General features: G+C 71.5%; 105 protein-coding genes (2 of these 105 cut by a window edge). 67 read left to right on the top strand and 38 right to left on the bottom strand.

The window, feature by feature from the left end; all coding sequences use genetic code 11:
* A protein-coding gene (locus AB0K67_RS16275; RefSeq protein ID WP_364059748.1) for a hypothetical protein crosses the window boundary here: on the top strand, positions 1–131 show its end. It extends 319 nt beyond the left edge of the window; 131 of the gene's 450 nt are visible here — the last part of the coding sequence; its start codon lies beyond the left edge, outside the window; the stop codon is at positions 129–131.
* Here the strand turns inward: AB0K67_RS16275 and AB0K67_RS16280 are convergent, their stop codons facing one another.
* Entirely contained in the window at positions 132–2,981 is a 2,850-nt protein-coding gene (locus tag AB0K67_RS16280; RefSeq protein WP_364059751.1) for an AAA family ATPase, read from the bottom strand.
* A 397-nt stretch (positions 2,982–3,378) separates the two neighbouring features.
* Here AB0K67_RS16280 and AB0K67_RS16285 point away from each other — a divergent pair, with 397 nt between their 5' ends.
* The 6 genes from AB0K67_RS16285 to AB0K67_RS16310 all read left to right on the top strand — a co-directional run bounded on the left by AB0K67_RS16285 (position 3,379) and on the right by AB0K67_RS16310 (position 13,657).
* Positions 3,379–5,586: a TOMM precursor leader peptide-binding protein gene (locus tag AB0K67_RS16285; RefSeq protein ID WP_364059754.1), complete on the top strand. Its 2,208-nt coding sequence runs from the start codon at positions 3,379–3,381 to the stop codon at positions 5,584–5,586.
* Positions 5,587–5,633: 47 nt separating this feature from the next.
* The gene (locus tag AB0K67_RS16290; RefSeq protein ID WP_364059757.1) at positions 5,634–6,959 is read left to right on the top strand and encodes a SagB family peptide dehydrogenase; all 1,326 of its coding nucleotides are present in this window, start codon (positions 5,634–5,636) and stop codon (positions 6,957–6,959) included.
* Between the two features lie 4 nt (positions 6,960–6,963).
* Positions 6,964–7,788: an HlyD family efflux transporter periplasmic adaptor subunit gene (locus AB0K67_RS16295; RefSeq protein WP_364059760.1), complete on the top strand. Its 825-nt coding sequence runs from the start codon at positions 6,964–6,966 to the stop codon at positions 7,786–7,788.
* 9 nt (positions 7,789–7,797) lie between these two features.
* The gene (locus tag AB0K67_RS16300) at positions 7,798–10,056 is read left to right on the top strand and encodes an NHLP family bacteriocin export ABC transporter peptidase/permease/ATPase subunit (protein WP_364059763.1); all 2,259 of its coding nucleotides are present in this window, start codon (positions 7,798–7,800) and stop codon (positions 10,054–10,056) included.
* Positions 10,053–12,986, top strand: coding sequence for an NHLP bacteriocin export ABC transporter permease/ATPase subunit (locus AB0K67_RS16305; protein ID WP_364059766.1), 2,934 nt, complete (start codon positions 10,053–10,055; stop codon positions 12,984–12,986). Before AB0K67_RS16300 ends, AB0K67_RS16305 begins: the two co-directional genes overlap by 4 nt.
* Positions 12,987–13,312: 326 nt before the next feature.
* A complete protein-coding gene (locus tag AB0K67_RS16310) occupies positions 13,313–13,657 on the top strand; it encodes a YciI family protein (protein ID WP_364059769.1) in 345 nt (114 codons plus the stop codon).
* 159 nt (positions 13,658–13,816) lie between these two features.
* Here AB0K67_RS16310 and AB0K67_RS16315 read toward each other — a convergent pair whose 3' ends face one another.
* From AB0K67_RS16315 to AB0K67_RS16325, 3 genes are read right to left on the bottom strand one after another with little or no spacing between them, the layout of a single operon-like run.
* Positions 13,817–14,002, bottom strand: a complete 186-nt coding sequence (locus AB0K67_RS16315) for a hypothetical protein (protein WP_364059772.1) — start codon at positions 14,000–14,002, stop codon at positions 13,817–13,819.
* Positions 13,999–14,874 (bottom strand): methyltransferase domain-containing protein, encoded by an 876-nt coding sequence (locus tag AB0K67_RS16320; RefSeq protein ID WP_364059774.1) that lies wholly within the window; start codon positions 14,872–14,874, stop codon positions 13,999–14,001. Before AB0K67_RS16320 ends, AB0K67_RS16315 begins: the two co-directional genes overlap by 4 nt.
* The gene (locus AB0K67_RS16325; RefSeq protein ID WP_364059776.1) at positions 14,871–16,154 is read right to left on the bottom strand and encodes a cytochrome P450; all 1,284 of its coding nucleotides are present in this window, start codon (positions 16,152–16,154) and stop codon (positions 14,871–14,873) included. The genes AB0K67_RS16320 and AB0K67_RS16325 overlap by 4 nt, the downstream gene beginning before the upstream one ends.
* A 307-nt stretch (positions 16,155–16,461) precedes the next feature.
* Between AB0K67_RS16325 and AB0K67_RS16330 the strand changes: the two genes are divergently transcribed.
* From AB0K67_RS16330 to AB0K67_RS16340, 3 genes are read left to right on the top strand one after another with little or no spacing between them, the layout of a single operon-like run.
* Positions 16,462–16,836, top strand: a complete 375-nt coding sequence (locus tag AB0K67_RS16330) for a hypothetical protein (RefSeq protein WP_364059779.1) — start codon at positions 16,462–16,464, stop codon at positions 16,834–16,836.
* Positions 16,837–16,884: 48 nt separating this feature from the next.
* Positions 16,885–17,826 carry an ABC transporter ATP-binding protein gene (locus AB0K67_RS16335; RefSeq protein ID WP_364059782.1) on the top strand — a complete coding sequence of 314 codons (942 nt, stop codon included), beginning with the start codon at positions 16,885–16,887 and terminating at the stop codon, positions 17,824–17,826.
* Positions 17,823–18,674 (top strand): ABC transporter permease, encoded by an 852-nt coding sequence (locus AB0K67_RS16340; RefSeq protein WP_364059785.1) that lies wholly within the window; start codon positions 17,823–17,825, stop codon positions 18,672–18,674. The genes AB0K67_RS16335 and AB0K67_RS16340 overlap by 4 nt, the downstream gene beginning before the upstream one ends.
* Here the strand turns inward: AB0K67_RS16340 and AB0K67_RS16345 are convergent.
* Positions 18,667–19,854, bottom strand: a complete 1,188-nt coding sequence (locus tag AB0K67_RS16345; protein ID WP_364059788.1) for a cytochrome P450 — start codon at positions 19,852–19,854, stop codon at positions 18,667–18,669. The two genes, AB0K67_RS16340 and AB0K67_RS16345, sit on opposite strands and share 8 nt — an antisense overlap.
* A 51-nt stretch (positions 19,855–19,905) precedes the next feature.
* On the opposite strand from AB0K67_RS16345, the gene AB0K67_RS16350 reads away from it, so the two are divergent.
* The 4 genes from AB0K67_RS16350 to AB0K67_RS16365 are packed head-to-tail and all read left to right on the top strand — an operon-like array spanning position 19,906 to position 23,474.
* Entirely contained in the window at positions 19,906–21,111 is a 1,206-nt protein-coding gene (locus AB0K67_RS16350) for an FAD-dependent oxidoreductase (protein ID WP_364059791.1), read from the top strand.
* A complete protein-coding gene (locus AB0K67_RS16355) occupies positions 21,108–22,049 on the top strand; it encodes a Rieske 2Fe-2S domain-containing protein (protein WP_364059794.1) in 942 nt (313 codons plus the stop codon). The genes AB0K67_RS16350 and AB0K67_RS16355 overlap by 4 nt, the downstream gene beginning before the upstream one ends.
* Complete coding sequence (locus tag AB0K67_RS16360) at positions 22,046–22,846, top strand: alpha/beta hydrolase (protein WP_364059797.1); 801 nt, start codon at positions 22,046–22,048, stop codon at positions 22,844–22,846. The genes AB0K67_RS16355 and AB0K67_RS16360 overlap by 4 nt, the downstream gene beginning before the upstream one ends.
* Complete coding sequence (locus AB0K67_RS16365; protein WP_364059800.1) at positions 22,833–23,474, top strand: VOC family protein; 642 nt, start codon at positions 22,833–22,835, stop codon at positions 23,472–23,474. Before AB0K67_RS16360 ends, AB0K67_RS16365 begins: the two co-directional genes overlap by 14 nt.
* Here AB0K67_RS16365 and AB0K67_RS16370 read toward each other — a convergent pair.
* On the bottom strand, positions 23,457–23,618 hold the full coding sequence (locus AB0K67_RS16370; RefSeq protein WP_364059803.1) for a hypothetical protein: 162 nt from the start codon (positions 23,616–23,618) through the stop codon (positions 23,457–23,459). The genes AB0K67_RS16365 and AB0K67_RS16370 overlap by 18 nt on opposite strands.
* Positions 23,619–23,806: 188 nt before the next feature.
* Here AB0K67_RS16370 and AB0K67_RS16375 point away from each other — a divergent pair, with 188 nt between their 5' ends.
* Positions 23,807–24,343, top strand: coding sequence for a hypothetical protein (locus AB0K67_RS16375; protein ID WP_364059806.1), 537 nt, complete (start codon positions 23,807–23,809; stop codon positions 24,341–24,343).
* Between the two features lie 85 nt (positions 24,344–24,428).
* Entirely contained in the window at positions 24,429–24,608 is a 180-nt protein-coding gene (locus AB0K67_RS16380) for a hypothetical protein (protein ID WP_364059809.1), read from the top strand.
* Positions 24,609–24,612: 4 nt separating this feature from the next.
* Here AB0K67_RS16380 and AB0K67_RS16385 read toward each other — a convergent pair whose 3' ends face one another.
* The 3 genes from AB0K67_RS16385 to AB0K67_RS16395 form a co-directional block, all read right to left on the bottom strand.
* Complete coding sequence (locus tag AB0K67_RS16385) at positions 24,613–25,542, bottom strand: carbohydrate ABC transporter permease (protein ID WP_364059812.1); 930 nt, start codon at positions 25,540–25,542, stop codon at positions 24,613–24,615.
* Positions 25,539–26,579, bottom strand: coding sequence for an ABC transporter permease subunit (locus AB0K67_RS16390; RefSeq protein WP_364059815.1), 1,041 nt, complete (start codon positions 26,577–26,579; stop codon positions 25,539–25,541). Before AB0K67_RS16390 ends, AB0K67_RS16385 begins: the two co-directional genes overlap by 4 nt.
* A gap of 71 nt (positions 26,580–26,650) precedes the next feature.
* Entirely contained in the window at positions 26,651–28,294 is a 1,644-nt protein-coding gene (locus AB0K67_RS16395; protein WP_364059818.1) for an extracellular solute-binding protein, read from the bottom strand.
* 274 nt (positions 28,295–28,568) lie between these two features.
* Here AB0K67_RS16395 and AB0K67_RS16400 point away from each other — a divergent pair, with 274 nt between their 5' ends.
* The 11 genes from AB0K67_RS16400 (at position 28,569) to AB0K67_RS16450 (ending at position 37,426) form a co-directional block, all read left to right on the top strand.
* A complete protein-coding gene (locus AB0K67_RS16400) occupies positions 28,569–29,774 on the top strand; it encodes an ROK family transcriptional regulator (protein WP_364059821.1) in 1,206 nt (401 codons plus the stop codon).
* A 98-nt stretch (positions 29,775–29,872) separates the two neighbouring features.
* Entirely contained in the window at positions 29,873–32,662 is a 2,790-nt protein-coding gene (locus tag AB0K67_RS16405; protein WP_364059824.1) for a glycoside hydrolase family 3 C-terminal domain-containing protein, read from the top strand.
* Positions 32,659–33,663 carry a LacI family DNA-binding transcriptional regulator gene (locus AB0K67_RS16410; protein ID WP_364059827.1) on the top strand — a complete coding sequence of 335 codons (1,005 nt, stop codon included), beginning with the start codon at positions 32,659–32,661 and terminating at the stop codon, positions 33,661–33,663. The genes AB0K67_RS16405 and AB0K67_RS16410 overlap by 4 nt, the downstream gene beginning before the upstream one ends.
* Before the next feature lie 168 nt (positions 33,664–33,831).
* A complete protein-coding gene (gvpJ, locus tag AB0K67_RS16415) occupies positions 33,832–34,248 on the top strand; it encodes a gas vesicle protein GvpJ (protein WP_364059830.1) in 417 nt (138 codons plus the stop codon).
* 16 nt (positions 34,249–34,264) lie between these two features.
* Positions 34,265–35,059, top strand: coding sequence for a GvpL/GvpF family gas vesicle protein (locus AB0K67_RS16420; protein ID WP_364059833.1), 795 nt, complete (start codon positions 34,265–34,267; stop codon positions 35,057–35,059).
* Positions 35,060–35,072: 13 nt separating this feature from the next.
* Positions 35,073–35,297 carry a gas vesicle protein GvpG gene (locus AB0K67_RS16425; RefSeq protein WP_364059836.1) on the top strand — a complete coding sequence of 75 codons (225 nt, stop codon included), beginning with the start codon at positions 35,073–35,075 and terminating at the stop codon, positions 35,295–35,297.
* A 6-nt stretch (positions 35,298–35,303) separates the two neighbouring features.
* Positions 35,304–35,651 (top strand): gas vesicle protein GvpO, encoded by a 348-nt coding sequence (gene gvpO / locus AB0K67_RS16430; protein ID WP_364059839.1) that lies wholly within the window; start codon positions 35,304–35,306, stop codon positions 35,649–35,651.
* Position 35,652: 1 nt separating this feature from the next.
* Positions 35,653–35,985 (top strand): gas vesicle protein GvpJ, encoded by a 333-nt coding sequence (gene gvpJ, locus AB0K67_RS16435; RefSeq protein ID WP_364059842.1) that lies wholly within the window; start codon positions 35,653–35,655, stop codon positions 35,983–35,985.
* Positions 35,978–36,913, top strand: a complete 936-nt coding sequence (locus AB0K67_RS16440) for a GvpL/GvpF family gas vesicle protein (protein ID WP_364059845.1) — start codon at positions 35,978–35,980, stop codon at positions 36,911–36,913. The genes gvpJ (AB0K67_RS16435) and AB0K67_RS16440 overlap by 8 nt, the downstream gene beginning before the upstream one ends.
* A gap of 28 nt (positions 36,914–36,941) precedes the next feature.
* Positions 36,942–37,133, top strand: coding sequence for a gas vesicle protein (locus AB0K67_RS16445; protein ID WP_364059848.1), 192 nt, complete (start codon positions 36,942–36,944; stop codon positions 37,131–37,133).
* Positions 37,134–37,141: 8 nt separating this feature from the next.
* The gene (locus tag AB0K67_RS16450) at positions 37,142–37,426 is read left to right on the top strand and encodes a gas vesicle protein K (RefSeq protein ID WP_364059851.1); all 285 of its coding nucleotides are present in this window, start codon (positions 37,142–37,144) and stop codon (positions 37,424–37,426) included.
* 124 nt (positions 37,427–37,550) lie between these two features.
* Here AB0K67_RS16450 and AB0K67_RS16455 read toward each other — a convergent pair whose 3' ends face one another.
* Entirely contained in the window at positions 37,551–38,081 is a 531-nt protein-coding gene (locus AB0K67_RS16455; RefSeq protein ID WP_364059854.1) for a GNAT family N-acetyltransferase, read from the bottom strand.
* Between the two features lie 158 nt (positions 38,082–38,239).
* Here AB0K67_RS16455 and AB0K67_RS16460 point away from each other — a divergent pair, with 158 nt between their 5' ends.
* Positions 38,240–38,650, top strand: coding sequence for a VOC family protein (locus AB0K67_RS16460; RefSeq protein WP_364059857.1), 411 nt, complete (start codon positions 38,240–38,242; stop codon positions 38,648–38,650).
* Positions 38,651–38,921: 271 nt separating this feature from the next.
* Here the strand turns inward: AB0K67_RS16460 and AB0K67_RS16465 are convergent, their stop codons facing one another.
* A complete protein-coding gene (locus tag AB0K67_RS16465; protein ID WP_364059860.1) occupies positions 38,922–40,292 on the bottom strand; it encodes a hypothetical protein in 1,371 nt (456 codons plus the stop codon).
* Between the two features lie 203 nt (positions 40,293–40,495).
* The gene (locus AB0K67_RS16470) at positions 40,496–42,244 is read right to left on the bottom strand and encodes a biotin carboxylase N-terminal domain-containing protein (protein WP_364059863.1); all 1,749 of its coding nucleotides are present in this window, start codon (positions 42,242–42,244) and stop codon (positions 40,496–40,498) included.
* 270 nt (positions 42,245–42,514) lie between these two features.
* On the opposite strand from AB0K67_RS16470, the gene AB0K67_RS16475 reads away from it, so the two are divergent.
* The 3 genes from AB0K67_RS16475 (at position 42,515) to AB0K67_RS16485 (ending at position 46,862) form a co-directional block, all read left to right on the top strand.
* The gene (locus AB0K67_RS16475; RefSeq protein WP_364059866.1) at positions 42,515–42,787 is read left to right on the top strand and encodes a WXG100 family type VII secretion target; all 273 of its coding nucleotides are present in this window, start codon (positions 42,515–42,517) and stop codon (positions 42,785–42,787) included.
* Between the two features lie 144 nt (positions 42,788–42,931).
* Entirely contained in the window at positions 42,932–44,074 is a 1,143-nt protein-coding gene (gene mycP, locus AB0K67_RS16480; RefSeq protein ID WP_364059869.1) for a type VII secretion-associated serine protease mycosin, read from the top strand.
* A gap of 232 nt (positions 44,075–44,306) precedes the next feature.
* On the top strand, positions 44,307–46,862 hold the full coding sequence (locus AB0K67_RS16485; protein WP_364059872.1) for a protein kinase: 2,556 nt from the start codon (positions 44,307–44,309) through the stop codon (positions 46,860–46,862).
* 99 nt (positions 46,863–46,961) lie between these two features.
* Here AB0K67_RS16485 and AB0K67_RS16490 read toward each other — a convergent pair whose 3' ends face one another.
* The 3 genes from AB0K67_RS16490 to eccCa are packed head-to-tail and all read right to left on the bottom strand — an operon-like array spanning position 46,962 to position 52,406.
* Positions 46,962–48,065, bottom strand: coding sequence for a transglycosylase SLT domain-containing protein (locus AB0K67_RS16490; RefSeq protein ID WP_364059875.1), 1,104 nt, complete (start codon positions 48,063–48,065; stop codon positions 46,962–46,964).
* 23 nt (positions 48,066–48,088) lie between these two features.
* Positions 48,089–48,421 (bottom strand): hypothetical protein, encoded by a 333-nt coding sequence (locus tag AB0K67_RS16495; RefSeq protein WP_364059878.1) that lies wholly within the window; start codon positions 48,419–48,421, stop codon positions 48,089–48,091.
* Positions 48,408–52,406, bottom strand: a complete 3,999-nt coding sequence (gene eccCa, locus AB0K67_RS16500) for a type VII secretion protein EccCa (RefSeq protein ID WP_364059881.1) — start codon at positions 52,404–52,406, stop codon at positions 48,408–48,410. Before eccCa ends, AB0K67_RS16495 begins: the two co-directional genes overlap by 14 nt.
* 102 nt (positions 52,407–52,508) lie before the next feature.
* Here eccCa and eccD point away from each other — a divergent pair, with 102 nt between their 5' ends.
* Complete coding sequence (gene eccD / locus AB0K67_RS16505) at positions 52,509–54,005, top strand: type VII secretion integral membrane protein EccD (protein WP_364059884.1); 1,497 nt, start codon at positions 52,509–52,511, stop codon at positions 54,003–54,005.
* A gap of 30 nt (positions 54,006–54,035) precedes the next feature.
* Entirely contained in the window at positions 54,036–54,473 is a 438-nt protein-coding gene (locus AB0K67_RS16510) for a YbaB/EbfC family nucleoid-associated protein (RefSeq protein ID WP_364059887.1), read from the top strand.
* 169 nt (positions 54,474–54,642) lie between these two features.
* On the opposite strand, the gene AB0K67_RS16515 is transcribed toward AB0K67_RS16510, so the two are convergent.
* From AB0K67_RS16515 to AB0K67_RS16540, 6 genes are read right to left on the bottom strand one after another with little or no spacing between them, the layout of a single operon-like run.
* Positions 54,643–56,052 carry a hypothetical protein gene (locus AB0K67_RS16515; RefSeq protein ID WP_364059890.1) on the bottom strand — a complete coding sequence of 470 codons (1,410 nt, stop codon included), beginning with the start codon at positions 56,050–56,052 and terminating at the stop codon, positions 54,643–54,645.
* A 19-nt stretch (positions 56,053–56,071) separates the two neighbouring features.
* Entirely contained in the window at positions 56,072–56,485 is a 414-nt protein-coding gene (locus AB0K67_RS16520; protein WP_364059893.1) for a hypothetical protein, read from the bottom strand.
* Positions 56,482–57,948 carry a hypothetical protein gene (locus AB0K67_RS16525; protein ID WP_364059896.1) on the bottom strand — a complete coding sequence of 489 codons (1,467 nt, stop codon included), beginning with the start codon at positions 57,946–57,948 and terminating at the stop codon, positions 56,482–56,484. The genes AB0K67_RS16520 and AB0K67_RS16525 overlap by 4 nt, the downstream gene beginning before the upstream one ends.
* Positions 57,948–58,334: a hypothetical protein gene (locus AB0K67_RS16530; RefSeq protein ID WP_364059899.1), complete on the bottom strand. Its 387-nt coding sequence runs from the start codon at positions 58,332–58,334 to the stop codon at positions 57,948–57,950. Before AB0K67_RS16530 ends, AB0K67_RS16525 begins: the two co-directional genes overlap by 1 nt.
* A gap of 40 nt (positions 58,335–58,374) precedes the next feature.
* Positions 58,375–58,686, bottom strand: coding sequence for a WXG100 family type VII secretion target (locus AB0K67_RS16535; RefSeq protein ID WP_364059902.1), 312 nt, complete (start codon positions 58,684–58,686; stop codon positions 58,375–58,377).
* A gap of 18 nt (positions 58,687–58,704) precedes the next feature.
* Positions 58,705–59,127: a WXG100 family type VII secretion target gene (locus tag AB0K67_RS16540; RefSeq protein WP_364059905.1), complete on the bottom strand. Its 423-nt coding sequence runs from the start codon at positions 59,125–59,127 to the stop codon at positions 58,705–58,707.
* Between the two features lie 100 nt (positions 59,128–59,227).
* Here AB0K67_RS16540 and AB0K67_RS16545 point away from each other — a divergent pair, with 100 nt between their 5' ends.
* Together AB0K67_RS16545 and AB0K67_RS16550 are read left to right on the top strand one after the other, a co-directional pair.
* Positions 59,228–60,349: a hypothetical protein gene (locus tag AB0K67_RS16545; protein ID WP_364059908.1), complete on the top strand. Its 1,122-nt coding sequence runs from the start codon at positions 59,228–59,230 to the stop codon at positions 60,347–60,349.
* A gap of 4 nt (positions 60,350–60,353) precedes the next feature.
* Complete coding sequence (locus tag AB0K67_RS16550) at positions 60,354–61,151, top strand: hypothetical protein (protein WP_364059911.1); 798 nt, start codon at positions 60,354–60,356, stop codon at positions 61,149–61,151.
* A 134-nt stretch (positions 61,152–61,285) separates the two neighbouring features.
* On the opposite strand, the gene eccB is transcribed toward AB0K67_RS16550, so the two are convergent.
* From eccB to AB0K67_RS16565, 3 genes are all read right to left on the bottom strand, one after another.
* On the bottom strand, positions 61,286–62,701 hold the full coding sequence (eccB, locus tag AB0K67_RS16555) for a type VII secretion protein EccB (RefSeq protein WP_364059914.1): 1,416 nt from the start codon (positions 62,699–62,701) through the stop codon (positions 61,286–61,288).
* 99 nt (positions 62,702–62,800) lie between these two features.
* The gene (locus tag AB0K67_RS16560) at positions 62,801–63,706 is read right to left on the bottom strand and encodes a M23 family metallopeptidase (RefSeq protein WP_364059917.1); all 906 of its coding nucleotides are present in this window, start codon (positions 63,704–63,706) and stop codon (positions 62,801–62,803) included.
* A gap of 123 nt (positions 63,707–63,829) precedes the next feature.
* A complete protein-coding gene (locus AB0K67_RS16565; protein WP_364059920.1) occupies positions 63,830–68,422 on the bottom strand; it encodes an FtsK/SpoIIIE domain-containing protein in 4,593 nt (1,530 codons plus the stop codon).
* 371 nt (positions 68,423–68,793) lie between these two features.
* Here AB0K67_RS16565 and AB0K67_RS16570 point away from each other — a divergent pair, with 371 nt between their 5' ends.
* The 12 genes from AB0K67_RS16570 to AB0K67_RS16625 all read left to right on the top strand — a co-directional run bounded on the left by AB0K67_RS16570 (position 68,794) and on the right by AB0K67_RS16625 (position 79,195).
* Entirely contained in the window at positions 68,794–69,420 is a 627-nt protein-coding gene (locus AB0K67_RS16570; protein ID WP_364059923.1) for a hypothetical protein, read from the top strand.
* 1 nt (position 69,421) lies between these two features.
* Complete coding sequence (locus tag AB0K67_RS16575) at positions 69,422–70,138, top strand: hypothetical protein (RefSeq protein ID WP_364059926.1); 717 nt, start codon at positions 69,422–69,424, stop codon at positions 70,136–70,138.
* Complete coding sequence (locus AB0K67_RS16580) at positions 70,135–71,430, top strand: ATPase, T2SS/T4P/T4SS family (protein ID WP_364059929.1); 1,296 nt, start codon at positions 70,135–70,137, stop codon at positions 71,428–71,430. Before AB0K67_RS16575 ends, AB0K67_RS16580 begins: the two co-directional genes overlap by 4 nt.
* A gap of 2 nt (positions 71,431–71,432) precedes the next feature.
* Positions 71,433–72,356, top strand: coding sequence for a type II secretion system F family protein (locus tag AB0K67_RS16585; RefSeq protein WP_364059931.1), 924 nt, complete (start codon positions 71,433–71,435; stop codon positions 72,354–72,356).
* Entirely contained in the window at positions 72,343–73,269 is a 927-nt protein-coding gene (locus tag AB0K67_RS16590) for a type II secretion system protein (protein ID WP_364059934.1), read from the top strand. The genes AB0K67_RS16585 and AB0K67_RS16590 overlap by 14 nt, the downstream gene beginning before the upstream one ends.
* On the top strand, positions 73,269–73,508 hold the full coding sequence (locus AB0K67_RS16595; protein ID WP_364059937.1) for a hypothetical protein: 240 nt from the start codon (positions 73,269–73,271) through the stop codon (positions 73,506–73,508). Before AB0K67_RS16590 ends, AB0K67_RS16595 begins: the two co-directional genes overlap by 1 nt.
* Positions 73,505–73,936 (top strand): TadE family protein, encoded by a 432-nt coding sequence (locus AB0K67_RS16600; protein WP_364059940.1) that lies wholly within the window; start codon positions 73,505–73,507, stop codon positions 73,934–73,936. The genes AB0K67_RS16595 and AB0K67_RS16600 overlap by 4 nt, the downstream gene beginning before the upstream one ends.
* The gene (locus AB0K67_RS16605) at positions 73,933–74,340 is read left to right on the top strand and encodes a TadE/TadG family type IV pilus assembly protein (RefSeq protein WP_364059943.1); all 408 of its coding nucleotides are present in this window, start codon (positions 73,933–73,935) and stop codon (positions 74,338–74,340) included. The genes AB0K67_RS16600 and AB0K67_RS16605 overlap by 4 nt, the downstream gene beginning before the upstream one ends.
* Positions 74,337–74,750: a pilus assembly protein TadG-related protein gene (locus tag AB0K67_RS16610; RefSeq protein ID WP_364059946.1), complete on the top strand. Its 414-nt coding sequence runs from the start codon at positions 74,337–74,339 to the stop codon at positions 74,748–74,750. The genes AB0K67_RS16605 and AB0K67_RS16610 overlap by 4 nt, the downstream gene beginning before the upstream one ends.
* A gap of 85 nt (positions 74,751–74,835) precedes the next feature.
* Entirely contained in the window at positions 74,836–77,595 is a 2,760-nt protein-coding gene (locus AB0K67_RS16615) for a BTAD domain-containing putative transcriptional regulator (RefSeq protein ID WP_364059949.1), read from the top strand.
* Between the two features lie 227 nt (positions 77,596–77,822).
* Entirely contained in the window at positions 77,823–78,263 is a 441-nt protein-coding gene (locus AB0K67_RS16620; protein ID WP_364059952.1) for a hypothetical protein, read from the top strand.
* On the top strand, positions 78,263–79,195 hold the full coding sequence (locus tag AB0K67_RS16625) for a hypothetical protein (protein ID WP_364061350.1): 933 nt from the start codon (positions 78,263–78,265) through the stop codon (positions 79,193–79,195). Before AB0K67_RS16620 ends, AB0K67_RS16625 begins: the two co-directional genes overlap by 1 nt.
* On the opposite strand, the gene AB0K67_RS16630 is transcribed toward AB0K67_RS16625, so the two are convergent.
* Positions 79,185–79,619, bottom strand: coding sequence for a MarR family transcriptional regulator (locus AB0K67_RS16630; protein WP_364059955.1), 435 nt, complete (start codon positions 79,617–79,619; stop codon positions 79,185–79,187). The genes AB0K67_RS16625 and AB0K67_RS16630 overlap by 11 nt on opposite strands.
* Before the next feature lie 90 nt (positions 79,620–79,709).
* Here AB0K67_RS16630 and AB0K67_RS16635 point away from each other — a divergent pair, with 90 nt between their 5' ends.
* Positions 79,710–80,861: an MFS transporter gene (locus AB0K67_RS16635; RefSeq protein WP_364059958.1), complete on the top strand. Its 1,152-nt coding sequence runs from the start codon at positions 79,710–79,712 to the stop codon at positions 80,859–80,861.
* A 243-nt stretch (positions 80,862–81,104) separates the two neighbouring features.
* Here the strand turns inward: AB0K67_RS16635 and AB0K67_RS16640 are convergent, their stop codons facing one another.
* The 6 genes from AB0K67_RS16640 to AB0K67_RS16665 all read right to left on the bottom strand — a co-directional run bounded on the left by AB0K67_RS16640 (position 81,105) and on the right by AB0K67_RS16665 (position 86,905).
* Positions 81,105–82,064: a hypothetical protein gene (locus tag AB0K67_RS16640; protein WP_364059961.1), complete on the bottom strand. Its 960-nt coding sequence runs from the start codon at positions 82,062–82,064 to the stop codon at positions 81,105–81,107.
* Complete coding sequence (locus AB0K67_RS16645) at positions 82,027–82,578, bottom strand: methylated-DNA--[protein]-cysteine S-methyltransferase (RefSeq protein WP_364059964.1); 552 nt, start codon at positions 82,576–82,578, stop codon at positions 82,027–82,029. The genes AB0K67_RS16640 and AB0K67_RS16645 overlap by 38 nt, the downstream gene beginning before the upstream one ends.
* On the bottom strand, positions 82,536–83,951 hold the full coding sequence (locus AB0K67_RS16650) for a DNA-3-methyladenine glycosylase 2 family protein (protein WP_364059967.1): 1,416 nt from the start codon (positions 83,949–83,951) through the stop codon (positions 82,536–82,538). Before AB0K67_RS16650 ends, AB0K67_RS16645 begins: the two co-directional genes overlap by 43 nt.
* Positions 83,952–84,063: 112 nt before the next feature.
* Positions 84,064–85,005, bottom strand: a complete 942-nt coding sequence (locus AB0K67_RS16655; RefSeq protein WP_364059970.1) for an NYN domain-containing protein — start codon at positions 85,003–85,005, stop codon at positions 84,064–84,066.
* A gap of 107 nt (positions 85,006–85,112) precedes the next feature.
* A complete protein-coding gene (locus tag AB0K67_RS16660) occupies positions 85,113–85,322 on the bottom strand; it encodes an acyl-CoA carboxylase subunit epsilon (RefSeq protein WP_364059973.1) in 210 nt (69 codons plus the stop codon).
* On the bottom strand, positions 85,319–86,905 hold the full coding sequence (locus tag AB0K67_RS16665) for an acyl-CoA carboxylase subunit beta (protein WP_364059976.1): 1,587 nt from the start codon (positions 86,903–86,905) through the stop codon (positions 85,319–85,321). Before AB0K67_RS16665 ends, AB0K67_RS16660 begins: the two co-directional genes overlap by 4 nt.
* A gap of 36 nt (positions 86,906–86,941) precedes the next feature.
* On the opposite strand from AB0K67_RS16665, the gene AB0K67_RS16670 reads away from it, so the two are divergent.
* The 3 genes from AB0K67_RS16670 (at position 86,942) to AB0K67_RS16680 (ending at position 92,136) form a co-directional block, all read left to right on the top strand.
* Positions 86,942–87,883: an ABC transporter ATP-binding protein gene (locus AB0K67_RS16670; protein WP_364059979.1), complete on the top strand. Its 942-nt coding sequence runs from the start codon at positions 86,942–86,944 to the stop codon at positions 87,881–87,883.
* 3 nt (positions 87,884–87,886) lie between these two features.
* The gene (locus AB0K67_RS16675; RefSeq protein WP_364059982.1) at positions 87,887–89,446 is read left to right on the top strand and encodes a hypothetical protein; all 1,560 of its coding nucleotides are present in this window, start codon (positions 87,887–87,889) and stop codon (positions 89,444–89,446) included.
* Positions 89,447–89,514: 68 nt separating this feature from the next.
* Positions 89,515–92,136 (top strand): phosphoenolpyruvate carboxylase, encoded by a 2,622-nt coding sequence (locus tag AB0K67_RS16680; protein WP_364059985.1) that lies wholly within the window; start codon positions 89,515–89,517, stop codon positions 92,134–92,136.
* A 60-nt stretch (positions 92,137–92,196) separates the two neighbouring features.
* Here AB0K67_RS16680 and fdhD read toward each other — a convergent pair whose 3' ends face one another.
* Complete coding sequence (fdhD, locus tag AB0K67_RS16685) at positions 92,197–93,078, bottom strand: formate dehydrogenase accessory sulfurtransferase FdhD (RefSeq protein WP_364059988.1); 882 nt, start codon at positions 93,076–93,078, stop codon at positions 92,197–92,199.
* Positions 93,079–93,110: 32 nt separating this feature from the next.
* On the opposite strand from fdhD, the gene AB0K67_RS16690 reads away from it, so the two are divergent.
* The 8 genes from AB0K67_RS16690 (at position 93,111) to AB0K67_RS16725 (ending at position 99,712) form a co-directional block, all read left to right on the top strand.
* Positions 93,111–93,932 carry a biotin--[acetyl-CoA-carboxylase] ligase gene (locus AB0K67_RS16690; RefSeq protein ID WP_364059991.1) on the top strand — a complete coding sequence of 274 codons (822 nt, stop codon included), beginning with the start codon at positions 93,111–93,113 and terminating at the stop codon, positions 93,930–93,932.
* Between the two features lie 71 nt (positions 93,933–94,003).
* Positions 94,004–94,516 carry a PH domain-containing protein gene (locus AB0K67_RS16695; RefSeq protein ID WP_364059994.1) on the top strand — a complete coding sequence of 171 codons (513 nt, stop codon included), beginning with the start codon at positions 94,004–94,006 and terminating at the stop codon, positions 94,514–94,516.
* Positions 94,517–94,604: 88 nt separating this feature from the next.
* Entirely contained in the window at positions 94,605–95,690 is a 1,086-nt protein-coding gene (locus AB0K67_RS16700; protein ID WP_364059997.1) for an S-(hydroxymethyl)mycothiol dehydrogenase, read from the top strand.
* Complete coding sequence (locus tag AB0K67_RS16705; RefSeq protein ID WP_364060000.1) at positions 95,690–96,310, top strand: MBL fold metallo-hydrolase; 621 nt, start codon at positions 95,690–95,692, stop codon at positions 96,308–96,310. The genes AB0K67_RS16700 and AB0K67_RS16705 overlap by 1 nt, the downstream gene beginning before the upstream one ends.
* Positions 96,311–96,576: 266 nt before the next feature.
* On the top strand, positions 96,577–96,753 hold the full coding sequence (locus AB0K67_RS16710; RefSeq protein WP_364060003.1) for a (2Fe-2S)-binding protein: 177 nt from the start codon (positions 96,577–96,579) through the stop codon (positions 96,751–96,753).
* 25 nt (positions 96,754–96,778) lie between these two features.
* Entirely contained in the window at positions 96,779–97,273 is a 495-nt protein-coding gene (gene bfr / locus AB0K67_RS16715) for a bacterioferritin (RefSeq protein ID WP_364060006.1), read from the top strand.
* A 489-nt stretch (positions 97,274–97,762) separates the two neighbouring features.
* A complete protein-coding gene (locus AB0K67_RS16720) occupies positions 97,763–98,431 on the top strand; it encodes a response regulator transcription factor (RefSeq protein WP_012888073.1) in 669 nt (222 codons plus the stop codon).
* A gap of 3 nt (positions 98,432–98,434) precedes the next feature.
* On the top strand, positions 98,435–99,712 hold the full coding sequence (locus AB0K67_RS16725; protein ID WP_364060009.1) for an ATP-binding protein: 1,278 nt from the start codon (positions 98,435–98,437) through the stop codon (positions 99,710–99,712).
* Here AB0K67_RS16725 and AB0K67_RS16730 read toward each other — a convergent pair.
* Complete coding sequence (locus AB0K67_RS16730; RefSeq protein WP_364060012.1) at positions 99,696–100,178, bottom strand: GtrA family protein; 483 nt, start codon at positions 100,176–100,178, stop codon at positions 99,696–99,698. The genes AB0K67_RS16725 and AB0K67_RS16730 overlap by 17 nt on opposite strands.
* Before the next feature lie 373 nt (positions 100,179–100,551).
* On the opposite strand from AB0K67_RS16730, the gene AB0K67_RS16735 reads away from it, so the two are divergent.
* The 3 genes from AB0K67_RS16735 to AB0K67_RS16745 all read left to right on the top strand — a co-directional run bounded on the left by AB0K67_RS16735 (position 100,552) and on the right by AB0K67_RS16745 (position 103,396).
* Positions 100,552–101,700, top strand: coding sequence for a 5-(carboxyamino)imidazole ribonucleotide synthase (locus tag AB0K67_RS16735; RefSeq protein WP_364060015.1), 1,149 nt, complete (start codon positions 100,552–100,554; stop codon positions 101,698–101,700).
* On the top strand, positions 101,697–102,191 hold the full coding sequence (purE, locus tag AB0K67_RS16740; RefSeq protein ID WP_364060018.1) for a 5-(carboxyamino)imidazole ribonucleotide mutase: 495 nt from the start codon (positions 101,697–101,699) through the stop codon (positions 102,189–102,191). The genes AB0K67_RS16735 and purE overlap by 4 nt, the downstream gene beginning before the upstream one ends.
* A gap of 305 nt (positions 102,192–102,496) precedes the next feature.
* Positions 102,497–103,396 (top strand): GNAT family N-acetyltransferase, encoded by a 900-nt coding sequence (locus tag AB0K67_RS16745; protein WP_364060021.1) that lies wholly within the window; start codon positions 102,497–102,499, stop codon positions 103,394–103,396.
* Between the two features lie 135 nt (positions 103,397–103,531).
* On the opposite strand, the gene AB0K67_RS16750 is transcribed toward AB0K67_RS16745, so the two are convergent.
* Complete coding sequence (locus AB0K67_RS16750) at positions 103,532–104,845, bottom strand: UDP-glucose/GDP-mannose dehydrogenase family protein (protein ID WP_364060024.1); 1,314 nt, start codon at positions 104,843–104,845, stop codon at positions 103,532–103,534.
* Between the two features lie 130 nt (positions 104,846–104,975).
* Here AB0K67_RS16750 and AB0K67_RS16755 point away from each other — a divergent pair, with 130 nt between their 5' ends.
* From AB0K67_RS16755 to AB0K67_RS16765, 3 genes are all read left to right on the top strand, one after another.
* Positions 104,976–106,139 carry an acyl-CoA dehydrogenase gene (locus AB0K67_RS16755; protein WP_364060027.1) on the top strand — a complete coding sequence of 388 codons (1,164 nt, stop codon included), beginning with the start codon at positions 104,976–104,978 and terminating at the stop codon, positions 106,137–106,139.
* Between the two features lie 152 nt (positions 106,140–106,291).
* Positions 106,292–106,459, top strand: a complete 168-nt coding sequence (locus tag AB0K67_RS16760; RefSeq protein WP_364060030.1) for a hypothetical protein — start codon at positions 106,292–106,294, stop codon at positions 106,457–106,459.
* Positions 106,460–106,476: 17 nt separating this feature from the next.
* Positions 106,477–107,121: a tetratricopeptide repeat protein gene (locus AB0K67_RS16765; RefSeq protein WP_364060033.1), complete on the top strand. Its 645-nt coding sequence runs from the start codon at positions 106,477–106,479 to the stop codon at positions 107,119–107,121.
* Between the two features lie 271 nt (positions 107,122–107,392).
* On the opposite strand, the gene AB0K67_RS16770 is transcribed toward AB0K67_RS16765, so the two are convergent.
* A complete protein-coding gene (locus tag AB0K67_RS16770) occupies positions 107,393–108,613 on the bottom strand; it encodes a hypothetical protein (RefSeq protein ID WP_364060036.1) in 1,221 nt (406 codons plus the stop codon).
* 225 nt (positions 108,614–108,838) lie between these two features.
* Between AB0K67_RS16770 and AB0K67_RS16775 the strand changes: the two genes are divergently transcribed.
* Positions 108,839–109,246: a VOC family protein gene (locus AB0K67_RS16775; protein ID WP_364060039.1), complete on the top strand. Its 408-nt coding sequence runs from the start codon at positions 108,839–108,841 to the stop codon at positions 109,244–109,246.
* A gap of 145 nt (positions 109,247–109,391) precedes the next feature.
* Complete coding sequence (locus tag AB0K67_RS16780) at positions 109,392–110,567, top strand: hypothetical protein (RefSeq protein ID WP_364060042.1); 1,176 nt, start codon at positions 109,392–109,394, stop codon at positions 110,565–110,567.
* Positions 110,568–110,719: 152 nt separating this feature from the next.
* Here the strand turns inward: AB0K67_RS16780 and AB0K67_RS16785 are convergent, their stop codons facing one another.
* The 3 genes from AB0K67_RS16785 to AB0K67_RS16795 form a co-directional block, all read right to left on the bottom strand.
* Positions 110,720–111,442, bottom strand: coding sequence for a hypothetical protein (locus AB0K67_RS16785; RefSeq protein WP_364060045.1), 723 nt, complete (start codon positions 111,440–111,442; stop codon positions 110,720–110,722).
* Between the two features lie 212 nt (positions 111,443–111,654).
* Entirely contained in the window at positions 111,655–112,491 is an 837-nt protein-coding gene (locus tag AB0K67_RS16790) for an LLM class flavin-dependent oxidoreductase (protein WP_364060048.1), read from the bottom strand.
* Positions 112,488–112,730, bottom strand: partial view of a GNAT family N-acetyltransferase gene (locus AB0K67_RS16795; RefSeq protein ID WP_364060051.1) — the 3' portion only. Its footprint extends 588 nt past the window's final position; the window shows 243 of its 831 coding nt (coding positions 589–831); the start codon falls outside the window, past its right edge — the gene reads right to left on this strand; the stop codon is at positions 112,488–112,490. The genes AB0K67_RS16790 and AB0K67_RS16795 overlap by 4 nt, the downstream gene beginning before the upstream one ends.

Below are 112,730 nucleotides of genomic sequence, written 5' to 3' on the forward strand. Positions count from 1 at the left end.
CCAACGGCCCGATGACCGCCTTGGGCGTCACCGACCCGCGCGAGTGGTCGGCGACCTCCTGGATCTCCGACATCGTGCCGCACATGGCGTACGGGGTCGTCGCGTACGCCGCGTACGAGCTGATGCGGTGATCAGAGGTCTTCCAGGAGCCCGGCGGGCACCGGTTCGTCCGGCGGCGGTTCGTCGTGGTCGTCGGCGAGACCGGTGAGGATGACGGCCAGCTCGGCACGGGTGTGGATGCCCAGCTTGCGGTAGATCCGCGCCAGGTGGGTGTCGACGGTGCGCTTGCTGATCGACAGGGTGGCCGCCACCTCCATGTTGCTCATTCCGCGCAGGACCAGGTCGGTGACCCGGCGCTCGCCCACGGTCAGCGGGTGGCCGTTGCGCCCGTGGCGGCCGGCGGCGGGGGAGCCGGATCGGCGCGGCGCGGTGGCCGCCCGGTGCTTGTCGGCGAGCGCGGCCAGGCGCAGCGCGCCGCAGTCGGTGGCCAGCCGCAGCGCCATGGCGAGCGTCTCGTGCGCCTTGCCGGAGTCGCCCGCCTGGCGCTGGGCGATGCCGAGGCGGACCATCGCCCTGGCCTGTTCGAGCCGGGCGCCCCGGTCGGCCAGCAGGTCCACCGCCTCGTGCAGCATGTCGAGCCGGGTGCTGCCCTCGTGGGCGACGCTGCCCGCGCTCAGCGCGCGGGCGATCGTGGTGGGCGCGCCCCAAGCCCGCGCCAGCTCCAGCTCCCGTTCGGCCATCATGCGGGCGGCCGACCGCTCGCCGGACAGGGCGTAGGCGAGGATCGCGTGCGGGCCCCAGGGCACGCAGGCCGGGTTCGTGATGCCGGCGGCGGTCAGGCGGCGCCCGCACTCCAGCAGGGTCAGCAGCCCGTCGCGGGGCCGGCCGTGCGACAGGTGCACGCGCCCGAGCGTGTCCAGGACGTGGCCGGAGATGAGCGGATGCCAGTCGCCGTACGTCCTGACCGAGCGCAGCGCGGACTCGGCGGCCTCCAGCTCGCCCCGCTCGACCATGATGCGGGCCGCACAGGCGGTGGCGACGGCGTGAAAGCCCTCCGCCTCGACCTCGCGGGCGCTGGCGATCGCGTCGTTGGCGTCGCGCAGCGCCGCGTCCAGGCGGCCGAGCTGGTAGCGCACCTCGGCCCTGGCCGACAGCGTCAGGGCCAGGCGGGTGGCCGAGCCGGTGTCCCTGGTCTCGGCGACCAGCCGTTCCGCCCAATAGGAGGCCTCGTCGAGGCGATCGCCCCACACGAGCGGCAGCACGACGGTGACCGGCACCGCGCCCTGGCCGTCCAGGCAGCGGCGGGTCTGGGCGAGCATGCGCGGCAGGTTGCGGCCGCGTACGCCGGTGGCCAGCGCGAGGATGCTGAGGAACTCCCTGGCGGCGGGGGTGAGCAGGGTGCCGAACGAGCGGCTCAGCCGCCGCACCCCGATCCGCCCCGCGGAGCGGCCCCACACCAGCGCCTGGGCGGCGAACAGCAGGGCCAGGTCGGCGCCCGCGAGGTGCGGCGTGGCCGCCGCCGTGGCCGCGGCCTCGGCCATCACCTCGCCCGCCTCGACGGAGTTGGCGCTGACCAGGATGTCGGCGAACGGCGTCATCGACATCAGCGCCTGCGGCGCCCGCTTGACCCGGCCGTAGACGGTGCGCAGGTGGCGCAGGCAGGCGGGCAGGTTGCGGTGCATCTCGACCGCGCCCAGCTCGGCGGTGACCTCCAGCACCGTCTCGCGGTCGTCGGTCTCGGCCAGCGCGCGGTGCAGGTAGCCGGTGGCGTCCTGCCAGGAGTGCTCGTTGCCGGCCTCGCCGGCGGCCTCGCGCAGCACGGTCACGGTCTGCGGGTCGCCGGTCGGGCCCGCCGACATCAGGTGCCGGGCCGAGCAGCGCAGCGGCCGGCCGAGCCGGTGCAGCAGCGCAGCGGTACGGCGGTGCAGCTCGTCGCGCTCGGCCGGGTCCATGCCGGCCAGCACGGTCTGCTGGATGCCGGGGTGTGCGAATCTGTCGGGCGGCGCGCCGGTGACCAGCCCGAGCCGCCGTAACCGTGCCGCGGCCACCCGCGCGGCGTCCTGGCCCTGGCCGGCCAGCATGGCGGCGATCTCCAGGCCGTCGTCGGGCGCCACGACGGCGAGGCTGCGTAACAGGGCGACGCAGTCGGCGTCGGCGCCGGAGTCGCTGTCGGTCAGCCAGCCGAGCACGGTCTGCGTCATCGCCGCCGCGCCCGCGTCCAGCACCTGGGGCAGCTCGTCGCGGGTGGCCGGCACGCCGGTCCTGGCCAGCCTGGCGGCGAGCTCGTGCAGCAGCGCGGGGTTGCCCTGGGTGAGCTGGTGGCAGGCGTGCGCGACCTCGGCCTCCACCTGCTGCTCGGCGGTGCCGAGCTGGCCGGCGAGCAGCCGCCGCGCGGCCAGGTGGGTCAGCGGGGCGGGCCGCAGCAGCCGCATGTACGGCAGCGCCGCCAGGTCTCTGGCCAGGTCGTTCCCGCCGGGCTCGCCGGGCTCGTCGCTGGTCAGGATCATCGCGATGGGCAGGCCGTCGAGCCGCCTGGCGATGTAGGAGCACCACTCGGCGGACTGCTGGTCGGCGTGGTGCACGTCGTCGACGGCGATGATCAGCGGCTGGTCGCCGGTGAAGTCACGGGTGGCGCGGTAGAGCCCGTGCAGCACGTCGGGGGTGACGGGGTCGTCCGCGCGGTCCTGGTCCAGTCGCAGGCCGGTGGGCGGCGCGCGGCCCGGCGACATGAGCGGCTCGAAGAGCTGGCGTACGACGCCGAGGTGGTGCTCGCGTTCGGCCGGGTGGCCGCGGGCCATGAGCAGCAGCGCGCCGGTCTCCGACAGGGCGGACAGCGCCGCGTTGAGCAGCGTGGTCTTGCCGATCCCGCGTGCCCCCTGGATCAGCAGCACCGCCGGGTTGCCGGATCGGATCCTGGACAGCGCTTCGCGCACTGCGGCGAGTTCGGTGTCACGGTGTAGCAGCGTCTGTCCGGAAGACATTGCTACTCCCCAAGCCTTGGCCCCCTGGACTGTCATAGGGATCATCCCGCCAAAGGCAGGTCGGCTGTCAATAGTTGACCGACAAATCGGACAATTGTGACAAGGCATGGTCAGTCCTGGTGCCCTCCTCTGCGCCGGCCCGGATGCGCATTCTCGGCGGCTCACATACGTATTTCACCGCATTGTGCAGCCAAATGCGTACGCCGGAATTACGTCTTTACATGGCGGCGAGCCCGATGCGACTCTGCGATCAACCGCCGGCACCGTTGGACGGCGGCACCGACGAGGACCCAAAACGGGGAGGGCCATGGACCGCCCACGTCTCAAAGCGCATTTCACTTCGCAGTTACTCGACGGGTCGACGGTCTTTCTCCTGGCCGAGGGCCAGCATTATCGGGTGACCGCCGCCGGGGCCGGAAAAGTCCTGCCTTACCTGGACGGACGGCATACTGTCGCGGAGATCGCCGCCGCCTTGAGCGACGAGCTGCCGCTCATGCAGACGCTCATGGCCATTCGCAAGTTCGCCGCCTACGGCGTGCTCGCCGACGGGCGGGCCGAATGGCCCGAGCACACCCTCGCCTTTTGGGACGCGCAGGGAATCGACCCGGTGCGCGCACGGTCGGCGCTGGAAAGCACCGAATTCGTCGTCGTCGCCGCCGAGGGCGCCGACCCCGGGCCGATCGGTGCCATGCTGCGCGAGCACGGGCTGCGCATGCGTACGCGGACCGTCGAGGAGGAGGCCGCGGGCCCCGCGGGCGCGATGGCGGTCGTCGTCACCGGCGACTACCTCGACCCCGCGCTCGACCGGCTCAACGCCGCCTACCTCGCCGCCGGGCACCCGTGGGCGCTGATCAAGCCGGACGGCGTCACCCTGTGGATCGGTCCGGTGCTGCGGCCTGGGCAGACCGCCTGCTGGGCCTGCCTGGCGCAGCGGCTGGCCGGCAACCGGCAGGTCGAGCGCTATCTGGCGGGCAAGCGCGGCGGCGGCATGCCGTACCACCCGGTGCGCGAGTCGGTGCCGGCCGGCCCCTCGGTGGCGGGCGGGCTGCTGGCGGTGGAGCTCGCCAAGATCGCCGCCCGCCGTGACGACCCCTCGGCCGCCGCATCCCGGCTCGACGGCAAGATGACCACCATCGACCTGCGCACCCTGGGCGTGACCGAGCACACCGTCATCCGGCTGCCGCAGTGCCCGGCCTGCGGCGACCCCACGCTGATCAGCGAGCGCAGCCCCAAGGTGACGCTCTCGGCCCGCGACGCCAGGCACGTCACCGACGGCGGCTACCGGATCGAGCCGCCCGCGCGTACGTACGCACGGCTCGAAAAGCACATCAGCCCGCTCATCGGCGCGGTGACCAGGTTGCACACGTTCGCCGACGAGGACAACGGCGTCACCTACAGCTTCACCGCGGGACACAACTTCGCCATGATCGGCGACAACATGGACCTGCTGCGCCGCAACCTGCGCGGGCAGAGCGGCGGCAAGGGCCGTACCGAGGTCCAGGCCAAGGTGAGCGCCCTGTGCGAGGCCATCGAGCGCTACTCGGGCGTGTGGCGCGGCGAGGAGCCGGTGACCGAGGCCGCCTACGCCGACCTCGACCCGGCCGTGGCCGTGCACCCGGAGAGCCTGCTGCACTTCTCCGACCGCCAGTACGCCATCCGCGAGGAGTGGAACAAGGACCCCGCGCACCGCCTGCACCTGGTGCCCGAGCGCTTCCGCACCGACCTGCCGGTGGACTGGTCGTCGGCCTGGTCGCTGACCGAGGAGCGGGAGCGGCTGGTGCCCTCGGGCTACGCCTGGTACGGCCACCCCGACCTGGAGCGGCACTTCTACTGCGTGGGCGACTCCAACGGCAACGCGTCGGGCAACTCCGTCGAGGAGGCCATCCTGCAGGGCTTCTGCGAGCTGGTGGAGCGGGACGCGGTGGCGCTGTGGTGGTACAACCGGGCCCGGCGGCCGGCCTTCGACCTCGACTCGCTGCACGACCCGTACGTCGACACCGTGCGCGAGTTCTACCAGGGCATGGACCGCGACATCTGGCTGCTCGACATCACCACCGACCTCGGCATCCCGGCGTTCGTGGGGGTGTCGTACCGCAGGAACCACCCGGTCGAGGACGTCATCGTCGGCTTCGGCGCGCACCTCGACCCGCGCATCGCCGCCATCAGGACGCTGACCGAGGTCAACCAGTTCCTGCCCTCGGTGGAGCGGCGCGACGAGCAGGGCAACACGCTCTACCTGGACGACGACGTCGCCACGCTCGCCTGGTGGAAGGAGACGAAGCTGGCCGAGCAGCAATGGCTGGTGCCCGATCCCGCGCAGGGGGCGCGCACGCTCGCCGACTACCCCCCGTCGGGCGGCGAGGACCTGGCGGCCGACGTCGAGACCTGCGTGGAGCGGGCCGCCGCGGCCGGCCTGGAGGTCATCGTGCTCGACCAGAGCCGGCCCGACCTGGAGCTGAGCGTCGTCCGCGTGATCGCGCCCGGCATGCGGCACTTCTGGCGGCGGCTCGGCCCCGGCCGCCTGTACGACGTGCCGGTCGCGCTCGGCTGGATCCCGAGGCCCCTCGCGGAGGACGAGCTCAACCCCGTCAGCGTCTTCTTCTGACGGACCCGGGCCCCGAGACACCGCAGTGAACGAGAGAGGAACCCGGCGTGAGTGAGACGAGACGGCGATTGCGCCGCGACGCGACGCTGGCCGAGTCGGACGGCGAGGTGCGCATCTCCTCGCCGGCCGGCTCGCTGGGACTGCGGAACCTGCCCGAGCAGACGGTGGCCGCGCTCCGCGTGCTCGCGGCGGGCGAGGCGACGGAGACGGCGCTCGCGGCCACCGTGGGGGAGGCCGGGCTGTTGCGCTGGAACCTGCTGCTGCGCCGCCTGGCGATGGGCGGCATGCTGGAGTACGGCACGCCGCGCGCCAGGCTGCGGCCCGTGGGCGCCGGCCCCGTCGAGCCCGCCGCCGCGCCCGGCCCCGGCAGCAGGATCAAGCTGTCCCGCTTCGCCGTGATCACGGCGGAGGACGGCGTCCTGTGCGTGCGGAGCCCGCGCAGCCCCGCCGTGGTCGAGCTGGAGCCCGCCGCCGCCGGTCTGCTGGGCGCGCTGTCCGGCTGGACCACCCCGGCCGAGGTGGGCGACCGCGAGCTGCTGCGCTTCCTCGCCGCCGCCGACGCGCTGACCACCGAGGCCGAGGACGGCGACCTGGAGCTGGCCCAGTGGCAGCCGCGCGACCTGTGGCTGCACGCCCACAGCAGAGGGCCGCGGCTCACCGACAGGTACGGCGGCACGTACCCGTTCAAGGACCGCTTCGAGCCCCTGCCCGCCAGCCCCGCCCCCTTCGGCGGCAAGCGGGTCGAGCTGGCCGCCCCCGACATGGACGAGCCGGGCCGGGGCCTGTACGAGACGCTGGAGCGCCGCCGCTCGATACGCGAGCACGACCATGACGCGCCCATCACCCTCGACCAGCTCGGCGAGCTGCTCTACCGGTCGATGCGGCGCCGCGCGGCCTTCGCCTCGCCCGACGGCCAGGAGCTGGCCGACCGTCCCTATCCCTCCGGTGGATCGGTGCACGAGCTGGAGGTCTATCCGCTCGTCGTCTCCTGCCGCGGCCTCGACCCGGGTCTGTGGCACTACGACACCGCGGGGCACGCCCTGGAACTGGTGGCCGAGCCGGGGCCGGCGGTGCGGGTGCTGGTGGAGCGGGCCAGGGCGGCGGCCCAGCTCGAACAGGACCCGCAGGTGCTGCTCATCGTCACCGCCCGCTTCGGCCGGGTCATGTGGAAGTACGAGGCCATCGCCTACCCGCTGGTGCTCAAACACGTGGGCGTGCTCTACCAGACGATCTACCTGGTCGGCACCGCGATGAACTTGGCCGTGTGCGGGCTCGGCGGCGGCGACGCCGGCGACTTCGCGCGCGCCAGCGGTCTCGGCTACCTGAGCGAGGGCAGCGTCGGCGAGCTGGTGATCGGCAGCAGGCGGGGATAGAGCGATGAAGTTCCGGTTCAAGGCGCTGCAGCGGATGCGCGAGCCCGACGAGCTCGACTCGCCGACGCTGCTGGCCTCGCCGCGCGGATGGATCGCCACGTTCGTGGTGCTCATCATCGTGGCGGCGGCGGCCGTCTGGTTCTTCGTGGGGCGGCTGCCGGTGACGGTGTCCGCTGCGGGCGTGCTCACCCATCCCGCGGGCACCGCGCGGCTGCAGAGCCCGTACGGCGGCACGGTCCGCTCGATGCTGGTCCGCCCCGACGACGCGGTGCGGCGCGGCCAGGAGGTCGCGGTGATCGCCGTCGACGGCGGGACGGGCCGGGTGAGCGAGCGGATCGTGCGCAGCCCGTTCACCGGGCGGGTGGTCGCCTTCAACGCGGTGGACGGCCACGTGGTCGCGCCGGGCGAGGAGCTGCTGCTCATCGAGCGCACGGACGCCCCCGACGACCGGCTGGTGGCGATGCTGTTCGTGCCGGTGGACCGCGCGATGGGCGTGGTGCCGGGCCGGCCCGTCGACCTGTCGGTGTCGTCGGCGCCGCCGGGCGCGTTCGGGCTGCTGCGCGGGCGGGTTCACTCCGTCAGCGCGTACCCGGTGATGCTGGAGCAGGCGGCCGACCTGGTGGGCGGTGTGGAGGCGGCCCGCGGCTACCTCAAGGGCGCGCCCGCCCGGCTCGTCATCGTCGATCTGGAGCGCGACCCGACCACGCCGTCCGGCTACGCCTGGTCCACCAAGGACGGGCCGCCGGTGCCCCTGCAGTCGCAGGTATCGGTGGCCGGAGCGATCGTCCTGGGCAGCCAGACCCTGTTCGACCTGCTGCTCGGGCGCTGAGGGGGAGATGTGACGACCACGAGCGCTCCCGCGCAGGCCAGGCAGCCGGCCGCCCCGCGCACGCCGCGGCCCCGGCCGGCCAGGCGGTGGCGGTGGCGGCGGCGCACGCCGACCGTGATCCAGATGGAGGCGGTGGAGTGCGGGGCCGCCTCGCTGGCGATGATCCTCGGCTACTACGGCAAGTTCGTCCCGCTGGAGGAGCTCCGTGCGGCCTGCGGCGTCTCCCGCGACGGCGCCAAGGCCTCCAGCGTGATCGCCGCCGCCCGCCGGTACGGGCTCATCGCCAGGGGCTTTCAGATGGAGGCGGAGGACCTGCGGACGCTGACCGGTCCGGCCATCGTGTTCTGGGCGTTCCAGCACTTCATGGTGCTGGAGGGCGTGCGCAGCCGGTTCGGCAGGAAGGCCGTGGCGGTCAACGACCCGGCCAACGGCCCCCGCATGATCGACTGGGACGACTTCGACTCGGGCTTCACCGGCGTCGTGCTCACCTTCGAGCCCGGCCCCGACTTCCGGCCGGGCGGCCGGCCCACCAGGGTCGGGCAGGCGCTGCTGGCCCGCCGCATGCCGTCGGGGCGGGCCCTGCCGCTGGTGCTGCTGGCCAGCCTGCTGCTGGTCGTACCCGGCATCATCGGGCCCGCCTTCAGCCGGGTCTTCATCGATCGGGTGCTGAGCGGGCGCGACCCCGGCTACCTGGTGCCGCTGCTGTTCGGCGTGGGGGTCACGGCGGTCGCGGTGTTCGTGCTGACCTCGGTGCAGAGGCACTATCTGCTGCGCATGGAGATCCGGCTCGGGCTGGTCAGCTCGGCCCGCTTCTTCCGGCACCTGCTGCGGCTGCCCGTGCAGTTCTACCTCCAGCGCCGCCCCGCCGAGGTCGCCAAGCGCGTGCAGGCCAACGACACCGTCGCCGAGATCCTCTCCCGCGACCTCGCCATCACCCTCGTCAACCTGGTCCTGGTGCTCTTCTACGGCATCGTGCTGATCCGCTACGACCTGCTGCTCGGCCTGGTCGGGGTGGGCATGGCGATGGTCAACATCCTGGTGCTGCGCCAGGTGTCCAGGGCGCGTACGGACGCGGTGGCCGCGCTCCGCGCCGACCTCGGCAACCTGACCTCCACCACGTTCAACACCCTGCAGCTCATCGAGACCGTCAAGGCGACCGGCGCCGAGCCCGCCGCCTTCCAGCGCTGGTCGGGCTTCCTGGCCAAGGCGGTCACCGCCAAGCAGCGGCTGGGCGTCACCACCGCCATGCTCACCGTCGTGCCGCCGCTGCTCGCCGGCGTCAACAGCGGGCTCATCCTGCTGATCGGCGGGCTGCGCGTGGTCGACGGCGTGATCAGCGTCGGCATGCTGGTGGCCTTCCAGACGCTGCTCAGCTCGCTGTCCAGGCCCGTCACGCAGCTCACCAACCTGGGCGGGCAGCTCCAGGACATCTCCGCCGACGTCTGCCGGCTCTACGACGTCGAGAAGTACCCGGTGGCCAGGGTCTTCGAGCGGCACGCGCCCGTACGGCAGCGCGCCGAGGGCCGGCTTGACGGGCGGCTGGAGTTCGACCGGGTCACCTTCAGCTACAGCGCGACGGCCGACCCCGTCATCAAGGACCTGTCGTTCACGCTGGTGCCGGGGCGCAGGCTCGCGATCGTCGGCAACTCCGGCAGCGGCAAGTCGACGGCGGGCAAGCTCGCCGCCGGCCTGTACGTGCCCACGTCGGGGCGGGTGCTGCTCGACGGGCTGCCCAGGGAGGAGCTGCCCAGGGAGGTGGTGGCCGCGTCGGTCGCGTACGTGGACCAGGACATCACGCTGTTCGAGGGCACCGTGCGCGACAACCTCACGCTGTGGAGCGAGGACCTGCCCGACGAGGTGGTGGTCTCCGCGCTGCGCGACGCCGCGCTGTTCGACCTCATCGCCACCAGGCCGGGCGGACTCAACAGCGGCGTGCTGGAGGGCGGGCGCAACTTCAGCGGCGGCCAGCGGCAGCGCCTGGAGCTGGCCAGGGCGCTGTCCATCAGGCCGACCCTGCTGATACTCGACGAGGCGACCAGCGCGCTCGACCCGGAGACCGAGCGGGTCATCGCCGACAACCTGCGCAGACGCGGCTGTGGCTGCCTGATCATCGCCCACCGGCTGTCCACGGTGCGCGACGCCGACGAGATCATCGTGCTCGACCGCGGCGAGGTGGTCGAGCGCGGCCGGCACGCCGAGCTGCTGGCGCTGGACGGTCACTACGCCGAGCTGCTGAGAAGCTCGCGCAGGAACGGGGAGGGAACGTGACGACCCCGATGCTCTCGGCGTTCTCGCCGTTCTTCACCGACGCGGCTACGCCGGTGGACTACTCCGCCGACAACCTGTTCGTCATGTCGGGCGTGCGCGAGGTGCTGCTGGTCGAGCGGGGCGAGGTGGACCTGTTCGCGGTACGCCTGGACAACGGCCGCCCCGTCGGCCGCTGGAACTACCTGTGCCGGGTCCGCGAGGGCACGCTGCTGCCGGGCGCCCCGCGCGGGCCCCGGCACGGCATCGTCGGGCGTCCCGTGCTCGGCTCGCGCGTCTCCCGCGTGCCGCTGGCCAGGCTGCGCGAGCTGGCCGGCGCCGGGCGCTCGGCCACCATGTCCACCACCGGCTACGGGCTGGCCGTCAAGCAGCTCGTCCGCGGCGTGGAGGCCGGCATGGTGTCGCTGGCCACGGCGCTGCGCGACGGGCTGCCGCCGCGCGAGTTCGTCCCGCTGGCCTCCGACGCGGTCACCGAGCTGGACCGCGGCCGCGCCGCCAGGTCCGTGGACGGCGTGCAGTGGCTCACCGTCGAGGAGGGCGCGGTCGAGATGCCCGACGGCGTCGCCGGCGTGCTGACGGCGGGGGCCGAACTCGCGGTGACCGAGCGGGACTGGGTGGTCGCCACCGCGCAGGCCCGGCTGCGCGCCCGCTCGACCTGGCAGCTGCTGGCGGACGAGACGCTGTGGAGCCGCTGGGTCGAGCACGCCATCCGCTTCCTCTACACCGTGGACCGCCGCGTCGAGCGGCAGCGCGCCCACGAGCTGCGCTCGCTCGAACGCAGGAAGGAGCGCGAGTCGGGCGTCGCCGTGGCGGCGCGGCGCGGCTTCGACACGCTCGTCCGCGACACCGAGGCCCGGGTACGCCTGGCCGACGTCACCGCGGACCCGCCGATGCTGGCCGCCGCCAGGCTGGTGGCCTCGCACGGCGGCTTCAGCGTGGTCGCGCCGCCGCCCGGCGGAGGCAGGGACGTCGACTCGCTCCAGGCGATCGCCCTGGCCTCCGGGGTGCGCACGCGCTCCGTCCGGCTGGACGACGGCTGGTGGAAGCGGGACATCGGCCCCATGGTCGGCTATCTGCGCGAGGATGACACCCCCGTGGCGCTGCTGCCGATCGGCTCGCGCTATGTGCTCGCCCAGCCGGGGCAGAGCCGGGTCACGCCCGTCACCAGGGCGGTGGCGGCCACCCTGGCCAACAAGGCCGACGTGCTGTACGAGCCGCTGCCGCCCGACGTCCGCACGGTCGCCGGGCTGCTGCGCTTCGGGCTCGCGCGCAACGGCCGCGACCTGTTCGTGCTCGCCTCGCTCGGCACGCTCGTGGCCGTCATCGGGCTGCTCGTGCCCGCGATGACCGGGCTGGTGCTGGGCACGTTCGTGGCGCGCGCCGAGCGCGACCTCATCGTGCAGGGTGCGGCGCTGGTGATCGGCGGCGCCTTCGTGGCGGCCGCGCTGTCGATCGTGCAGAACGTGGCCGCGCTGCGCATCGAGGGCCGCGCCTCCGCGCGCGTGCAGGCGGGCGCGTGGACGCGGCTGCTGTCGTTGCCCGTCACGTTCTTCGGCCGCTACTCCACCGGCGAGCTGGGCACGACCGTGCTCGGCGTGAGCGCGGCGCAGGAGATGCTCTCCGGCGTGATGACGACGGCCACGCTGGGGCTGTTCGGCGGCCTGGCCAACCTCGTCCTCGTCTACGTCTACGACGTCCGGCTGGCCCTGCTCGCGACCCTGCTGGTGCTGATCGGCATCCTGGTGTGCGCGGTCGCCGGATTCTTCGAGGTACGCCTCCAGCGCCGCCTGTACGAGCAGGAGCAGCGGCTGTCGTCGCGGGTGTTCCAGCTGCTGTCGGCGGTGCCCAAGCTGCGCGTGGCCGCCGCCGAGGACCAGGCGTTCTCGGTGTGGAACCGCGACTTCATGAAGGCCAGGGCCACCTCGGCCAAGGCCAGGCGGCTGCAGAACCTGGTGACCACCTTCAACGCGGGCTTCCCGCTCGTCTGCTCGTTCGTGATCTTCGCGGTGGCGGCGGGGCCGCTGCGCGGGGAGCTGCCGATCGCCGCGTTCCTCGCCTTCTTCACCGCCTTCAACCTGCTCATCGCCTCGGTGCTGCAGTTCACCGGCGCGGCCATCACCGCCATGAGCATCGTGCCGATGATGGAGAAACTGGCACCCGTGCTGGAGGTCGAGCCCGAGGACCACGCGGGCAAGGCCGACCCCGGCGAGCTGTCGGGCCGCATCACGATGTCCAAGGTCTCCTTCCGCTACGGGGCCGACGGCCCGAGGGCGCTCATCGACGTGGACCTGTCGATCGAGCCCGGCGAGTTCGTCGCGATCGTCGGCCCGACGGGCAGCGGCAAGTCCACGATCCTGCGCCTGCTGCTCGGCTTCGAGCAGCCGGACTCGGGCAGCGTCATGTACGACGGCCAGGACCTGGCCGAGCTGGACCTCGGCGCGGTGCGCCGGCAGTGCGGAGTGGTGCTGCAGAACGGCGCGCTGCTCGCCGGCGACATCAGGCAGAACATCGTCGGCAGCACCGGCCACACCATCGACGACGCCTGGGAGGCCGCCGCGATGGCCGGCATCGACGCCGACATCTCGGCCATGCCGATGGGCATGCACACCGTGCTGTCGGAGGGCACCCACACGCTCTCGGGCGGGCAGCGGCAGCGCATCATGATCGCCAGGGCGCTGGTCTCACGTCCGCGCATCGTCTTCTTCGACGAGGCCACCAGCGCGCTCGACAACCCGGCACAGAACGTCATCGCCGAGAGCACCCGCAGGCTCAACGCCACCCGCGTGGTCATCGCCCACCGGTTGTCCACGATCAGGGACGCCGACAAGATCCTCGTGCTCGACGGCGGCCGCGTGGTCCAGCAGGGCACCTACGACGAGCTGCTGGCCGATGAGCAGGGACTGTTCGCGCGCCTGGCACGGCGGCAGATCTGAGCGCGGCGACGGCGCTCCCGGCCGACGCTCCTCCCGGCCGACGGCGCTCCCGGGACGCGAGGCGACGGTGCTCCCGGGACCTGAGGCGACGGCGCTCCCGGGGCATGCCCCGACGGCGCTCCAGGGCGTGGGGCGGGGCGCTTCCGGCTGCGCGGCAGGGGCGGGCCCCGGGCGCGCGGCAGGGGTGCCTTCCGCCGCGCGAAGGGGGCGCTGGGGGCAGACGAGCAGCGCTGCGACGTGGCAGGATGTCACGATAGTGCCGACCGGGGCCGCTGCCCGCCTCTCGCCGATCCCGTGGGCGGATGTCCGAGGAAGGTGGACGACTGATGGACTTCGTGCTGCTGATCCACGGCGACGAGATGCTCTGGGACGCCTTCAGCGAGAGCGAGCGCAGGCGCATGGCCGAGGCCCACCGCCGGTTCGGCAGGGAGATGGTGGAGGCGGGGGTCAACGTCAAGTACGGTGCGGGGCTCACCAGGTCCCGCGAGGGCAGGCTGGTGCGGCCGGACGGCCCGGCCGTCCAGGGGCCCTACGCGGTCGGGCGCGAGCAGATCGGCGGTATCTGGATCATCGACGTCGCCTCCGCCGAGGAGGCCGAGTCGTGGGCGCGCAAGATGCCGTACGCACCGGGCGACATCGTCGAGGTCAGGCCCTGCGATCCCACGGCCTGAGGCGCGACCTCACGGCCTGAGGCGGGATCTACGGCTTGAGGCGCGACCTCACGGCTTGAGGCGGGACCCCGGCGCCCCGGCGGCCGCGGGGACGGTCACCGGGGCCGGGCGAGCGCCTCAGTAACAGCGCCTCAGTAACAGCGCGTCGGTAACAGCGCCTCAGTAACTGGGGCGGCGGCTGAGCACGATGCCCGCGGCCAGGAAGAGCAGGCCGGCGGCGCCGTACACGATGGCCGGGGTGGTGGCGGGCGGCTGCTGGCTGGCGTTCACCACGGCCAGGCCGAGGCCGACGATCCCGCTGATGTAGCAGAAGATCGCCACGAAGATCTTCCAGAACGGACTCATTGTGCATTCCTCCCGAACCTTGCGGGTTTCTCCGGATCCTTCTCCGGTACTGAGGGGGCCGGGCCTGGCGGCGCGGTCCCTGCGGCGGCGAAGCCGAGCAGCATGACCCAGGCGTCCGGGTCGGCCAGGAAACGCCGCCAGCGGTCGGCCGCCAGGGCCAGCTCGGCCATCGACAGCACGCCTGCGGCCACGAGCGGCGCCAGGCGCTCGGGGCCGAGATGCGGGGCGAAGGCGGCGGTCGGGTGGGTGTCGTTGGTGGTCGCGAACGTGCGCAGCAGCACGTCCGCGAAGCCCGCGCGGCGCAGCAGCCGGGTGAGCCGCCTGCCGATCTGACGGTCCCCGCCCGCCTCGCGCTGCGCCCGCGCCATCGCGGCGTGCACGTGGGCCAGCTCGGGGTACATCGGGTCCGCCAGGCCCCACAGCATGCTGTCGACCTCGACGACGACCACGGTGCCGCCGGGCCGCAGCACGCGCAGCACCTCGGCCAGCATCGGCGCGGGGTCGGCGAGGTGCTGCAGTACGTATCGCAGCAGTACGCCTCCCACGCTCCCCGTACGCAGGGGCAGCCGGGCGCCGTCGGCGGCCACGAGCGGGGCGCCGCAGCCGCCCGCGTGACGCAGCAGTCCCGCGTCCACGTCGAGCGCGATGACCGGCAGGCCGGGCTCGGCGGCGCGCAGCCTGCGGGTGACCGCGCCCGAGCCGGCGCCCAGTTCGAGCAGCGGCCCCGCGCGGGTCAGCCCGAGGTCGCGCATGATGCGCAGCTCCTCGTCGAAGGAGAGCGCCGCCTGCGCCTCAAGACGGGCCAGCTCGCCGGGCACGCCGCCCAAGGTGGTGCCGGCGACGTCGTACGAGCCCGCCAGGCCCGCGCTCACCGCGGCCTCGGCGTCATCGTCATGCCGTGCCTCGGCCGCAACGTGACCAGCGCCTCCGGCTCGACGGGGAACCCCTCGGCCAGCTCCATGCGCAGGTCGCGCAGCAGCACGGCGAGCACGAGCGTGGCCTCCACCATCGCGAAGTGCCGCCCCAGGCAGATGCGCGGGCCGCCGCCGAAGGGCAGGTACTGGTGGCTGAGGTGGCGCGCCACCGCCTCCGGGTCGAACCGCTCGGGACGGTAGGCCTCGGGCTCGTCCCAGAAGCGCGGGTCGCGGTGCAGCACCCACGGGCTGATGCAGACCAGCGACCCGGCGGGGATGTCGTAGCCGTCGATGACGTCGGCCGCCACGCTGCGCCGCGAGATGAGCCAGACCGGCGGATAGAGCCGCATCGCCTCCTGGACGGCCTGCCGGCACCTGCGCAGCGCGGGCAGGTCGGCGGCGCTCGGAGCCCGGCCGCGCAGCACCTCGTCGATCTCCGCGCGGACCGCCGCGGCGGCCTCCGGGTGGCGGTCGAGCAGGTAGAGCGTCCAGGTCAGGGACTTGGCCGTGGTCTCATGCCCGGCCATGATGATCGTCAGCACCTGGTCGCGCAGCTCGGCGTCCGTCATCGCGGGTGCGCCGTGGCCGGTCCCGCCCGGGTGCGCCTCCGCGAGCAGCGCGCTCAGCAGGTCGTCGCCCGCGCCGCCCGTGCGGCGGGCCGCGATGATGACCCGGGTCACCCGGTCGAGGAAGGCCCGCGCCCGCTGGAATCCGGCGTAGCGCGCCGCGGTGTCGGCCGGATCGGGGTCGTCCGTCGGTACGTAGTGCCCGATGAACCGGTTGACCGCGTCCACGGCCCGGCCGAACCCCTCGCCCGCGCCGCCGATGTCGGTGCCGAGCATGGCCTTGACGATCACCGTCAGGGTGAGCGCGGTCAGGTCGTGGTCCACGCGTACGGACGCGGCGCCCCGCCACTGCCGCGCCAGGTGCTCGGCGGCCTCCACGATGACCTGGTCGAAGCGGGTGACCTCGGAGGGCCGGAAGGCGGGCGCGCACATGCGGCGCTGCGCCGCCCACTCGGCGCCGTTGCTGGTCAGCAGGCCGTTGCCGAGCAGCGGGCGCAGCATGTCGTCGTCCGGCGTACGGTCCTTGGTGTAGTTCGTACCGTTCTCTTTGAGTACGTACCTGGCCAGGTCCGGCCGGTTCAGCATGTAGACCGGCTCTCCGTCGGCGTCATGGCGGGTCACGTCCCCGAGTGCCGCCATCGCGGTCACGAACGCGAGCGGCGCGTCCCGCATGGCGCGCAGGCTCTGGGTCCCCGCCGGTCCAGGCGGCACCCGGGGGGATACGTACGTCCCGGACATGAGCACTCCCGATGGCTTACGTAAATGGAATTCGGAATACGCATTTCCGGCCGCTGAATACGTATAAGTATTTCGTACGGTTCCGGCCCGCGCATTTGCAGAGTACCTTTTGACGGGAGGGGCCTCAATACTTAATCGAGTGCCCCGGAAATTAAGTCTGGGCAACCTGGAAATAGGCGTGCAAGACTCCATTCCGAGACGGCGCACCGGCGCCGATGGGGAAAGCTCCCAGGAGGAAGCAATGGCTCTGAATCCCAGAGAGCGGACGGAATTCGTCAACGCCTACACCCGGGTTCTCATCACGGCGTGGTCGAGCGAGGAGTTCTCGGCCAAGCTCGACAACAATCCGCGCGAGGCGCTGGCGGAATCCGGTCTCGAGGTTCCCGCGGACGCTCAGATCAACGTGGTGCGCAACATCCCCGACAACGCCCACGACTCCAACATCGACGTTCAGGTCGCCCTCTGGGAGCGCGGCCTGGAGACGGGGGTGTACGAGTTCCACATCCCCGAGACGCCGCAGATCGACATGGCCGAGCTGAGCGAGGGCGACCTCGACTCCATCGCGGCCGGCATCGACATCAACTGCTGCTGCTGCCCGTGCTGCTGCTGCACCTGACCTGAGCCGCCGCAGAGGTCTCGCACGCCCGAGAGGAATGAGGAGATCATGTCCGACGATCAGGCCGACCCGATCCGCGTACGGGGACTGCGCAAGCAGTACGGCGCCAGCCACACCCTGCGGGGTGTGGACCTGGACGTCCGGCAAGGAGAGGTCTTCGCCTTACTCGGCCCCAACGGCGCCGGCAAGACGACGACGGTCGAGATCCTCGAGGGCGTGCGCAGGCGCTCGGGCGGCGAGGTCCGGGTGCTCGGCCGCGACCCGGCCGAGGACGCGCCGAGCTGGCGCGCCAGGATCGGCATCGTGCCGCAGACCACCGGCGCGTACACCGACCTGACCGTGCGCGAGGTGGTCGAGCACTTCGCCTCCTTCTACCCGGCGCCGCTGCCCGTCGATCAGGTGATCGGCATGGTGGGGCTGGGCAAGCAGGAGCGCAAGCAGGCCCAGACGCTGTCGGGCGGCCAGCTGCGCCGCCTCGACGTCGCCGTCGGCATCGTGGGCGACCCCGACCTGATCTTCCTGGACGAGCCCACCACCGGGCTCGACCCGGAGGCCAGGGCGGAGGCGTGGGACCTGGTGCGCTTCTTCGCCGACCAGGGCAAGACGACCGTGCTGACCACCCACTACCTGGACGAGGTGGAGGCGCTGGCGCAGCGGGCCGCCGTCATCGTCGCGGGCGCGGTCGTGGAGACCGGGGCGGTCAGCGAGCTGGGCGGGCGGCGCGAGGTGCCCGCCACGGTCAGCTTCACCGCCACCGGCGGCCTGAGCGCCGCGACCCTGCCGGATCTGCCTCACGGCACCACCGTGGCCCCCTCCGACGGGGACGCGATCGTGCTGCACACCCACCGGCCCACGCAGGTCCTGGCCGCGCTGCTGCCGTGGGCGGCCGCCGCCGGCGTCGGCGAGCTGCCCGACCTGCGCGTCCACCGGCCGACGCTGGAGGACGTCTATCTCAAGTTGATCCGCGAGAACCAGGGGGAAGCGTCATGAGCTCGAACGCCATGGTCGCCGAACAGAGCCGCGCGGTCGCGTACGGCGGGGGCTCGGGATTATGGCGGGCGTCGGTGGCCCGCTCCTCGGTCGAGCTGAAGTCGTTCTTCCGCAACCGGCAGTCGCTGTTCTTCACGCTGCTGCTGCCGATCGTGCTGCTGCTGGTGCTCGGCTCGATCTTCTCCGGCACGGTCCCCGGCACCCACACCGACTTCAAGCAGATGTTCGTGGCCGGAATCATCGCCTGCGGCATCATGAGCGTCAGCTTCAACGGCCTGGCGATCAACATCGCGATCGAGCGCGACAACGGCATGATCCGCCGCCTGGCTTCCTCGCCGATGCCGAAGACCGCGTACTTCATCGGCAAGATCGTCCGCGTGGTGGTGACCGGCGTCCTGGAGGCGGCGATCCTGCTGCTGGTCGGGGTGACGCTGTTCCACCTGCCGCTGCCGTCCGACACCGGCCACTGGCTGACGTTCGCGTGGGTGCTGCTGCTCGGCGCCGCCGCCTGCTCGCTGCTCGCGGTCGCGTTCAGCGCGGTCATCCCCAACGCCAGATCGGCATCGGCCATCGTGACGCTGCCGTTCCTGGTGCTGCAGTTCATCTCGGGGGTGTTCTTCCCCTACAGCGAGCTGCCGCATTGGATGCAGACGATCGCGGCGTTCTTTCCGCTCAAGTGGATGACGCAAGGGCTGCGCTCGGTCTTCCTGCCCGCCGACTTCGCTGTGGTGGAGCCGGCGCACACGTGGGAGCTCGGCAGGACCGCCGTCGTGCTCGGCTCCTGGTGCGCGGCGGCGCTGCTGCTGACCCTGCTGACGTTCCGCTGGCGCGGCGCGAACGTCAGGTAGCGAGGGTGAAGCCGGTCAGCCGCCTGGGCACCAGGCTCGGGGCCCACGAGGGCGGCTCCCCGACGGGACGCAGCCCCGGATACCTGCTCAGCAGGCCGCGCAGCAGCAGCGCGCCGGCCTGCCTGACCAGCGGGGCGCCGAGACAGAGATGGGTGCCGGCGCCGAAGGCGAGGTGGGGGTTGGGCGAGCGCGTCACCACCAGCTCGTCGGGATCGGCGAACACCGCCGGGTCGCGGTTGGCGGCCCCCACCAGGGCCAGCACCCTGGCGCCCGCCGGGATCACCCCGCCGTCCAGGCGTACTTCCTCGGTGGTCACCCTGGCCGTGAACGGGATGGGCGACTCCAGGCGCAGCAGCTCGTCCACGGCGGACACCGCCGTGTCGTGGCCGCCGCGCACCTGCTCGGCGGCCTCCTCGCGGGGCAGCAGCCAGTGCAGCGCGTTGCCCACCATCTCGGCCAGCGGCTTCCACCCGCCGACGACGGTCAGCGACGCTATGCCCAGCATCTCCGCCCTGGTCAGCCGGTCGTCCGCGGCCAGCCGTCCGAAGGGCGTCGCCTCGCCGCCGGCTCTCACGGCCGCGGCCGCCGCGTCGGCGCGCTCGCCCAGGAAGCGGGTCAGCTCGCCCATCGCGGCCCGCCCGGCCGCCGCGGCCTGCGGCCCGGCCAGCGGGTCGAGGTTGACCGCGACCCGCGCGGCCAGCTCGGCGAACGCGGCCCGGTCGGCGGACGGCAGCCCGAACAGCCTGGCCAGCACGCCCGTGGCGAGCGGCTCACCGATGTCGGCCGTGGCCTCGATGCGCTCACGCCCGGCCAGGCCGTCGAGCACCCGGCCGATCTCCGCCTCGATGCCGCCGGAGATGCCGCGGATCGCGGCGGGCCCCATGAGCAGCGCTCCGGGCGAGCGTAACCGCTGGTGCTCAGGCGGGTCGGTGGTGAGCATCGACGGCGGCAGCTCGTCGTCCCTGACCCGCTCCCGCTGCCCCAGCGCCGCCGAGAAGCGCGGGTCGCGCAGCGCGAGCGCGCAGTCGGCGTGCGCGGTCAGCAGCCACATGCGCGAGGTGACGTCGAAGTGGACGGGGTCGTTCTCCCGCAGCCACCGGTACGCCGGATACGGATCCGGCCGTCCGCGAGGAGAGAACGGATGGGCCAGGTGGGCGGGCAGCGTGCGGGGTGCCGTCATCGCATCTCCTCGTGATCAAGGCGACGACAACCTACTACAGAGGACGGGCCGGTGACAGAGCTGGACGTGGTCGTGATCGGCGCGGGCGTGAGCGGGCTCGCCGCCGCCAGGGCGCTGGCGGACGCGGGCCTCCAGGTCGCGGTGCTGGAGGCCAGGAAGCGCATCGGCGGCAGGATCCACACCGACGAGCGCTCGGGACTGGAGCTCGGGGCGCAGGTCGTGCACGGCGACCGCAACCCGATCGGCGCGCTGCCCGGCCTGCCCGCCCCGGTGCCGCTGCCCCGCCACGCCGCCAGGGTGCTGTTGGACGGCGCGCCCCGCCCGCTGTCGGCGCTGTGCCCGCCGCCGCCGCTGCTGGAGGCGCGGCTGGCGGCGAGCGCGGCCGGGGACGTGCCGGTGGCGCGATGGCTGAAGGAGGCGACCGCGCGCGTTCCCGACGCCCTGGAGCCCGCCGCCGAGTGGTTCAGGCAGAACTGGGCGGGCGAGCCTGAGGCGCTGAGCGCGCTCGGCCTGGCCGCCGCCCGCCGCGCCGACGCCGTGGGGCGGGGCGAGTTCGTGCTGCCCGGCGGCTTCGGCACGCTGACGGAGCGGCTGGCGCAAGGGCTGCACCTCCGGCTCGGCGACCCGGTCGTCCGCCTGAGCTGGTCGCCTGGACGCGTCCGCGCCGTGACCGAGGCGGGCCGGCGCGCCGACGCCGCCGCGGCCGTCGTCACGGTGCCGCCGCAGGTCGTCGCCGACCGGCGGCTGGTCATCGACGACCTCCCCGTACGCAAGCAGGCGGCGGCCCGCGAGCTGCGCCCCGGCGACGCCTGGTGCGCCGTGGTCACCTATCCCGTGCCCGCTCCCGAGTCGGCCGTGATCTTCGACCCGGGCGGCCGGCTGGGCTTCGTGACCGTCACGGCCGGGCGTCCCGAGGCGGTGGTCGTGGCCAAGGCGGGCGCGGCGGGCCGGGCCAGGGCCGCCTGGCAGGCGGGAACCCTGCCCGCGCTGCTGGCCGATGCGCTGCCGTGGACCGGCGGCCGGGCGCCGGAGCGTACGCGGGTGGCCGACTGGGGCGCCGATCCGTGGGCGGGCGGCGCGTACACCTACCCGGCGGTGGGGGCGCTGTGGGCGCCCGCCGCCTGGGCCGAACCGATGGACGGGACCCTCTTCTTCGCCGGCGAGGCCACGACCGGCCCGGCGGGCCCGCCCATGGCGCACATGGCGATGGCCGGCGGCGAGCGCGCGGCCACTGAGGTGATCGGAGCACTGAGGTGATCGAACAGACGACGTCACGTTCCGCCCCCGATCAGCTGCACGGCGGATGGTTCCTGCTCGCGCTCGACGACGAGCTGGGCCCCGGCATCACCCCGCTCAAACTCGGCGCGCGGAACCTGATCGCGGTGCGCGACGACGACCGCGTCCGCGTGTTCGCGGCGACCTGCCCGCACCGGGGCGCCCACCTGGGCTACGGCGGCACGCTGGACGGCCAGTGCGTCATCTGCCCCTTCCACGGCAAGCGCATCGCGCTCGGCGACACCGCCCGCCGCTGGTCGGTGCCCGAGGTGCGGACGCTGCACGCCGGGTCGGCGCTGTTCGCCCGGCTGTCCGACGATCCGGGCGACGACCGGGGCTTCGAGCAGGCGATCAAGCAGGCCGCCGGGGAGCTGACGTTCGTGCCCGCCGTGCACCAGGAGGTCGCGGTGCCCGCCGAGTACGTGGTGGAGAACGCCTTCGACGCCGAGCACTTCAGCACCGTCCACCTGGTGCCCGCGGTCAAGGGCATGCGCGTCAGCATGGGGGAGCACGACGAGCTGGTCATCGAGGGCGAGTTCCGGACCAAGGCGCCGCCGTGGGAGCGGCCGGGGGAGAAGGACAGGCAGCTCAACTTCGCCTCCCGCTTCGTGGCCCGCGCCTACAGCCCGCACCTCGTGCTGACCGAGCTGGGCACGGCGGAGGCGCCGTACACGATCATTACGGGAGCGGTGCCGGACGGGACGGGCTGCGTCGGCCGGGTGGTCATCGGCGTGCGGCCCGACAGGACAGCCTCGCTTCCCGCGCTCGTGCACGGCGCGAAGTACGCCTTCCAGCAGGACCGGGTGGTCTGGGACCACCTGGACGTGCACGCGCCGCAGCGCTACGACGCGGCCGACACCTCCGTGATCGCCTTCCGCCGCTTCTGCGACGGTTTCGCCCCCGCGGGGGCGCTGTCATGACCCTGTACGTGCGGACCCGCGGCGAGGGCCCCTCGGTGCTGTGGATCCACGGCTACACGATGGACGGCTCGGTCTGGGAGCCGCTGTGGCGGCTGCTGCCCGGCTGGCGGCACGTCGGCGTGGACCTGCCGGGGCACGGCCGCTCGCACCCGCTGCGCCCCGGCACGTCGCTGCCCGCGCTGGCGGCGGAACTCGCCGAGCTGGCTCGCGCCGAGCGGGCCGCGCTGGTGGTGGCCGAGTCGATCGGCTCGATGGTCGCCCTGCAGCTCGCCATCGACCACCCGGACGACGTGCGCGGGCTCATCGTCGGCTCACCGACGATCGCCGGCGCCCCGGCCGAGCCGGGCACCGCCGAGCGCTACCGCACGCTCGCCGGGCTGGCCAGGATGGGCGTGGACGGCGAGCGGCTGGCCGATGTGTGGATGGCGGCGCCGCCTGACATCTTCCGCGGCACCGAGGCCCATCCCGAGCTGCGGGCCAGGCTGCGCGCGATCGTGGCCGGGCACTCGTGGCGGGAGCTGCGCGACGGCGCCATGGCCGGCCTGAGCGGCCACGTGCACACCGCGGACGACCTGCGCGGCATAGCGGCGCGCACGCTGGTCCTGGTAGGCGAGCAGGACATGCCGGCCTTCCGCGCCGCCTCCGTACGGCTGCGCGTCACCGTGCCGCGCTGCCGGGTGGTCACCGTCCCCGACGCCGGGCACCTGTGCATGATCGAACGTCCCGGTGCCGTGGCGCCCGCCATCGCCGCCCACCTGAGCACGGCGGCGCCGGAGGTGCAGCATGCCGGTTCATGAGCACTACACGCCCGGCACCCCCTGCTGGGTGGACTACGGGGCGCTGGACCCCGCGGGCGCGCGCGCCTTCTACGGCGAGCTGTTCGGCTGGACGTTCCGCGACGCGGGCGGCTACGCCTTCATCGAACTGGACGGCCGCGTCGTGGGCGGCTTCGGCCGGGTGCCCGCCGGGCTGCCCGCGTCCTGGAACACGTACCTGGCGACCGAGGACGCGCAGGCGGCGGCCGCGCGGGTGAAGGAGCGCGGGGGAAGCGTGCTGTTCGGGCCGGTGCCCGCGGGGGACGACGGGCGGCTGCTGCTCGCGCTCGACTCCTCGGGCGCGGTCTTCGGGCTGTGGGAGGGCCACCGGCCGTCCGGGATCGTGCTGGTGGACGAGCCGGGTACGTGGTGCCGGCACGAGCTGTGGACCGGCGACGCCGCCTGCTATCCCGACTTGCACGGGGTCGAGGTCGTGCCGCCGCCGGAGGGGATGGGCCCGCGCTGGGTGACGTTCTTCGCCACCGCCGACCGGGCCGAGACGGCCGCGCGGGCCGTCGAGCTGGGCGCCACGATCGTCCCCGGCGCCCCGGACGGCGGCCGCGCGACGATCGTGTACGACCCCTGGGGCGCGTTACTGGCGCTGGCGTGACCTGGCCATGAAGAGGAAGTACGCCGCCACGAGAAGCGCCCCGACGATGGTGACCACCGTGCCCACCGTTTGGCCGATCAGGAAGGCCACGATGACCGCCGCCGCGTAGACCAGGGGGACGACGAGCCGGAGGTTCACTCCCATGAGCGCTCCTTAACGAGATTGCGGACTTCATCCGCATCATCGGTGCGCCGTTCCCCGCGGTCCAGGAGAGCGGCCGCTTTTACGCATCAAATTACGCATCAGGGCCCTGGCATACGTACGCCGCGGGCGCGGTGCGCGCCGGCGTACGCGTCACTCGAAACCCCGCACGACCGTGGAGGACGTCTCCCATGAAGTCACGCCTGTTACTCTCGCTGGCCTGCCTCCTGCTGCTGGTCTCCTCGGCCCCCGCCATGGCCGCCGCCCGTGAGCCGCTCACCCAGGCCGAGGCGATGCGGCGGCTGTCGTTCATGGTCGGCGCGTGGGCGGGGACGGGCTGGACCATCCTGCCGTCGGGCGCCCGCCAGGAGTTCCTGCAGACGGAGTGGATCCGCTACCAGGCGGGCGACCTGGTCATCTCGGTCGAGGGACAGGGGCGGGACAAGGCCGACCCGCGCACGATCGTGGACAGCGCGCTCGCCGTGATCAACTACAACGACGTGACGGGGGAGTACCGCTGGGAGGCGTTCTCCCGTGGACACGTCACCACCGTCACCCCGGTCGTCGGCGACCACCGGTTCGAGTGGAGCCTGCAGACGCCCGCCTTCACCACCCGCTACACGCTGACCTTCACCGACACGACCTGGCACGAGATCGGCGAGACCACCACGGACGGCGGCGCGACCTGGCGGCAGAACTTCCAGATGGATCTGCGCCGCCTCTACTGACCGCGTGCCGGAGGCGGGGGCGGGGCCGGGTACCTTTGTCGGAGAAAGCCTGAAGATTTCGCCCCGCCCCTGAAGGGACGTCGCCGTGTTCTACCGCAAGCCGATCGAGGAGCGCATCGCCGAGCGTCAGGCCAAGCTGCGCCCCCTGAAGGAGGGCAAGCACTTCGAGCACGGCCCGGCGAAGTTCGTGTTCATCTCGCTGATCACGATCGTGGTGCTCGTGCACTTCGTCGGCCTGGCCATCGTCATGCACTTCTATTCGTGAGTGCTCACCCCTTGACCGCGCCCACGATCACCCCCTTGGTGAAGTGGCGCTGCACCAGCGGATAGAGGATCAGCGCGGGGATGACGGCGATCACCACGATGGCCATCTTGATGGCGAGGGTGGGCGGCGCGTCCCCGGTCACGCCGGCGGTGGCGGCCGGCAGCGGGTTGGAGTCGACCACGTACTGCCGCAGGATCAGCGCGAGCGGCCACTTGCGCGTGTCGTCGATGTAGAGCATCGCGTTGAACCACGCGTTCCAGTAGCCGACCGCGTAGAACATCGCCACGACCGCCGTGACCGCCTTCGACATGGGCAGCACGATGCGGAAGAGGATGCGGAACTCGCCCGCCCCGTCGATGCGGGCGCTGTCCAGGATCTCCTTCGGGATGTTCATGAAGAACGAGCGCAGCACCACCACGTTGAACGCCGACACCGCCGTCGGCAGGATCAGCGACCAGTAGCTGTCCTTCAGCCCCAGCCCGCTGACCATCAGGTAGACGGGGATGATGCCGGGGAAGAAGACGAACATCAGCAGGATGCTGAACAGCAGCGGCCGGTGCAGGAACGAGCCGGGCCGCGACAGCGAGTACGCCCCCAGCACGCTCACCCCGGCGCTGATGAGCGTCCCGACGATGGTCACGCCGGTGCTGACCAGGATCGCCCGGCTGACCACCGTGTCGGAGAAGATCTGCCGGTACGCCTCGAACGTGATGCCGTCGGGCACCAGCACGAGCCCGCCGGCCTCGGTCACCGTCTTCGCCGAGCTGAGGCTGGTGAGCACGATCGTGTAGAGGGGGCCGAGCACGGCCACCAGGATCAGCGTGATCAGCGTGCCCTTGCCGAGCCGCCCGGCCGCCGACGGGGGCTCCTCCCAGGGCGCCAGCCGGGACGGGCGCCGCCCGCCGCGCCGGCGCGAGAGCGTCGAAGCCGTCATGATCGCGAATACACTCCTCGTTCACCCATGGCGTGCGCCACCCGGTTGGCCGCGAGAATCAGCAGCAGCCCCACCAGGCCCTTGAACAGCCCGGCCGCGGCGCCGTACCCCAGGTCGCCGGTACGCAGGCCGGACCAGTACACGAACGTGTCGAACACCTCGGACGCCTCGCTGCCGACCGCGCTGCGCTGCAGCATGAACTGCTCGAAGCCGACGTTGAGCGCGTCGCCGAGCCGCAGGATCAGCAGCAGCACGATCACCGGGCGCAGGCCGGGCAGCGTGATGTGCCACATCCGGCGCCAGCGGCGGGCGCCGTCCACGGCGGCGGCCTCGTACAGGTGCGGGTCGATGGTGCTGAGCGCGGCCAGGAAGATGATCGCGCCCCAGCCGGCGTCCTTCCAGATCGTCTGCGAGGTGATGAGCAGGATGAACGTGTCGGAGTTCGTCATCCAGTCCACGCCCTCGTACCCGTGCTCGCGCAGGATCTGCGCGAGCAGGCCGGCGCCGCCGAACATCTGCTGGAAGATGGCGATGACCAGCACCCAGGAGAAGAAGAACGGCATGTAGACGACGCCCTGCACGAACGCCCGCAGCCGGGCCGAGACGATGCTGTTCAGCAGCAGCGCGAGCAGGATCGGCACGGGGAAGTAGAAGACGAGCTGGAACGCCGTGATCGACAGGGTGTTGGCGATCGCGCGCAGGAACTGCGGATCCTCGAAGAGCAGCGCGAAGTTCGTGAAGCCGATGACGGGGCTGCCGAGGATGCCGTCGGTGTACGGGTTGTAGTCCTGGAAGGCGATGACGTTGCCGAGCGCCGGGATCCACCAGAAGGCGACCACGATGAGCAGCATCGGCAGGTTCATCACCAGGAGCGGCCAGTCCCTGCGCAGCTTGGCCCGCCAGGTCAGCCCCGGTGCCTCGTGGGCGGGCGCGCGGCGGCGCCGCGGCTTCTTGATCGTCGCCGTGCCGCCGCCCGCGCCCGCGGCCCCGCCCGTGCTCGTGCCCGTGGCCGCGCCTGTGCTCGTGTCCGTGCTCATGCCCGCGTTCGTGCTCTCGCCGGTCCCTGTGCCGATCTCTGTGCCTGTCTCTGGACCCGTTCGTGGCGCCGTCACAGCCGCCCGTTCTCGCGCGCGACCTTCATGTAGAACTCGCGCGCCTCGTTACCGCCCTGCTCCTGCCACTCCTTGAGGATCTTCGGCCACTCGGAGACCGGCCGCTTGCCGCGGAAGATCTCCTGCATCTTGTCCTCGGTGGGCGTGGCCATGCCGGCCATCTTCGACGGCGTCTCCACGCGGATGCCGACGAACGGGTCGTTCTCCAGGATCTTGGACGCCTTGGTCTGCCAGTCCCACAGGGACTGCACGAGCCCGTCGTACTGGCTCATCGCGTTGGCGTTGGGGCGGCCGGACAGGAACAGGTAGGTCGGTGCGACCTCCTTGCGGCCGAGCGCGGTCTGCTTGACCTGGCCGTTCACGACGTTGTAGTGCTTGCCCTCGACGCCGTTGTAGCACAGCTCGTACTCCTGGGTGCCGAACGGCCCGGAGGCCCAGTTCGACAGCGCGAGCAGCTCGCGGGTGCGGGCGTCGCCGAGGCCCTTCTTGATGAAGACGAACATGCTGGCGGGCTCGTTGCGCCACATGATGAGCCGCCCGCCGGGCTTCGCCGGGTACGGGTCGACGATCTGCATGTCGAAGTCGGGGTTGTCGGCCTGGAAGCGGCCGAGCGCCTCGTGCCAGGCGCCGAGGCCGTCGCGGTAGATGACGATCTCGCCGCTGCCGAAGATCGCCTTGTTGTCGGCGTCCTTGTTGGCCACGACGTCCGGGTGAACGTAACCGGCCTCGAACAGCTTGGTGACGAACTCGATGTGGGCGGCGAACTCCTCGGTCTCGTACTTGTACTCCAGCGTGCCGTCGCTCTTCTTGCGCCACTCGCGCGGCACGCCGAACGCCCGCTGGACCTCCTGCTCCATGCCGCCGCCGAACGCCCAGCGCTTGTCCTTCGGCGAGGTGATGGCCTTGCCGAGCGTGACCAGGTCGTCGGCGCTCTTGGGGTGTTCGAGGCCGAGCTTCTTCATGATGTCCTCGCGGACGAACGTGGCGAACGGGTACGGGTCGTTCTGCCATGGGATGCCCTGCAGCACGCCGCCGAAGACGCCGTACTGCCAGGCGGCGGTGTCGTAGTTGGCCAGCAGCGGGAACTCCTTGGCCTTGTCGCCGGCCAGGTACGGGGACAGGTCGGCGAACAGCTTGTTGGCCGCCTCGGTGAAGTGGCCGATCTTGGTCAGCTCCCACTGCGGGATCATCACCATCTCCGGCACGTCGCCGCTGGCCAGGACGGTGCTGAGCTTGTCACCGTAGGTGTTGCCGTCGGAGATGTTGAAGCGGACGACGCCGCCGAGGCGCTTGTTGACCTCGTCGTAGTAGGAGTTGCTGCCGAGCCCTGGCGGCACCGTGCCCCACAGCGGCGTCATCGCCGTCACCTCCTTGCCGCTGGTGAGCGGCGGGGTGGTGACGGCCTGCACCATCTCGGCCGGTCGCTTGAGGAAGCCAGGCTGCACGAACTCGGACCCGGGCAGGTCCGGCTTCAGCCCGGGGATCTCGTACGGCACCCGCGTCGGCACGAGGCTCGACAGCTTGTCGGCGGCGACGGCCGTGCCCTTGGGCGCCTGCCTCTTCTCGGCGCAGCCCGCCACCAGGACGCTTGCGCCGACCAGGCCGAGGAAACCGCGGCGGGTCGGGTTGGGTGTCGGCATGACTGGGTCCCTCCTCGGGGTGGGATGGGCCTCAGGGCGCGGAACGCCGCTGCCCGCGGTGGACCGCAGGCCGCGCCCCACCTACAATTAGTTGGTATTTCGACCAAACAAATTAGTAGAGTGTGACTGCAGCCACAAGGGATCGCGACGGTCACAGGTTGGTGCCGATGAGCAACCCGCATGACGAAGCGCCGGAGCCGCCGCTCTCCGGTTGGTGGAGAAAGCCGGCGATGCGGCATGCTGGGATCACTTCTTGGCGGGAACGGGGCTGATATTGATCACTTCCACGACCGGCCCTCAGCCGGCCGACTTCGCCGACGTACGGGCCACCAACCTGGCGGTCGTGCTGCGCTTCGTCCGTGAGCACGCGCCGTGCTCGCGCGCCGACATCGCGGCCTCCACCGGGCTGAACAAGGCGACCGTCTCCAGCCTGGTCGCCGACCTCATCGACCGCCGGCTGGTCCGCGAGACCGGGCTGACGGAGAACCGTGTCGGCCGGCCGGCCACGATGCTCGTGCTCGACGGCTCACCCTACGCGGCCATCGGGGTCGAGATCGGCGTCGACACCGTCTCGGCCATCGCCACCGACCTCGCGGGCGGGCGGCTGCTGACCTGGCGGCGGGCGTTCTCGGGCGGCGACTCGGTCAGCCAGAGCGTGGCCGGCGTCGGCGCGATCATCCGGCGCGTGGTCAACCGCATGGCCAAGGAGGAGCGCCAGGTGCTCGGCCTGGCCGTGGCCGTGCCGGGCCTGGTCGACGTGCAGGGCACCGTACGCCTGGCGCCCAGCCTCGGCTGGCACGACGCCGACATCGGCGGCGACCTGGCCAAGGCGCTGCGCGATCCGGGCTTCCCCATCCAGGTGGACAACGAGGCCAACCTCGCGGCCCTGGCCGAGCAGCGCTTCGGCTCCCATGCGGGCGCCGCCGACCTGGTCTATCTCAGCGGCGGGCTCGGCGTGGGCGCCGGCATCATCCTCGACGGGCGGCTGCGCAGAGGCGGCCACGGCTACAGCGGCGAGATCGGCCACGTGCAGCTCGACCCCGACGGGCCCGCCTGCCACTGCGGCCGCCGCGGCTGCCTGGAGGCGGTGGCCGGCATCGGCGCCGTGCTGCGCAAGGACCTGTCACCGGCCGAGACTCAGGCCGAGATCGAGGAGGTCGTCCGCCAGGCGCGGGCCGGCGACCCCGGCACGCTCGCCCGGCTCGCCGCGGTCGGCGCGGGCCTGGGCCAGGGCGTGGCCATCCTGGCCAACCTGCTCGATCCCGCCGTGGTGATCCTCGGCGGCTACTACGTCCCGCTGGCGCCGTGGGTGCTGCCCGCCGTGCACGAGGAGCTGGGCCGGCGCGTGGTGGCGCCAGGCGGCCCGGAGGTGGTGGCCTCGACGCTCGGGCACGACGCGGCCGCGCTCGGGGGCGCGGCACGGGTGCTCGACTCGCTCGATTCCGGAAGATTGCCGGGAGGATTGTCGCAGACCTCTTGACCTCGGTCACGGGGACGTGCACCCTTCAGTCAATCCACCGAAATGTCCGCGTAACTTCCCCAGGCCGGTCGTCGAAGCGCTTCGACACTCTCAGAGGGATGATCATGCAAGAACCCCCCTTCCGCGACCCAGCGGTCCCCCTTCACGACCGGATCGACGACGTGCTGAGCAGGCTGACCATCGAAGAGAAGCTGGGCCTGCTGCACCAGTACCAGGCGCCGGTGGAGCGGCTGGGCATCGGCCCCTTCCGTACGGGCACCGAGGCGCTGCACGGGCTGGCCTGGCTCGGTCCCGCCACCGTCTTCCCGCAGGCCATCGGCCTGGCCTCGTCCTGGGACCCCGACCTGCTGCACCGGGTGGGCGCGGCGACCGGCGACGAGGTGCTGGCCTTCCACCACAAGGACCCGGCGGGCGCCGGGCGCAACGTGTGGGCGCCGGTGGTCAACCCGCTGCGCGACCCGAGGTGGGGGCGGAACGAGGAGGGCTACTCCGAGGATCCGTGGCTGACCTCTCTGCTGGCCACGGCGTACGCCCGCGGCTTGAATGGGAGCGCTCCCGACGCTGATGGGCCCCCGGCCGTGCTCAAGACCGCGCCCACGCTCAAGCACTTTCTCGCCTACAACAACGAGACCGACCGCTGCACCACCTCCAGCAACCTGCCGCCCAGGGTGCTGCACGAGTACGAGCTGCCGGCCTTCCGCGGGCCCATCGAGTCGGGCGCGGCGGTGGCGGTCATGCCGTCGTACAACCTGGTCAACGGGCGGCCCGCGCACCTCAGCCCGCTCATCGGGCAGGTGCTGCGCGCCTGGGCGCCGGGCGATCTGCTGGTGGTCAGCGACGCGTACGCGCCGGGCAACCTCACCGGCCTGCAGGGCTACTACGACGCGCTGCCCGAGGCGTACGCGCACGCGGTCAAGGCGGGGCTGGACAGCTTCACCCAGGACGACGACCGCGCGCAGGCCACGCTCGGCCACCTGCGCGCCGCGCTCGACCAGGGGCTGCTCACCGAGCGGGACATCGACGAGGCCGCCAGGCACGCCCTGGCCATCAGGTTCAGGCTCGGCGAGTTCGACCCGGCCACGCCGTACGACGACATCACCGACAGCGTGGTGAACTGCCCCGAGCACCGGGCGCTGGCCAGGGAGGCGGCGCGGCGCTCGTTCGTGCTGCTGGAGAACGACGGGCTGCTGCCGTTGCGCGACGTCCGCAAGATCGCGGTGCTCGGGCAGCTCGGCGACACGCTGATGGAGGACTGGTACAGCGGCACGCTGCCGTACGCCGTCACCGCCCGCGCCGGGCTGGCCGAGCGGTGCGAGACCGTGTTCTGCGAGGCGGTGGACCGGGTGACGCTGACCGCCGAGGCGGGTCCCGTCGCCGCCGACCCGGCGGGCGGGCCGCTCACCGTGGGCGCGTCCGAAGCGGGACTGTTCGACGTCTTCGACTGGGGCGGCGGCTCGTACGCGCTGCGCGCCGTGGTCACCGGCAGGTTCGTCTCCGTGGACGGCACCACCCTGGTCAACGACCAGCCGGGGCCGAACGGGTGGGAGGTGCGCCAGACGTTCCGCATGGAGGAGCGGCCGCGCGGCATGCTCGCCCTGCGCCACATCGCGACCGGCAGCTACGTCGGCGCGGGCGACGACGGCGTGCTGCGCCTGGTGGACGACGCCGACCAGGCGCTCTGGCTGACCATGGACGTGGTCAGGAGCGGCGCCGCCGAGGCCGCGAAGCTGGCCGCGGAGGCCGACGTCGCGGTCGTGGTGGCCGGTGACCACCCGCTGGTCAACGGCCGCGAGACCGAGGACCGCAGCACGCTGGCGCTGGCCCCCGCACAGGACGCCGTCGTACGCGCGGTGCGCGCGGCCAACCCGCGCACCGTCCTCGTCCTCACCAGCGGCTACCCGCTCACCTGGACCGCCCGCGACCTGCCCGCCGTGCTCTGGTCGGCGCACGGCGGCCAGGAGTACGGCCACGCGCTGGCCGAGGTGCTGTTCGGCGACGCCGACCCCGAGGGCCGGCTGACCCAGACCTGGTACCGCTCGGAACACGAGCTGCCCGACCTGCTCGACTACGACATCGTCACCTCCGACGCCACCTACCAGTACTTCCGCGGCGTCCCCCTGCACCCGTTCGGCCACGGGCTGAGCTACACCACGTTCGGCTACAGCGGGCTGCGCGTCCGCCTCGACGGCGACGAGCTGCGGGCCGAGGTGACGGTCACCAACACCGGGTCGCGGCCCGGCGTCGAGGTCGTGCAGTTCTACACCCACCAGCAGCGCTCCCGGGTCAAGCAGCCGCTGCGCCGGTTGCGCGGGTTCGAGAAGGTACGCCTGGAGCCGGGCGAGAGCCGGACCGTGGAGCTGCGGCTGCCGGTCTCCGAGCTGGCGTTCTGGGACGTGACCAGGGGCAGGTTCGTCGTCGAGCGCGCGCCGCACCGGCTCATGGTCGGCCGCAGCGCCACCGACCTGCGGCTGAGCGCGGGCTTCGAGGTCGAGGGCGAGGACATCCCGCCGCAGCGCGGGCCCCTGCGCGCGGCCTGCCACGACGCCTACGACGCGATCACGTTCGTGGACGAGAGCCGGCTGGACGGCGACGCCGTGCGCTCCGAGGCCGAGGGCGCCTGGATCCTGTTCCGCGAGGTCGATCTGACCGGTGCCACCACGTGTGTGGTCACGGCGGGCAGCACGGAGGGCGGCGTGATCACCGTACGGCTCGGCGACCCGCTGCACGGCCGGGAGCTGGCCGCCTTCCCCGTGCCCCGCACCGGCCGGTACGAGCATCACGCCATTCCGGCCTCCCTCGAAGCCGTGGACGGGGTGCACGATCTGTATGTGGTGTTCGAGAACGAAGGCGTGACGCTGACAGTGATCGACTTAGGAGCCGAGGCTTGAGCGGGCGCACGGTCACCATCGCGGAGGTGGCCAAGCACGCGGGCGTGGCCGTGAGCACGGTGTCGTACGTGCTGAGCGGCAAGCGCACGATCTCGGCCGACACCCGCAAGCGGGTGCTCGACAGCGTCCGCGCCCTGGGCTACCACCCCAACGCCGGCGCCCGCGCGCTGGCCAGCAAGCGCTCCAACGTGATCGCGCTCGTGCTGCCGCTGCGTGCCGGCATGCACGTGCCGGTGGCGATGCGGTTCGCCGGCGCGGTCGTGACCGCGGCCCGTCGCTACGACCATGACGTGCTGCTGCTGACCGCCGACGAGGGCACCGCGGGCATCCGCAGGGTGGCCGCGAGCGCGCTGGTGGACGCCTTGATCCTGATGGACGTCGAGCTGGACGACACGCGGGTGCCGCTGCTGCGCGAGCTGCCCGAGCCGAGCGTGCTCATCGGCTTCCCCGCCGAGCCGGCCGGGCTGACCTGCGTCGACCTCGACTTCGCGGCGGCCGGCGCGCGCTGCGTCGAGCACCTGGCCGAGCGCGGGCACGAGGAGATCGCGCTGCTCGGCGCCCCCTCCGTCGTGTACGACCGGGGCACCGGCTTCGCCACCCGTACCCGCGAGGGCTTCGTGGAGGCGCTGGAGACGCACGGCGTCCAGGGCGTCGCGCTGCCCTGCGAGGAGACGTTCGACGAGGTGTACGAGACGGTCCGCGACCTGCTGCTCGACCACCCCGGCCTGTCGGGTCTCGTCGTGCACAACGAGTCGGCGGTGGGTCACGTGCTGGCCGCGCTGCGCCAGCTCGGCCGCCGGGTGCCGGACGACGTGGCGGTGGTGGCGATCTGCCCCGACGACGTCGCCGAGCGGGCCAGCCCGCCGTTGAGCTCGGTGCTGATCCCGGCCGAGGAGGTGGGCAGGGAGGCGGTGCGGCTGCTGATGGACAAGCTGGAGGGCCGTGGCGTGCCCGACTCGACGCTGCTCGCGCCGCAGCTCGTCGTACGCGCGAGCACCTGAGCTCTCAGGTGCCGGCGTCTGTGAGATAAACACCCTCCGGGCTCAAGAATCGCGGTGCGTCACCGCTCGTAAGCGAGGCGCACCCCAAATCTGTCCGGTTTTCAGTCATATGTGGTTCCGTGTCGGTTTCATCGGGCAGGCCGGGTGAGGCGGAGGGAGAACCACACAATGACTACGTCTGTGCAACCGGCGTCGGCCGGGCAGGGCGGCGGGCGGGGACCCACCGGCCTCGCCGACGTCATCGACACGATCCTCGACCGAGGGCTCGTGATCGATGCCTACGTCCGGGTGTCCCTCGTCGGCATCGAGATCCTGACCATCGACGCGCGCGTCGTCGTGGCGAGCGTGGACACGTATCTGCGCTTCGCCGAGGCCGCCAACCGGCTCGACCTGTCGCAGACCGAGCAGAGCCTGCCCGAGGCCGTCGGCACGGTCACCGGCGCGGTCGGCCAGGACAAGTCCAAGGACGTCATCCAGGGCATGGTCGAGGGCGGCGACGAGGAGCCGCGCGAGCTCGGCGGCTCGGACGAGGAACACCAGCGCAAGCAACCCCGGAGCGCCCCCACCAAGATGCGTTTCAAGTGAGAGGACAAGCAGCGCCATGGGACGCTCGACCAACGTCTCCGGGGCAGGCCAGGCCACCCAGGAGGCCCAGAACCTCGCGACCTACGTCTACGGCATCGTCCCCGCCGAGACCGAGGTGAGCCGCGACCAGAAGGGGCTGGGCGAGCCTCCGAGCGAGGTGCGGCTCATCACGCACCGCGACATCGCCGCCGTCGTCAGCGACGTGAACGTGGACCGGCCGCTCGGCAGGCCCGCCGACCTGCTCGCGCACGAGGAGCTGCTGGACGGCATGGCCGCCAAGGGGCCGGTGCTGCCGTTCCGGTTCGGCGCGGTGCTCTCCGGCACCGGCGCCGTCGTGGACGAGCTGCTCGGGCCGCACCACGACGACTTCCGCGCCGCGCTCGACGAGCTCACCGGCACCACCCAGTACGTCGTCAAGGGCCGCTACCAGGAGCGGGCCGTGCTCGCCGAGATCCTCGCCGAGAGCCCGGAGGCCGCCTCGCTGCGCGAGGCCATCCGCGGCACCTCCGAGGACGCCACCCGCAACGAGCGGATCAGGCTCGGCGAGATCATCACCGCCTCCGTCGAGGCCAAGCGCGACATGGACACCCGCCTGCTGCTCGACGGCCTGACCGGCCACTACCTGCAGGCGTCGCTGCGGGAGCCGTCGCACGAATGGGACGCCGCGCACGTCGCCCTGCTCGTCAAGGCCGATAAGAGCAAGGAGCTCGAGCAGGCGCTGAAGGAGTTCGGCGAGCGCTGGACCGACCGGGTCGATCTGCGGCTGCTCGGCCCGATGGCTCCGTACGACTTCGTCATCGCGCAGGCGTGAGGGGGTGCGCCGCGTGGGCCTGATCTCCCTGATCTTCACCTGGCCGCTGGCGCCGATGCGCGGCCTGGTCCGGCTGGCCGAGATGATTCAGGACCAGGCCGAGCGCGAGCTGCGCGACCCCGCGGCCGTGCGCAGGCGGCTTGAGGCGATCGAGGCGGCCAGGCAGGCCGGCCAGATCTCGGAGGAAGAGGAACGCCGGGCCGTCGAAGAGGTCCTGCGCCTGGCGACGGGGAGGTGAGCCGGGGTGAGCGCCAAGCGGCCCGCCTCAGGCAGGTACGTAGTGGAGACCGAGGAGCAGGACTTCGAATCGGAGGAGCCCGAGGTGGGGGAGCTGGACGCCGCCGCGGCGGGCGGCGCGGGCCTGCGCCTCATCTCCGAGCTGACCAGGAAAGAGCCCGAGGGCATCACCTCGGTCATGCCCGCCGACGACGGCTGGCTGGTCGAGGTCGAGATCGTCGAGGACCGCCGCATCCCGTCGTCGGGCGACATGCTCGCCGTCTACCGGGTGGAGATGGATAAGGGGGGCAGCTTGCTGTCATATCGGAGAATCCGCCGCTACCGGCGGTCGAACGCCGACTTCGGGGAGGCGTGACATGGTGGCCTCATCCGGTCCGGTCGTCCGCCCCTCGTACGGTGCTGGACCCAGCAACCGCGAGCCCGCCAACCTCGGCGACATCCTGGAGCGCGTGCTCGACCGGGGCATCGTCATCGCCGGGGACATCCGGGTCAACCTGCTGGACATCGAGCTGCTCACGATCAAGCTGCGGCTGCTGATCGCGTCCGTGGACACCGCCAGGGAGCTGGGCATCGACTGGTGGGCGCACGACCCCTGGCTCTCCGGCCGGGACCGCGAGCTGGTCGAGGAGAACCGCAGGCTGCGCCGCCGCCTGGCCATCGCCGAGGGACGGGAGGCGGACCATGGCTGACGGCACGTACCTGTACGCGGTGGCCCGCGAGCCGCTGCCGGTCGGCGAGATCCTTTCCGGCGTGTCGGGGGCGCCGGTGCGGACCATCGTCCACGACGGGCTCGTGGCGTACGTGAGCACGGTGCCGCTCGACAGCTTCGGCGAGGAGCCGCTGCGGCGCTCCCTGGAGGATCTGGACTGGCTGGCCGAGACCGCCCGCGCCCACCACCGCGTGGTCGACGCGGTCGCCGCCGTCACCACCACCGCGCCGGTCCGGCTCGTCACCGTCTACGCGGGCGACGACCAGGTGGTGGACCTGCTGGAACGGCGCGGGGATGCGTTCCAGCGGGTGCTGTCCCACGTGACGGGCCGCCAGGAATGGGGCGTCAAGGTCTACACCGCCGCGCCCGAACCCGCCGTGCCCGAACCCGCCGCGGCCGAGCTCACCGCGGTCGGCCGCCCGGCGACGGGCCCGACTGCGCGCGCCGCCGCCGCGACGGACGCCTCCGAACGGGCAGGCTCCGGCGCCGCCGTGTCGTCCGGCGGGGCGGCCGTGGAGGAGGACCGGCGCGACCGGGACGGTGAGGCGCGTGCGGCGCGGTGCCGGAACGGCGATGAACGGGAATCGCGGCCGGGGCGGGCGTACCTGGAGCGGCGGCGGGCGAGCCTGCGCGGTCGTGAGCAGCTCCGTGCGCAGGCGCTGCGCCGCGCCGACCACATCCACCGCACGCTGTCGGCCCTGGCCGCCGACGGCTGCCGCCACCGCCCCCAGGACCCGCGCCTGTCCGGCCGTAACGACTGGATGCTGCTGAACGGCGCGTACCTGGTGGACGAGGCGCGCGCCGCGGAGTTCACCGAGCTGGCGGGCACGCTGGGCGGCGACGGCGTCGAGGTCAGGCTGACCGGCCCGTGGGCGCCGTACTCGTTCACGGTCATGGAGACGGCGTGATCCGCGACAGCGCGGCTGGGGAGGCGTGATGCGGGACGTGGTGGCGCTGGAGCAGCTCCCCCCTGAGCGGATCGCGCTGGTGGACCTGCTGGACCGGCTGCTCGCCGGCGGCGTGGTGCTGACCGGCGACCTCGTGCTGTCCATCGCCGACATCGACCTCGTCCGCATCTCGCTGAACGCCGTCATCGCCTCGGTCGACGAGCTGGAAGGGAGCCTGTGACGGTCACCATGGAGGCACCATGCCGGCGCATCACCGCCGACCCTGAGACGGTCGAGCGCGACCTGTCCCGCCTCGTCCTCACCATCATCGAGCTGGTCCGCCAGCTCGTGGAGCGCCAGTGCGTACGCCGCATGGAGGAGGGCAGCCTGACGGACGAGCAGATCGAGACGCTCGGCGTCACGCTGATGCGCTTGGAGGAGGCCATGGCCGACCTGTGCGAGCGCTTCGACCTCACGCCCGAGGACCTCAACCTCGACCTCGGCCCCCTGGGCACCCTCCTTCCCACGACCTGACGATCCGCAGGCGGGCGATGCGGCGTCCCAGCAGCGAGGCGAGCCCGGGTGGCGCCCTTCGCGCGTCCAGCCGCGCTCGCTCACCGCCACCCGTGGTCGAGCAGCAGCACCCGGGCCGGCTCTCTCATGTCATCTCCACCGTGAGGGCCCAGCGCTCATGGTCGCGCCAGGCGCCGTCGATGAACTGGAATCTCGGCGAGAAGCCCTCCCGCTGGAACCCGACCCGCTTGATCAGGTTGATCGAGGCGGTGTTGCGCGGCTGGATGTTCGCCTCCAGCCGGTGCAGCTCCATCTCGCCGAACGCGTGCCTCACCAGCAGCCGCAGGCCCTCCGTCATGTAGCCGCGGCCGGTCGTCGAGGCGAACGCGCAGTAGCCGATGGTGCCGCTCTGGTGCGTGCCCCTGATGATGTCGTTGACGTTGACCCGGCCGACGATCGCGCCCGTGTCGCGCCGGCAGATCAGGAAACCCTCGTTCGCCGGCCCGTCGAACCTGGACAGGTAGCTCACGAAAGCCTCGTACGTGACGATGGGCGGGCCCGGCATCCAGCGGGCGAGCATCTCGGCGCTCTCCCTGTGCAGGGCCGTCAGCTCCTCGTAGTCCTGCAGGCACAGGTAGCGCAGCGCCACCCGCTCACCCTCGGCAAGATAGATCACATCCGCCATTCTGCAGGCCACCCCCGACAGCGCCAGGCCGTTTTGTCCCGTACGACCGGAAACGGCGCCGCGAACGGCAGCGGCGCGCCGGCACGGTGATCGTGAAGCGGTCAGCTTTGAAGAAGCCTCCCCGGGGCGGCGCCTCCTAGCGTGGCGGCATGACTCTCGCACTTCAGTACTGTCACATCACCGTGGACGACATGGACGAGGCGATCGCCTTCTACCGCGACGCGCTCGGCTTCAAGGTCACCGGCGACAACGGGCCCGGGCAGCAGCGCTGGGTGAGCCTGTCCGACCCGGTGCACGGCGGGCCCGAGCTGGTGCTCTCCAGCCCGTACGCGGGCCGCTCCCAGGAGGACGGCGACGCGCTGCGCGAACTGCTCGTCAAGGGCGTCCTGCCGATGATCGTCTTCAGTAGTGACGACCTCGACGCCGACTTCGAGCGCGTCCGCGCCACCGGCGCCGAAGTCCTCCAGGAGCCCATCGACCGCCCCTACGGCGTCCGCGACGCCGCCTTCCGCGACCCCGCCGGCAACACGGTCCGCTTCCACCAGCCACTCAAGCGGTAACTGAGGCCGGGGCCAGGCCGAGGACGTCTGAGTGCGATCCGCCGGCCGACCCGTCACGCACGACCTCCCGGCCTTCCGCAACGCTGCCGGCAAGACGGTGTGCTCCACCGGCGATTCGTGCGGCGTCTACGGTTCGACCCGCCGCCCGAAGTGTCGGCTCGCCGCCTGGAGCGTCGGTCCGCCGCAGCCCGAAGTGTGCCGGCACGGGGAAGCCCCGGCTCAGGCGAACCTGAACCGGGGCTTCTCTGTCGTGCTCTAGGACCCGGGCGGATTACCAGTCGCCGCCGCCGAAGTCTCCGCCGCCGAAGTCGCCTCCGCCGCCGAAGTCACCCCAGCCGCCGCCGCCGAAGTCGCCGCCACCGCCGAAGTCACCGCCGGCGTCGGCGTAACCCTCGGCGTAACCGGCGCCGTAGCCGCCCATGCCCCAGCCGCCGCTCAGCATGCTGCCCATCATGGTGCCGATGAACATGCCGGTCATGATGTCGCCGAAGCCGCCGTAGTAGCCGTAGGCGTAGGGCTGGTAGGCCGGGCCCGCGTCGTAGTAGGGCCGGCGCTGGCCGTCGACCATGACCTCGCGCATCTGCGGGTCGAAGCCGCGCTCGACCGCCTCGGCGTCCATCTTGCAGGCGGGCACGTCGCGGACGGTGCCACCGGGCGGAGCCCAGCGGACGTCGCGGACGGACGGGCCGTGCTGCGGGTTGAAGAAGCAGGGCGCCCGGCGCTCGGGCACCGGCTCGTTGTTGACCTTGGCCTTGACCACCGCGAGCGCGTAACGGCCGTCTTCGAGCGTCTGGGTGACCTCACGGATCTGCTCGGCCCGCTGCACGCCGGCGAGCTGGGTCTTCGACTTCTCGTACGCGTCGAGCGCCGTCTGCCACTCGTCGATGTGCTTGCCGCCCTCACCGGCCAGCTTGACGTCGGTGTCGAGGGCGGTGATCTCCTCGCCGAGCTTGGTGACGTCCTCCTCGACGGTCTGCTTGACCGCCTCCAGCTCCTTGGCCTCCTGGATGGCCCGCTTCTTCTTCTGCTTGCTGGAGTAGAGGAAGTAGCCGCCACCGCCGACGAGGACCAGCGCGCCGAGTGCGATCAGCGCTCCGGTGCCGCCGGAGCCGGGGTCGGCCTGGCTGCCGCTGTCGAGCGCCGAACGGTCGCCCTTGGCGGCCATGTCGACGCGGTTGGCGAAGTCCTTCATGCCGGCCACGACGTCGCCCGAGTTGGCGTTGACGGCGAGGTTGGCCAGCTCACCGGCGACACCGGTGCGCAGGGCGCTCGAACCGGCGAAAAGGGTCGTGCCGTCGAGGACGGCGATGGTCGCACGAGGACGTCCCGCCTTGCTCAACGCGGAGCTGAGCTGGCTCATGTAAGTCCTGACATTGGACTGGTCAATCGTGCCATCGGGCAGCGCCACAGCGTAGATCTTGGTGTCAGCGTCCTTGAGCGCGTCGTTGATCTCACTCTCCTGGCCGGACGACAAGGATGAGCCGGCCACCACATAAAGCGGCGCCTTCTTCCAGTTGGACACGACGGTGTCGGCATCCGGGGGAGCCGCCGCGTTGGCGGCAGGGGAAAGCGCAAGAACGACGATAAGACCGGCGATCAGAGCCGCGAACGCGGCCCCTGCTCGGCGCAGCGAATGGGTCATGGGCAGCAAGCCTCCTTCGCCCTTGAGGACGAATGGGCGGTCGGCAAAGTTCCTCAAGAGGCACGCTACCCGTCCGGAGCCGCGCAGGAGCGCTCCGTGGCGCAACAGCCTGGCACCGGTTGGGTCCGGGCAGGGTCGATCCCCGGCCAAACCCTCCGCCGGGGGACGCTCTCCGTGGAAGCCGTGGAGTCCCGTACGTACGGTCAGGAGTCCTTGATCTCGCAGATCGTCTCGCCCGAGCTGACCGTCTGCCCGACCGCCGCCGTCAGCCCGGTGACCGTGCCGGACTTGTGGGCGGCCAGCGGCTGCTCCATCTTCATGGCCTCCAGGACCACGACGGTGTCGCCCTCGTTCACCGTGTCACCGTCGTTCGCCACGACCTTGACGATCGTGCCCTGCATGGGGCTGACCAGCGCGTCGCCGCCGGCCGCGGGCTTCTTCGCGCCTCCGCCGGCGCGCCTCGGCGCCTTGGCGCGGGCGGCCGGCGCGGGTGCGGACGCGCCGAGCCCGGCGGGCAGCACGACCTCCAGCCGCTTGCCGCCCACCTCGACCGTCACGGTCTCCTTGGGGGTCTCCTCGGCGGTCGCGACGTCCCCTTCGTACGGGGCCACCGTGTTCTCCCACTCCGTCTCGATCCACCGCGTGTGCACCGAGAACGGCTCGGAGGTGAACGCCGGGTCGGTGACCACGGCCCGGTGGAACGGCAGCACGGTCGGCATGCCGGTGATCTCGAACTCGGCGAGGGCCCTGCGGGCGCGTTCGAGCGCCTCCTGCCGCGTACGGCCGGTGACGATCAGCTTGGCCACCAGCGAGTCGAACGTCCCCGGCACCGTCATGCCCGCCTCGTAACCGGAGTCGAGCCGCACCCCGGGCCCGGACGGCGCGCGCAGCGTGGTCAGCGTGCCGGGGGAGGGCAGGAAGCCGCGGCCGGCGTCCTCGGCGTTGATGCGGAACTCGATGGAGTGGCCGCGCAGCGCCGGGTCGTCGTAGCCGAGCGGCTCGCCGTCGGCGATGCGGAACATCTCGCGTACGAGGTCGATGCCCGCGACCTCCTCGGTGACGGGGTGCTCGACCTGGAGCCGGGTGTTGACCTCCAGGAAGGAGATGGTGCCGTCCTGGCCGACGAGGAACTCGCAGGTGCCGGCCCCGACGTAGCCCGCCTCCTTCAGGATGGCCTTGGAGCTGGAGTAGAGGACGTCGAGCTGGGCGTCGGTGAGGAACGGCGCGGGCGCCTCCTCCACCAGCTTCTGGTGGCGGCGCTGCAGCGAGCAGTCGCGGGTGCTCACCACGACGACGTTGCCGTGGGCGTCGGCCAGGCACTGGGTCTCGACGTGGCGGGGCCGGTCGAGGTAGCGCTCGACGAAGCACTCGCCGCGCCCGAACGCGGCCACCGCCTCGCGGACGGCCGACTCGTACAGCTCGGCGACCTCCTCCATCCTGCGGGCGACCTTGATGCCGCGCCCGCCGCCGCCGTACGCGGCCTTGATGGCGATCGGCAGGCCGTGCTCCTCGGCGAACGCCAGCACCTCGGCGACCCCGCTCACCGGGTCCTTGGTGCCCGCGACCAGCGGCGCGCCGACCTTCTGCGCGATGTGCCTGGCCTGCACCTTGTCGCCGAGCGCGGCGATCGCGGCGGGCGGCGGGCCGATCCAGATGAGACCGGCGTCGATGACGGCCTGGGCGAAGCCGGCGTTCTCGGCGAGGAATCCGTAGCCGGGGTGGACGGCGTCGGCACCGCTGCGGCGTGCGATGTCGAGGAGCTTGCCCGCGTCGAGGTAGGTCTCGGCAGGGGTGCGCCCGCCGAGGGCGTACGCCTCGTCGGCGACTTTGGCGTGCAGGGCGTCGAGGTCCTGGTCGGCGTAGACGGCCACGCTGGTGATGCCTGCGTCCTTGCACGCGCGTGCCACCCGCACGGCGATCTCGCCGCGATTGGCGATCAGAACCTTCCGCACCGGCTCTCGTCCTTCCTGCTAGGTTCGGCGGCCCCTGCGTGCGCGCCGTCGTTCGCGTCGAGCATCCTGCCCCGGGACGCGCCCGGCTCAGGCGTCCGGGAGCAGACCCTGTCGCCGCTGGTCATCCCGGCTTCCTGAAGGTGCGGGCGGTATCCCATGAGATCCGAGCATTCCTCGGGTAGACCATAGCCGCTTGGCATATCTCCGGCGACGGGCGGTGGCCTTTCCTTAGGGTGAGGGCGCTTTCACAGGTTCCCCAGGAGGGTATGCATGAGCCAGAGCATGTTCGGCGGCGACCTCGCGGAAATGCAGCAGATGTCCAGCCAGTTCACGCAGCAGTCGGAGGCGGTCCGCACCACCATGACCGCGCTCGACCGTGAGGCCGCGAAGGTCGGCACCGCGTGGACGGGCCCCGGGGCGCAGCGCTTCCAGCAGGCATGGCAGAACTACCGCACGGCATTCCAGCGGATGACGGAGGAGCTGCAGGAGGCGGCTCGGGTCATCGGGACCTACCGGCAGAACATCGAGTCCGCCACGAAATGATCAACGCAAGAGGCCCTGGCGAAGTGGCCGGGGCTTCTTGCCGTTCGCGGAACCGGATCTGAATTCGGCTTGATCGTTTTGTGCCGATCGGATACCGGCTGAACGTAGCTTTGCGGCGAATCGGGCGGGCTACCCTTTTTCTCCATGATTGGTCGCGCCCTCCTGGCCAGCATGCTCGCCCTGCAGGCTCCGCTCGTTCCCGCCGTCGCGGCCCCCGACCGGTGCAACCCGCCCAGGGGCACGGTCGAGGTCGGCGAGTCCTGGGCACAGAAGCGGCTCGACCCCAAACGCGTCTGGTCGCTGTCCACCGGTGCGAACGTCACCGTCGCGGTCATCGACACCGGCGTCGATCTCACCCATCCGCAGCTCCGCCTGGCCGGCAAGGCCGACCTCGTCGGCTCCGGCTACAACGACTGCGTCGGCCACGGCACCGCCGTCGCGGGCATCATCGGCGCCCAGTACGTCAGGGGCGTGCTGTTCCACGGCATGGCCCCCGGAGTGCGGCTGCTGTCGTACAAGTTCACCGACTCCGAGACCGACGGCAAGACCGAGCTCCTGATCAAGGGCATCAAGGCCGCCGCCGACCAGGGCGCCAAGGTCATCAACGTGTCGAGCAAGACCCTCGACCACCCCGCGCTCGAAGCGGCCGTACGGTACGCGCTCGCCAAGGACGCGGTCATCGTCGCCGCGGCCGGCAACGTATCCCGCAGGGACGGCACGCCCTCGCCCGCCTATCCGGCCAGCTACGACGGCGTGCTCGCGGTGGGCGCGGCGGGGCCGGACGGCGCCCTGAGCGAGTTCTCCAACAAAGAGACGCCCGTGTCGGTGCTCGGGCCGGGCCAGAACCTCGTCTCGACCTGGCCCGGCCGTTCCTACTTCAAGGGGCTCGACGGTACGAGCTACGCGGCGCCGTACGTGGCGGGCGTCGTCGCGCTCGTCAGGGCCCGCTATCCCACGCTCGACCAGGCGCAGGTACGCCGGCGCATCATCGCCACCGCCGACGGCGCCACCGGCGCGGGCAAGGGGGCCGGCATGGTCAACCCGATGCAGGCGGTGAGCGCGGTCCTGCCGTTCGAGCCAGAGAACGCGCCCGTCGTCGCGCCGCCACCGCCGAGCCCGCTCCCGAGCAGCGCCGTCACCAAGGCCGCGCCCGTCGACCACAAGGCGATCGAGCTGGCCGTGGTCATCGCGGTCTGCGCGGTGGGGCTGGCGCTGCTGGTGCTGGCGTTGCGGGTGGTGGTTCCGATGGGGCGCAGGAGGGGATGGCGTCCCGGACGTTCGACGTGATCGCGAGTGGGGCGTACGGCTGAGGCGCGATCGGCGCGCTGGGCGAGGTGCCGTCAGGGCGCTGTTGCGGCCGCGATCCTCCGCATTACCGCGCTGAAGTTGTCGGCCTGATGACTGCGATTGCAAGAAAACGGCACTGCGTTTTGTTGACCAGCGTCCGAAACGCCTGATGCTGATGTGACGGATCTGGTTCAATGTGATCAATCATGCTTTGCTGGTGAAAGGTTCGGGCATGCACCCTTTGCGCCCTGGGGATCCAGAGCGGATCGGCGCTTTCAGCATTGTCGGGCTGCTGGGAGAGGGGCCGAGAGGGGAGGTCTTCCTCGGGCATGAGTCCGAGGACGCGCCCAAGGTCGCCATCAAGCTGCTCCCCGCCGAGCCTGACTCCGAGCGCGAGCTCGACCGGTACCTCGGGGTCAAGCGGGTCTCCAGCTCGTACGTGGCGAGAGTGCTCGACGCCGGTTACCTCGGCGACCGGCCGTACATCGTGCGCGAGTACGTCGAAGGCAAGAGCCTGGCCGAGACCGTCGCCGGCGGCGAGCCGCTGAAGGGCGACGCGCTCGAACGCGTGGCCGTCGGCGTACTGACTGCGCTGTCCGCCGTGCACCTCGCCGGCCTGGCGCACCGCGCCCTCACCCCGCACAACGTGATCCTCAGCCCCGACGGGCCGCGCGTCACCGACGCCGCCATCGGCGACCCCGCCGGCGACCCCGCCTACCAGGCTCCCGAGCAGCTCAAGGGCCTCGAGTACGGCCCCTACGCCGACGTCTTCGCCTGGGCCGCCACCATCGTGTACGCCGGCACCGGGCGCCCGCCGTTCGCCGACGAGGAAGCGACGCTGAACGGCGAGCCCGACGTGGCCATCGAGGCCGAGCCGCTGCGCCGGGTCCTGCTGTCGGCCCTGACCAAGGAGGTCGGGGACCGGCCGACCACGTACAGCGCGCTCATGCAGGTACTCGGCGACGTCCCCGCCCCGAACGGCTCGAAGCCGGCCTCGGCCGCCAAGCCCAAGTCCGCGTCTGCGGCGGCCGCCGGAGTCGCCGCGGATGCGACCAAGGCGGCCACCGCCAAGTCCCCCGAGTCCGCACCGAACGGGAAGCCGCCTGCGGCGAACGGGCCGGGGTCGCCTTCGGCGGGTCAGCCGGGGACGCCTGCGGCGAGTGGGGCGGAGGAGCCTGCGGCAAGCAAGCCGGGGACGCCTCCGGTCAGCGGGGCGCAGCAGCCTGCGGCCGCCAAGCCGGACGCGCCTGCGGCGAGTGGGGCGGAGGCGCCTGCGGCGGGTGGGCCGCAGCAGCCGCCTGCAGCCGGCAAGGGCAAGCCCGGCGCGGAGGCGCCCCAGCCGCCCGCGCCCCGGCCGGCCCCCGACGGCCCGCCGCTTGAGGGCGTGCCGATCGCCCGCCCCCCGATGCAGGGCATGCCTGCGCAGGGCCGGTACCAGGGTCCGCCGCACGGTCAGGGAGGCCCGATGCCGGTGCCGCCGCAGGGCCACCCGCAGGGTCCGCCGATGCCGCCGCACGTGCCCGCCCAGGCCGGTCCCCTTCAGGGGCCGCCGATGCAGGGCCCGCCGCCCCAGGGAGCGCAGCAGGGCCCGCCCATGCCGCCGATGCACGGCTCGCCCATGCAGGGCCCGCCGAACGTGCCGCCGCAGGCCGGGCCGGGCATGCCCGGCCCAGGCGGGCTGGAGCCGCACGTGCACGCCCAGGGCCATCAGGGCCATCCCGCCACGCCCGAGGCCACCATGTGGGGGCCGCCGGAGTCCGACCCGCCGCAGCCGCCCGCCCAGATCAGGATCGAAAAGCCCGGGTCGCCCGCTCCGCGCAGGGGGCTGCCGCTGGGGCTGATCGCGGGTGTCGCCACGGTGGCGCTGGTCTCCGCCGTGGGCCTGTGGGGCGCCAACCGGTACGTACGCCTCCAGCAGGTCGACCCGTCCCTGGTGGCGCAGCAGGCGAACAGCGACGCCATCCCCACGCCCACCGCCACCACGACGCCCCCTGCGCCGCAGAGCACCGGCGGCCCCGGGAACCCGCAGGCGACCGCCGAGGCCACCGTCCCGTGGGCGGCCAGCGGCGATCCCAACGACGTGGGCCCGCTCGTGCTGCCCACCGAGTGGTCGTCGGCCACGCCTGACGTGCCCGAGCTGACCTCGGCGCCGACCACCCCGGCCCCGCTGCCGTCGCAGCCGGTCACGATTCCGACGCAGCCGCCGGTGACGGTGACGCAGCGGGCACAGCCGACGAAGAAGCGTACGGCCACGCAGACGGCCAAGCCGCGGGCGACCGTCACCAAGACGGTGCAGCCGACGCCGACCAAGACCGTCACCCAGACGCCGACCAAGACGCCGACCAAGACGCCGACCAGGAAGCCGGTCCAGCCGACGCGGCAGCCTGAGCCCGAGCCGGAGCCGACCAGGACGACGGCCAAGCCGGCGCCGACGAAGACCACGGCGAAGCCGTCCACGCCGGTCAAGAACCCGTACACGGCCACGCAGGTGTGCGGCTCCGGGTTCTCGGTGCAGCGGTCGATCTCGTTCTCCGGCGGTGTGACGTACCAGCTCTGGAACAACAGCACCGGCCAGAACTGCGCGGTCACCATCAAGACGGCGGACGTCGGCAAGAGCACCCCGACCGGCGTCACGCTCGAGGCGCAGGGCGGCGGCACCCAGTCCGACAACGGCAACTTCGAGTACTACGCGGGGCCGGTGAAGGTGAGCGCCAAGGGCAAGTGCGTGCGCATCTCCGGTTACGTCGGCTCGGGCAGGTCGAGCAGCGACTGGGCCAACTGCAACTGACGCCACTCCTGACGGTGACGCCCCCTGGGCCGGTGAGCGACCGGCCCAGGGGGCGTCATGGTGTCCAGGGCGCGTCCCGTCGCCAGGAACACGCAGGGGTCAGTAGCCCACGTAGCCCAGGCCGTTCTTGGTGTTCACCACACCGGGCACGTTCGAGACGGACCCGTACCTGGCGATCGCGTACCGCACGCCCGCGATGATGTTGTCCACCGGGTCGTAGATGTTGCGATGCCCGTCCAGCGCGTACGCGTTGAACGTCGGGTCGATCGTCTGCATCAGCCCCTTGGACGGCGTGCCCCTGGCCGCGTTGGAGTCCCAGTTGTTGATGGCGTGCGGGTTCCCGCCGGACTCGTGCTGGATGATCAGCCAGATGTCGTTGACGTTCATCTTGGACGTCGGCACGCCCCTGGCGGCGAGGATCCTGACCGCCTCCTCGATCCACTCCCTGACCCGCTCGGGCGGCGCGGCGCCGCCGCCGGGAGGTGGCGGGCCGCTGGGCCCGTAACCGGAGAAGCCACCCGAGTGCCCAGCGGTGGTGACCGGCGCGCCCCGGCCGCCCTGCACGGAGACGCCGCCGTCGGGCCGGTAGTCGGGGTCGGCGACCCAGTCGAGGTTCGGGCCCTTCTCGGCGACGAACTCCTGCTTGGTGACGTCGGGGATGGCGCGGAAGGTCAGCTTGCGGTCGCGCAGGTGGCGATCGATGTCCTGCTTGGCCTTGGAGACGGCCGCCTCGGCCGAGTCCACCCACGGCTTGGCGTCCTTCTTGGCCCGCTCGACCAGCGCCGACAGCCCGCTGCGCATGTCCGCCTCGGTCGCGTCCGGATGATCGGCCAGGTAGCGGGTGCGGTAATTCGCGGCGTTCGTGTTGAGGTCGCGGCAGATGGAGGAGATCTCGGTGTGCGACTCGCGCAACGCGGAGGCGGCCTCGCCGAGTGAGGCGGCGCAGTCGCTCAGCGCCGACTTCAGGCTCTCCGCGGCCGTGCCGTACTCGCGCATGTACGAGTCGAACGCCTCCGCCGAGCGGCCGTTCCAGGCGTCCGCCACGTTCTGGACCGCCGACGCCAGCGCGCCTCCGAACTCTTGGACGTCGCCCGACGAGGTCCGCCACTGCGAGGCGATCGTGTCGATCGACCCCGGCGAGCCGGTCACCTTGCGCAGCATCTCGTCGAGCGCGGCGCCGCCGGGCAGGTGCCCGACGCTCACGGAATCACCCACGGCGTACCCGCTCACGAGGTGGCCCGGTGGGCGCGGCGGATGTTCTCCTCCACCTCGCTCAGGCCTCGCTCGGTGGCCGCGAGCTTCTTGCGCGCCTCGTCCATCTCGCTGATGAGCGCGCTCCAGACGGCGTTGGCGGACGACGCGAGCCCCGCCGAGCTGGGCAGGTGCCCGAAGGTGTCGGCGCTGATGGGCGTGCGGTTGTTGCGGATCTCGCCCTTCGCGTCGTACGTCAGCTCGCCGGGATTACGCTCGACCAGCGTGTCCTGGTACTGGCCTGCCGCCTTCTTGATGGCGGTGCGGCACCGGTCCAGCACGGAGAAGTGGATCTCAAGGTCGGCCATGGTCGGCCCCCCTTTCTGCGTCCAGGAACGCCGTCTGCATCAGACGCGAGCCGAAGCGGCGGTCCACCAGGAAGCCGCGGCCCGGCGGGAGCGGCTGCGGGCGTACGTTGCCGAACAGGTAACCCTCGTCCTTGCTGCCCGACATGAGCAGCGCGGGCGTCGCCATGTCCTTCAGCCGCTGGATGACCGGGTCGAACATGGCCCGGCTCGCGCCGCCCATCTGGCGCGACAGCACCAGGTGCAGGCCGATGTCGCGGGCCTGCGGCAGCAGGTCGACCAGCGGTCCCAGCGGGTTCGCCGACGTCGCGACGAGGTCGTAGTCGTCCACGACGACGTACAGGTCGGAGCCCTGCCACCAGCTCCGGTCGCGCAGCTGCTCGGGCGTCAGGTCGGCCGGGGGCAGGCGGCTGAGCAGCGCGTCCTTGGCGTCGTTGATCAGGCTGGAGGCGGCGGCGCTCGAGGCGGCGTAGCCGATGCGGTGGGGCGTGGCGGCCGAGTCGAGCAGCGAGCGCCGGTAGTCGATGACGATCAGCATCGCCTCGCTGGGCTGCTTCCTGCTGACGAGCTGCTCGGAGATGAGCCGCAGCAGGTTGGACTTGCCGCTCTCGTTCTCGCCGAACACCACGAAGTGCGGGTCGGCGTCGAAGTCGAGCAGCACCGGCGACAGCGAGTTCTCGTCGATGCCGATGGGGATGCGGTCGGGGTCGTTCGGCAGCGCCGAGACCGGCAGCACGGCGGGCAGCAGCCGCACGGGCGGCGCGGACGGGCCCTGCCAGGACTCGCGTACGGCCTGCACCAGCGCCCGCACGCCGGCGGCCAGGTCGGAGGAGTTCTGCACCCCGTCGATCCTGGGCAGCGCCGACAGGAAGTGGAAGCCGTCCTTGGTCAGGCCGCGGCCCGGCGTGCCCTCGGGCACCGCCATCGCCTGCTTCCTGCTGACCTCCGACTCGTACGCGTCGCCCAGCTTCAGCTCGATCTTGGTGCCGAACAGGTCGCGGATGCTGGGCCGGAACTCCGACCACTTGTTCGTCGCGGCCACCAGGTGGATGCCGTAGCCGAGGCCCCGGGCGGCGAGGTCGGTGATGGTCGGCTCCAGCGACTCGAACTCCTGCCTGAGCGTCAGCCAGCCGTCCACGACCAGGAACACATCGCCCCAGCCGTCGCCCTCGATCTTGCCCTCCTGGCGCATGCGGCGGTAGGCGGCCATCGACTCGATGCCCTGCTCGCCGAACTCGCGCTCGCGCCGCTCCAGCAAAGAGGCGATCTCGGCCACCGTACGGCGGACCCGCTCGGCGTCGAGCCGGTTGGCCACGCTGCCGACGTGCGGCAGGCCCTCCAGCGACGCGAGCGCGCCGCCGCCGAAGTCGAGGCAGTAGAACTGCACCTCGCGCGGGGTGTGCATGAGCGCCATGCCGGTGATCAGCGTGCGGATCACCGTGCTCTTGCCGCTCTGCGTGCCGCCGGCCACGCCGATGTGCCCGGCCGCGCCGGAGATGTCCAGCCAGTACGGGTCGCGCCGCTGCTCGAACGGCTTGTCGATGATGCCGATGACGGCGTGCAGCCTGCCCCGGCCCTGCCAGCCGGTCGTGGTCAGGCCGTAATCGGGGGTGACCGACAGCGGTGGCAGCAGGTGCGCCAGGGTGGGCGGCTCGGCGAGCGGCGGCAGCCAGATGCGATGCGCGGGCGGCCCGTGCCCGGTCAGGCGGGAGACGACGACGTCGAGCAGGCTGCGCTGGCCCGCGGCGGCCGGTTCCGGCGTCTCGTCCTCGTCGTCGGGCTCCTCCGGCTCGGGGACCTCGGGCAGCGGCATGTAGGCGGGGCTGTACTCGACGATCTCGCGGATCGGCGCCTGGTCGCCCGATGCGCTGGACCGGCCGGGCTCGGCCTGGTGGGGGCCGGACACGTACGCGGCCTTGAACCGCGTCATGCCGGTCGTGTCGTACTTGAGGTAGCCGTTGCCGGGCGCGGGCGGCAGCTCGTACGCGTCGGCCACGCCCAGCACGACCCGGCTCTCCATGGCCGAGAACGTGCGCAGACCGATCCGGTACGACAGGTGCGTGTCCAGGCCGCGCAGCCGGCCCTCCTCCAGCCGCTGCGAGGCCAGCAGCAGGTGCACGCCCAGCGAACGACCGAGCCGGCCGATCATCACGAACAGGTCGATGAACTCGGGCTTGGCCGCGAGCAGCTCGCTGAACTCGTCGAGCACGATGAAGAGCGTCGGCAGCGGCTGCAGGTCGGCGCCCTGCTCCCGGGCGCGTTCGTAGTCGCGCAGCGAGGCGAAGTTGCCGGCCGCGCGCAGCAGCTCCTGGCGCCGCACCATCTCGCCGTGCAGCGCGTCGTGCATGCGGTCGACCAGCGGCAGCTCGTCCTCAAGGTTCGTGATGACCGCCGAGACGTGCGAGAGCCCCTCGAGGCCGAGGAACGTCGCACCACCCTTGAAGTCGACGAGGACGAAGTTGAGGATCTCGGACGAGTGCGTGATGGCCAGGCCCAGCACCAGCGTGCGCAGCAGCTCCGACTTTCCTGAACCGGTGGCCCCGATGACCAGCCCGTGCGGGCCCATGCCGCCCTGCGCCGACTCCTTGATGTCCAGCTCGACCACGCGGCCGTCGGAGCCGATGCCGATCGGCACCCGCAGCCGGTTGCGCCCTGCCCTGGGCTGCCAGGTGACGGCCGGCTGGATCTGCGCCGGGTCGCCCACGCCGAGCAGGTCGGTGAGGTTCATGCTGGTGCCCAGCAGGTCCTGGGTCTCGCCGTCGGAGCCGACCGAGATCCGCAGCGGCGCGAGCTGCCTGGCCAGCCCCTCGGCCCTGGCGTAGTCGAGGCGGTCGGGGTCGCCGAGCCGGGTCGATGTGCGCTTGCCGGTGTGGTCGATCTTCACCATGTGGAAGCCGTCGGGCTGGATGTCCAGCCGCAGCGTGGCGGCCTCCTCGACCGGTCCCGTCGCGTCCGACAGGTCGATGACGGTGACGCCCTGGATGGCGTCCGTGCCGAGCTGCGAGTCGTGCGGCACGTGCCCGCCGTCCACGATCACCACGTGGTACGGCAGCGCGTCGGCCCCCGCGTTCGGCCGGAACCTGGGCCGCTCCTTCAGCTCGTCGCCCACGAGCTTGTCGAGGTGGCTCATGTTCTCGGCCATGAGCCGCACCTTGCCCGCCGCGTCCACCTCGTCGGGGTGCAGCGCGTGCGGCAGCCACTTCACCCAGTCCCAGTGCGGCATCCACTCGCCGCTCGCGCACACCATGACCCGCATGTCGTCGGGGGAGTGGAAGGTGACGAGCTGCGCGATCATGGCCCTGACCAGGGCGCGCATCGCCCGCGGCTCGCCGGTGAGCCGGATCCTGGCGAACGAGTTGAGCGCCACCGCGACCGGCAGCCCGGCCACCGTGGAGTGCGCCCTGACGAAGCGGCGCAGCGCGCCCGCGGTCAGCGCGTCGAGGTCTTCGACCGGCTTGGTGTCGGGCGGCACGAGCTGCACGGCCAGCTTCTGCACGCCGGTGCCCAGGCGTACGGTGGCGAAGTCGTCGTCGCGCGGCCTGCGCTCCCACAGGCGTGGCCCCATGGCCACCCACCACAGCGTGTCCGGTGCCGGGCCGCTCCACTCCAGTGCCTCGCGCTGCTGGAGCGCGGCCTTGCGGACCCGCTTGCGGATCTGCGACAGGTAGCGGAAGTAGTCGCGGCGCAGGCCGTTGAGCCGGTTCTTGCGCTCTCCCGAGTTGCGGCCGAGCTGGCCGATCGTCATGCCCACCATGGAGACGGCGAACAGGCCGCTGGCCACGTACATGATGGGGTTCGCATTGCCGCCGGCGGTGAACATCAGTCCCATGGCGGCGGCGCCGGCCAGCATGGGCACGTACATCAGGACGCCGGTGAAGCCGGCCGGCTGCACCTCGGGGATCTCGGGCGGCGACTCCAGAAGGATCTCTCCGCGCGGTGGCTGAGGACTCGGGCGGCGTTCTGGCCGCCGTACGACAACGATGCTCACTGGCGGGACAACCCTCCTGTCACCTGAGACACTTTCTTACCAGAGACGCCGTCCCTATATGTTCGCCATGTCGGATTTAGCCAGCCAGCCTCTGGAGTGGTCGTGACCTCGCTCGCCCACCAGCCGATGCAGCCGATGCGACCTGTGCCGCCCATGCCGCCCATGCCACCGGCAGGACCGGGCGGGCAGGTCGGGCAGGGCGGGCAGCCCCGGCCGCACGCGCCGCTGGCCCCGCTGTGCCACGTCACGATCGTCGCGCCGCGCCGCAGGGTGGACCTGGCGCTGCCCGCCGACGTGCCGCTGCCGCACGTGCTGCCCGGCCTGCTGCGCGCGGTCGGCGAGGCGGACGGCGAAGCGGCCGCCGCACCGGGCTGGGTGCTGCAGCGGCTCGGCGGCGCGCCGTTCGACCTCGGGCAGACGCTGAGCGCGCTGGGCGTGCTGGACGGCGAGATCCTCTACCTGCGCCCGCGCGAGGCGGCGCTGCCGCCCGCGCTCTACGACGACGTGGCCGACGTGGTCGCGACCGGCGTCTCGGAGAGCACCGGCAAGTGGGAGGGCCGCCACACCAGGCTGCTGGGCGCCGGGGCCGCGACCGTGCTGCTCGTGCTCGGCGTGCCCGCGCTGATGCTGTCGGCCAGCGAGCCGCTGGGCGTGACCGTGGTGGCCGGCATGCTCGCGCTGCTGCTGATCGGCGTCAGCGCGGCGCTGTCGCGGGCCGTGGGCGACTCATCGGCCGGCGCGCTCATCGGGTACGCGGCGCTGCCGTACGCCTTCGTGGCGGGCCTGTACGGCCTCATGAGCGGCGCCACGCTGTCCGGGGTGGGCGCGCCGCACCTGCTGGCCGCGATGGCCTGTACGGCGCTGGTGGCCACGATCGGCGGCACGGTCGTCGCCGACGGCGTGGCGGGCTTCCTCGGCACGGCCATCGCCGCCCTGGCGGGAGCGATCGCCGCCGCCATGGTGATGGTGTTCGGCGTGCCCGCCGAGGGCACCGCCGCCATGACCGTGACCGTGCTGATCTCGCTCAGCCCGCTCATCCCGACCCTGTCGTTCAAGATCGCCAGGGTGCCGCTGCCGCCGCTGCCCACCAACGCCGAGGAGCTGCGCTCCGACAACCAGCGCATCGACAGCGAGGGCATCCTGGCCCGCACCGCCCAGGCCAGCCGGTACGCCACCGGCATGGTGGCCGGCATCGCCATGACCGCGATCGGCGCGCTGATCTTCCTGGTCACCGAGCCCGGCTGGATGTCCGGCTCGATGGCCGTCGTGCTCTGCCTGGTGCTGCTGCTGCGCGCCCGCGTGTTCGGCGGCCTCGGGCAGCGGCTCTGGCTGCTGTGCACCGGGCTCGCCGGGCTTGGCGCGATGGCGGTCGCGCTCAGCGCGGGCGCGGGCACCGTCGGCGCGGCGGCCGTGGTGATGGCGCTGCTCTGGCTGTCGATGCTGGTCGTCGGGCTCGGGCTGTGGCTGCCGTCCGGGCGGCTGTCGCCGTTCTGGGGCCGGGCGGGCGAGATCGTGGACGTCATCCTGCTCATCGCGCTGTTCCCGCTCGCGCTCGGCGTGCTCGACGTCTACACCTGGATCCGCGGCCTGTCCGGCTGATCCCCGTATACGAGAGGGTTGAACGACCGCATGATCGAGAGTGACTTCGGCGGCATCGACATCGACCAGCTGGTGAAGGACTCCGAGTCCCGGATGGCCCGCGTCGCGGCGCTGCAGGAGACGCTGGGCGGCCTCGTGGGCCGCGCGCAGGACGAGGACGGCCTGGTGACCGTGGAGATGGGCCAGACGGGGCTGAAGGATCTGATCCTGCACCCCAAGGCCATGCGCCTGACCTCAGGCGAGCTGGCCGAGCGCATCAAGCGGGCCTTCGAGGAGGCCGCCGCCGACCTGCAGCGGCAGCTGTCGGAGGTGATGGAGGAGGAGTTCGGCGAGAACAACCCGATGCGCTTCGCCACCGACCCCGAGAGCCAGATGGAGCTCGTACGGCGGGCGGAGTCGGTCGCCAACCGCATGTTCGAGGACGCGATGGGCGAGCTCGACCGCATCCGCAACCGCATGGAGGGCTGACCGGGCGGCGGCCGGGCCTCACGCGAGCCGGACGCCGGACCTCACGCGAGCCGGACGGCCGGGCCCCTTGCGAGGCCCGGCCGTCCGCTTTCAGCCCTTCGCGAGGCCGGCTCTCCAAGCCCTTCGCAGGGCCGGCTCTCCAAGCCCTTCGCAGGGCCCGGCCGAGCGCTCAGCCGAGCTTGTCCGGGCTGGTCTCCACCGGGGGCGACCAGATGTCGGCCTCGGAGTCGTAGTACTCCCTGGTGTGCTCGTCGCTGTTGTTCTGCCCGCCGGCCCCCATCGCGCCGGGCGGGAAGGCCATGAAACCGTTCCCGTTGCCCGGGGTGCTGCGCAGCACCGACGGGCTGGTGGCGGGAGCGCCGCCCCCGCCGTACCAGGGGCCCACGCCCGTGCCGCCGTACGGCGTGCTTCCCGGCGGCTGGGTGTTCGGGAAGATGGTGGGCGGCGTCGAGACGTAGGGGTTCGGCGTCGAGGTGTACGGGTTCGGTGTGGTCGTCGTGGGCGGCGGCTGGGTCGCCGTGGGGGTCTGCGCCAGCTCCGTGCGCTGGTTGTCGGGGCCGCCGATGACCGCGGGAGCCTCCTCCTGCCCCGGTTGCTGCTGCTGGTCCTGGCCGGGCTGTTGCTGCTGCTGGTCGCCCGTGCCCGGCTGCTGGGTGGTGGGGTCGCCGCCGTTGGACGGGTCGTCCTGGCCCTGCTGACCCGGGTCCTGCGGCTTGGTGGTGCCGTCGCCGGTGCCGCCGTTGCCGTCAGAGCCGGTGCCCGTGCCGTTCGAGCCGTCGCCGGTGCCGCCGGAGCCCGTGCCGCCGTTGCCGGAGCCGCCCGTGTGGCCGGAGCCGCCGGTGCCGTACGAGCCCTCCGACCCGGACCCGCCGGTCCACCGGCCGTCGCCGCCGCTGCCCGAGGTGTCGGTGACCCCGGGAACGTGCAGTTTCTTGGCCGGCTGGGTGTCCACCGTCAGCGGCGTGATCTCCGGGAGCTGGAAGGCCAGTCCCTCGGCGATCTGCAGGTTGATGTCGACGATCTCGATGTTGAGGTTCTCCAGATGCCGCCTGGCCTGCTCGTCGGCCAGCGGTGCCAGCGGCGTGTACGAGCCGCCGTTCAGGCCGCTGCCCGTGATCAGCGGCGGCGCGGTGCCGTCCGTACCGATGCCGCCGCCGGACTGCCCACCTGTCACGCCCCTGTTGACAAGGCCGGGAGCCACCGCCGGGGCGGGGACGGTCGAGCGGTAGTGCCTGACCCGCTCGGCGTACTTCTTCATCGGCTCGCCGGTCTTCTGCATGGCATCGCCGAGCGCGCCCGCGCTGGCGTGCAGCAGCCGCAGCGCCTTCATCGCCTGCCGGGCACTCGGGCCGCGCCACACCTCGGACAGGTCCTTGGCCGCCTTCATCAGCGCGCCCTGCACGCCGCCCTCGCCCTTGATCAGCTTGGCCGCTTCGACGTAGCTCTTACCGGCGGCCTCGATTCTGTCGGGGTCGGTGCCGTTCAGGTAGCTGACCACGCGCTCCCGGGTGACACTGATGTCGGGTTTGGTGGCACCCAGGTAGCTGTAGATCCTGATGGGCTCCCACTGATCGGCCATTTCTCATCCCTGCCGCTTCTCACGCACTGCTGTCGGCGTGACCCTTCTCGTAGTTCGCGATGGCCCGCTCCACCGCGTCGGCCCACTTCTCGACGTAGTCGATGAGCTGCCCGTAGCTGCCGCCGAACACCTTGTACGCCTGCTCGGTGTTGTAGCCGAAGCTGCTGGCCACCTCCCACGACCCGGTCTCGGCGGGGCCGACGTTGCCCAGCCCTGACACCTCGCCGATCGTGCCGGGGCCGCTCCAGGTGGCGCTCATGTTCGCGGGCGCGTTGCCGCGCAGCGCGCTGAGCTGCTCACGCAGCCGCGAGACGACCTTCCTGACCTCGGTGTGGTCGACGTACGGGCCCCGCCCGTCGTCCTCGATGCCCGGGAAATCCTTGGCCAGTTCCAGCTCGGGAACGGGGGATCCGCCGTCGTCAACCGGTCTCATGCCCTGCCTTTCGATTCACCGGTGATGTGCGCCTCGGTGGTCGGCACATCGCTGGTGAAGTAGTCCTCGTCATCCCATACGTACGCGGCCCGCTCCATCTCGTTCTTCCGCTCCTCCCGCTTCTGGCCGCCCGCGGGGAGGAACGGCATCATCGGCATGCCGCCGCCCAGGCCGCGCATGCCGGCCGTGGCCGCCGCACCGCCGGGGGCGCCGACGCCGCCGAAGGCGCCGCCGTAGCCGCCACCGCCTCCCGTGCCGGGCCCGGTGACGTAGCCGCTGCCGATCCCGTTGGTGGTGGGGGTGCCGCCGAGATTGGGGTTGGGGTAGGCGCCGAGCTGTGACGGGTCCGGCAGGCCCGCGAGCGAGGTGCTCGGCGGGTCGGGCAGGCCGGTGGTGCCGTCGAGCCCGCTGGTGTCGGGGACGTTCACGCCGTTGAGCGCGTTCGTCCCGTCGAGCCCGGAGCCGTTCTGGCCGGTGCCGTCCGCCCCTGTCCCGTCGAGGCCCGTGCCGTCGGGGACGTTCACGTCGCGGAGCCCGGTCCTGTCCAGGCCGGTGCCGTCCTGCCCGTTGCCGGGGTCGCCGATCCCGTAGGAACCGGGAATCCGGTGCCGGCTGGGGTCGAAGAGGCCGTCCTGACCAGGGGCTTCGAAGCCGTCCATGCCCGGCCCCGTCCGTTTGTGGTCGCCGAACCTGACGTTGCTGACGTCGTACGGGAGGTCCGGCAGAGGGGTCGGCAGGCCGTCGAAGATCGGGATATCGGTCCGCAGCTCCGCGGGGAACACCTGGTTGTTGGCCGCGGTGGCCTCGCTGAGCAGCCGGAGGTGCTCCTTGGCGAGCTTCCTGTCCTTCTCCTCCTTGGACTCTCCGACGATGTTGACGAAGGGGCCGTCGGTGAAGAAGGACGTGACGCCGCCCGCGACCGTGCCGAAGATGGCGCCGACCACCGCGCCCGGCCCGGCGCCGAAACCCCCCGCGAGCGCGCCCACGGCCGCGCCCACGCCCGCTCCCGTCATTCCTCCCTGGAAGGCGGCCTCAAGGAAGTCGACGTCGCGGTCGGGCGTCTGCGGCAGGTTCTTCCCGCTGTAGGCGGCAAGCGTGTGCGCCTGTAGCAGGAGCGCGGGGGCGACGCCCTTGGGGTGCGCGGGGCACTGCTGGGCGTTCACGGGCTGGTCGCTGATCGTGGTGGACACGTCGGCGGCCGCGTCGCGCAGCTTGCGCAGCGCCTTCTTGACCGTCTTGGCGTCCTTGCCCACGGTCCAGCGCTCGTTCAGCACGCGCAGGTGGTGGTCGATCACCTCGACGAGGTCGTCGAGGCGCCGCTTGGCGGTGATCATCTCACCGGCCGCCTCGCGGATCAGGTCCGGCTTGTTCGCGGTCAGCGCATCACGCACCATCTGCGTGGTGGCACCGTCGAACTCCGTCTGATCGATCTGCGCCCTGATGGGTGACTGCTGCTCGGCCATCAGACCTGCATGGACTTGGAGCGCTGGGAGCTGTCCAGCTCGGCGCCGTCGTAGTTCTTCACGGCCTGATCGAGCAGCTCGATGGCGGCTTCCAGCTGGGTGACGATGCCGGCGTACGCGCTGGTGACCGCTGTGATGCCGTTGTAGGCGCTCCTCTGGAAGCCCATTGCGGCAGGCCAGAAGCCGGACATGGCATGAGTGTCCGCGCTCAGCCGGCCGACCGGTCCGGTGTTCGTGAAGACCGGCGACAGTTTGCCGCCGGTCTTCTCCGGGGCCAGTTTGCCGCCGGTCTTCTCCGGGGCCAGCTTTTCGAGGGCTTCCTGCAGGTCCGTCTTCGCCGCCTTGATCGCTCGCCTGCTGAGGTCCACTCCACGATCGGTGCCCATGCTCCCCCTTCGTCAGGGCCCCGGCACGTACGCCTGGGTCTTACCTGTGGTCGAAGATCCGGGTGTTGATCATCTCGACCTGCTGCATGTTCATGTTCGTGACGTTGATGTTCGTCTTGAGCGCGTCAACGAACTGCGACATGTCGCGGGCCTCGGCCTGCCAGAGCCGGCGGACCTCGTCGAAGACGGTCTTGGTCTGGCCCTGCCAGATCGCGCTCTTGGCCAGCAGGTCGCGCTCGAGGTCTTCGAGGCAGGTGACCATGTCGTTGAAGGCCTTGGCGAAGGCTTCCTCGCCCTTGCCCAGGCCAGAGAAGTTGACCTTTGTGATATCGAAGATGTCATCTGCAGGCATGTTGTCCTCCGGAGTGCGTCAGAGACGGCTGTTGAAACCAGCGTTGATCGCGGCGGCGATCTTGTTGGTCGCCTCCTCGCGCTCCTGGTTGAACTGGACGTAGTTCTTGTTGCTGGTCGTGATGTTCTCAGCCAGCCGCTGCAGGCTCTCCATCACCTTGTCGAAGCGCTCGTGCCAGATCCTGTGCACGGCGGCGAAGGCCGCCTCCGACTGGCCGACCCAGCTGTGCTTGAGCTCGATGCCGGCGTTGTCGAGGTTGCGCTGGATGGCGCGCAGACGGATCGCCGCGTCCTCGATGCGCTGCACCGCCGCGATGAGATCGGATTGGCTTACTTGAGTCTGCGGTTCAGCGCCCACAGGCTCTCCCTTCCTTGCTGGTCGGCTTACTACCGCCGACCGCGCGCTGTCGGCACGGTCGTCACAGTAGTGAAGATCGGTCACTAGGGTCGCACGTGATCACGTTAATTTTCCATATCAATGGGGTGGAAGGTGCTGTTTTGCCAGATAACGTGTCTTGGGCGCGATGTGACTAAGGGGGCGTATGTCGAACTCATCGTCCGGAAGTGACCCGTTCTCCACCGCTCTAGGGAATGCGGGGGGCGCGCTCGGCTCGTTCGGTCCCGCCGCTCAGGACCCCGAGTTCCACATGAAGTACTCCAGCGTGCGGAAGCTGGGGAAGAGCGTCGGCGACTACGCCCCGAGCATGCAGTCCCTGAGCGACAAGACTCGGGCGATCGACATGCACACGTTCACCTTCGGCCTGATCGGCGGGGGTCTGAACGTGGCGCACCGGTCCGTGCGCGACGCCGCCGCCGACGCGTTCCAGCAGGGCAAGGAGGTGCTGGAGTCATGGCGGCAGGCGATCAACGACATCGCCACCAACGGTGAGACCGCCGAGGAGGCCAGCAAGATCAAGAAAAACGTCGGCGGCGGGCTGAACACCGGCGGGATCAAGACGCCCTTGTCTCCGAAGATGCCCGATTCGTTCGACACCGGGATGCCCGAGGGGTTCGACACGCCGACGCCCGACCCCAATGCTCTCGATCCGCAGGGCGGGCGCGACCTCGACGACATCGGCACCGACATCCCCGACCCGAACGACCCCCGCCTGCAAACCCCCGACCCGAACGACCCGAACCTGCAAAATCCCGGATTGAACGATCCGAACCTGCAGAACCCCGGTCTCAACGACCCGAACCTGCAGACCCCGGGGCTGAACGATCCCAATCTTCAGAATCCCGCGCTCAACACCCCCAACCTCAACAGCCCCGATCTCAAGGGGCTCAACCAGCCGTCGCCCACCGACCTGGCCGGCATCGACCGCAACCTCGCCAACCAGATCCCCCAGGCGCGCATGCCCGACGCCACCGCCTTCGACCCGCGCACGACGAACGGCATGCCGCGGACGAGCCTCTATCCCGAGAGCGGCATGGGGTTCGGCGGCTCCGGCGGTGGCGCGGCGGGCGGCGCGCCACCGCCGGGCAGCATCTCCAGGGCGCTGAACTCCGGCATGCCCATCTATCCGCCGCCCATGGGCGGCGCCGCGGCCGGGAACCGGGAGGAGAAGACCGGTGAGAGCGGCCCGTACCTGAGCGAGGACGAGAGCACCTGGGGCTTCGACGAAGAGGCCGGTCCCGCCGTCATCCGCAGCGAGGAGGAGTAAGGGCATGGCCTACGAGTCGGAGCTCTCCACGTTCAAGTGGGCTCTGTACACCGCCACGGCGGCCACCCTCGTCATGCCGTACGCGGCGCCGGTGGTCGCCATCATGCACCTGTTCAACATGGACCCGCCCGAGCAGCAGCGGGCCGCGGACCAGTGGCTCGACAAGACCCCGGTCGGCGTGGAGCCGGCCGACGGCAAGGCGCCGGCCGCGGGCGGCGGCGGCGACATCGCGACCCTGCGGGCCGAGCTCAAGAAGCTGGTCCAGGAGGTCGGCAAGGAGGACTGGAAGGGCCAGTCCTACGCCACCTTCAAAGAGAAGGCCGAGGTGCTCGACAAGCACCTGGAGCAGCTCGACAGGAACCGGCAGGCGGCCGGCAACACGCTGGAGACCTCGGCCAAGTGGAGCACGACCATCCTCCAGGTCCTCACGTCCTTCGCCCTCGCTCTTGATGCCATGGCCGCCGCCGTGCTGATCTCGCGGGTCAACCCCATCGCTCTCGCCTCCGTCACGAATTACACGCTCCTCGGAGTGCGGATGCTGCACAAAAGCGCGATGGAGCTGCTCAAGAACCACGGCAAGTTCATGCTCAAGGGCTCGCTCCTGCTGACCGCGGCGAGCGTGGCCTACAGCCAGTTCACGCACGACCTTCCGGGCCTGAAGGCCGTCAAGGGAGAGACCCCGAACCTGCTGGAGGCCGGTGCCATGTACAACCCGTCATCGGGGAACTTCGACACCATGCCGGGCGCCGAGCTGGACCAGAGCGAGCTCAAGAAGTCGCCGATCCCCGAGTTCGGCTTCTGAGCCGGAGCCCCGGAGCGCGCGGCGGGCAGCCCTGCCCGCCGCGCCGCTTCATTCAGCCGCCCGTCTCATTCACCGCCCGCGCCCGTCTCATTCACCGCCCGGCATCAGCCGCTCGCCTTGTTTCGCCGCCCGGCCTACTTGCTGCCCGGCGTCAGGGGCGTCCAGGCCGCGGCAGGGTCGAGCGCCGGTCCCTCAGGAATCGCGTGCATGATGCTCGCCGGCACCGGCGCGACGTCGCCCGCGTCGTAGCCCAGCTTGCCCAGCACGTCGCCCGATGGCAGCGGGTAGCGCACGCCCTGGTCGGTGATCAGCGACATCGAGCTGGTCACCGCGTCGAGCTGGCCCTCACCGGGCAGCAGACCGGCTACGACCGCGCTGCCGGGCGGCAGCAGGATCTGGTCGAACTTGCCCTGCACGGGCGAGGACGCCGGGGTGGGGATCGGGATCTTGCTGCCCGCCGTCACCTTCGTGGCCAGCGAGCCCGACTCCGTGCCGCCGTACACGATGCACAGAGGCACCGAGCCGGAGACGCCGATCACCTTCGGCATGGTCTGCGGCAGCGAGGTGTCCATGACGTTCGTACGGGAGGGCGAGGCGTTGGCGGAGGCGGCGTCGATGGTGATGACCTTGACGGCGGACCTGCCGTACGCCTTCTTGCTCTCGGGGTTCTCCAGCAGGAGCGTGGCCTGTGCTTGGGAGATCGGCGCGAGCCCGTCGGGGAGCAGCACGTAGTAGCGGGCCGGCGTGCCCTGCGCGGCCGGCACCATGAACACCTGGCCGACCGTCGCCGCCACCTTGCCGCCGCTGCGGATCTTCTTGCCGCGCTGCGGCACCTTCGGGCCGTCGAAGTCGTGGCCGACGGGCAGCGCGTTGAGCCAGGCCGTCGGCACCTTCCTGGGCTGCGCGTTCAGCGCCCGCACGCCGTGCGCGGGCACGCGCATGCGGCGCTCGCCCCAGATGAGCCAGTTCTGCTTCCCGTCGGTGACCAGCATCGCGTCCGTGCCGACCGGCCGGCCGCCGACGTCCTGTCCGCCCACCAGGGTCGTGTACGACTTCGTCCCGGTGAGCTTGTCAGGCCCCTCCACCACGCACACCGACCAGGGCGCCTTGACCAGCTTCTCCTTGACCGGCAGCGAGTCGGGCGCGCCGGAGATGCCGATGAGCGGCCCGCGTGCGAAGCCGGCCAGCGAGGCCGCGGTCACCGTCCTGGTCGTGATCTCCGGCGAGTCGAGCACCAGCCGCGCCGAGACGTAGTTGGCCACCGGCAGGATGCGGCGCTGCTGCTCGCTGTAGATGTACTTGGCGCCGCTCTCCTCCTCGACCAGCAGCTGCCCGGGATCGGTGAGCTTGGTGGCGTTGCCCGGCTTGATCATGCCCCAGATCCCGAACACGGCCGTGATCAGCACCCCGACGAGGATGCCGCCGAAGGTCGCGACGTTCTGCCGCCGGGTGGGCGGCTCGGCCACGTCAGGCTCGCCCTGCAACAGGGCCATGCCGAGTCGCTGCTGCTGCAGCCGGTGGGCCTGATACAGGTCCTTCTTGGTCTGCACGGCACCTCCCTGCGACAATCCCGCGCTTCAGCATAAAGGCCCTGCTGTCCCAGCAGCCCCATCGGCACCGCTGAGACGGCAGGGCCACGTCCGCGAGCGTCAGCCGCAGTGCTCGAACGGGCTGTCGTACTTGGCGGTGCCGATCGAGCCGCCCCACTTGACGCAGGTGCGCAGCGCCTTGGCGCGGACCGGGCCCGCGTAGTACTGGAAGCTGCCCTTGTCGGCCAGCCGCTTCTTGCCCTTGACCTCCAGGTAGGCGCTCATGGTGGCCTTGCCTGAGCTGCTCTTGCGCAGCGTGACCACGCAGTTCTGGCCGGTGGAGGCGGAGTAGAGCAGCGCGACGCGGCCCTGGTTGCCCAGCGAGGCCGAGTCGATCTCCTTGAAGCCCGCGCCGCAGACCTGGGTGGAGGTGTACTTGTTGCCGCCGATGCTCGGGTTCTGGCCGGTCGTGCCGCCGCCACCGCAGTTCTTCGAGGTCAGCGTCTGGTTCGGGTAGCCGAACCGGGTGCCGTTGAAGGTGGCCGGGATGATTTTGCCGGCGGAGGTGCGCAGCTCGTAGTGCAGGTGTGCGGCCATCTTGTACTTGGCCGACGTCTTGCCCACCGTGCCGATCTTCTGGCCCTGCTTGACGGTCGCGCCCTTGGCGACCGAGCGGCTGTTGAGGTGGGCGTACAGGGTGACCGTGCCGTCGGAGTGCTGGATCTTCACCACGTTGCCGAAGCCGTCGGTGGTGCGGTACTCCGACATCACGACCTTGCCGGCCGCCGCGGCGACCACGGTGCGGCCGAGGTCGCCGTCACCGTCCGTCGCGCTGCCGTTGAAGTCGATCTCGTAGCCGGCGGTGTGAGCCGAGCTCTTGCTGCTGCCCACCCACTTCTCGCCACAGGGGAAGGGCAGCTGGTACTTGACGCCGGCGCTCGCGGTGGACGCGGTCGCGGGGGACGCCCAGAGGAGGGGGAGCACGGCGGTGGCACACGCGCTCGCCAAGAGGATCTTGTTACGCACGGCAATGAAGCCTGCCATTCCCGATCACTGCCCGGCTAGCGGTTTCGCGGGATGTTCACCGGAATGAGTCGATTTTTCGGGATATGTGTGGGGAAAGCCGGGCGGCTTAGGGGAGCGGGCCGGTCAGTCGTCCGGTAGGGCCGCCTGGATCGGCGTGATCGTCCCCGCCGTCACCAGCAGGCCGCGCCCCTGCGGCCCGCCCGTCGCGCCGCGCGGCAGCCTGATCGAGAACAGGTCGCCGTCGGTCTGCCCCTGCACCGAGAGCAGCACCCCGGTGCGCGCCTTGCGCGTCTCGGCCACGAACCCCCGGTACGCCACCGCGAGATCCCCGGTCGTCCCCGCGATCAGCAGGCCGTGGTCGCCGTCCCTGCCCGTCCGCAGCACCTCCTCCAGCGCTGTGCCCAGCGGCCCGTCCGGGTTGACCAGCTCGGCGTCGTCCACCAGCACCACGTAGTCGTGCAGGTCGGCCACCAGCTCGGGCAGCCCGGTCGCCTCGCCGTCCAGCACCGCCACGGCCCCCTCCAGGTCCCGCAGCGGGCTGCGCCTGGGCGCGACGGCGATGACCGGCGTGCCCCGCGCGATCAGCGACCGGGCCGCGGTCATCAGCACCGACGAGCGTCCCGAGCGCGACGGCCCGGCGATCACCGCGCCGGGCCCCTGGGCCAGCAGGTCCAGGCCCATCGGCGCGAGCGCGTCGCCGCCCGCGCCGATCAGCGCCCACAGCGGCGACGGCGGGCCGAACTGGGGGTCCAGCTCCATCGCCTGCGCGGCGGTGATGCGCAGCGGCAGCGCGTCCACCCGCAGCGGCGGCCCGCCCGGCCAGCGCCGCCCGGTCGCGGGACCCGCCTTGCGCGCCAGCGCCTGCAGCGCCCCGACCTGCGCGGGGCCGGCGGGGTCGGCGGCGAGCAGCGCGATCTGGTGCTCGACGATGCCGTGCTCGGCCATCGACAGCGCGCGGCCCGGCGGCAGCACCGACGGCAGGCCCTTGAGCGGGAAGCCCGCGAGCCCGTAGTCGGCGGCGTCGGACAGCCGCAGCAGCAGCCGGTCGTCGAAGACCGTGGACACCTGGCCGAGCAGCCCCGAGCGGTCGCTGGTGACCACCGCGCGCAGCCCCACGGCCGGGCCCTCGCGCAGCAGCTGCAGCAGCGCCTCGATGAGCCGGCCGTAGTCGTAGCCCTCGAAGGCGGCCACGAAGCCCTCCCACCGGTCGAGCATGAACACCAGCCACGGCAGCCGGTGCCCGGCCTGCCGGTACTCGGCGAGCGAGGCGTGCCCGGCCTCGGCGAGGAGCTGCTGGCGGCGGCCGACCTCGTCGCGCAGCCGGTTGAGCAGCCGTTCCACCCGGTCGAGCTGGTCGCGGGTGATCACCGCGCCGCAGTGCGGCATGGCCACCAGCGGCAGCAGCGCGCCCGAGCCGCAGTCCACGGCGTGCACGTGCACGTCCTCGGGCGCGGCGTACGCGGCGATCGAGCCCGCGATCGTGCGCAGCGCCGTCGAGCGCCCGCTGCGCGCCGAGCCGGCGATGAGCAGGTGGCCGCCGTGCGCGAGGTCGAGCGCCAGCGGCTGCCGGTCCTGCATCCACGGCCGGTCGCTGACCCCGAACGGCAGCGGCCGCACCTCTTCGAACTCCTCGTCAGGCCCGTACGCCGGCCCGTCCTCTGGAAGGTCGAGCACGAACCGCTCGGGCAGCGGCTCCAGCCACGGGCTCGGCTGCCTGGGCACGCCCGCCAGCTCGGCGGCCTCGATGAGCGCGTCGGCGACCAGCGAGAGGTCCGTGACCGCGTTGTCCTCCTCCTCTTGCCGGGGTGGCGGCGGCAGCGGCTTGCCGAGCGCGCGCCAGCCCACGTCGAGCACCCGTACGCGGGCCGCACCCTCGTCCGCGCCCGCCACGGGGCCGCGCCCGCCGACCCTGGCGGTCTGCACGGCCACCGCCGCGTCCACCCCCGAGCGTACGTAGCACCGGCCGGGCGTGGACTTGGAGATGTGCGCCGCGTCGGGCACGTCGATGACGTCGGCCGACTCGGCGGGCTCGGTCACCCGCAGCGCGATGCGCAGCGACGTGTTGGCCTGGATGTCGGCCGTCACCACGCCCGCGGGCCGCTGGGTGGCCAGGATCAGGTGGATGCCGAGCGAGCGGCCTCTGCGGGCGATGTCCACCAGGCCGTTCACGAAGTCGGGCAGCTCGGCCACCAGCGCCGCGAACTCGTCGATGATGAGCACCAGCCGGGGCATGCCGGGCCCCTCGTAGTCCTCGATGTCCTTGGCGCCGGCCGAGTTCAGCAGCCGCTCCCTGCGCCGCAGCTCGGCGGCCAGCGAGTCGAGCGCCCGCTGGGTCAGGTGGCCGTCCAGGTCGGTGACCATGCCGACCGTGTGCGGCAGGCGTACGCACTCCTTGAAGGCCGCGCCGCCCTTGTAGTCGATGAGCACGAACGTGAGCTGGTCGGGCCGGTTGGCCACCGCCAGCGAGCAGATCAGCGTCTGCAGCAGCTCCGACTTACCCGCGCCGGTGGTGCCGGCGATCAGGCCGTGCGGGCCGTCGAGCTTGAGGTCCACCGAGAACGGCCCGTCAGGGCCCACCCCGATCAGCGCCTTCGTGGTGCCGCGCGGGCCCCACCGGGCGGCCAGCTCGGCCGCCGAGGGGACCTGCATGCCCATCAGGTCGAGCAGGCGGGCCGCGCCCGGCAGGTTGCCGCCGGGGTCGTCCCTGCTCACGTCGCGGATGGGGGCGAGCGCCCTGGCCAGCCGGTCGCACCAGGCGGGCGAGACCTGGTCGGCCAGCACGGGACCGATCACGTCGAGGCCGCCGCCGCGCAGATGGACGAACCCGTCGTCGCCGCAGGCGGCCACCGTCTGGCACTCCTCGGGCAGCAGCCGCTGGTCCTCGTCGATGGCGAGGGTGAACACGCCGGAGCGCGGCCCCTGGCGCAGCACCTGCGGCATGTTCGGCAGGCCGCGCAGCACCTGCGCGCCGTCGAGGATCACCAGCACGTCGTACGGGCGCACGTCGTAGGAGGAGAAGGCGGGCTTCTCCGGCCCGCCGAGGTCGTCCCAGCCGGTCGGCACCTTGCCCAGCTCGGGGATCGTGGTGTTCTGCCGCTCGTCGATGAGCGCGGCCAGCTCCGAGACCCGGCGGGCGGCCGACTCGGGGTCGGTGCCGACCAGCGCCACGCACTCCTGGCCCGCCTGCGGCGCGCAGTGCGGCAGCCAGCGCAGCCAGCCCCAGCGCCGCTCGGCGTCGGCGTGCGCCGACACCACCACGATGGCCAGGTCGCGGGGGCTGTGCAGGGTCGCCGCCTGCGCGATCAGCCAGGAGGCCAGGCCGGTCGCCGCCGTACGCGGCCCCGTCACGCCCGCCACGCCGAGCCGCCGCATCGGCAGCGCCACCGGCACCGCCCGGCAGATCGGCGGGTCGATGGCCCCGCCCTGCTCCTCCTTCAGCTCCAGGTCGGCGGGCAGGTCGGCGAGCCCGACCCGCAGCCGCAGCGCGTCGGAGTCGTGGATGCGGCGCTCCCACAGCCGCCGGCGCGGCCCCGTCGCGGTCAGCAGCACCTGCGCGGGGTCGGGCGCGTCGGCCCGGCGCGCGGCCTCGTCGGCGGCGCGGGCCCGCTCCACGGCCTCCTCGTACGCCCGCACCTCCTCCTGGTGCTCCTTGAGTGCCTTCTTGTACTGCTTCTTGCCGTGCCGCCGATCGCTCCACCACTGGCCGATCATGATGATCGGCGTCATGAACGCGACGAGCAGGTAGTACCACTGCTGGAGCGCGATCGCGAGCGTCAGGCCGAGCACGGCGGGCAGGAACGCGGCGAGGAGCTGCAGCCGCATGCCCTCGTTCCTGGTGGGCGGCTTCGGTTTGACGAACGTGCGCTGCGGCTCCGGCCTGCGCAGCCTGGGCGGCCGGTTGTAGGCGACGCCGCCCTCGTCGCGCGGCGCCAGGTGCGCGTCGGCGGGTTCGATCGAGGTGAGCACGAACACCGAGGAGCCGCAGGTCAGCACGGCCTGGTCGGGCCATTCGACGGGCTCGGTGAGCGGCCGGCCGTCCAGCTCGGGGACCTCGCCGTATCCGGCCGACCGCGCGGCCGCCTCGCGCTCGGCGGTCCGCGCGGTCAGCTCCGCGACCTCCTCGGCCCAGCGGCCCTTGAGCTTGAGCCTGGGCGCCTCGCCCGGCGGCCGCCAGGCGGGCTCGACGGTGATCGACTCCGGCCGCACCCGCACGGTGACCGCCTCGGGCGCGAGCGCCGGGTCGTCCACCGCCATCGCGCACATGGGATCGGAGCCGATGACGTGCACGCCCAGCCCCAGCCGGTGCACGGTGCCGGCGGCCGGACCGCCGACCACGCGCACCTCGGCGACGCCGTCCGGCTCCTCGATCAGCGTGGCGCGGGCGAGCCTGGCGTCGAGCGTGACCTTGTCGCCGTCGCGCAGCACGGCGGTGACCCGGGCGGCCGGGTCGAGCGGGCGGGCGTCGCGCCACAGGACGTGCGGCCCCATGTCGGAGCGTTCTGGCCGGCGCGGCCTGGGCACGCGGGCGCCCGCCGTGACCGGCGCGTACGGTGCCCGCGCATGGGCGGCCCGTGCCTGCGGCAGCCGTACGACGTCGGCCAGCGGCTTCTCGTCGCCGAGCGCCGCGCTGAGCGCGGCCACCGTGAGCCCGTCGTCGGCGTCGATCACGACGTCGCGATCGCCCTGCCCGCCGACCACGGTGAGCATGATCCGCATGGTGCCGTCTCCTCGGTCGACTCAGGCCGCCCAAAGTAGCGTCCGGAACGTCGCCGGGTGCGCCTGTTGACGGGAATGGCATGGCGGGCGGGAAAGCGCCGCGGCGCATTCTCGAAATAGCTGTGCATGATGTGACGCGTGTGACTACCGAGGCCGCTTGCCGGAAATTTCGAGATTCGTCAACTCGATAGAAACAAGTGGCATCGATGAATTCGGCTTGACACCGAGTAACCTGCGAAAGAAGCATGGGTCACCGAATTCCGCCACCTCCGCCGGAGGGTTCCCCACATAATGGCGTGAATTCCGCAGATCACTCCGGGAGCCCCCCACCCATGAGGACCAGTGAAAAGCCTGCCGCGAACGCGGCGGGGTTGTCCGGCCCGGCCTCGCGCAAGCTCCCCGTACCACCCAGGGAACGCAAGCCGGCGCTCGCCGCGCTGGCCGTCCTGCTCATCCTGGGCGGGGCGCTGGCCACGACCATGCTCGTGCTCAACAGCGGAAACCGGGTGTCCGCCATCCGCGTCACGCAGCAGATAGGCGCGGGCCAGAAATTCACCAGGGACGCGTTGGAAGAAGTGAAGATCGCCGACACCGGCATCGACTTCGTCGCGTGGTCGCAGCGCGAGCAGGTGCTCGACAGCTTCGCCACCGTGACGATCCTGCCGGGCACGCTGCTGACCAATCAGATGGGCGTACGTACGAGCAGCGAGCTCGGTGAAGGAAAAGCGACCGTCGGATTGTCGCTCAAGGCCGGACAAATGCCGGCCGGCGTAAAGGAAGGCGATCGCGTGCAGGTCATTTTCGTACCGAGCCGGTCGAGCCAGGGAGAAAGCCGCGTGCTCGCCGCGAACGCCCTCGTCTTCGAAGCCGGCGAGCGGGCGAAGAACTCGGGCTCAGGCCAGATCACCGTGGTCGTCGACGCCGCGGCAGCGCCGGAGATCGTGGCGGCCGCCTCCGCGGGCGAGGTCGCGGTGGCCGAGCTTCCGGGAGCGCGCTGACGTGGGGCTGATCGTACTGGCCGCCGACAAGGGCGCGCCGGGGGTGACCACCGCCGCCACGGCACTGGCGGCGGTGTGGCCGCGCCCGGTGCTGCTGGCCGAATGCGACCCCGCGGGCGGCGACCTCGCCTACCGGCTGCCCGCCGCCGACGGCGGCGTGCTCAACCCTGCCAAGGGGCTGCTCAGCCTGGGCGCCACCGCACGGCGCGGGCTCGAGGCGGCGCAGATCCAGCAGCACACCCAGAAGATCGTCGGCGGTCTCGACGTGCTGGTCGGGCTCGGCCACGGCGAGCAGGCGGCCGGGCTCACCTGGCTGTGGGGACCGCTCGGCAGGGCGCTGGCCGCCATACCCGGCGCCGACGTCATCGCCGACTGCGGCCGCCTGGGCGCGCACCCGCAGATCGGCGACCTCATGGCCGAGGCCGAGCAGGTCGTGCTGTTCACCAGGGCCACCCTCGACCACGTCGCCCACCTGCGCGAGCGGCTGCAGATCACCAAGGCGCACGGCGTCGTCGTGATCGCCGACCCGCGCAACTACCGCGGCTCGATCGAGGACGTCCGCAGGATCGTCGGCCCCACCGTCCAGTTCGTGCACGGCCTCGCCCACGACCCCAAGGGCGCCGAGCTGCTGCGCGGCCAGTGGGGCGGGCGCCTCGACCGCTCGCTCCTCATCCGTACGGCCCGCGACCTCGCAGCGAGGCTGGTGAGCCACCGATGATCGATCACTCGCTCGTCAAGCGCTTCCGCCAGGAGGTCGGCGACCGCCTGGCACACCAGCGCCGGCTCGACCAGGCCAACGGGCTGCCCCCGATGACCGGCGAGGACGAGCGCCAGTTCGCCAGGGCGCTCATCTCGCAGGTGCTGGAGGAGCACGCCCGCAACGAGATCGGGTCCGGCCGCACCCCGCCCACCGTGGAGGAGGAAGAGGCGCTCGCGGCCGGCATCCACGCCGCGCTGTTCGGCGTGGGCAGGCTCCAGCCGCTGCTCGACGACCCCCAGGTCGAGAACATCGACATCAACGGCTGCGACAAGGTCTTCGTCAGCTACGCCGACGGCCAGGAGCTGATGCACGACCCGGTCGCCGACTCCGACGAGGAGCTCATCGAGCTGATCCAGATCCTGGCGGCGTACTCGGGGCTGTCGAGCCGGCCGTTCGACACCGCCAATCCCCAGCTCGACCTGCGGCTGCCCGACGGCTCCCGGCTCAGCGCGGTCATGGACGTCACGGTCAGGCCCGCGATCTCGATCCGCCGCGCCCGCCTCGGCAAGGTCTTCCTGTCCGACCTCGTCGGCAACGGCACCTTGAGCCCGGACGTGGGGCGGTTCCTCTCGGCGGCCGTCGCCGCCCGCAAGAACATCATGATCGCCGGCTCCACGAACGCCGGAAAGACCACGCTGCTGCGCGCCCTGGCCAACGAGATCCCGCCGAACGAGCGCCTCATCACCGTCGAGCGCGCCCTGGAGCTCGGCCTCGACCAGTTCCCCGAGCTGCATCCCAACGTCGTCGCCTTCGAGCAGCGCCTGCCCAACTCCGAGGGCCAGGGCGAGATCTCCATGGCCGAGCTGGTACGCCGTTCGCTGCGCATGAACCCCAGCCGCGTCATCGTCGGCGAGGTGCTCGGCGACGAGATCGTCACCATGCTCAACGCGATGACCCAGGGCAACGACGGCTCCCTGTCGACCATCCACGCGAACTCCAGCATGGAGGTCTTCAACCGCATCGCCACGTACGCGCTGCAGGCATCGGAGCGCCTGCCGATCGACGCGACCCACATGCTCATCGCGGGAGCCATCGACTTCGTGGTCTTCATCGAAAAGCGCAACGACTACCACCGCGGCGGCAAGCTGCGCCGCTACGTCTCCAGCATCCGCGAGGTCAACGGCTGCGACGGGCGCGTGCTGTCCAGCGAGGTCTTCGTGCCGGGACCGGACGGCAGCGCCGTCCCGCACGCCCCGGTGTCCTGCCTGGAGGAGCTGATGGCGCACGGCTACCACCCGGGGGGCTGGTGAGCATGCCCTTCACGATCGACCCGCTGGCGCTGCTCGCCGGCGCCGTGGTGGGCGGCGGTGTGTTCCTGTTCATCGTCGCCCTGTACGGCGTGCGCCCGCGCCCGTCCCAGCCCAAGCGCCACGTGGTCAAGATGCTGACCACCCGCGCCGCCGTGGCCGCCGTCGCCGCCGCGCTCGTCCTGGTCGTCACCCAGTGGCCGGTCGCCGCCGTCGGCACGGTGCTGCTCGTCTTCGCCTGGCGCGGCCTGGCCGGCGGCGCCGCCGAGGAGCGCGCCGCCATGCGCCGCCTCGAAGGGCTGGCCGCCTGGACCGAGTCGCTGCGCGACACCATCGCCGGCGCCGCCGGACTCGAACAGGCCATCCCGTCGTCCATCAGGGCCGCCGCGCCCTCGCTCAGGGCGCCGCTGCGCGCCCTGATCGACCGGCTGCACACGAGGATGGCGCTGCCTGAGGCGCTCGCCCGCTTCGCCGACGACCTCGACGACCCCTCGGCCGACCTCGTCGTGGCCGCACTCATCCTCAACTCCAAGCTGCGCGGCCCCGGCCTGCGCGACGTGCTCAGCGCGCTGGCCGTCTCGGCCCGCGAGGAGCTCGACATGCGCCGCCGCGTCGAGGCCGAGCGCCGCTCCACCCGGCGCAGCGTGCAGATCGTGGTGATCACCGCGCTCGTCTTCGCCGGGCTGCTCGTGCTGTTCAACCCCGACTACGTCGCCGAGTACCGGAGCTTCCTCGGCCAGGCCGTCCTGGTGGTCGTGGCCCTGCTGTTCGGCGCCGGGTTCGCGTGGATGCGGCGGCTGGCCAGGTTCGACAAGCCCACCCGCCTGCTGATGGGCGGCGCGCAGGCGGGCCGGCAGAACGGCGCCCCGGCGGCCCCCTCAGCGGCGGCGCCGGCCGGAGCCCCAGGAGGAGGAGGTGGCCGTGGTTGAGGGCGCGCTCGCCGGAGCGGTGCTCGGGCTCGGCCTGTTCGTGCTGTTCAGGGCGCTCTTCCCGGCCCGGCCCGGCCTGGTGGCGCGGCTGCTCGCGCTGGACGCCGTACGCGAGGAGTCCGGCGGCCCGCGCATCCAGCTCGTGCTGCCCGATGAGCAGGTCAGCGCGTTCCGGCGCGGGCTCGGCGCCCGGCTGGCCGCCCTGTACGCCGCGCGCGGCTGGGAGGTCAGGTCGGTCAAGGCCGACCTGGCGCTGCTCGGCCGCTCGTGGGAGGCGTTCCTCGCCACCAAGGCGCTGCTCGCGGCCAGTGGCCTGCTCGCGTTCCCGCTGCTGCTGGCCTGGCTCGTGCTGATGGAGTGGGGCACCTCGCTCGCCATCCCGTTCTGGGCCGCGCTGCTGGTGGCCGCGGTCTTCTTCTTCCTGCCGGACCTACAGGTCAAGCGGGACGCGGCGGCCAAGCGGCGCGACTTCCGCCACGTCGTCGGAGCGTTCCTCGACCTCGTCTCCATGAACCTGGCCGGCGGCCGGGGCGTTCCCGAGGCGCTGATGATGGCCGTCTCGGTCAGCGGCGAGCAGCCCAACTGGGCGATGGCCCGCATCCGCGACGCCCTCAGCGGCGCGCGCATCGTCGGCATCACCCCGTGGCAGGCGCTCGGCCAGCTCGGCGAGGAGATCAACGTCGACGAGCTGCGCGACCTGTCGGCGGCGCTCGGCCTGGTCGCCGACGACGGCGCCAAGGTGCGCGCCTCGCTCACGGCCAGGGCCGCCACGCTGCGCCGCCGCGAGCTGGCCGAGATCGAGGGCCGGGCGGGCGAGCGCTCGCAATCGATGCTCGTGGCCCAGCTCCTGCTCTGCGCAGGTTTTGTGATCTTTCTCAGTTTTCCCGCCGCTATGAAGATGTTGGGGGTCTGATGCGCCACCATCCGTGGATCGTCTATCTCACCGCGTACCTCGGCGTACGCGTCCATCGCGCCCGTACCGCGCCCACCCGCGGCGCGTCCGCCGTCGAATGGGTGATCATCACAGCCATCATCGCCGGCGTCGCGCTCGGCCTGGCCACCTTGATCAAGACGCTGGTCGAGAACCAGCAGGCCCAGATCGAGCAGAGCTTCGGCGGTGGTGGCGGCAACGGAGGTGACAACGCCCCGTGAGAGCCCGGCCGCGACGCGATGAGCGCGGCGCGACGGTGATCGAGCTGGCCATGCTCATGCCGATCATCCTCGCGACCGTGCTGCTCATCGTGCAGGTCGCCCTCTGGTTCCACGCCCGGCAGGTGGCCGAGGCGGCGGCCAGGGAGGGAGCCCGCGTGGCCAGGTCCGCGCCGTTCGACTCCGGCGGCTGGGAGGGCGCGGCCACCGGCAAGGCCACCGAGATCGTCCGTACGGTCGGGCCCAGCCTGCTGCGCGAGGCCACGGCCACGGCGTCCGAGAAGGAGCCCGACGAGCGGTTCGTCACCGTGACCGGCAGCGCCGTCCAGGTGATCCCGCTGCTGCCGGAGCTGGCCTTCACGATCACCGCCACCTCGGGGGGTCCCGTGGAGTGCTTCCGTCCCGACAACGGCGGCGAGGACTGCCAATGACCGCCGTCCGGGCCGGGAACGCGGAGCGCGGCTCGATGGCGGTGGAGACCGTCATGCTGGCCCCGGTCTTCTTGCTGTTCCTCATGTTCCTGGCCGGCGCCGGAGTGCTGGTCGAGGCGCAGGGCCGGGTCAACGGGGCGGCGCGCGACGCCGCCAGGGCCGCGTCCGTGCAGCGCACGTTCGACGACGCGGAATCCGCCGCCGAGGCGATCCTCGCCGGCGTGCTCGACGACCGCTGCCGATCCTCCGCCGTCTCGCTCGACGGCTCGCAGTGGGAGCAGGGCGGGCACGTCCAGGCCGAGGTGACGTGCGAGCTGGATCTCGCCTTTCTCGGCTTCGGCGGCACCAAGCAGCTCACGGGCACGGCCGTGGTGCCCCTGGAGCAGTTCAGGAGGATCGAGTGAAGCGGGGAGAGCGCGGCTCGATGTCGGTGTTCACCGTGCTGTTCTCCGTCGTCGTGTTCCTGCTGGCCGGGCTGCTGGTGGACGGCGGCTCGGCGATCAACGCCCGGCTGCGCGCCGCCGACGTGGCCGAGCAGGCCGCGCGGGCCGCCGCCGACCGGCTCGACGTCGATCACCTCAGGCAGACCGGCGAGACCCGGCTGCTCGGCGAGGACCAGGTGTGCGCGCGGGCCGAGGAGATCACCGCGGCGCAGGGCGGCGGCGACGTCCGCTTCGGCGAGTGCACGGTCGATGGCCAGGCACAGGTGACGGTCACCGTGTCGGTCCGGTGGGAGGCGTTCTTCCTCGGCGCGATCGGCTTCTCCGGCGCCGAGATGACCGGCGAGGCCAGCGCCGCACCCGAAGCGAGATAGCCGAAGCGAGATAGACCGAAACCCGCCGGTCGATGGATGCGGGGACGGCACAGGCACGACCCTGAACCCGGGGAAAGGAGAGGCGATGCCGACGCGAGAGCCTGCGCGTCACCACGGACGGCGTGTCCCGGCCCGCGCAACCGCGCGCGCCAGGGGCAGGCGCAGCGCCGGTGACGTGCTGACCGGCCTCGCCGCGCTGGTCGTGCTGGTGGGGCTGGTGGGCGGCGTGCCGTACGCGCTGCTCACCTTCGTCGGGCCGCCGATCAGGCCCGAGCTGCTCGACCTCGAGGTGCTGACCGGCAGCGTCGGCCCGAGCACGATCATCGCGGTGCTGGTGCTGCTGGTCTGGCTGGCCTGGTTCCAGCTCTTCGTGTGCGTGATCGTCGAGGTGTACGCCGGGGTCCGCAGGGTCGGCATGCCCGCCAGGGTCCCGCTCTCCGGCGGCACCCAGTTCATCGCCAACAAGCTCGTCTCCGCCGCGCTGCTGCTGTTCACGGCGGGCGCGATGGTGGCGCCGCTGGCCAAGCTGGCGCCCACGCCGGCCGCGCCGCCGGTGACGGCGGTCGCGTACTCGGCGCCGCTGGTCGAGCAGACGCTGGAGGCCCCCAAGACCAAGAAGGTGTACGTGGTGCAGCCCCCGCACGGCCGCCACCACGAGAGCCTGTGGGAGATCGCCGAGAAGTGCCTGGGCGATGGCCGCCGCTACCACGAGATCTACCGGCTCAATGAGTCGAAGGTGCAGCCCGACGGCTCCCGGCTGAAGATCGCCGATCTGATCAGGCCGGGCTGGGTGCTGGACATGCCGGATGACGCGCGCAACGTGCACATCGTCCCCGCCGACCAGCCGCGCGAGCAGACGCTGCGCGAGCATCCCGGCCGCGCGGAGGTGCCGAGGGGCAAGCACGTCAAGCCCGACGCCCAGGAGCAGCGCCAGGACCGGCAGGATCGGCAGGGCCGCCAGGACCAGCGCGGAGAGCAGCGTCAGGAGCGTCAGGAGCGGCAGGAGCGCCCCGACCCGCAGGAGCAGCAGCCGGTCATCCAGGAGCGCCAGGACGGCGAGCTGATCGACTACCTCGCCGCCGCGTCCCTGGCCGCCGCGGGCCTGCTGTTCGTGCTCGCGGGCAAGCGCCGCCGGCAGCTCTGGCGGCGGGTGTTCGGCCGCCGCATCGCCCGCCCGCGCGACGACGCCGCGCAGGCCGAGGTCGCGCTCAGGATCGGCAGCGACGCGCCCGGCGCCCGTGTCCTGGACGTCGGGCTGCGCATGCTGGGCGCCGAGCTGGCCGCGCGCCGCCGCACCCCGCCCACCGTGTACGGCGCCCACCTGTCGCCCCGCAACCTCGACCTGTGGATCCACCCGCCGGACCCCGACCCGCCCGCGCCGTGGACGGCCGTGGACGGCGGCCAGGTCTGGCGGCTGCCCGCGCACGAGGGCCGCCTGCTGCCCGATCCGGTGGACAGGGCGCAGGCGGGCGGAGCGCCGTACCCGGGCCTGGTGTCGATCGGCACCGACGGCGGCGGGCGCGTGCTCATCGACCTGGAGGCCGCGCAGGGCCTGATCAACGTGCGCGGCGCGCAGACCACCGCCGCGCTCGCCGCCATCGCCGTCGAGCTGGCCACCAACCGCTGGTCCGACCGCATGCGCATCACGCTCGTCGGCTTCGGCGAGGAGCTGACCGCGATCGCGCCCGACCGGATCAGGGCGGTCGGCGGCCTCGCCGAGGTGCTGCCCGAGCTGGAGGCCGACGCCGCACCGCGCAGGGAGGTGCTCACCGGGCGCATCACCGGCAGCCCGCGCCGCGCCCACTACCTGCTGTCCGCGGTGGCGCCCACCCACGAGGAGGCGCGCAGGCTGGCGCTGCTGGCCCGCCGCGACACCGCGGGCTACGTGGTGGCGGGCGACGTGCCGCACGCCACCTGGACGCTGGAGATCGGCGACGACGGCCGGGCGAGGATCGCCGAGCTGGGCTTCGAGGTGGACGCCCAGCTCCTGCCGCGCCGCCACTACCGCGCCCTGATCGACCTGTTCCGCACCGCCGACCGGCTCGACGGCGAGCCCGTCAGTGAGCCTGAGCCGCTGGACGCGCTCCAGCAGCCCGAGATCGAGGTGCGGATACTCGGCCCCATCGAGGTCGTCGGCCTGCCTCCGCTGGAGGAGGGCCGCATGGGGCTGGCCGCCGAACTGCTGGTCTATCTGGCCACGCACGTCGGCGGCGTGCATCCGGTGGTGCTCGGCGGTGTGCTGTGGCCGCGCGGCGTGCAGGACATCGTCAGGGACGCCACCATCGCCAGGGTCGCGGAATGGCTCGGCCCCGAGCATCTGCACACCGACGCCGCCGGGCGGCTCAGCCTGGGGCCCGGGGTGCGTACGGACTGGGCGTTGTTCCGCGAGCTGGTACGCCGCGCGCAAGGCGACCCCACGACCGGCGCCGTGCTGCTGGAGAAGGCGCTCGGCCTGGTCAGAGGCCCGCTGCTGGCCGGCCGCCGCCCCGGCGGCTACGCCTGGCTCGCCGCGGACGACCTGGAGTACGACGTCACGGCCGCCGTCGCCGACGCCGCGCACCAGCTATGTGAGATCCGGCTCGCCCAGGGCCGGCCGGACGCGGCGGTGTCCGCCGTACGCGCGGCGCTGCTGCTCGCGCCCGACGACGAGAGCCTCTGGCGCGACCTGCTGCGGGCCACGCACGCCACCGAGGACATCGTGCGCCTGCGCGCCGTCGTCGAGGGCCTGACGCGCCGGGCGGCATCCCACCCCTACGGCGGCGGGATGGCGCCCGAGACAGAGGCATTGATCGAAGAGCTGCTGCCCACGTGGCGCATGCATGTGGTGAGGGAGTCATCTGCATGAGACGTACGGCGATTGTGCTCGCCTTAACGCTTGCGGCCGGGTGCGGTACGGCGGATCCCCCGTACCGGCCTCAGGAGGCCGCACCGCCCGCTCCTGAGCGGAGTCCCGCGGCCACGGAGCCGGAGTCCGATCCGCCGCGATCCGAGCCGGCGGGATCAGCGGAGACGGAGGAACCTGAGAGCGCGGCGACCCCGGAGTCCGTCCCGACCGGGACGCAGACGATCAAAGTGGGGGACGGCCTGCGGATCAGGGTCGACTGGCCGCGGAAGCCGGATCCGCTGCACAAGGTCATGGTCGACTACTACGTCGGCGTCCGCAGGGCCATCGCGGAGGGCAAATCGGGCTACGGCGAGAACATGGAGTTCGAGGCGCAGGCGAGCACCAGCCAGTGGATCCGCGGCTTCACCGATCAGGGCGAGACGATCCGCGGCACCGCACGCCTCTACGACGTGGAGGTCGCCGCCGTCTTCGACGGCAAGGGCGCCCAGGTCAACGCGTGCGTCGACGAGTCGGACGTCACGGTGGTCTCCGCCAGTACCGGCAAGCCCATCGCGCGTCAGCCCGACTGGATGCGCAAGCCGTACTTCCAGACCGTGCTCGCGCACCGCGCCGACGACGGGGTGTGGCGCATCAGGACCTCCCAAACGGAGCAAGGGCGGTGCACGTGATGAAGAGCCTGATCTCCGCGCTGATGGCGGGCGTCCTCGTGACCGGCTTGCAGTCGCCGTCCCCGGCCCCGTCGCCCAAGCCCGACGTGGACGTCCGGGGCGGCGGCCAGGGGCGCACCCGGTTCGTCGACCTCTCCACGGAGACCATCAAGATCTCCGGATCCAAGGGCGGCGATGGCGACGGCTTCCGGATCAAGCGGCCCTGCTGGTACGAGCCGGCCGCGAACGCCGAGGACATGTTCCGGCAGATCTCCGACCCGCGCGGCAACAGGACGCGGGCGGACACGGACGGCTTCCGCGAGTTCATCCAGCCGTTCAAGGACAAGCTGGGCCAGGAGGGGCTGTGGTGGGTGCCCGCCTACAACAAGGCCGACCCCAACGGCGCGGCCTGCTGGGCGAGCCTCGAACGCTTCATCTTCGTCCCGCCGAACACCACCCCGCCGTCGGGCATCACGGTCGAGCAGCTCGCCGAGATCGCGCGGGCCGCGCTGACCGTCCCCAAGGGCACGATCAAGCTGAGCCCCGACGCCAAGAGCTACGTCAACCTGCCCACCTGGGTGTGGCTCGAAGGCATCGGCGAGCCGCGCCGCACCGTCACGGCGTCCATCCCCGGCATCATGAGCGTGACCCTCGTCGCCACGCTGAAGGAGATCAAGATCGACCCCGGCACGTCGGACGACCGCGCCGAGGTGACCGAGACGGGCTGCGGAGCCTCGGGCAAGCCGTTCACCCAGGGCGGCGAGTTCTCGTGCGGCGTGCGCTACCTGCGCTCGTCGATCGATCAGCCGGGCGAGAAGTACACGCTGACGGTCTCCACCGTGTGGCCGGTCGAGGTGGAGGGCAACACGGTGCCGGTGCAGTTCGACCCCGTCGAGGTCAGCACCAGCCGGGACGTCCCGGTCGGCGAGATCCAGAGCAACGTCAAGCCCTGATCACCGCGACGAGCGGGGCCAGCTCGGGCAGCTCCGCGGCCTCGTCGAGCACCTCCTTCAGCACCGCGTCGTGCGTGGGGCGTGCCTGGCCGAGCAGGTCGAAGCCGGCCTGCGTCACCTCGGAGTAGATGCCGCGCCGGTCGTCCTCGCACAGGTAGCGCCGCAGCAGCTCGCGCTTCTCCAAGCGTGTCACCAGCCGGGTCGTGGCGCTCTGGCTGAGCACCACGGCCCTGGCGAGCTGCTGCATGCGCATGTGCCAGCCGTCCTGCCTGGCCAGGACGTCCAGCACGGTGTATTCGCTCACGCTCAGCCCGTGGTTCTTCTGGAGCGCCTTCTCCAGCCGCTCTTCGATTTTGGCGTGCAGCGCCGCGAGCGTGCGCCAGCCGTGGGCGCGCGCCTCCACGGCGTCATCGGCGAGGGCCACGTGACAGTCTCCTCGACATGCTTGTATTGTCAGTTAGTCGGCGTGTGCAAATAATGCTCACGCTCACTAACGTCTTCTGAGGAGTATTGTATGCCTCTCGCCCTGTTCGCCCTTGCGATCAGCGCCTTTGGCATCGGCACCACCGAGTTCATCATCAACGGACTGCTGCCCGATGTGGCGTCCGACTTCGGGGTGACGATCCCGGCCGCCGGGCTGCTCGTGTCCGGATACGCGCTGGGCGTCGCCGTCGGCGGGCCGCCGCTGACCATGCTCGGCGCGCGGCTGTCGCGTAAGACGATGCTGCTGTCGTTGATGGTGCTGTTCATCGTCGGGAACGCGCTGTCGGCCCTGGCGCCCACGTACGCGGTGCTCATGGTCGGCCGGTTCCTGTCGGCCTTCGCGCACGGGGCGTACTTCGGCGTCGGCTCGGTGGTGGCCGCCGACCTGGTGGAGCCGCGCAAGCGGGCCAGCGCCATCGCCCTGATGTTCACCGGCCTCACGCTCGCGAACGTCCTGGGCGTGCCGCTCGGCACGTGGATCGGTCAGTCGTACGGCTGGCGGGCCACGTTCTGGGTCGTGGTGGTGATCGGTGTGGCCGGGCTGGCCGGCGTGCTCGCGCTCGTGCCGCGCCGCCCGCGCCCCGACGGGGGAGTGCTGCGCGAGCTGGCGACGTTCCGCTCCGGCGGGGTCTGGCTGGCGCTGGCGATGACCGTCTTCGGCTTCGCCCCGGTCTTCGCCGTCATCACCTTCATCGCCCCGATGATGACGGGCGTGGGCGGCTTCTCGCCCGGCGCAGTGCCGCTGGTAATGGCGCTGTTCGGCGTGGGCCTGGTGGCCGGCAACCTGATCGGCGGCAGGATGGCCGACCGCGCCGTCATGCCCAGCATCTACGGCTCTGTCGGCCTGCTCACGGTCCTCGCCGTGGCGGTCGCGCTCGTGGCGGCCGACCAGGTGACGTTCATCATCGCCATCACGCTGTTTGGGGTGGCCGCGTTCGCGACCGTCCCGCCGCTGCAGACCCGGGTGCTGGACGCCGCCGCGGGCGCGCCGACGCTCGCCTCGGCGGCCAACATCGGCGCCTTCAACCTGGGGAACGCGATCGGCTCCTTCGCCGCCGGCCTGAGCATCGACGCCGGCCTCGGCTACACGGCCCCCGCGTGGACGGCCGCCCTGCTCGGCCTCGTGGGCCTCACGGTGGCGGGCGCCGCCGGCCTCCAGTCCCGCCGCCTCGCCTCCGCATGACGGCCACCGGGCCCGCCGCAGAGGTCGGGCCGAATGCCGGCCCCGCCGACCCATCGGGCTCCCGCCATTGTCGGCCTCGCCTTCAGCTTTGCCCATGGTTTTGCCTAGTTCCACCCATTCGCGGACATAGGGGTGGTCGATAACGTCCTTGGCGGATACCACCACGCCGGCCTCTCTGAGAGTTGTAGTACTTGACTGCGCCAGGGGATGGCCGGATTGCACACCGGCCGGCCCCTGGCGTTGTTAGTCGAAGAGTTCGTTGGCGTTGTGGATTTTTAGTGCTTTGTTGAGCCAGTTGTCGAGGGTGTCCTGGTTGGTGCAGGAGCGGATGCGTTGTTGGGCTTCGTGGGGGAGGTCGATTCCGCGTTGGTGGAGCACGCTGAGGAGGGCTTCGGCCTTGCCGACGGCCTCGCCTTCAGCTTTGCCCATGGTTTTGCCTAGTTCTACCCATTCGCGGACATAGGGGTGGTCTATAACGTCCTTGGCGGATACCACCACGCCGGCCTCCTTGAATAGTTGGGCGAAGTCGAACTCGGGGAGCAGCATGAATACCAGCTCAGCATAGCTCGGCTGGTCTTTCGGGCGCCTGGCTGTGGCATGGGCGAAGGTTCTGAGTACCTCCATCCCGTCGGGCGTGTCGGGGTTGCCGTACACGATGGTCGAGAGCGCGGTGAGTTCTGGGTCGGTGAGCGCTCGGTCGATATCCGTGATCTTGGGGATGTTCGACGGGCCTGCGACGACGGGTTTCAGGATCCAGCCGGGGTGGCCCATGTCGATGGGGAGTGCGCAGTCCTGGGCGGTCGCGCGGTCCTCGCAGAACACGAGGAGTACGACAGGGCATTTCCGTATTGCCCGTAGTGTCGATATGTAGACCGGCCAGGACCACTTCTTACGTTTGTCGGGTTTTCGTTGAACTTCCAGGATGACCGCGCGTACCGGTTTTCCCTTCGCCTTGAGGATGACGACCGCGTCGGCCCGATATTCCGTGGGCCGGCGATCGCTGAGGTCGCACGTGCCCAGCGTGGCCTCGTCGAAAGCGGGTACGTGAACGCCGACCTCGGCCATCAGCGTGGTGACCAGAGAAGGGCGGGAGCGCACTAATTCGAGGAGGTACTCATGTTCGAATGACACCATGCCGGTGACATTACTGAAAGTGACCTCGCGTTTACGCTCGATCGACGATAGCTCCACGTTCGTGAGCAAGAAGCCATTCTTTTACCGAAACGCCGTAGAGATATCCGCCATATCCTCCGGTGCTGGGCAAAATCCGATGGCACGGTACGAACGGCGCGATCAGGTTCTGGGCGCAGGCCGAGCCCGCCGCGCGGGCGGCGGTGCGCGGCAGGCCCGCGCGTTCGGCCAGTTCGGCGTACGTGACGGTGGTCCCGGCCTTGACCTCCCGCAGTGCCGCGTGCAGCCGCTTGCGGGTGGGCGTGCCGGGCTGCCAGACCTGTACGCCGTCCAGCGCGTCCAGCTCCCCGGCGAGGTACGCCCGGGCGGCCTCCGCGGGTGCCCCGAGGTCGTCCACGATCTCCAGGCCCTCCGCCTGCAGAGCGGGCGTGAGCCGGGCGAACATGTCCTTGGGCTCGGCGGTGAATCCGGCCGCGACCAGCACGCCTTCGCGGGCGAGCAGCGCCAGCGGGCCCACCGGCGAGGGTACGAGCTGTGCAGCGATCATGATGAACTCCAGAGATGCAGCGCGGCGTACGCCCGCCACGGGCGCCACCGCTCGATGTGATCGTTCGGAATGCCCAGGGCGGCCATGCGCTTGACCAGCACCAGGTCGCCCGTGGGCCACGCGTCGGGGTCGCGCAGCGCGCGCAGCGCGATGTAGCCGGCGGTCCACGGCCCGATGCCGCGCACCTCCAGCAACTCCGCCACGGCCTGTGCGGGATCCTGCCCGCCGTCCAGGTCGAGCCGCCCGTCGACGAGCCGGGCGGCCAGGTCCTTAAGGGTGTCGATGCGGCGGCCCGTCAGGCCGAGCCCGCTCAGGTCGGCCTCCAGGAGCCGGGCGGGGGTGGGGAAGAGGCCGCCGGGCGCGCCGGCCCTGGCCACGATGCGGCCGAGCAGCGTACGCGCCCCCGCCACCGAGATCTGCTGCCCCACGACCGCGCGCACGGCCAGCTCGAACCCGTCGAACGTGCCCGGCACCCGCAGCCCAGGCCGCGCCGCGACCAGCGGGGCGAGCGAGGTGCCGCCGAGGACGTCCGCGATGGCCTGCGGGTCGGCGTCGAGGTCGAGCAGGCGGCGGCAGCGGGCGACGATCCTGGCGAGCTGCCGGGTGTCCTCGACGGCCACGTCCAGCGCGATGTGGTCGGGGCGCGGGGTGAGGGTGATCGTCCCGCCCGGTACGGCTCTGCGGTACGACGTCCGATCCGCCACCTCAAGCCCCGGTATGGCGCGTGCGGCGAGGAATGAGAAGACGCCGTCCGCGTCGTACGGATGCCGCCGGTGCAGCCGCAACCTGAGCGTGGCGCCGGTCTGGGCGGCGGGCGCGGAGGCGATGGCGGCGGCGCGCGGCCCGGCCGTGGCGCGGAGCTCGCTGGGCGTGAACCCGTACGTCTCCCGCATGGTCGCGTTGAACTGCCGCACGCTGCCGAACCCGGCCGCGAACGCCACCTCCGTGATCGGCAGCGACGTCTCCGTCAGCAACTGCTTGGCCAGCAGAAGCCGCTTGGTGCGCGCCACCGCGAGCGGCCCGACGCCGAGCTCGGCGACGAAGAGCCGGTGCAGGTGGCGTTCGGTGATGTGCAGCCGCCTGGCGAGCCCGGCCACGCCCTGCTCGTCGGCGGCGCCGTCGTCGATGAGCCGCAGCGCGCGCCCGACCAGGTCGCCGCGCAGGTCCCAGCCGGGGTCGCCGGGCGACAGCTCGGGCCGGCAGCGCTTGCACGGCCGGAACCCGGCCGCCTCGGCCGAGGCCGCGTGACGGTAGAAGCGCACGTTCCGCCACGACGGCGTACGAGCCGGGCAGATCGGGCGGCAGTAGATGCGCGTGGTCGTCACCGCCGTGTAGAAACGGCCGTCGAACCGGGGGTCCCTGGCGGAGACGGCCCGGTAGCAGGAGTCGAAGTCGAGCTCTTGAAGGGCCATGTCTCCGACCGTACGCCCTGCTCAAGGGAGACGACTGGCGGAAATCGGACCAGGCCGTGACACCCCAGGTCACAGCCGCCGTCACAGGGCCCGGGCTTCGCTCCTCATGCCGCTACTTCGACGAGACGCCCACCCCCAGGTCGAACTCGCGGTACACCCGAGCCCAGAACCCGTCACGCAGCCACACCCGCGCCTCCGGGTACGGCCGCAGCGAGTGGCCCAGCTCCTTCTCCGCCTCGATCAGCAACTCGGTGTCGATCACGGTCGGCAGGATCGGCCCGGGCAGCAGGTCGCGGATGTTGTCGCGGCCACGCGTCAAAATCCACTTCTGTGCGACGTGCTCGCCCACATCCTCCACGCGCGGCCGGCTGGGGCCGAGCTTGGCCACCTGGCCGGGCTTGGCGTGCGGCTTGACGGGCGTGCGCCCGGCGAAGACCTGCGCGGGCGAAGGCGCGGTGCTGGGTGGTGTGACGGGCACGGGCTGCGGAGCACGGCTGAAAAAGGGCCTCAGGAAATCTGCACTGATCACTTCGACGGTGTCGGACTCCCACACCAGGCGCTCCGCCTGGTTGGTGCCGTACGGCGGTTCGACGCCCCACAGGTGGATGCGCACGCCGTACGCCTGTGCCGCCTCGACCGCCGGAACCATGTCCTCATCGCCCGCCAGCAGGATCGTGTCGGTGACCGCATGATGCCTGGCCAGCGCCTCCAGATCGCTCCGGATCTGCGCGTCAACGCCTTTCTGCTGGCCACGGGCGTTCAGGTTGCCGAGGCGCACCTTGACCCACGGAAGCTGGGCGATCACACGTTGGTCGACGGTGGGCACGCGATCACGAGCTGCGTCATACCAATAGATCCGCAGAAGTTCGCCAGAAATACGTTCCTCTGCATGTTTCTGTAGACTTTGGATGAGCTCATCGGCGGCCACCCGATATTCCTTGCGCTCCTTCGCGCCGAGCAGCACTTCACCCGCCGCCGCGTACAGATAACCGACATCCACTAGGACGGCGTACTTGGCTGCCACAGGATGCGGCATGAGGTCTGGGATGGCCATGTCGTCCTCCAGGCCGCGGTGTTAGTTGATCGGCTGACTATATACGCCTACTTTCTCTAGATAGTCCCAACTCCCGGGGAACTTGACACCCGATTCGCAGGATCTATCTAGGGTAGTGCGCTCATCCGCCATGCCGACTTCCCTGGGACGACAGGCTTACGCATAGCTCTGGCGGGGTTTCGCCAGGTTTGGCGAGGCGAAGATGGAGCGCGCTCCGTTTCGGCTGCGGGGCGTCGCCGCGCCGCGAGCGCGGTCACGAGCGCGGCCACCTCCTCGGGCGTGGCGTCGCCCCGGACAATACGCAGATGTGGCGTCATAGCGGGATGTTCCCATGCTTCTTGGGCGGGAGCGTGGCCCGCTTGTTCCGCAGCGCGCGCAGCGCCTTGACGACCTGCGGCCGGGTCTCGGACGGCCGGATCACCGCGTCCACATAGCCCCTTTCGGCCGCGATGTACGGGTTCGCCAGCGTGTCCTCGTACTCGGTGACGAGCTTGGCCCGGTGCGCGTCGGGGTCGTCGGCGGCGGCCAGCTCGCGCCGGTAGAGGATGTTGACCGCGCCCTGGGCGCCCATGACCGCGATCTGTGCGGTGGGCCAGGCCAGGTTGATGTCCGCGCCGAGGTGCTTGGAGCCCATGACGTCGTACGCGCCGCCGTACGCCTTGCGCGTGATCACGGTGATCAGCGGGACCGTCGCCTCGGCGTAGGCGTACAGGAGCTTGGCGCCGTGGCGGATGATTCCGTTCCATTCCTGATCGGTGCCGGGGAGGAAACCCGGGACATCAACAAAAGTCAAGATTGGGATATTGAAGGCATCACATGTTCGAATAAATCTTGCAGCCTTCTCAGATGCCTTGATATCCAGGCATCCGGCGAAATGCATGGGCTGGTTGGCCACCACGCCCACCGGCTGACCGTCCACCCGGCCGTACCCGACCACGATGTTCGGTGCGAACTGCGCGTGGACCTCAAGGAACTCACCGTCGTCCAGCACGTGCTCGATCACCCGGTGCATGTCGTACGGCTGGTTCGCCGAGTCGGGGATCAGCTCGTCCAGCTCGGGGTCCGGGTCGAGGTCCTCGGCCGCGGCGTAGACGGGCGGCTCGTCGAGGTTGTTGGACGGCAGGTACGACAGCAGCGCCCTGACGTAGTCGAACGCGTCCTGCTCGTCGGCGGCCTGGTAGTGGGCCACGCCCGACTTCGTGTTGTGCGTGTGCGCCCCGCCCAGCTCCTCGAACGTGACCTCCTCGCCGGTCACCGTCTTGATCACGTCGGGACCCGTGATGAACATGTGCGAGGTCTGGTCCACCATCACCACGAAGTCGGTGAGCGCGGGGGAGTAGACGTGACCGCCGGCCGCGGCGCCCATGATGAGCGAGATCTGCGGGATCACGCCGGAGGCGTGCACGTTGCGCTTGAAGATCTCGGCGTACAGGCCGAGCGCGACTACGCCCTCCTGGATGCGGGCGCCGCCGCCCTCGTTGATGCCGATGATCGGGCAGCCGGTCTTGAGCGCCAGGTCGAGCACCTTGACGATCTTCTCGCCGTACACCTCGCCGAGCGAGCCGCCGAAGACCGTCACGTCCTGCGAGAACACGCACACCTGGCGGCCGTCGATGGTGCCGTGCCCGGTGATCACGCCGTCGCCGTACGGACGCCGCTTGTCCAGCCCGAACATGGCCGAGCGGTGCCTGGCGAACGCGTCGAACTCGACGAACGAGCCCTCGTCGAGCAGCGCCAGCACCCGCTCCCTGGCCGTCATCTTGCCCTTGGCGTGCTGCTTCTCCACCGCCGCGGCGGACCCCGCGTGCACGGCCTCCGCGCGACGAAACTCCAGATCAGCGATCTTTCCGGCGGTGGTGTGAATATCCGGTTCTTCCGGCATCGGCTCGGCAGTGGTCATGCGCGCAAGGCTAGCCCCTCCTCCTAGAGTGGAGCCATGACGGACGCCGTACGCACGCACGCCCTGCTCAAGCGCTACGGGCAGCAGATCGCCGTCGCCGGTGTGAACCTGACCATCCCCCGAGGCAGTTTCGCCGGCCTCGTCGGCCCCAACGGAGCCGGCAAGACGACCACGCTCAGCATGATCACCGGGCTGCTGCGCCCCGACGGCGGCGTCGCGGAGATCGACGGCTACTCCGTCTGGCACGACCCCGTCGCGGTCAAGGCCCGCATCGGCGTGCTGCCCGAAGGGCTGCGGCTGTTCGAGCGGCTCTCCGGCCGCGAGCTGCTGATCTACAACGGCCGCCTGCGCGGCATTCCCAAGGCCGACGTCGAACAGCGCGCCGCCGAACTGCTCGACGTGATGGACCTCACCTCCAGCGCCGACAAGCTCGTCGTCGACTACTCCACCGGCATGCGCAAGAAGATCGGCCTGGCCGCCGCGCTGCTGCACAACCCGTCGGTGCTCTTCCTCGACGAGCCGTTCGAAGGCGTCGATCCGGTCAGCGCCAACACGCTCACCGAGGTGCTGCGCCGCTACACCGCCTCCGGCTCCACCGTCGTCTTCTCCAGCCACGTGATGGACCTGGTCGAGCGGCTGTGCGACTGGGTGTCGGTGATGAGCGCGGGGCAGATCGTGGCGCAGGGCCCGTTAGCGGACGTACGCGGCGGGCGCAGTCTCAACGAGGCATTCCTCGACCTCGTCGGCGGCGCGCCCGGCGCCGGCGGCGCGCAGCTGAGCTGGCTCGGCTCCCGCCCGATGCCGCCCGGCCCGCCACAGCCCGGCCCGCCACAGCCCGGTCCTCCGCAGCCGGGTCCCGCGCCATACGGTCCTCCGCAGTTCGGCCCGCCGCCGCCCGGCCGGCCACAGCCGGGTCCCCCGCACCCCGGCCCTCCGCAGCCTCATCCCCGGCAGCAGGGCCCGGCAGGGGGAGCCTGACCCATGGCGACGGTCGCGCTCTTCGCGCAGCTCAAGCTGCGCCTGATGGCCGGAAACCTGCGCGGCGACCCGCAGCGCAAGATCGGCTTCGTGTTCACGCTGCTCCTCGCGGCAGGCGTGGCCGCGCTCGGCTTCTTCCTCATGAGCCTGCTGCGGCTGGCCACCCAGGACGTCGCCGCCGACCTCGTCACCCTCGCCTTCGCCGCGCTGCTCGCGGGCTGGATGATCGTGCCGCTGCTCGCGTTCGGCGTGGACGACACGGTCGACCCGGCCAAGCTCGCACTGCTGCCGCTGCGCACCCCGCGCCTCGCGGTCGGCATGTTCACCGCGTCCGTGATCGGCGTCTGGCCCGCCGCGCTGCTGATCGTCACGCTCGGCGCGCTCGTCGGGCTCGCGTCGACCGCGGGCGGCTGGCTGATCGGGCTGCTCGCGGTGCTGGTGCAGTTCGCGCTCTGCGTGGTGGCGTCCCGGCTGATCACCACGGCACTGTCCAGCGCGCTGCGCACCAGACGCGGGCGCGACGTGCTGGCCGTGGCCGCGCTGCTCGTCGTCCTGCTCGCGCAGCTTCCCAATCTGCTGCTGAACAGCGGCTTCGCCGACCCGGCGGCGCTGCTGCACCGCCTGGCCGGCGCGCTCAGGTGGACGCCGCCCGGCATGCTGGCCCACGCCATCACCGACGGCGGGCTACTCGCGCTCGCCGAGGTGGTGCTGGTCGCGCTGCTCACCGTGGTGCTGGCCGTGCTCTGGATCAAGGCGCTCAGCCGGGCCCTGGTCACGCCCGGCGCCTCCGCCAAAGCGGCCACCGTACGCAGGGAGAGCGGGCTCATCGACCGCTTCCTGCCCGACGGGCCGCTGGCCGCCGTGGTGACCAAGGAGCTGAAGTACATCAGGCGCGAGCCCCGCTACCGCGTCGGCTGGTTCAGCGCGATGGCGATCACCGTCGTCCTGGCGTTCTCGCTGACCAGAGGGGGAACCGGCGGCCCCGGCACGGCGATCGCGCTGGCCTCGATCGCCGCCGGCATGATCGCCCTGCAGTCGGTCAACGCCTTCGGCATCGACGGCCGCTCGATCTGGATGAACGCCGTCGCGTCCGGCGGCGAGCGCGGCCTGGCCACCGACCTCGCCGGGCGGCACCTCGCGAGCGCGCTCATCGCCGTGCCGCTGATCGCGGTGATCGCCACCGGCGCCGCCCTGTTCACCGGCCACCCGTCCGCCATCGCGCCCGCCCTGCTCACCGGGTGGGGCGTGCTCGGCACCGGGCTCGGGGTCGGCTCGGTGACCAGCGTGGTGCTGCCGTACACGGTGCCGGAACGCATGAACGCCTTCACCGGCGCCGCCCCCGGACAGGGCGGGCTCGCGTTCGCCTCGGGGGCGGGCGCCATGGTGGCGATCAGCGTGCTGTCGCTGCCGTTCGTCGTGCCGATGGCGTTCGGGCTCACCTGGGCGGCCGTGCTCGCGCCCTGCTACGGGCTGCTGCTGGAGACGCTCGGGCGGCGGCTGGCCGCCAGGGTCGGCTTCCGCCGTACGCCAGAACTCCTCGCGGCGGTGTCGCGACCCACCTGACCAGTGGTCTAGTCCAATACCTGAGACCGGTCTACGGCGCCGAAAACCGACTCGCTACCCTTCGAAACATGATTGACCAGGGGCTCGAGCGTCGCAGTGCCGCCGTTACCGAGATGCCGGACGAGCTACGCCACGACGTGCGTCTGCTCGGCAAACTGCTCGGCCAGGTGCTGGCCGAGCAGGGCGGCGAAGACCTGCTGGCCGACGTCGAACGCCTGCGCAAAGCCGTCATCGCGGCGCGCAGGGGCGAGGTCTCGGCCGACGCCATCACCGAAATGGTCGCCGGATGGGAGATCGAGCGGGCCGTGGCGGTGGCCCGCGCGTTCACCTGCTACTTCCACCTCGCCAACCTGGCCGAGGAGCACTACCGCATCCGCACGCTGCGCGAGCGCGATGCCGAGGGCAAGGTGCAGCGCGAATCGCTCGCGCAGGCCGTGCAGCAGCTCGGCCAGGACCGCGTCGTCGAGCTGCTGGAGGGCCTTGAGCTGCACCCGGTGCTCACCGCGCACCCCACGGAGGCCCGCAGGCGGGCCGTGGTCACCGCCATCCAGCGCATCAGCGGCCAGCTCACCGAGTACAACGCCCCAGGCCGCGGGGCCTCCGAGCGCGCCGAGAGCAAGCGGCGCCTGCTGGAGGAGATCGACCTGCTGTGGCGCACGGCCCAGCTCCGCTCCACCAAGCTCGACCCGCTCGACGAGGTGCGCACCGCCATGGCCGCCTTCGACGAGACGCTGTTCCGTACGGTGCCGCAGGTCTACCGCTCGCTCGACGCGGCGCTCGACGAGCGCACCGGCACCCGCCCGCCCCTGGCCAAGCCGTTCATCAGGTACGGAAGCTGGATCGGCGGCGACCGCGACGGCAACCCCAACGTGACCGCCAAGGTCACCCGCGAGACCATCCAGATCCAGTCGGAGCACGTCCTCGCGGCACTGGAGACGGCCTGCTCCCGCATCGCCCGCACGCTGACCGCCTCCGCCCAGTTCGCGCCGCCCTCGGCCGAGCTGCGCACCCGGCTGGCGGCGGCCGTGGCCGCCCACCCCGACGTGGTGTCGGAGCTGGCCACCCGCTCGCCGCGCGAGCCGCACCGGCAGTGGCTGCTGTTCGTGGCCGCCCGCATCGCCGCCACCCACCGCCGCGACCTCGACCTGGCCTACCGCTCGCCCGACGAGCTGCTCGCCGACCTGCGCCTCGCCCAGGAGTCGCTGGCCGCCTCCGCGCCGCGGCAGGCGTACGGCGAGCTGCAGCACCTCATCTGGCAGGTGGAGACGTTCGGCTTCCACCTGGCCGAGCTGGAGGTGCGCCAGCACTCCCAGGTGCACGCCGCCGCGCTGGAGGAGCTGCGCTCGGGTGCCGAGCCGTCGGAGCGCACCGAGGAGGTGCTGGCCACCATCCGGGTGATCGGCTGGATCCAGGAGCGCTACGGCGTCCGTGCCTGCTCGCGCTACGTGGTCTCCTTCACCCGCTCGGCCGACGACATCGCCGCCGTCTACGAGCTGGCCCGCTACGCGCTCGGCGATCGCGCGCCGGTGCTCGACGTGGTGCCGCTGTTCGAGTCGGGCCAGGACCTCGCCAACTCGGCCGACGTGCTGACCGGCATGCTGGAGATCCCCGAAGTGCAGCAGCGGCTGGCCGACACCGGCCGGCGCATGGAGATCATGCTCGGCTACTCCGACTCGGCCAAGGAGCTCGGCCCCGCCGCCGCCACGCTGCGGCTGTACGAGGCGCAGGAGGCGCTGACCGCCTGGGCCGCCAAGCACGACGTCAAGCTCCGCATGTTCCACGGCAGGGGTGGCGCGCTCGGCCGCGGCGGCGGCCCGGCCAACCGCGCGGTGCTGGCGCAGGCGCCCGGCTCGGTGGCGGGCCGGTTCAAGGTCACCGAGCAGGGTGAGGTCATCTTCGCCCGCTACGGCCACATCGCGATCGCCCGCCGCCATCTGGAGCAGGTGGCCAACGCGGTGCTGCTGGCCTCGTCGCCCACGGTGAGCGAGCGCACGGCGGCCGCCGCCGAGCGCTTCCGCGGGCTGGCCGAGCAGGTGGCCAGGGCGTCCGAGCAGGCGTACCGCGCGCTGACCGAGGCGCCGGGCTTCCCCGAGTGGTTCGGCCTGGTCAGCCCGCTGGAGGAGATCGGCACGCTGCGGCTCGGCTCCCGCCCGGCCCGGCGCGGCCTGGGCGCGCCCCGCTCGCTCGACGACCTGCGGGCCATCCCGTGGGTGTTCGCCTGGGCGCAGACCCGCGTCAACCTGCCCGGCTGGTACGGCCTCGGCACCGGACTCGCCGCCGTCGGCGACATCGACGAGCTGCGTGCCGCCTACCGGGAATGGCCGCTGTTCAACTCGCTGCTGGACAACGCCGAGATGTCGCTGGCCAAGACCGACCGCTCGATCGCCGAGCGCTACCTCGCGCTCGGCGGCCGCGAGGACTTCAGCAGGCAGGTCCTGGAGGAGTACGACCGCACCCGCGAGCTGGTGCTGCGCGTCACCGGGCACACCCGGCTGCTGGAGAACCGCAAGGTGCTCAGCAGGGCCGTGCAGCTGCGCGACCCGTACGTGGACGCGCTGTCGCACCTCCAGCTCCGCGCCCTGCGCGCGCTGCGCACCGGCAACCCGTCGGAGCAGGAGCGCGACCGGCTGTCCACGCTGCTGCTGCTGTCGGTCAACGGCGTCGCGGCCGGCCTGCAGAACACCGGCTGACCGCACGTGGAGCCCGTGCCGGGACGCCCCGGCACGGGCATCCGCCGTGAAGCGGACCGCTCACGACAGGACGCGTTCGGCGCCCGCGTACACGTTGCAGCGCTCCCCGCGCAGGAAGCCCACCAGCGTCAGCCCGAACTCCCTGGCCAGCTCCACCGCCAGCGACGACGGGGCCGACACCGCGCACACCACGGGCACCCCGGCCGCCAGCGCCTTCTGCATGATCTCGTAGCTGGCCCGGCCGCTGACCATGAGCACGTGCTCGGCCAGCGGCAGCCGCCCGTTCAGCGCCGCCCACCCCACGAGCTTGTCGACCGCGTTGTGCCGGCCGACGTCCTCGCGCACCGCCACCGGCGTGCCGTCGGCCGCGAACAGGCCCGCGGCGTGCAGGCCGCCCGTCTTGCCGAACACGCCCTGGGCCAGCCGCAGCGCCTCGGGCAGCCCGTACAGCAGGTCGGGGGAGAGCGTGAGCTCGCCGCGCGGCACCGAGCGGCAGCGGTCGCGCAGCGCGTCGAGGCTCGCAGAGCCGCACACGCCGCAGGCGCTGGAGGTCAGGAAGTGCCGGTCGAGCGCGGGCAGCTCGGGGATGGGGCCGTGCAGCCGTACCGTCACCGTGTTGTAGCGCGCCTCGGGCGGCAGGTCCTCGTCGGTGCAGTACGCGATCGCCGCGATGTCGCCGGGCCCCACGAGGCCCTCGCCGTGCAGGAACCCGGCGGCCAGCTCGAAGTCGTGTCCCGGCGTGCGCATGGTGATGGCGACCGTCCTGCGCGTGCCGTCGGGAGCGGTGAGCCGGATCTCCAGCGGCTCCTCGGTCGCGAGGTCGTCGCGCCGGTCGCGGCCCGACGCGCCGGTCAGCTCCCTGACGCGGACGCGGGTGATCGGCCCAGGGCGCGCCTGCGCGTCCCGGCCGCTCGCCGCCGGGGGAGTCGTACGCATGCTCATCCCTCCCTCCTACCCCCTGCGAAGATAGGGGGATGCCCGACTCACGCTACTCCGACCTCGAGCGTCCGCCACTGTCCGAGGCGGCGCTCACCCGTGCCCTGGTGCGTCCCGGCTCGCTGTGGACCGCGCTCACCGTCGTCGGCAGCACCGGTTCCACCAACGCCGACCTGGCCGCGGCCGCCCGCGCCGGCGCGCCCGAGGGCACGGTGCTGATCGCGGAGGCGCAGCGGGCGGGCCGCGGGCGGCTGGGCCGCACATGGTCGGCGCCGCCCCGTTCAGGACTGACGTTCTCCATCCTGCTCAGGCCGCAGATGCCGATCGCGGCCCAGAGCTGGCTGTCGCTGCTGTACGGCGTCGCCGCCGCCTCGGCCGTACGCCGCATCGCCGAGGTGGACGTCCGGCTCAAGTGGCCCAACGACCTGCTGATCGGCGAGCGCAAGCTGGCCGGCGTGCTGGCCGAGCGCTCGGGCGACGCCGTCGTCATCGGCATGGGGCTCAACGTCTCGCTGCGCGATGACGAGCTGCCCGTCGAGACCGCCACGTCGCTGGCCGTCGAGAAGGCGGCCTGCACCGACCGCGACCCGCTCCTGCGCGCCGTGCTGCGCGAGGTCGAGACCCACTACCGCGACTGGACGCGGGCGGGCGGCGACGCGGAGGCGGCCGGCCTGCGCTCGGCCTACCTGGCGGCCAGCGCCACCGTGGGACAGCGGGTCAGGGTCGAGCTGCCCGGCGACCGCACGCTCACCGGCCTGGCCACCGGCATCGACAAGGACGGCCACCTACAGGTGGAGGCGGACGGCGAGCGTCACACGCTGAGCGCGGGCGACGTCGTGCACGTCAGGCCGGCGGGGTGAGCGAGCCGGTTTCCTCCGGTGGCATGGCAGGCACGCAGCGTTGATGGCACGTTTTGGGCCATGATTGGGCCATGACCATTCCCGACCACCATCTGACGCAGGGTGAGCGGCGCGTCCGATCCTTCCACCCCCACTGGAAGCGGCTCGTCGGTCCCTTCATCGCGCTGGTCCTCATAGCCCTCGCCTCGGGCGCGGCGATCTACTTCATCCCCGGCGACTTCGAGTACGCCGCCTACGCCAGGATCGCGGTCGCGGTCATCGGGCTCATCCTGCTGACGATCTGGTCGTTCGTGCCGTACCTGCAGTGGAAGAACACCGGCTACGTGCTCACCACCCACCGCTTCACGATCAGCACCGGCGTGCTCAACAAGTCGACCGACGAGATTCCCATCGCCAAGGTCAACACGGTGAGCTCCGACCAGACCTTCGCCGAGCGCCTGCTCGGCTGCGGCACGCTGACGGTCGAGTCGGCGGGCGAGCGCGGCGAGATCGTGCTGCGCGACATCCCGAAGATCCAGGACGTCCGCACCGACCTGTTCCGGCTCGTGGAGGACGCCTCCGACGGGGAGATCGACGGCCGCTGACGCGGGCGGGGACGCGGTCCGCAAAGGTCTCGGCGTGCTCACGCCCGGTCCCTTGCGGAGATCAACCTCCTGACACAAGATGGCTGGCATGCCGTACGAAGTGCAGGGCGTCGTCGCCCGGGGCAAGGGCCAGGAAGTTTCCCTCGAGACGGTGATCGTGCCGGACCCAGGTCCGGGCGAAGCGGTGGTGAACGTGCAGGCCTGCGGCGTGTGCCACACCGACCTGCACTATCGGGAGGGCGGGATCAGCGATGACTACCCGTTCCTGCTCGGACACGAGGCGGCGGGCGTCGTCGAGGCGGTCGGCCCCGGTGTCACCGAGGTCGCGCCCGGCGACTTCGTGATCCTCAACTGGCGCGCGGTGTGCGGCCAGTGCCGGGCCTGCCTGCGCGGGCGGCCGTGGTACTGCTTCAACACCCACAACGCCAAGCAGAAGATGACGCTCAAGGACGGCACCGAGCTGTCGCCCGCGCTCGGCATCGGGGCGTTCCTCGACAAGACGCTCGTCGCGGCGGGCCAGTGCACGAAGGTCTCCGCCGACGCGCCCGCGCAGGTCGCGGGCCTGCTGGGCTGCGGCGTGATGGCCGGCATCGGCGCGGCGATCAACACCGGCGGCGTCACCCGCGGCGACAGCGTGGCGGTCATCGGCTGCGGCGGCGTCGGCGACGCGGCCATCCTCGGCTCCTCGCTGGCCGGCGCGGCGAAGATCATCGCGGTCGACGTGGACGACCGCAAGCTGGAGTGGGCCCGCCAGTTCGGCGCCACCCACACGGTCAACTCCCGCGAGAACGACCCGGTCGAGGCGATCCGCGAGCTGACCGGCGGCTTCGGCGCGGACGTGGTGGTCGAGGCGGTGGGCAGGCCCGAGACGTACGAGCAGGCGTTCTACGCCCGCGACCTGGCCGGCACGGTGGTGCTCGTCGGCGTGCCGACCCCGGAGATGCGCATCGACCTGCCGCTGCTCGACGTGTTCGGCCGCGGCGGCGCGCTGAAGTCCTCCTGGTACGGCGACTGCCTGCCGTCGCGCGACTTCCCCATGCTCATCGACCTGTTCCTGCAAAACCGCCTGCCGCTCGACAAGTTCGTCTCCGAGACGATCGGGGTCGAGCAGGTCGAGGAGGCGTTCGCGAAGATGCACAGGGGCGAGGTGCTGCGTTCGGTGGTGGTCTTCTGATGATCGACAGGGTCATCACCTCGGGCACGTTCTCGCTGGACGGCGGCACGTGGGACGTCGACAACAACGTCTGGCTGGTCGGCGACGCCCGCGAGGTCGTGGTCATCGACGCCGCCCACGACGCGACGGCGATCGCCGAGCGTGCGGGCGGGCGCAGCGTGCGGGCCATCGTCTGCACCCACGCGCACAACGACCACATCAACGCCGCCCGCGAGCTGGCCGAGCGCACGGGCGCGCCGATCCGGCTGCACCCGGCCGACCAGGTGCTGTGGGAGCAGGTGTACGGGCCCGAGGTGTCGTACGAGCCGCTCGGCGACGGCGACAAGCTCACCGTGGGCGGCATCGCGCTGCAGATTCTGCACACGCCGGGCCACTCGCCGGGCGCGGTCTGCCTGTTCGCGCCCGACCTGGGGGCGCTGTTCAGCGGTGACACGCTGTTCAAGGGCGGGCCGGGTGCGACCGGGCGGTCCTACAGCTCGTTCGAGACGATCATCGACTCGATCAGGGACCGGCTGCTGACGCTGCCGCCGGAGACGGTCGTCCACACCGGGCACGGCGACTCCACCACCATCGGCGCCGAGGCGCCGCACCTGGAGGAGTGGATCGCCCGCGGCCACTGAGCCGGGGCCTTCCGACGCTGAGCCGGGGCCTCGTGATGCCGAGCCGGGGCCTCGTGATGCCGAGCCGGGCCTCCTGACGCTGAGCCAGGGGCCTTGTGATGCTGAGCCGGGGCCCTTCTGACGCGCGAAAGGCCTTTCACCTGCGAGGATCCGGCGCGTGCGACCGACCCGACGTAGGCAAGCCTAACCTCAGTGGGTTATCTTTAGGTGTGCCTTACCTAAGGCGGTCTCCCTCATCCCTGCGTGTGAAAGGCATGCCCCCAGCAATGTACGTGTGCATCTGTCGTGCCGTGACCGAGAACGAAGTGCACGACTGCATCGCCGCCGGGGCGACCAGCGCCAAGCAGATCCGCGACACCACTGGTGCCGGTGGTGACTGTGCCCGTTGTGTTCGGAAGATCTGTGCGATCCTGAAAAGGTCTCAGGAACTGACGACCGCATGACCGGATCGACGATGAGGGGCCCGTTATGCAGGGCGATAGGCAGATCATCGAGTTGCTCAACGAACAGCTCACCGCCGAGCTGACCGCGATCAACCAGTACTTCCTGCACGCCAAGATGCAGGAGAACTGGGGATACACCAAGCTCGCCAAGCGCACCCGCGACGAGTCCATCGAGGAGATGCGCCACGCCGAGCGGCTCACCGACCGCATCCTCTTCCTCGAGGGCCTGCCCAACTATCAGCGGCTTGGAACGCTCCACATTGGGCAGACCGTGCCCGAGCAGATCCAGGCCGACTTGGAGGTGGAGATGGCGGTGGTGCAGCGGCTGCGGCCGGCCATCCAGCTCATGCGCGAGAAGGGCGACATCACCTCGGCGAACATCTTCGAGGACATCCTCAAGGACGAGGAAGAGCACATCGACTACCTCGAAACCGAGCTGGAGCTGATCCAGACCCTGGGCGAGCAGCTCTACCTGGCGCGTTACGCCGAGCCTCGCTCGTTCGACAACGACTACAACTGACCGGTCCCGCCGTCGCCGTCGCCGTCGCCGTCGCCGGCGCTCGAAGCCCCTCGACGGACGCCGGGACGCCCGGGTGCTCCGCGCCGGCCCGTACGCACTCATCCGTGGCCCCTCCCGGGGTGCGCCGCGGCTCCTCAGCCGCGCGCCCCGGCCTCCCGGATCGATCAGGCCCGTTTCCCCTCGGCCGGAAGGCTCGCACTGTACCGCTCGGGCCCGCCGAACGGCGCTCGCCTGAAAACAGCGACATTTCCGCTTGATCGATTTTCGGCGACTTATGCGAGAAACGCCGATCATTAGCCGGTCGTGGTGATTGCGGCGTTCCCGAACGGGCATGACCGCCCCGTTGACCCGCGCAACGCAAGCGGTGGTGTTTTAATCACCCCCTAACGTATTTTAGCTGTGTTTGCCCAGGTCAATGGATAGGTCAACGACGAGTCAAACCGCGCGCTCAACCCGGGAAACGATCGCCTAAGGTCCTACGATCGCTTTATGACCTGCGTTCTTCTCGCCGAGGATGACACCTCGATTTCCGAGCCGCTTGCGCGCGCACTGCGCCGCGAGGGCTATCAGGTCGAGGTGAGCCCCGACGGCCCTCAAGCCTTGGAGAGGGCCCTTTCGGGCGGCATCGATCTCATTGTTCTCGACCTTGGGCTGCCAGAGATGGACGGCCTGGAGGTCGCCCGCCGGATCCGCGCCGAGGGGCACGGCACTCCGGTTCTGATTCTCACGGCACGCGTCGACGAGGTCGACACCGTCGTCGGTCTCGACGCGGGCGCCGATGACTACGTGACGAAACCGTTCCGCCTCGCGGAGCTGCTCGCCAGAGTGCGGGCGCTGCTGCGGCGTGGCACCTCCGAGACCCCGGTCGTCCAGGGCGTGCGGATCGACGCCGATTCGCGCCGCGCCTGGATGGGGGACAAGGAGCTGCACCTGACGACCAAGGAGTTCGACCTGCTTCGCGTGCTCGTACGCGACGCGGGCAAGGTCGTCACCCGTGAGCAGATCATGCGCGAGGTGTGGGACACCAACTGGTGGGGGTCCACGAAAACGCTCGACATGCACATCTCCTGGTTGCGTCGGAAGCTGGGCGACGACGCCGCCAAGCCGCGTTACATCACCACGGTCCGGGGGGTCGGCTTCAGGTTCGAGCGCGAGTAGGAGATGCGCCGCCGACTGCTCTCCTCCACGCTGCTCGTCGCGGTCATCGCGGTCCTGCTGCTGGGGGTCCCCCTGGGCGTCGTCGTCAGCCGCCTGATCGTCGATGAGGCGGCTAAGGAGCTCGGGGCGGAGGCCAAGCGTCTCGTGGGCGAGGTGGAGTACGCCCGCATCCAGGAGACGCCGCTCGACCCCCAGCAACTGGAACAGAAGTATCCGGGCAGATTCATACAGATCTGGGAACGCGGAACCCCCCTGAGGGTGACCGTCGTCGGCGACCCCCCGCCGTCGGGTCACCTGATGACCGAGGACGCCCAGACCAATACCGGCATCTATGTGCGCATCAGTCGCGACCGCGACCAGGTCGAGCAGGACGTACGGGCTCGGCTGCTGCTCATCGTCGCGTTGGCCGGCGCCGCCCTGGCGGTCGCCGTGAGCCTGGCCGTCGTGCAGTCGCGGCGGCTCACGCTGCCGTTGCAGGACCTGGCGAAGATCGCCGACCGGCTGGGGTCAGGTGACGCGCGGCCGAGCAAGCACCGCTACGGCATCCCCGAGCTGGATCGCGTGGCGCAGGTGCTCGACCGCAGCGCCACCCGCATCTCCGACCTGCTCACCCGCGAGCGCGAGTTCGCCACCGACGCCTCGCATCAGCTCCGCACCCCCTTGACGGGGCTGACGATGCGCCTGGAGGAGATCGTGGCCTCGGCCCACGAGCCCGATGTGGTCCGCGAGGAGGGCGAGGCGGCGATCGTGCAGGCCGAACGGCTCACCGCGGTCATCGACGAGCTGCTCGCCGCGGCCCGCCGGCAGCGGCACGCCCAGGCCGAGCCGGTGGCCGTGGACGAGGTGCTGTCACAGCAGATGACCGAGTGGGAGCCGGTGTTCAAGGACGCCGGGCGCGAGCTGCGGCTCGAAGGCACACGCGGGCTGAAAGCGATGGCCACCACCGGCGGCTTCGGCCAGGTCATCGCCTCGCTGCTGGAGAACTCCCTGCGGCACGGCGGCGGCACGGTCACCGTCTCCACCACCTGCGGCGACAACTACGTGGTGATCGAGGTGTCCGACGAGGGACCCGGCATCGCCGACGACATCGCCCCCAAGATCTTCGACAGGAACGTCAGCGGCGGCGGAGGCACCGGACTCGGCCTGACGCTGGCCCGTGCGCTGGCCGCCGCCGACGGCGGCCGGCTCGAGCTGGTGCGGCGCAGGCCGGCGACGTTCGCCATCTTCCTGCGCCCGGCCGACGACGACGGCCGTAACAGGGTGGTCAGCGGTCCTGCCTGACGCCGCCCTCCGGCAGCTCCACCGGGATGGGCTCGGTGGCCTCCAGGAACACCCACTTCTTGTACGACCAGTAACGGAACAGGGTGCCGAGTCCAACGCCCACGATGTTGGCGATGTTGAAGCTGAGCGTGTCGTGCAGGCCCAGCGTGTACGTGGTGAAGCCGATCGTCAGCATGCCGAACAGCAGGGCGATGCCGTTGAGCAGGAAGAACAGGAAGTATTCGCGGCCAAGACCGCTCTGCTCGCGGTGGCGGAAGGTCCAGTAGCGGTTGCCGAGATAGGCGAAGGTCGTGGAGATCGTGGTGGCGACGACCTTGGAGGTCAGCGGGCCGAGGCCGATGACGACGTTGCAGAGGTTGAGCAGGCTCGTGTCGAGGACGAACGCGACCGCCCCGATGCTGCCGAACTTGGCCAGCTCGTGCACGAGAGAGGCGAACCGCTGGTAGAGCCGCTTGGCGAAAGTCACGTCTCTGCTCGGTCCCTTCCCTCATCGAGCCTCGCCTCGCCGGGCGTGGTCCACGTCGAGCGTGACCCACGTCGAGCGTGGTCCACTCAGCGTACCGGCCGCGACGTAGGCCGGGCGTCAGGCGTACGAACATACCCCGCAAAGATGGTCTGCAGAAAAATCGCCCTATGTGCGGCATGCCCGTTAAGTAGGCATTACGCTTCCCTGCAGTTCGAGGGCACGCGAATCGCTGGGCGGTCGTGCCAGTCAGGCGAACCCGGAACGGCCGTCCAGCTCCCACGCCCTGATCGGCCCGCTGACGAGCCGTAACGATCACCCGGAAGGTCCGGGGCCGGGCGGGGTAAGTGGTTGCGTCCCGGTAAGCTCACCTGGCGTGAGTGCCATCAGCCCCATCGGACCGGTCGTCGGCATCGTCGGCGCGGGCCAGCTCGCCAGGATGTCGCAGCCGCCCGCCATCGCGCTCGGCGTCGAGTTGCGGGTGCTGGCCAACACTCCGGACGAGAGCGCGGCCAGGGTCATCGTCGACACGCGCCTCGGAGACTATCGCGATCTTGATGTGCTCCGCGAGTTCGCCCAGGGGTGCGACGTCGTCACGTTCGACCACGAGCACGTGCCCACCGAGCACATCAAGGCCCTGATCGCCGCCGGCCACACCGTCCGCCCCGGCGCCGACGCCCTCGTCCACGCCCAGGACAAGGCGGTCATGCGCGAACGGCTGAGCGCCATCGGCGTGCCCTGCCCGGCCTGGCGGCGCGTCGCCTCGCTCGACGACGTCACCGACTTCGCCGGCGCCCACGGCTGGCCCGTCGTGCTCAAGGCCGTGCGCGGTGGCTACGACGGGCGCGGCGTGTGGGTCTGCCACACGCCGGAAGAGGCCGCCGAGGCGTTCGCGACCGGCGTCGAGCTGATGGCCGAGGCGTTCGTGCCGTTCGAGCGCGAGCTGGCCGTGCTGGTCGCCCGCTCGCCCCACGGCCAGGGCGTCAGCTACCCCGTCGTCGAGACCGTCCAGCGCGACGGCATCTGCGTCGAGGTCATCGCGCCCGCCCCCGACCTCGACCCCGAGGCCGCCGCGCGCGCCCAGCACATCGGCCTGCAGATCGCCAACGAGCTGGGCGTCACCGGGCTGCTCGCCGTCGAGATGTTCGAGACCGCGCGCGGCATCGTGGTCAACGAGCTGGCCATGCGCCCCCACAACAGCGGCCACTGGACCATCGAGGGCGCCACCACCTCGCAGTTCGAGCAGCACCTGCGCGCCGTGCTCGACCTGCCGCTCGGCTCGCCCCGCATGACCGCCCAGCATGTCGTCATGGCCAACCTGCTCGGCGGCGACGACCCCGACCTGTTCAAGCGCTACGAGCACGTGCTCGCCCACGACCCCGGCATCAAGCTGCACTTCTACGGCAAGGAGGTGCGGCCCGGCCGCAAGATCGGCCACGTCACCGCGCTCGGCTCCAACCTCGAGAAGGTGCGCGCCCGCGCCCGCCACGCCGCCGTCTACCTCATGACAGGGGAGTACACATGACCGTCGCCATCGTCATGGGCAGCGACTCCGACTGGCCGGTCATGAAGGCCGCCGCCGAGGCGGTCGCCGAGTTCGGCGTGCCGTTCGAGGCCGACGTGGTCTCGGCGCACCGCATGCCGCTCGAGATGATCGAGTACGGCCGCCAGGCCGCCTCCCGGGGCATCAAGGTCATCATCGCCGGCGCCGGCGGCGCCGCCCACCTCCCCGGCATGCTCGCCTCCGTCACCCCGCTGCCCGTCATCGGGGTCCCGGTGCCGCTGAAGTACCTCGACGGCATGGACTCGCTGCTGTCGATCGTGCAGATGCCGGCCGGAGTGCCCGTCGCCACCGTCGCCGTCGGCGGCGCCCGCAACGCCGGCCTCCTCGCCGTCCGCATCCTCGCCGCTTCTGACGAGGGGCTGCGGGCGCGGATGGAGGAGTTCCAGGGGAAGCTGAAGGAGCAGGCGTACGCGAAGGGCGAGCGCCTCCGCGCCGAGGCCGCCGACCTGTAGGCCGTCCCTTGCTCGGGCCGTCCGGCTCCCCGGCGGCGACTCAGCGCTCACCCTCGCCCGGCTCACCCGCCGATGTGGCGTCTCCGCGCCCGCGTGCGGCCTCCCCGCCCGCGTGCCGTCGCTACGTGGGCTCTGTGCGGCCCCCGAGACGGCTGCCTGCTCTGGCCGCCGGACGGGGCGTTTCGGCGGTGCCAGGGCGGAGGCGTGGGGCGTTGCCGGCCGGTCGGCGGCGGTGCGACCCCCGGCTGTCCTAAAGGGGCGCATGCCTTTTATCCTGGGGTTTTCCGTGGATAGGGTGCCTAGCCATGGACGACGACCCGATCAAGGGCCACGAGGCCCGCGTACGCGCTGTTGACCCGCTCGTGGCCGACCAGGGCGCGCTGGTCGTCAGGGAGCACGACGTGCCGCTTGAGGTGCCTGGCGGCGTCGGCCTGGTCAACGTGGACCGGCTCGACCCCGGCAGCCTCCAGGCCGCGTGGTCACCGCTCATCGTCCACCGGCTGCGCGCCCGGGTGTCCGGCCCCGATCCGCAGAAAGCGCTCGGGGCGCTGCTCGACCGCTGGCTGGAGATGCCGCGCGGTGACGAGCCCGAGCAGGCGCTGAGCGTGGTCTGGCCGAGCCGCGACACCGTCCCGGTCAGAGCGCTGGCCGTACGCGGCTTCGCCCCCACCGTGGCGGTCTCCGTCCACCGCCTGCGCCCGCACGACGCGCCCGCCCCGCCCGCCTCACCGGTGAAGATCCGCGCGGCGGGCCAGGGCGACGTTGACACGGTCTCGGCGATGTACGAACGCCTGGCCGCCTTCGACGCCCAGTTCGGCTGGGTGACGCCCAGGCCGTCCACCCCCGACCGGATCAGGGAGTCGGTGGCGGGCGAGGTGCTGCCGCTGGAGTGGTGCTGGCTGGCCGAGGTGGACGGCGAGCCGGTGGGTTGCGTCATCGTCGAGCCGCCCGTACGCGCCCGATGGATCTCGGGGTGGGTGAACGACGCGCCGGTGGCGTACCTCGGGGTGATGTACGTCGAGCCGCCGGCGCGGGGGCGCGGCGTCGGGGCGGCGCTGACCGAGGTCGCACACGCGCACGCGGCGGCCGAGGGCGTGTCGTCCGTGCTGCTCCACCACGCCCTGCCGAACCCGCTCTCCACCCCGTTCTGGGCACGACGGGGCTACCGCCCGCTGCTCACGCAGTGGGTGCGCCACCTGACCTGAACGGCTGCCCGGAGGGCGCGCATCGGCCCTCCACCAGCGGCTCAACGAGCCGTACCGGCTCGCGACCAGCGGAGCCCCGAATGCCGGAACGGCCGCTCAGGGGCGGCCGAGGGCGTGGTAGTGCCAGCCGGCCGGTCAGGGGCGGCCGAGGGCGCGGTAGTGCCAGCCGGCCGAGCGCCAGGCCTCGGCGTTGAGCGCGTTGCGCCCGTCCACGATGCGCCGGGCGGCGACGACGGCACCCAGCTCGTCGGGATCGAGCCGGACGAACTCCTGCCACTCGGTGAGCAGCAGCACCACATGCGCCCCGCGTACCGCCTCGATGGCCGAATCGCCGTAGTTCAGCTCGGGGTGCGCCTTGCGGGCGTTGTCGAGGGCGATGGGGTCGTACACGGTGACCGTCCCGCCCTGGTCGCCGATCGTGACGGCCACATCGAGCGCGGGGGAGTCGCGGATGTCGTCGGAGTCCGGCTTGAACGCCGCCCCGAGCACGCCGACCGTGCAGCCGTGAAAGGAGCCTCCGGCCAGCTCGCGGGCCAGGTCGACCATGCGGGCCCGGCGGCGCATGTTGATGGCGTCCACCTCGCGCAGGAACGTCAGCGCCTGGTCGGCGCCCAGCTCGCCGGCCCGCGCCATGAAGGCCCTGATGTCCTTGGGCAGGCAGCCGCCGCCGAAGCCGAGCCCGGCGTTGAGATAGCGCCCGCCGATGCGGTCGTCGTACGACAAAGCCTCGGACAGCAGCGTCACGTCGGCGTGAGCGGCCTCGCAGACCTCGGCCATGGCGTTGATGAAGGAGATCTTGGTGGCGAGGAAGGCGTTCGCGGCCGTCTTGACCAGCTCGGCCGTCGCGTAGTCGGCCACCACGATCGGAACGTCGCCGATCGGCTCGTACACCTCGCGCAGGATCTTCTCGGCGCGCTCGCTGCGCACGCCCAGCACGATGCGGTTGGGGTGGAGGGTGTCCTCGACGGCGAAGCCCTCGCGCAGGAACTCGGGGTTCCAAGCCAGCTCGGCCTGGGCGCCGGCGGGGGCGAGCCGGGCGAGCTTGTCGGCCAGGCGCTCGGCGGTGCCGACGGGGACCGTCGACTTGCCCACGACCAGGCACTCGCGGTCGAGCAGCGGGGCGAGGGATTCGACGGCGCTGTCCATGTACGAGACGTCCGCGGCGTACTCGCCGCGTTTCTGCGGCGTGCCGACGCAGATGAAGTGCACGTCGCCGAACGCGGCGGCCTCCTCGTACGAGGTGGTGAAGCGGAGCCGTCCTGATTCGAGGCCACGGCGCAGCACGGGTTCGAGACCGGGTTCGTGAATGGGGAGATCACCGGCGTTGAGACGTCGGATCTTGTCGGCGTCGACGTCGAGGCCGAGGACCTCGAACCCGAGATCAGCCATGCACGCCGCATGGGTGATTCCGAGGTAGCCGGTCCCGATCACCGTGAGGCGGTATGGCACGAGTGGGCTCCTTTCGATCGCGCAGGCAGGCATGCTACCGGGGCCTCGCTACCTCGTACGTGCCACCTGCGCATCTTCGCAAACCGTACTAGCTGGTAACAAGATGGTCGGACGTCCTAGTATCTGAAGCATGAGCTTCCCTCTTTACGCGCCCGCCGAAGAGCACGACATGCTCAGGGAGACCGTACGGGCCCTGGCCGACGAGAAGATCGCGCCGCACGCCGCCGAGATCGACGAGACCGAGGAGTTCTCCTGGGACGTCTATAAGGCGCTCGTGGCGGCGGAGCTGCACGCGGTGCACGTGCCGGAGCAGTACGGCGGCGCCGGGGCCGACGCGCTCGCCACGGTGATCGTCATCGAGGAGGTGGCCCGCGCCTGCGCGTCGTCGTCCCTGATCCCGGCCGTCAACAAGCTCGGCACCGTGCCGCTGCTGCTGTCGGCCTCCGAGGAGCTCAAGTCCCGCTACCTGCCGCCGGTGGCGCGCGGGGAGGCGATGTTCTCGTACGCGCTGTCGGAACCTGAGGCGGGCTCCGACGCGGCGTCCATGAAGACGCGGGCCGTCCGCGACGGGGACTCGTACGTGCTCAACGGCACCAAGATGTGGATCACCAACGCCGGCGTGAGCGAGTACTACACCGTCATGGCCGTCACCGACCCGTCGGCCGGCGCGCGCGGCATCTCCGCCTTCGTCGTGGAGAAGTCGGACGAAGGCGTGTCCTTCGGGCCCAAGGAGAAGAAGCTCGGCATCAAGGGCTCGCCCACCCGCCAGGTCATCCTGGACAACGTCCGCATCCCGGCCGACCGCATGATCGGCGAGCCGGGCACCGGCTTCAAGACCGCCCTCGCCACCCTCGACCACACCCGCATCACCATCGCCGCCCAGGCCATCGGCATCGCCCAGGGCGCGCTCGACTTCGCGATCGGGTACGTCAAGGAGCGCAAGCAGTTCGGCCGGCCCATCGCCGACTTCCAGGGGCTCCAGTTCATGATCGCCGACATGGGCATGAAACTGGAGGCGGCCCGGCAGCTCACGTACCACGCGGCGGCCAAGTCCGAACGCGCCATGAACGGCGAGCCGCAGAAGGACCTCACGTACCTGTCGAGCGCCGCCAAGTGCCTCGCCTCGGACGCCGCCATGGAGATCACCACCGACGCGGTCCAGCTCCTGGGTGGATACGGGTACACGAAGGACTTCCCGGTCGAGCGCATGATGCGCGACGCCAAGATCACGCAAATCTACGAGGGCACCAACCAGATCCAGCGCATGGTGATGGCCCGCCAGCTCCTCAAGTAGGGCTCTGAGCAGCGGAAACCCCGGTTCTTGACAGCGGAGAGCCGGGGTCCGCCGGCACCCGAGTCCGGCGCTCAACGGGCGCTGTTCCGTGGCTGTTCCGTGAGACACGGAGCAGAGCGCACGGAGACGCCTCGCGTCCATACGATCGGGTCATGCAGCGCCTCGCCCTCTTCGATCTCGACAACACGCTCGTGAACCTGGACGAGGCGTTCCAGGTGTGGGCGGAGGAGTTCGCCGCAGACCATGGGCTCGGCAACGGAGCGGTGGACTGGCTATCCGTGAGGCCCAGATCAGCGCCCATGAATACCTCGATCTGCTGACGGCCCATCCCGCGCACATGTACGCCGCCTCCCCGGAGGCCGAGGACGCCGAACGCACCATCGCCCGGCTCTGGCACGTACATCTGGAGACCATTGGCGAACGCAACCCTTACGCGGTGCGTCTGCTGCGGATACTGGCCTGTTATGCCCCAGACGACATCCCCCGCGACATCCTGGGCGCCGACGGCGCTCGGCTCCAGGTGCTAGACGCGCTACGGCTTCTGAACTCCTACAGCCTCGTCACTCTGACCGAGGACACCGTCTCCGTGCACCGGCTCATCCAGGATGTCGTCGCTGCCAAGGATGAGACGAGGACCGATGAGGGAGACTCCGCGCCGGAGCTTGCGCTGACCTGGCTGGCCGACGCCTGGGCTGCTTCGGCGGACCTTCCTGTGGCTGAGCGTCGAATGCGGCGGCGAATGCTGAGCCCACATGTGGAAACCCTGGCGTTCCTGCTGTTCGGCTTGGGACGGTTGGACGAGGCGGAAACTGAGCTTCGAGCGGTGCTGGAAGTACGGCGCCCAGTGTTCGGTGAGGAGCACCCGGACACACTGACCAGCCGGGGCAATCTGGCGAGCGTGCTGGGAAACCTAGGGCGCTTGGAAGAAGCAGAGGCCGGGCATCGGGCGGTGCTTGAAGCGCGGCGTCGAGTGCTGGGGTGAGGAGCATCCTGACACGCTGGCCAGCCGAAGCAGACTGGCGAGCGTGCTGAATGATTTGGGCCGGTGGGAAGAGGCTGAGGCATTGAGGTGAGTCACCACTCGTGCAGCAGCCCGCGCTCGGCCGCCCAGCCCGAGAACCGCGGGTGGGCCTCGACGTCTCAGTCGGCGCCGGGCAGGAGAACGGACGACAGCCATGACAGCCGGGCCCGCCACTTCCACTCGCCCGCAATGGGAGCCATGGTGATGATCCACCCGATATCTGGAATCCGCTTCAGCGCGCGGTGCCGCGGCCGGTGAGCCAGGACGGCGGCAGGAGGGCGGCGGCCAGGGCGGTGAGCACAGGGAGCCCCGCAAGGAGCGCGGTCACGGCAGGCCACGGGGAGAAGGAGGGTAGCGGGGCGGGCTCCAAGGAGTAGGCGTTCTTCGCCCGGAGCACGCACAGACCGACACCGATGCCTATAAGGCCGCCGAGCGCGGTAGAGCAGAGCGAGGCGGTCAAGGCGCGGGCGGCGGTGAGGAGGCGCAGGGTCAGGGACGAGCCCGCGCTGAGCCTACGCAGGACGCGGTAGGCCGCGAACGACCGGGATGCCCGCACCACGGCGGCCACGGCGAGCAAGGGCAGGGCCGCGACCACGTACCAGGCGGTCGTGGGCTGGAACCCGCGTTCGACGTGCACGAACCCGATTACGAGCAGGCGCCGCGCGAGGCGTTCCTCCTCGGGGATCGAGACCTGGTGATGGGCGGGGTCGATGATGAACCGGTCGGGTGTCACCGTGACACCGAGCGTGCGCGCCGCTTCCTCCGGCACGAACAGCGCCTCCCAATCGGGCTCGGGCGGCGGTACGGAGATGACGGGGAGGTATGTGACCGAGTCGATGCCGGACAGTGTGTAGTGGATCGGGATGTAGCCCTGCTGTTCGATGTCGGCCGACACCAGGACGGCGGTGGCGGGGTCGTAGGGGATGTCCGGGTTTCCGGTGAGGTGGCGGAGCAGGGCTTGGCCGCCGACGTACGTCTCGCCCACGAGTTCCGTTCCGTCGAAGGCGTTGAAGGAGGGGGAGAGGGTGCGGATGCCGGCGGTCAGGAGCGGTACGCCGGGTAGCTCCTGGTCGATGATCGACCGTACGGTGGCCGGCTCCGTTGCGGTGTCGGCCCCGATGACCGCGGCGCCGGCGCGGGCCAGCGGCCGATAGCGCCCCTCATTCTGGGCCTGCATGGTGGGGCCGAGGATCAGCAGGGGCGTGGTGGTGGCGATGACGATCATGCCGGACGCCGCGCCCGCCGACGTACGGGCGAGCCCTCCGCCCAGTCTGCGGGTCGCCAGGCGGAGGGCTCGCGGAAAGCGGGTGCTGCGGCGGTCGAGGGCCGCGAGCATCCAAGGGACGAAGTGGGCCGCTCCCCATAAGAGCAGCACGCCGCCGAAGAGAGACACCAGGAACCACATCGCTGAGCTGCCGTCGTCGTGGTAGACGCCCCACCGCGTGGCCCACACGCTGCCCGCCAGGACAGCCAGCCCGGCGCCGTGATGATCGTCCCGCGCAGCACACGCGCTCTACGCAGCCGGTACGGCCGGCGCGCCGGAGCCGATCGGGCCGCGAACGGAACCGCGGCCAGCGCCAGGGTCGCCGGCGGAGCGACCAAGATCAATAGCCCTAACATGCGCACATGCTACGCAGGTGCGGCGATCTTGTCGGTCGGGCGGCGTAGGGTCGGCGGCATGGCCGATGAGGGCGTTGCCGGTGCGGTGCATCACATCGAGATCTGGGTTCCCGACCTGGGGCGGGCCGTCAAGAGCTGGGGGTGGTTGCTCGAAGCGCTCGGGTACGCGACCTTCCAGGACTGGCCCGACGGGCGGAGCTGGCGGCGGGGGGAGACGTACGTGGTGGTCGAGCAGTCGCCGGCGCTGACGTCCGACCGGCACGAGCGGCTGCGGCCGGGGCTCAACCACCTGGCCTTCCACGCCGGGAGCCGCGAGCGGGTGGACGAGCTGGTGAAGGAGGCGGTCGCGTACGGGTGGACGCTGATGTTCCCCGACCGGCATCCGTACGCGGGCGGTGACACCCACTACGCGGCGTACTTGGAGAACGAGGACGGGTTCGAGGTGGAGCTGGTCGCCGCCTCCTGAGGAGCCGGGCAATGTCCTGTTTCAGGGTGTGCGTGCGGTTTGTAAGGGTTTTGCCCTGCGTTCAGTTCGCGGTCAAACGGTGTCACCTGGGCGGCATACGGTCATATCCGCCTTGATCCACGATCAATGAAGCGAGTACCGCACCATGCGCAAAGCCCTCACGCTCACCCTCGCCACGACCTCCGCTCTCACCCTTCTGGCGGCCCCGGCCCCCGCACTCGCCGCCCCCGGCACCGAGACGTCCGGCGTCGACGCGGCCGCCCGCCGCCCGCAGCGCCTCCCGCTGGAGATCTCCGGCGGCGCGTGGACGGAGGGGCACGTTCAGGGCATGGCTCTCGACGAGCGGAAGGGGTACATGTACTTCTCCTTCACGAACGCGCTCGTCAAGACCGACCTGGACGGCAACCTCGTCGGCTCCGTCACCGGCTTCACCGGCCACCTGGGCGACCTCGACTTCAACACCCAGGACGGCCGCGTGTACGGCTCGCTCGAATACAAGGAGCAGGAGTCGTTCTACATCGCGATCTTCGACGTCGACCGCATCAACCGCCCCGGCATGGACGCCCAGACCGACGACGTGGTCAGCACGGTCTACCTCAAGGAGGTCGTGAAGGACTACACCGCCGACATGAACGGTGACGGCGTCTTCGACGGCAACGTGGCCGACACGCCCGATCACCGCTACGGCTGCAGCGGCATCGACGGCGTCGCCTTCGGCCCCGCGTTCGGCAAGAAGGGCGGCCCGCGGCGGCTCACCGTCGCGTACGGCGTGTACGCCAACACCGGCCGCCAGGACAACGACCACCAGGTCCTGCTTCAGTACGACATCCGCCACTGGAAGAAGTACGAGCGCCCGCTCACTGAGAGCGCCCCGCACAAGAGCGGCCCCGAGCGTGTGGACGGTAAGTACTTCGCCTACACCGGCAACACCAGGTACGGCGTCCAGAACCTCGAATACGACGAGCACACCGGCGACTGGATGCTCGCCGTCTACCAGGGCTCGAAGCCGCAGTTCCCCAACTACCCGTTCTTCATCGTGGACGGCCGCGCCCGGCCGAGGACGGGCGAGATCGCCGGCCAGCCGCAGCCGGAGCGCGGCAAGCTGCTCACGCTGGCCAAGGGCGGCCTCCAGGACCCGGCCACGGGGGTGCGGGGCTGGCGGTTCAACGGTGAGTACGGGCTGATCTCGCTCGGGCGCGGGCTGTTCTACGCGGCCGAGGCGGGCACGAGCACCGAGGACGGCGTTTCCAAGCACACCGGCATCGCCCGCCTCTACCGCTGGACCGGCCAGTCCCCGACCCCCTTCGAGCGCGTCGGCTGAGGGCGTTCCGCGGGTGGTCGCTTTCCGAAGGTGCAGGGGCTTCTGTGGGCGGTCGCCTTCCGCAAGGCGCAGGGCCTTCTGCAGGTGCCCGCCTGCAGGTGACCGCGCTCCCAAGGCAGGCCGCGCAGGTGACCGCATTCCCGTGGACGCGGTCACTTCTTCAGGATGCGGACGTCGCCCGTGTCGCTGCGGGCCACGATCCTGGCGTCGGCCTTGCGGTCGTGCTCGACCTCCGTCCGCCGCCGCCCGGTCTCGGTGACGGCGGTGACGGCGTACGTGCCCGATGGCACCCGCGCCGTCACCGGCCCGTCGTTCGACTCCAGGTCGAGCTTGCCGGGCCGCGCGGTGAAGGCGAGGTCGATGCCGCCGTAGTCGGTGCGGACGCGTACGTCCCGCGACGTGAGGTTGATGCCCTGCACGGGGCCGTCGGCGCGCAGCCGCAGCCGCCCGGAGGCGCGGGTGACCTGGATGCGTTCGCGGCTGACCGCGTCGATGTCCTGGGTAAGGCCGTTGAGTATGACGCCGTCGTCCGCTTCGACAGAGAGCCGGACGCCGGGCGGGACCTTGACGTGGTAGCGGGCGCCGCAGTCGCCGAAGACCATGGTGCAGTCGGCGCTGAGCCGCAGGGTGCCGTCGTGCAGGGACCACGAGGGGTCGTCGGTGGCCGCCTTGCCGCGCAGCCACCGTTCGACCTGGACGGTGCCGTACGAGCCGGGGAGCACGCGGACGCCGCCCATGGACACGTCGATCTTCAGGCTGTCGCCCGTGTGGGGGAACGCCTGGGAGGCGTGGACCTCCTGGGCGTTCAGGCTGCAACCGGCGGTGGCCGCCGCGAGGAGCGTCGTACATGCCGCAAGTGCCGCGATCTTCCTCATGCTCCACGATGCTGGCCGAGCGGGGCGGCCCGGCCATCGGCCGTCCGGACGAACGCACCGCCCAAGGCATCGGTCTTTCGGCCGGTCCCGTGGCGGGTCCCGGCTCGGGGTGCCGCCGACGATCCCACGAACCCCCAAAGGCGGACCATCCGGGCGAGCCAGGCAGGGGTGGACAGGGCCGACAGGAAAGGGCCGGGCGAGCCGCCCCCTGCTCAGAGCGCCGTTAGCAGCGCCTTCACCTGCCCCAACGGATCAGCCCCAAGCGGCCGGACCGCCACCGTGGCGGCACCGGCGGCCCACAACTGCTTGACGTGCGCCGCCGCCTCCGCAGGTGTGCCCCCGGCGACCGCCACCTGCTCAGGCGCCACCCCCAGGAACCCGGCCTGCCCCGCCACGGCCGCGCGGGTCGCCTCGGTCTCGCCGCCGAGCCCCAGGTAAGCGAACACGACCAGCTCGTGTCCGGGACCGCCGCCGATGCGCGAGACGTACCCGGGCAGGTCGGCGGGCGCGATGCCCTCGGGCAGGATCGTGCCGTCGGCCACCCGTCCCGACAGAGCGAGCGAGCGCGGTCCCTTCACGCCGGCGAGCACGGGCGGCACGACGATCGGCGGGTGCACCAGCGACACCCCGTCCAGGTGCACCTCCTTGCCGTCGAGGGTGACGCGCTCGCCGCGCAGCAGCGCGCGTACGGACGTGATGGTCTCATCAAGGAGGGAGAGCGGCGACGGGACGGCCGCGCCCACCTGGCGCATCCAGTCGCCCACGCCGTGGCCGATGCCCGCGGCCAGCCGCCCGGGGTGCAGCCGGGCGAGGTTGCCCAGCTCCATGGCCAGCAGCGCCGGATTGCGCAGCGGCGCGGGCGTGATGCCGATGCCGACGCGCAGCCGGGAGGTGGCGGCGAGCGCGGTGGCCGCCGCCGAGATGCCGCCGGTCCAGCCGAGGTCCTCGACGACCCACAGGTCGTGTACGGACGTCTCGTCGAGCGCTCGCGCGAACGGGACGAGCTGCTCGGGCGGAAGGTCCCTGTCGTACATGACCCCGAGTCTCACGATGTCCTCCAGTAGTAGCGGAACAGCCGGCCGACCTCCGAGTATCCAGCACGGCGGAACGCGGCGGCGGTCGGGGCGTTCGCGACGTCGGTGGCGGCGACGATGCGGCGCAGCCCTTCGGCGGCGAGCGTGCGGGTGCCGTGGGCGAGCAGGTCGTTGACGTAGCCGTGGCCGCGATGCTCGGGGACGACGCCGATGTAGGCGATGGAGTGGTCGTCGGGGGCCACGAGACCGACGGG

It is taken from the genome of Nonomuraea sp. NPDC052634 (genome assembly GCF_040678535.1).
GTDB classification, from domain to species: domain Bacteria; phylum Actinomycetota; class Actinomycetes; order Streptosporangiales; family Streptosporangiaceae; genus Nonomuraea; species Nonomuraea fastidiosa.

Bases quoted from the DNA above. Each gene is read 5' to 3' on its own strand.
- purE (WP_364060018.1), top strand. From the start codon at position 101,697: ATGACCGTCGCCATCGTCATGGGCAGCGACTCCGACTGGCCGGTCATG.
- AB0K67_RS16520 (WP_364059893.1), bottom strand. From the start codon at position 56,485: ATGAGACCGGTTGACGACGGCGGATCCCCCGTTCCCGAGCTGGAACTG.
- AB0K67_RS16440 (WP_364059845.1), top strand. From the start codon at position 35,978: ATGGCTGACGGCACGTACCTGTACGCGGTGGCCCGCGAGCCGCTGCCG.
- AB0K67_RS16365 (WP_364059800.1), top strand. From the start codon at position 22,833: ATGCCGGTTCATGAGCACTACACGCCCGGCACCCCCTGCTGGGTGGAC.
- AB0K67_RS16510 (WP_364059887.1), top strand. From the start codon at position 54,036: ATGATCGAGAGTGACTTCGGCGGCATCGACATCGACCAGCTGGTGAAG.
- AB0K67_RS16545 (WP_364059908.1), top strand. From the start codon at position 59,228: ATGTCGAACTCATCGTCCGGAAGTGACCCGTTCTCCACCGCTCTAGGG.
- AB0K67_RS16330 (WP_364059779.1), top strand. From the start codon at position 16,462: ATGGCTCTGAATCCCAGAGAGCGGACGGAATTCGTCAACGCCTACACC.
- AB0K67_RS16605 (WP_364059943.1), top strand. From the start codon at position 73,933: ATGACCGCCGTCCGGGCCGGGAACGCGGAGCGCGGCTCGATGGCGGTG.
- AB0K67_RS16615 (WP_364059949.1), top strand. From the start codon at position 74,836: ATGCCGACGCGAGAGCCTGCGCGTCACCACGGACGGCGTGTCCCGGCC.
- AB0K67_RS16710 (WP_364060003.1), top strand. From the start codon at position 96,577: ATGTACGTGTGCATCTGTCGTGCCGTGACCGAGAACGAAGTGCACGAC.
- AB0K67_RS16660 (WP_364059973.1), bottom strand. From the start codon at position 85,322: ATGACGCCACATCTGCGTATTGTCCGGGGCGACGCCACGCCCGAGGAG.
- AB0K67_RS16340 (WP_364059785.1), top strand. From the start codon at position 17,823: ATGAGCTCGAACGCCATGGTCGCCGAACAGAGCCGCGCGGTCGCGTAC.
- AB0K67_RS16465 (WP_364059860.1), bottom strand. From the start codon at position 40,292: ATGACCCATTCGCTGCGCCGAGCAGGGGCCGCGTTCGCGGCTCTGATC.
- AB0K67_RS16535 (WP_364059902.1), bottom strand. From the start codon at position 58,686: ATGCCTGCAGATGACATCTTCGATATCACAAAGGTCAACTTCTCTGGC.
- AB0K67_RS16595 (WP_364059937.1), top strand. From the start codon at position 73,269: ATGCGCCACCATCCGTGGATCGTCTATCTCACCGCGTACCTCGGCGTA.
- AB0K67_RS16680 (WP_364059985.1), top strand. From the start codon at position 89,515: ATGATTGACCAGGGGCTCGAGCGTCGCAGTGCCGCCGTTACCGAGATG.
- AB0K67_RS16665 (WP_364059976.1), bottom strand. From the start codon at position 86,905: ATGACCACTGCCGAGCCGATGCCGGAAGAACCGGATATTCACACCACC.
- AB0K67_RS16460 (WP_364059857.1), top strand. From the start codon at position 38,240: ATGACTCTCGCACTTCAGTACTGTCACATCACCGTGGACGACATGGAC.
- AB0K67_RS16375 (WP_364059806.1), top strand. From the start codon at position 23,807: ATGAAGTCACGCCTGTTACTCTCGCTGGCCTGCCTCCTGCTGCTGGTC.
- AB0K67_RS16310 (WP_364059769.1), top strand. From the start codon at position 13,313: ATGGACTTCGTGCTGCTGATCCACGGCGACGAGATGCTCTGGGACGCC.
- AB0K67_RS16495 (WP_364059878.1), bottom strand. From the start codon at position 48,421: ATGGCCGACCTTGAGATCCACTTCTCCGTGCTGGACCGGTGCCGCACC.
- AB0K67_RS16760 (WP_364060030.1), top strand. From the start codon at position 106,292: ATGCAGCGCCTCGCCCTCTTCGATCTCGACAACACGCTCGTGAACCTG.
- AB0K67_RS16565 (WP_364059920.1), bottom strand. From the start codon at position 68,422: ATGCGGATCATGCTCACCGTGGTCGGCGGGCAGGGCGATCGCGACGTC.
- AB0K67_RS16385 (WP_364059812.1), bottom strand. From the start codon at position 25,542: ATGACGGCTTCGACGCTCTCGCGCCGGCGCGGCGGGCGGCGCCCGTCC.
- bfr (WP_364060006.1), top strand. From the start codon at position 96,779: ATGCAGGGCGATAGGCAGATCATCGAGTTGCTCAACGAACAGCTCACC.
- AB0K67_RS16675 (WP_364059982.1), top strand. From the start codon at position 87,887: ATGGCGACGGTCGCGCTCTTCGCGCAGCTCAAGCTGCGCCTGATGGCC.
- AB0K67_RS16700 (WP_364059997.1), top strand. From the start codon at position 94,605: ATGCCGTACGAAGTGCAGGGCGTCGTCGCCCGGGGCAAGGGCCAGGAA.
- AB0K67_RS16405 (WP_364059824.1), top strand. From the start codon at position 29,873: ATGATCATGCAAGAACCCCCCTTCCGCGACCCAGCGGTCCCCCTTCAC.
- AB0K67_RS16690 (WP_364059991.1), top strand. From the start codon at position 93,111: ATGCCCGACTCACGCTACTCCGACCTCGAGCGTCCGCCACTGTCCGAG.
- AB0K67_RS16670 (WP_364059979.1), top strand. From the start codon at position 86,942: ATGACGGACGCCGTACGCACGCACGCCCTGCTCAAGCGCTACGGGCAG.
- AB0K67_RS16420 (WP_364059833.1), top strand. From the start codon at position 34,265: ATGGGACGCTCGACCAACGTCTCCGGGGCAGGCCAGGCCACCCAGGAG.
- AB0K67_RS16395 (WP_364059818.1), bottom strand. From the start codon at position 28,294: ATGCCGACACCCAACCCGACCCGCCGCGGTTTCCTCGGCCTGGTCGGC.
- fdhD (WP_364059988.1), bottom strand. From the start codon at position 93,078: ATGAGCATGCGTACGACTCCCCCGGCGGCGAGCGGCCGGGACGCGCAG.
- AB0K67_RS16525 (WP_364059896.1), bottom strand. From the start codon at position 57,948: ATGGCCGAGCAGCAGTCACCCATCAGGGCGCAGATCGATCAGACGGAG.
- AB0K67_RS16315 (WP_364059772.1), bottom strand. From the start codon at position 14,002: ATGAGTCCGTTCTGGAAGATCTTCGTGGCGATCTTCTGCTACATCAGC.
- AB0K67_RS16585 (WP_364059931.1), top strand. From the start codon at position 71,433: ATGCCCTTCACGATCGACCCGCTGGCGCTGCTCGCCGGCGCCGTGGTG.
- AB0K67_RS16325 (WP_364059776.1), bottom strand. From the start codon at position 16,154: ATGCGGGACGCGCCGCTCGCGTTCGTGACCGCGATGGCGGCACTCGGG.
- AB0K67_RS16280 (WP_364059751.1), bottom strand. From the start codon at position 2,981: ATGTCTTCCGGACAGACGCTGCTACACCGTGACACCGAACTCGCCGCA.
- AB0K67_RS16705 (WP_364060000.1), top strand. From the start codon at position 95,690: ATGATCGACAGGGTCATCACCTCGGGCACGTTCTCGCTGGACGGCGGC.
- AB0K67_RS16780 (WP_364060042.1), top strand. From the start codon at position 109,392: ATGCGCAAAGCCCTCACGCTCACCCTCGCCACGACCTCCGCTCTCACC.
- AB0K67_RS16580 (WP_364059929.1), top strand. From the start codon at position 70,135: ATGATCGATCACTCGCTCGTCAAGCGCTTCCGCCAGGAGGTCGGCGAC.
- AB0K67_RS16635 (WP_364059958.1), top strand. From the start codon at position 79,710: ATGCCTCTCGCCCTGTTCGCCCTTGCGATCAGCGCCTTTGGCATCGGC.
- AB0K67_RS16755 (WP_364060027.1), top strand. From the start codon at position 104,976: ATGAGCTTCCCTCTTTACGCGCCCGCCGAAGAGCACGACATGCTCAGG.
- AB0K67_RS16370 (WP_364059803.1), bottom strand. From the start codon at position 23,618: ATGGGAGTGAACCTCCGGCTCGTCGTCCCCCTGGTCTACGCGGCGGCG.
- AB0K67_RS16485 (WP_364059872.1), top strand. From the start codon at position 44,307: ATGCACCCTTTGCGCCCTGGGGATCCAGAGCGGATCGGCGCTTTCAGC.
- AB0K67_RS16655 (WP_364059970.1), bottom strand. From the start codon at position 85,005: ATGGCCATCCCAGACCTCATGCCGCATCCTGTGGCAGCCAAGTACGCC.
- AB0K67_RS16335 (WP_364059782.1), top strand. From the start codon at position 16,885: ATGTCCGACGATCAGGCCGACCCGATCCGCGTACGGGGACTGCGCAAG.
- AB0K67_RS16550 (WP_364059911.1), top strand. From the start codon at position 60,354: ATGGCCTACGAGTCGGAGCTCTCCACGTTCAAGTGGGCTCTGTACACC.
- AB0K67_RS16450 (WP_364059851.1), top strand. From the start codon at position 37,142: ATGGAGGCACCATGCCGGCGCATCACCGCCGACCCTGAGACGGTCGAG.
- AB0K67_RS16445 (WP_364059848.1), top strand. From the start codon at position 36,942: ATGCGGGACGTGGTGGCGCTGGAGCAGCTCCCCCCTGAGCGGATCGCG.
- AB0K67_RS16785 (WP_364060045.1), bottom strand. From the start codon at position 111,442: ATGAGGAAGATCGCGGCACTTGCGGCATGTACGACGCTCCTCGCGGCG.
- AB0K67_RS16695 (WP_364059994.1), top strand. From the start codon at position 94,004: ATGACCATTCCCGACCACCATCTGACGCAGGGTGAGCGGCGCGTCCGA.
- AB0K67_RS16625 (WP_364061350.1), top strand. From the start codon at position 78,263: ATGAAGAGCCTGATCTCCGCGCTGATGGCGGGCGTCCTCGTGACCGGC.
- AB0K67_RS16725 (WP_364060009.1), top strand. From the start codon at position 98,435: ATGCGCCGCCGACTGCTCTCCTCCACGCTGCTCGTCGCGGTCATCGCG.
- AB0K67_RS16765 (WP_364060033.1), top strand. From the start codon at position 106,477: ATGTACGCCGCCTCCCCGGAGGCCGAGGACGCCGAACGCACCATCGCC.
- AB0K67_RS16515 (WP_364059890.1), bottom strand. From the start codon at position 56,052: ATGGCCGATCAGTGGGAGCCCATCAGGATCTACAGCTACCTGGGTGCC.
- AB0K67_RS16745 (WP_364060021.1), top strand. From the start codon at position 102,497: ATGGACGACGACCCGATCAAGGGCCACGAGGCCCGCGTACGCGCTGTT.
- AB0K67_RS16295 (WP_364059760.1), top strand. From the start codon at position 6,964: ATGAAGTTCCGGTTCAAGGCGCTGCAGCGGATGCGCGAGCCCGACGAG.
- mycP (WP_364059869.1), top strand. From the start codon at position 42,932: ATGATTGGTCGCGCCCTCCTGGCCAGCATGCTCGCCCTGCAGGCTCCG.
- AB0K67_RS16475 (WP_364059866.1), top strand. From the start codon at position 42,515: ATGAGCCAGAGCATGTTCGGCGGCGACCTCGCGGAAATGCAGCAGATG.
- AB0K67_RS16650 (WP_364059967.1), bottom strand. From the start codon at position 83,951: ATGGCCCTTCAAGAGCTCGACTTCGACTCCTGCTACCGGGCCGTCTCC.
- AB0K67_RS16720 (WP_012888073.1), top strand. From the start codon at position 97,763: ATGACCTGCGTTCTTCTCGCCGAGGATGACACCTCGATTTCCGAGCCG.
- AB0K67_RS16390 (WP_364059815.1), bottom strand. From the start codon at position 26,579: ATGAGCACGGACACGAGCACAGGCGCGGCCACGGGCACGAGCACGGGC.
- AB0K67_RS16775 (WP_364060039.1), top strand. From the start codon at position 108,839: ATGGCCGATGAGGGCGTTGCCGGTGCGGTGCATCACATCGAGATCTGG.
- AB0K67_RS16345 (WP_364059788.1), bottom strand. From the start codon at position 19,854: ATGACGGCACCCCGCACGCTGCCCGCCCACCTGGCCCATCCGTTCTCT.
- gvpJ (WP_364059830.1), top strand. From the start codon at position 33,832: ATGACTACGTCTGTGCAACCGGCGTCGGCCGGGCAGGGCGGCGGGCGG.
- AB0K67_RS16530 (WP_364059899.1), bottom strand. From the start codon at position 58,334: ATGGGCACCGATCGTGGAGTGGACCTCAGCAGGCGAGCGATCAAGGCG.
- AB0K67_RS16360 (WP_364059797.1), top strand. From the start codon at position 22,046: ATGACCCTGTACGTGCGGACCCGCGGCGAGGGCCCCTCGGTGCTGTGG.
- gvpJ (WP_364059842.1), top strand. From the start codon at position 35,653: ATGGTGGCCTCATCCGGTCCGGTCGTCCGCCCCTCGTACGGTGCTGGA.